We start from the raw sequence: 115343 nt of genomic DNA, 5'->3' as shown, positions 1-115343 counted from the left end.
GACGGTTCGAGCAATATCGACGTGAACCTGCCCGTCGGCACGATCTTCAGCGTGCTGCGGGCGCCGGAGCGGGTGTGGGGGCGACCCGGCCGCGAACCCACGGCGGCGGACTTCCTCCAGGCGGGCGCCGAGCAGGTGTGCGCTGGCTTCACGCTCTACGGTCCGGCCACCATGCTGGTGCTGACCACCGGCCGCGGCGTGGACGGGTTCACGCTGGACCGCGAGATCGGCGCGTTCGTGCTGACCCACCCGCGCATGCGAATCCCCGAGGACACCTCGGGTTTCGCCATCAACGCCGCCAACGAGCGGTTCTGGGAACGCCCGGTGCGGCGCTACGTGCACGAATGCCTGGACGGCGTCGACGGGCCGCGCGGCCGGGATTTCAACATGCGCTGGGTGGCGTCGCTGGTGGCCGACACATTCCACATCCTCACCCGCGGCGGGGTGTACCTCTACCCGCACGACACCCGTCCGCCCGCGCGGCCGGGGCGGGTGGCGCTGCTGTACGGAGCCAGTCCGATCGCGTTCATCGTCGAGCAGGCGGGTGGAGCGGCGACGACGGGTAACGAGCGGGTGCTCCAGGTGACGCCCGACGCGGTCCATCAGCGGGTGCCGTTGATCTTCGGCTCCCGCAACGAGGTCGAGCGCATCGAGCGCTACCACCAGGAGCCCGACGAAGGCCCCAGTTTCGACAGTTCCCTGTTCGGCAACCGGTCGCTGTTCCGGCCGGCCGGTCGCTGATCGGCGCATCGACATCGTTGTCCGGCAATTCAGGAGGTGCCATGTCGGTCAAACATCCCGTGGTCGCGATCACCGGTTCGTCCGGTGCGGGGACGACCAGCGTCACTCGGACCTTTCAGGAGATCTTCCGTCGCGAGGGGATCAACGCGGCGATCGTGGAGGGCGATTCCTTCCACCGCTTCGACCGCAACGAGATGAAGCTCGCCATGGCCGAGGCCGAACAGAACCGCAACGTGCGGTTCTCGCATTTCGGCGAGGAAGCGAATCTGCTGAAGGAGCTCGAGACGCTGTTCCGCGATTACGGCGAGACCGGCGTCGGCACGGTGCGCCGATACCTGCACGACGAGGCCGAGGCCAAGCCGTACGGGCAGCCGCCGGGCACGTTCACTCCGTGGGAGGAGCTCACGCCCGGCAGCGATCTGCTGTTCTACGAGGGTCTGCACGGTGCGGCCGTCACCTCGACGGTGGATGTCGCGCAGTACACCGATCTGCTGGTCGGAGTGGTGCCGATCATCAATCTCGAATGGATTCAGAAGGTCTACCGCGACAAGAACCAGCGCGGCTACTCCAGCGAGGCCGTGATCGACACCATCCTGCGTCGTATGCCGGACTACGTCACCTACATCTGCCCGCAGTTCTCCCGCACCTACGTCAACTTCCAGCGGGTGCCCACCGTGGACACCTCGAATCCGTTCACCGCCCGCACCATTCCGACCGCCGACGAGAGCTTCGTGGTGATCCGTTTCGCCGATCCGAAGGTCATCGACTTTCCCTACCTGCTGTCGATGCTGCACGACTCGTTCATGTCGCGGCCGAACTGCATCGTGGTGCCGGGCGGGAAGATGGAACTGGCGATGCAGCTGATCTTCACGCCGCTGATCCTGCGGCTGATGGACAAGCGGCCCAAGCGAAGCCGGTGAATCAGTCGGGCAGCAGCGGAACCGACAGGCCCTCGCCGCGGTTGATCAGCGCCGCGCGGGTGACGGCCGCCGAGCCGAAGCGGCGGCGCAGGTCGTCGAGGGTGGCGTCGAGCGTGTTGTCGGCGCGCGGTTCCAGCGGGAGGGTGAGCTGGACCGCGTCCGCGTCGTCGAGGTTGGTGAGGGCGAGGCCGATGAGGGTGAGGCCGCGCTCCTGAATCATCGGCATGGCGTCGGCGAGCAGCAGGCGCGCGGCGAGCAGCAGGGTGTCGGTGTGGTCGGTGGCCTCGGCCAGCGTGCGGGATCGGGTGGCGCGGCTGAAGTCGTCGAAACGCATGCGCAGCACGACCGTTCGGCACACCCGGTCGGCGGTGCGCAGCCTGCGGCCGAGGCGGTCGGTGAGCCCGTGCAGGTAGGCCTCGATCTCGTCGGCGGGGCGGGCACGGCGGCCGAGGGCGCGTTGCGCGCCGATGGAGCGGCGGCGGCGCCCGGTCTCGACGCGGCGCGGGTCTCTGGCCATCGAGAGCGCGAACAGGTGCCTGGCGGCGGCCGGGCCGAGGAATCCGCGCAGTGCGCCCTCGCCGAGATCGGCCAGCTGCCCGATCCGGGTGACGCCGTGCTCGTGCAGCGTGCGTGCGGTGACATCGCCTACGCCCCAGAGTCTTTCGACCGGGAGTGGATGCAGGAAGTCCAGTTCGGCCGACGGCGGCACCAGGCGCAGACCGTCGGGTTTGGCGACCGCGCTGGCGACCTTGGCGAGGAACTTGGTTCGCGCGATGCCGACCGAAATGGGCAGACCCACTTCGTCGCGCACCCGCGCCCGCAGCCGCTGGGCGATGTCCAGTGGCGGGCCCGCGATGCGGCGCAAACCGCCGACATCGAGGAACGCCTCGTCGATCGAGATGCCCTCGACCACGGGCGTGGTGTCACGGAAAACCTCGAACACCGCCTTGCTCGCCTCGGAGTAGGCGCTCATGCGCGGCGGCACCACGATCGCCTGCGGGCACAGCCGCCGCGCCTGCGCGCCGTTCATCGGCGTGCGCACCCCGAACGCCTTGGCCTCATAGGACGCCGCGAGGACGACCCCGCCGCCCACGATCACCGGCTTGCCGCGCAGCCGTGGCTCGTCGCGCTGTTCGACGGAGGCGTAGAAGGAGTCCAGGTCCGCGTGCAGGATCGACGCCTCGGCCCGCGCCTCGATCCGCGGCCTTCCGCGGCCGCGCGACGGCGCGGCGGCGGGGGAGGCGCGGAGATCGGACACGAACATATGTTCGCATACATGCCGGTCCGGCGCGTCGGACCTACTGACATCAGACCTATTGACAGGGCCGCTCGGTCCGCAGCTGACCAAGCTTGTGCATGTGCCGGCCACCGCTCATCGAGGAGGGCCGGGACCTGTCCTCGATGAGCGGCATCCTGGCCGACAGCTCCTATCGTGTGCTGCCGGCCTGACGGCCCGGCCTCACTTCAGGTGCCGGGCGAAGAACCGGTTCGCCTCCTCACCCGCGTGCTGCGGGACGCCGGTGTGCCCGCCCATATTGGCGTTCAGCGTCTTCTCCTTGGAGCCGAAGGCGTCGAACAGGTCCAGCGCCATTTGCCGGTCGTTTCCTTCGTCGTCCCACTGCAGCAGGACATGCAGCGGAATGGTGACCTGCCGGGCCTCGGCGATGATGGTGCGCGGCACGTAACTTCCCGCGAACAGGACGGCGGCCGTGATGCGCGGTTCGACCACCGCCAGCCGTGTGCCGATGGAGATCACCCCTCCCGAATACCCGACCGGGCCGCCGATCTCGGGCAGCGCGAGCAGGGCGTCCAGAGCGGTCTGCCATTCCGAGACCGCCGGGTCGAGCAAAGGGAGGATGAGCCGGTCGACGATGTCGTCGGTGACCGGCTCGCCAGCGGCAAGCGCCCGGTGCAGGTCGGCGCGGGCTTGATCGACGGCAGCGGAACGGGGCCGCTCACCGCTGCCGGGGAGTTCGATGGAGGCTGCGGCGTAACCTTCCGCCACGGCGTACCGGGCCCTGTCCAGCAATCGCGGGTACATCTTCTGCAGTCCGATGGGGGAGTGGCCGAGCAGGATCAGCGGCACCGGTGTGGATGCGGATGCGGGTGTCCACAGGATGCCGGGGATCTCGCCGAGGGTGAATCTGCGCTCGAGGACGCTCTCGTCGTCGAGGCGCTGTTCGGAAATGAATTGCACAGTCGTGCCTTTCGGGAGTGCTTGCGAACGGCGCTCCCGGACGACCTACCGCCCGGCCGTGACCCCAGAGAGGAGCACCCATGTCGATACTGCGTTCACGGGTACCACCTCCTCGGTCTCTCGCACGGCCTCCAGAAAAGTAGCAGTGGCCGCTGTGGTCCGCCAACGGGTTTTTGCAGAGGCTCCGTGGCCGGATGGCGGCCGCAGCACCCCGCCTCGTCCTTGTCCGATGAGTTCTCCGGGTCCGGGAGGTCTATCAGTCATGAGGAAACTGATCTATTCGTTCGGCGTGTCCGTGGACGGCTACGTCAACGACCGCGACGGCAGCATCGACTGGACGAATCCGGACGAGGAACTGCACCAGTTCCACAACGACAGGTACCGCGAGATCGAACTCTCGCTGCACGGTCGTCGCCTGTACGAGCTGATGGCCGAGTACTGGCCACACGTGCCCGAGGACGCGCCGCGCATCGAGCGCGAGTTCGGCAGGCTCTGGACGGAGAAGCCCAAGGTGGTCTTCTCCAGGACGCTCACCGAGGTCCACTGGAACAGCACCCTGATCAGCGAGAACGCGGTCGAGGAGGTCCGCAGGCTGAAGGCCGGGGGTGATGGCGTGATGGAGGTCGGCGGCGCGGAAATCGCGGCCTCGCTGATGCCGCACGGGCTCATCGACGAGTACTGGCTGTTCCTCTATCCGGTGGTCGTCGGCGGCGGCACGCCGCTCTTCCCGTTGCTGGACAAGCGAATCCAGCTCCGGCTGGCCGAGACGAAGCACTTCGACAAGGTGGTGATGCTGCGCTACGTCGCCGACTGACAGACCTGACGACCTATGGTCAGGCGGCCCTCCGGCGGACGGTGCGCTCGAGGATCCCGAGTGTGGCCTTGAGGGCAGACTCGGGAACCACAGGAAAGGCGAAGCGCCTCTTCGACTCCTCATCGACGTCCGACCAGTCGTAGTACGACGTGACGAGGGTGCCGCCCTCGGTCGGCTCCAGCCGGTAGCCGTAGATATGGCGGACATGAGGCCGGATCCGCGCTTCGACGGTCCAGGCGATCTCCGCGTCCGGGGCGAGCTTGGTGATGACGACCTCGACGTCGTACTTGCCGAGCGGGACGTCCCCGAGGGCTTCCCTGTCCATGTGAACCAGGAACCGGTCGCCGGGCTGTGTGACCGGTTCCCCTTCGGCGTCGAGGAGCATTCCCGACGCGTCGATGTCCACGTGGCCCTTCGGGTCGGTCAGGACCGCGAAGATGGCGTCGGCGGAGGCGGGGACGAGTCGGGAAACCTCGATCCTTTCGGCGTTTTCGCGCACGGGCGGAGTTTCCGCCGTAGCGGTCAGGACCGCGCGACCGAGGGTGTGCGAAGCCATGGTGAAGCCGAGAACGGCCGGGGTGGCGTCGGCCGGGACGCCGATGGACTCGACGTCGAGGGCGTGCACCACGACGAAGTAGCGGTGCGGGCCGTGCCCGGCCGGCGGGGCTGCGCCGACGAACCGGGCTGCGCGGACGTCGTTGGGCAACTGGAAGGCGCCCTCGGGCAGACCCGAGCCGGTGTCGTCCCCTGCGCCCTCGGGCAATTCGGTGACGGTGGCGGGGATGTCGGCGACCGCCCAGTGCCAGAACCCGGATCCGGTGGGGGCATCGGGGTCGTAGACGGTGACGGCGTAGCTCTTGGTGGCTTCCGGGGCCCCGCTCCAGGACAGCTGCGGGGAAACGTCCTTCCCGCCGGGGATTTCGGAGGAGAACTGTTCGGGCGACCAGGCTGCGCCGTCGATGACGGTGGCGCTGGTGACGGTGAAGGAGGCCGCCTCGGGGAGGCGAGCGAAGGGGTTGTTGGCGCTCATAGCGTCGTTCCTTTCGGGCCGTGCTGTGCGGGCGGTGATGCGGCCGACGGGGGGGCCGCGGCATCCCGTGAGGACGAGCGTCACCGCAAGATCGACGGTAGCAAAGATAATCGATTATCTGTCGAATCGTCTATGCTGGCAGCATGACCCGGACGGCCCAGACCTCGACCGCGGGGAAGCAGATGCTCACCGAGCAGATCTACGCACACCTGCGGAACGCGATCATGCGCGGGGATTACGCCCCCGGTGACGCACTCAAACCGCAGGATCTCGCCACGGAGCAGTGTGTGAGTCTGGCCGTCGTGCGCGAAGCTCTCGTGCGGGTGGTCGGCGAGGGCCTCGCCGATCGGCTGCCCAATCGCGGTTTCGCCGTCCCGGAATTCTCCGACCGCCGCTGGCAAGAGGTCGCGGAGGCCCGCCGGACCATCGAACCGGTCATGCTTCGCATGTCGATCGAGCGCGGCGACGTCGAATGGGAGGCGCAGGTCCGAGCCGCCCACCACCGGCTGGCGCGCACCCCGGCGTTCGTGCCGGACGAGGGCGAGTATTACAGCGAGGCATGGTCCGAAGCCCATCGGGTCTTCCACCGCACCCTGCTGGAGGGCTGCGGCAATCCCGTCCTGCTGGAGACCTTCGACCGGATGTGGACCGCGAGCGAGCTGGCTCGCCGGTGGTCGACATACCGCAACCCCGACCGAGACGGTGTCGAGGAACACCGCAGGCTGGAGGAAGCGGCGCTGGCCCGCGACGCCGACGCCGCGGCCGAGGCGCTGACGCGGCACCTCACTCTGACCGCGGCCGCACTGACCGGCGATACCCGCCGCGAGCCCGCGAAGGAAGCTTGATCCTCGCCGACCTGGCAGGACAGCGGGATTCGGGATCCCTTCCGCACGGATCTACGATTCGCCTACGTAGACAGGGTCGATGCTCGGTACTCTGTGGCGACAGTAGATCGGACGACGATGAGGGAGTCGGTACGGTGCGCGGATTCGGAGACCTGGAGGCGGTGATCATGGACCGCATCTGGGACAGAGACGCGGAATCCACGACGGTGAGAGAGATTTTCGAGGAACTCTCCGCCGAGCGTGGTATCGCGTACACCACGGTGATGTCCACTATGGACAACCTGCACCGCAAGGGGTGGCTGGCGCGGGAGCGCGCGGGCAAGGCCTACCGGTACTGGCCGACGCTCACCCGCGAGGAACACAGCGCCCGGCTGATGCTGGAGGCGCTCGGCTCCGGCGGGCGCTCGGACCTGGTGCTCAGCCACTTCGTGGACCGGATCAGCGCCGAGGAGTCGGCGGGGCTGCGCGCGGCGCTGCGCAGGTTGACCGCGCGACGGACGCCCGAGGCCCCGTGAACGTCGCACTGTGCCTGATGGCCTACGGCAGCACCGTCGCGGTCTTCGGACCGCCGGTGCTGCACCGGCTCACCCGCCGCGGCGTCGCGCCGCGGCTGGGGGTGCTGGCCTGGCTGGTCGCGATCGCCGGGGCGCTCGGCGCCTGGGTGCTCGCGGCAGGCCTGTTGGCCGTCGAGTTCGCCACCTATTGGCGGCATCCGAGCGAGGCGCTGCGCGCGTGCTACTCGGTGTTGTCGTTTCCGGTGGACATGCACGGGGGGTGGGCGACTCAGTTCGCCTCCTATTCGCTGGCGGCGCTTCTCGCCTCCGGCGTCGCGGCGATGTCGCTGCAGGCCGCGCGGGTGGCGCTGCGGCTGCGCGGGCGCACCATGGCGCACGGGCGCGCCGTACGAATGGTCGGTCGAGAGATGCTCGGCGCCGGCGCGGTCGTGCTGGATTCGCCGGAGCCGCAAGCCTATTGCGTCGCGGGCCGCCCCGACACGATCGTCGTCACCAGTGCCGCGCTCGACGCGCTGACCGGGGAACAGCTGGCCGCCGTCCTCGCTCACGAACACGCACACCTGCGCGGCAGGCACGCCACGCTCACCGCCGCGCTGCGCGCGATGGCGACCACCCTGCCCGGTCTGCGGCTGCTCTCCGTGGGCAACGTGGAGATCGGCAGGCTGCTGGAGATGTGTGCCGACGATCGCGCGGCCCGCGTCCACGGCCGCGAACCACTGCTCGGCGGGCTGATCGCCCTGGCAGGTGCGGGAGCTCCGGTGCCGGCCGGCGTTCTCGGCGCGGCAGGCACCGCGGTGCTCGCGCGCGCCGAACGGCTGGTCGACCCGGTGACCGGCGTGCACCGCGCCACCAACCGCACCGCCTTGCTCGGCGTGATCGCGGCTACCGTGATCGGCCTGTTCGAGATCGCCGTCGGCATTCTGTTCTGCAGCACCATGATCAACTGACCTGCCGCTGTTGTCGGACCGGCGGTGTAGCGTGCCGGAGCGAACGTCTGCTGACACAGGAGGATTGGGTGCGCGTCACCTGGGATCAGGTCTTCGGCTGGCGGCTCGCCCGCCACTACGTCGCACAGCCCGCCGCGTCGAGCGTGCCGGAGCTCGTCGGTCGTCTGTGCGGTGTGCAAGCGCAGGTCACCTCCGCGGCCGAAACGGCGGTCGCGCTGCGCAGCGCCGCACCCGAAGACGGGGCGGTGGTGCGCGCACTGTCGAACGGCACGCTGATCAAGACATGGGCCATGCGCGGCACCCTGCACGCCATGACGCCCGCGGGCGCCGCCGCCGTCCTCCCGCTCATCGCGTCCGCCCGTACCTGGGAAAAGCCTTCCTGGCAGCGCACTTTCGGCGCCACGCCCACGGAAGTGGCCGCACTGACCGAAGCGGTGGGCGGGATACTCGCCGACGCCGAACTCACCCGCGACGAATTGGTGGAAGCGCTGCTCGCCGACAAGGCGTTCCACAAACTGGGCGAGGAGCTGCGCTCGGGCTGGGGCGCGCTACTCAAGCCGCTCGCCTGGCAGGGCGCGATCTGCCACGGACCGGCACGCGGCAACAAGGTGACCTTCACCAGCCCGGCCCGACTCGTCCCGGACTGGCAGGAATTGGCCGAACCCGCCGCCGCCGCGCCCGCCGCCATCACCGCCTACCTCGGCGCGTACGGTCCCGCGACACCGGAGATCTTCGACGCCTGGCTCAGCCGCAACAGCCTGCGCAAGACCACCGTGCGCGGCTGGTTCGCGGAGTTCGGCGACGCGCTCACGCCGGTGGAGGTGGAGGGCCGCACCGGTTACGTGCTCACCGAACACGCCGACGAACTCGCCGCCACCGAACCGACACCCTCGGTGCACCTGCTCGGCCCCTTCGACCAGTACGTGCTCGGACCGGGCACCGGCGACACCGAGCTGCTGCCCAAGGCGCACCGCGCGCTGGTCAGCAAGACCGCGGGCTGGATCGCCCCGATCGTCGTGGTGGACGGACGGATCACGGGCACTTGGGAACTCGAGGGTGACGAGGTGGTCGTCAGCATGTTCGACGGTGCGTCGCTGCCGAAGAACATCGACACCGCCGCGACCCGCGTGGCCCGCGCGGCCGGGCTGGATTCGGTGAGCGTGCGGGTGGCCTAGGGGCCGACCCTCCCACACCAGAGCGCTTCGTGAGTGTGTCGCGATCGAGTGATCGACTACTCATGACTGTGCGACCGAGGTGGACCATTCTGAAACGGAGGCCGATGACCTTCCCCGACACCTCACGGCCATCGTGTTTCGCATGGTCGCGATCGGCTGCCGAAGCGCACTGCCCTCGGTTCAGACGGCCGGTGAGGGCCGAGGAAATGATCCTCGGACTCCGAGTCGAATCTGCCGACTGCTTGTGCCGGTTCCGCTTCCAGATCGACTACGTCGATGATCGAGGCAGGAGAAGCGCGATCACCGTGCCGGATCGGAACCGGCCACCGTTCCTCGCCGTCGGCATCACCGAGCACGAGCGGTTCGATATGTACTACCAGATCAATACGAAGCCAGGCGGTCCGAGATTCACCAAATACGACTGCCTACAGAATCCTGAAAGTTGTACGCGCCCTTTGGGTTGGAACCGCTGACTGCGACAACGGAGGCAGCCGGTGAGCAGGCGCACCAGCACTCCGGGCACGGCACGGTGGGTCAGCGGGTGGACACCGCGCGGACGACCCAGCGCTGAGTGTCGTCGTTCTGCGCGGGGCGGGTGACGACGGCGAAGTCGCGTGACGGTGACGTATGGGCGTCGACGTAGCGGCCGTTGGCGAGTTGCTGGACCGTGAACGTATCGCCGCTGTACGGCAAGAAGACCCACCGTTGGCTGTCGTCGTTCTGCGCGGGACGTGTGACCAGGCGGAAGTCGTCCCTGTCGTCCTCGTGGGCGTCGAGGAATCGGCCGTTGTGCCGGTGCTGGATGGTGTAGACCGCGCCGACGATCGTCAGTTGCCAACGCTGCGTGTCGTTTTCCTGCTCCGGACGAGTCACCGCCGTGAAGTCGTTCTGCGACGACTCGTAGGCATCCAGGAAACGCATGCTGCTCTTCTGCCGCAGCGAGTAGCCGCCGCCGACTCGAAATTCCAGGGTCCACAGCTGGCTGTCGTTGTTCTGCGCGGTACGTGTCACCACCGCGAAATCGTGGCCCGAACTTTCATGGGCGTCCATGAATCGGCCCCCGCTCAACTGTTGCAGTGCGACGGCATCGGCATCGGTCGGTGTTCGCCAGAGCACCCAGCGTTGACTGTCGTTGTTCTGCGCGGTTCGCGTGACGACGCGAAAGTCTTGCTCGGCGGATCCGTAGGCATCCAGAAAACGACCGGTGCCCCTTTGCTGCACGGTGCAGACGGAGGCCACGGGAAGGAGCATCCATTGCTGACTTCCGTCGTTCTGCGCGGGACGAGTCACCGCGGCGAAGTCGTCCGACGCCGTGTAGGCGTCGAGGAACCGGTAATTGCTGCGTTGCTGGATGATGCAGAGCCCGCGAACCGCGGGTGCCTCCGGCGGCGATTCGACCAGGGCACGTCGCGATGGATGCCGGAGGGTGTCCATCATCCGCGAGATCTGTCGCGGGGTGAAATGTTTCGAACTCGCGCCAGAGCCGGGCGGAGGGCATCCCGCGTAGTAGCTCATCACGTTGTTCAGGTCGGGGGAGAACGTGAACGACACAGTTCGCCCGCCGATCGTGCCTCGAACGGTGATACGCGGACTGGCGCAGATGTCCTGTCGGTTGTGGGCCTCGTAGAGGACCGGCGACGGATCGGGTGCGGTGTCGGAGAGCAGATCACCGTTCAACGCATCGATCGTCCCGCCGTGGCCGGCGATGTAATCGACGACGGCCTGGTCTGCCGCGGCTGCGGTCAGCGCACCCGAGAGGTGTCCGTACACCGGCCCTTAGCGATCCGTCCAACCGGGAAAGGTGTGGTAGAGACCGAGGTAGTGACCGAGTTCATGGGCGACGAATCCGCCGTCGCCTTGAATGAGCAACCCGAAATCGGCGGCGATCCGATTCGGTAGCGCGACGTAGTTCTGCACGACGTCGCCGACGCTCGGAGGTTTCGGACCCGCGCCCGGCGGTGGAAACGTATTGCCGTTGCCGGTACGGTCACGTCCCGGACCCCAGCGGAGAAAGCAGACGATCTTGCCGGGGAGCCTCGCGGCGATGCGGTTGGCGAGCTCGCGCTGACGGGGCCCATCGGTATTGATTTCCGTGTTCGCCATCGGCGCCCAGTCGTGAGCCGGATAGAAGAGGAATCGAATACCCGTGTCGGCGAAGATGAGGTTCACCCGATCGATGAGTTGCGCGAACTCCATCGGCGTGACGTCGTACGGCTTGACGGGATCACCGTTGGTGTCCAGTTCTTCGTTGGTCAAGGGAATGATGTGCAGTCGAAGTTCGTGCATTGTTCGGTCCTGTCCCGCGGTATTCCATCGATGCGACAGGACGATTCTCGGATCGGGGTTCCCCTTGGAACCACCGTGCTGGCACTGACACGTCGTCCGTGCCTGCGCGGTTCTGATCGCGTTCGGCGATGCGGTCAGTCTCCGGGCCGCTTCGCGACGAACACCTCGAGTCCGTCGAGGATGCGTTGCAGACCGAAGTCGAAGTGGTCGAAGGACATGTCGAACGCCGCCTCCGAGAGTGCGGCGACCACGGGGTAGCGGCCGGTGGCGAGGGCCTTCTCGAGCGCCGGTTCCTGCGCCTTCCAGAACTCGGCGTCGGTCATGCCCGTCGTGCGCTCGGCTTCCTGCGCGAACACCCGGGTGCGGGCGACGCCCGCGACGTAGCCGGAGATCATCACGAGCACCGCGATCATCTCGGGATCCGCGAGCCCCATCGGTCCGATCCGCGTGAGCAGCTGTTCCATGCCGGCCAGCGCGCCAGGCCCGAGGACGGGGCGGGTCTGGTTGACCTCGAGCAGCCAGGGATGGTGGCGATACATTTCGAGCGATTCGTACGCGTACGCGCGTAGCGTTTCGCGCCAGCCCTCGGATGGAATCTCCCCCTCGGGGGGTTGCTGCACTCGATCGAGCATGAGATCGAGCAGTTCGGCCTTGCCGGGCAGATACCGGTAGAGCGACATCGTTCCGGTGCCCAATTCGGTGGCGACGCGCCGCATGGTGACCGCTGCCAAGCCCTCGGCGTCGGCCACCCGCACCGCGGCTTCGACGATCCGGTCGAGTGTGAGCGTGGGTTTGGGCCCGCGGCTCGGTCGATGACCGGTGTCCCAGAGCAGATCGAGTGTGCGCGCGATGTCGCCGCTGCCGCTGGTCTCCGTGGTCGTCATGCCTTCAGATTAAACGCTTGGCGTAAAACTGGGTACGTTGTACTCTAAATCGGGTACAACGTACCCAGTTAGGGTTCGACAGGGAGGATTCGGTGAACGACTACGCGGTGCGGGCCGAGGGCTTGCGCAAGAGATACGGGGACAAGAACGCGCTCGACGGCTTCGATCTCACCGTGCGACGCGGCACGGTGCACGGTCTGCTCGGGCCCAACGGCGCGGGGAAGACGACGGCGGTGCGCATCCTGTCCACCCTCATCCGCCTCGACAGCGGGCACGCGACGGTGGCCGGGCTCGATGTGGTGCGGCAAGCCAGGGAGGTGCGGGCGCGCATCGGGCTGACTGGCCAGTACGCGGCGGTCGACGAGGTGCTCACCGGGCGGCAGAACCTCGAGATGTTCGGCAGGCTGTTCCACCTGGGCGGGCGCCGCGCCGAACAGCGGGCGAACGAACTGCTGGAACGCTTCGACCTGGTCGACGCCGCCGGCCGCGGCGTCGGCAAGTACAGCGGCGGCATGCGGCGGCGACTCGATCTGGCCGCCTCGATGATCCTCGCTCCAGACGTACTCTTCCTGGACGAGCCGACCACGGGACTGGATCCGCGCAGCCGCGGCGAGGTGTGGGAATCGGTGCGCGCGTTGGTCGCCGACGGAACGACCGTGCTGCTCACCACGCAGTACCTCGAGGAGGCGGACCGGCTCGCCTCCCGGATCACCGTCATCGACCAGGGGCGCGCGATCGCCGACGACACCCCGGACGGCCTGAAGAACACGGTGGGCGGCGACCTGATCGAGGTGGTCGCCGCCGACGCGGCCGATCTGCCGCTGGTGGCCAAGGTGGTCGCCAGGGTCTGCACGGGTGAGCCGGACACCGACGACGCCGAGCGCCGGGTGTACGCACCGGTGACCGACCGCGTCGCCGCACTCACCGAGGTGGCCCGCACCCTCCAGGACGAGGACATCGCGGTCGAGGACATCGGGTTGCGCCGTCCGAGCCTCGACGACGTGTTCCTGCAACTGACCGGGCACCGGACGATCGCCGAGGAGGCCGCCTGATGAGCACCATCGATCTCGTGCAGACCCGTTCCCGGGCGTACTGGGCGCTGGCCGACTGCTGGAATGTGGTGCGGCGCGGGCTGACCCACTACCAGCGCCAGCCGGTGAACATCGCCTGGCAGCTCGGCTTCCCGATCCTGTCGGTGCTGCTCTACGGCTACGTGTTCGGCAGCGCCATGACGGTGCCGGGCGGCGGCGACTACCGGGACTTCCTGATGCCGGGCATGTTCGCGATGACGATGGCGTTCGGCTTCATCAACACCGCGACGCTCGTCGTCCACGACGCCACCAAGGGCGTCATCGACCGATTCCGCTCCATGCCGATGGCGCCTTCGGCGGTGGTGTCCGGGCGCGGCGTGACCGATCTGATCGTCGCGTGCGCCGAGCTGACCATCCTGATGATCACCGCGTACGCGATCGGCTGGCGGCCGGACGGCGGCATCCTGGGTGCGGCGGCGTCCTTCGCGCTGCTGCTGTGGCTTCGGTTCGCGCTGATCTGGATCGGCGTCTGGCTCGGGCTGCTGGTGCCGAACCCGGAGGCGGCGGGCGGGCTGTTCGCCGTCGCGTTCCCGTTGACGATGATCTCCAGCATCTTCGTCGCGCCGCAGCTCATGCCGAGCTGGCTGGGGCACATCGCGGCGTGGAACCCCATCTCCTCGACGGTGGCCGCCACCCGCGAACTGTTCGGAACGCCGGTGGGCAGTGGTGATTCGTGGATCGAGCAGCACGCGGTGTTGATGGCGGTGGTGTGGCCGCTGGTGCTGACAGCGATCTTCCTGCCTCTCGCGGTGCACCGCTTCCAGCGGTTGAGTCGCTGAAAACCGTTGCTGCCCGGCATTGTTCAGCGATGCCGGGCAGCAACCGCCCTATGTTCGCGCCGGTGCCGACGTTTCCGGCGCGGTGTGCACGGCGGGACGCGGCATCCGCGCCCCGAGCCCGACGACACCGGACGCGAGCGCGACGGCGGCCACGACGTACCATCCGCGGCGGAACGCATCCAAGGTGGCGAGCGGATCGGCGGGGGAGCCGAGAACCGCGACCAGCACTGCGACGCCGACAGCCAAACCGATCTGCCGTGCCATGCTCAGCACTGCCGACCCCGTGGCGAACCCTTGCGGCGGTAAACCGCTGGTGCCCGCGGCGAACGCGGTCGGCAGTGTCAGGCCGACGCCGAGACCGCTGAGGACCATGCCGGGCAGCAGACCGGCGGGGTAGTCCGGCGCGAGCTCGATCGCGCGGGCCCACCACACCATGCCCGCCGCGAACGCGACACCGCCCGCGGCGATCACCGGTCCCGCGCCGACGCGCCCGATCAACCGCCCCGCCAGGACAGCCACGACCGGCACCACCAGCGGCCCGGGCGCGATGGCGAGCCCGGTGCGTAGCGCCGACCACCCCCAGACGGTCTGCGCCCACAACACCACCGACAGCAGCATGCCCGCGAACGCCACTTGGAACAGCAGCGAATTCGCCGCCATCGACGTGAAATTCGGGGCGCGCAGCAAGCCTGGGTCGACGACCGGACTGTGGTGGCGCGCCGAGGAGATCGCGAACGCGACACCGAACACCACCGCCGCCGCGAAGGCGCCCAGCGTCTGCGGCGACGCCCAACCCCAGTCCTCGCCCTTCACCAGGCCGAGCACGAGCGAGGCGATCGCCCCGACCAGTGCGGCCGCGCCGAACAGATCCGGCAGCGCCCCGCCGTCGCCGCGTGGGTCGGGCAGCCTGCGCAGGCCGACGACGAGCGCCCCAAGACCGATCGGCACGTTCACCAGAAACACCCAGCGCCAGTCGATTTCGACGAGCAGGCCGCCGATGACCGGTCCGAGCGCCGCGCCGAGACCGCCGAAGGCCACCCACAGCCGCACCGCCGTGGCACGCCGCTCGGGCGGCGTCGCAGCCAGCACCAGGCCGAGCGACGACGGCGTCAGCATGGCGCCACCGACCGCCTGGAGCACTCGGAACACCACCAGCGCGGCCACATTCCACGCGGCCGCGCACAGCGCGGAGCCGAGCACGAACACCGCCAGTCCCAGCAGGAAGGTGGTGCGGTTGCTGCCGCGGTCGCCGAGGCGACCCGCGGGCACCAGGAGCGCCGCGAACACGATGGCGTAGGCGTTCAGTACCCAGGAAAGGCCGGCGAGCTCGGTGTTGCCGAAATCGCGCGCCATGTCCGGCAGCGCCACGTTGACGATGAACAGGTCGAGGCTCGACAGCAGGATGCCGACCGACACGATCGCGAGCACGAGCCGCGAATCCGTCGTGGTCCGATCGGACTCGGGGGCAACAGTATTCACCAGCATCTCTCGTTTCAGCCGAGAACTCGGCGGTTCTGACGGGCCGAGACGAGCAGCCGCCCCGACTCGTCCCAGATATCGACGTCGTCCACCGACCAGCCGCCACCGGTGCCGGTGTTGGCGGCGCGCACGAGCACCCGCTGCGAGGCGGGCTCGGTGAAGTCGGTGTGCACGTACATCGAGAACCCGACCGTCGGGACGGCGACCGGAGCCGAGAGCGTGGGAAAGATGCCCGGCGGTAGCGCGTCGGCCAGGATCGCGAGCGTGGCCGCGTCCGTGGCCATCGGCGGATCGAGGGCGAGCCACGCGCACATCCAGGCCTGCGCGGACGCGGTCAACGGCAACGGGCCCGCGGCAGGGCGAATGTCGAAATGGGCTGCGGCGGGGACGATCTCGGGTGGCAGCCGGAATGCCGCGCAAGCATCGGCCGTGGTCACCTCGGGGGCGGGCCGTTCGGCACGGTCCGGCACCGAGCTCGGTGCGGTCCGGCCGAGCATGATCGACGCGGCCGCGACGGGTCCCGATTCCTGGCGCGCGACCACATCGACGATCGCGGTGCTGCGCCCGACCGGCTGCGGGGTGGCCGAGAAGGTGAACGCGCCGTCGACGGGCCGGCCGAGGAAGCGGAGGTCCACGGCGCGGACCGGCAGGTCGTCGCCCGCCGCGCGCCGGGCCACCTCGACCAGCAGCGCGGCGAGCACACCGCCGTGCGGACCGGTCCAGCCGCGCCACGTTCGATCCACCTCTGCTTGCCAGGTCCCAGGGCTGGTCGCGCCGAGCGCGAACACGTCGCCCAGCGACCGCTGAGTGAGTTGCTTCATAAAACGCACCATAGGCTAGTGAGTTCTTTCAAGCAACCGACTAGGCTGACGGGCATGCGCAGGACGAGCTTCGAAGAGATGAACTGCTCGCTGGCCCAGTGCCTGGAGGTGGTCGGGGAGTGGTGGACGCTGCTGATCGTGCGCGACGCACTGTTCGGCGTGACCCGCTTCGACGACTTTCGCGCCCGGCTCGGCATCGCCCGCAATGTGCTGACCCAGCGCCTGGAAAACCTGGTAGCCAACGGCATCCTGGAAAAGGTTCCGTACCAAGAGAATCCGCCACGACACGACTACCGGCTCACGCCGAAGGGGCGTTCGCTGTGGCTGGTCGTCACCGCGATGCGTCAGTGGGGCGACGAGTGGGCCGCGCCGGACGGTCCGCCGCTCGAGTTGGTGCACACCACCTGCGGCCACCGGACGACGATCGAACCCGTGTGCTCGGAGTGTGGTGAGCATGTTCAGGGCTGTGAACTGCGACCGGTGTACGGCCCCGGCGCGAGCGACAAGACGCTCATCCCGGCCGCGCTTGCGGCGGACGCGGCTCGCATCGTGCCGCCGCGATAGGCTGCCCGCGTGACGGACGCGCGAGTGGAAACGGTCATCGACACGGTCGCGTGGGTGCGCATCGAGGACGGTCGCATCCTGTGCGCGCGCCCCCGCGGCAAGGACATCTTCTACATTCCCGGCGGCAAGCGGGAAGGCACGGAGACGGATCTGGAAACGCTGCTGCGCGAGATCGAGGAAGAGCTAACCGTCGCATTGATTCCCGAGACCGCCCGGCACGTGGGTACGTACGAGGCGGCGGTGCACGGACCGGACGACGGCGTCACCGTGCGCATGAGCTGCTACACCGCCGACTATCGTGGCACGCTCACCGCGAGCAACGAGATCGACGAAACGGCCTGGTTCGGCTACGCCGACCGGCCGCTCGTGCCGCCGGTCGACCAGTTGCTCTTCGACGACCTCGCCGCGGCGGGCCTGCTGCGCTGACGCTTGCCCCCGGGCGGCTCGCCCCGGCTCGGACTTCCCTCACCGGATCGACGAAGCGCGCGCACCACCGCCGACCTGTGCGACGCGCACGAAGCCGTGCGAGCGAGATCGCGCCGACGATGGGCCGTGCCATGAACGACTTGCGGGCGCAACTGCGCGGTGCGGCGCACCCCGCGATACGGTCCCAGGATGAAGTCGGTTCGCTCGCTCGCCCGCTGGGTCGGGTACGCGCTGGCCGCGCTGCCGCTCGCCGCCGCGCGGGTCGCGGCCCGGATGCGCGTGCCGCGCAGGTGGCTGCGTGAACCGATCCGGCGGCGCGGCATCACACCGATGCGGATCGTCGCGCATTCGATCCTGAGCGCGGGCGTCGGGCTACTGACGTGGTTCCTCGCCTTCCTGGCGGGTATCGCTTTCGTCCGCGGGGTCGCGTATCCGCTGGTCGGCGCGAATGACTACGAGAATTCGTGGGGCGGGCCAACATTGGCCGGGGCGTGGGCCGTGCACGCGGCGCTCGGCGTCGGGCTGCTTCCGGTATGGCTGGCGGCGCTCGCCGGGCTCGCCGCCCTGCAATTGCGGCTCATACGCAGGCTCTTCGAACGCACCGGGCCGGCGTGGCCGATTCCGGTGGCGATCGTCCTCACCATCGGCGGTGTTTTCCTCTTCCTGGCGTGGCTCGCCCAGGTGTGAGCGAGCCACGCCGCGCCCTGCTGGTCGGGGGCGTCGCCGAGGCCGGTCTGCGCGCCGTCCAGTTTCAGGACCTGTTGAGGTCGATGTTCCGCATCGTTACCAGCGCGGTGGCGCACAGCGCCTCCGTGTCGCCGGTGACCGCGTAGACGTCGGCCGCCGCGACGGTGACGGTCGTGCTCGACTTCACCACTCGACCGCGGGCGATCACCTTGTCGCCCTTGGCCGGAGCCACGATCTTCACCGTGTAGTCGATGGTCATGTTGACCCATCCGGGCGGCAGCATGGTGCCCGCGGCCGAGCCGCCTGCGAAGTCGGCGAGCATGCCGAGCACGCCGCCCTGGAAGTAGCCATTGTGCTCGGTGAGCTCCGCACGGTAGGGCTGGACCAGCTCCGCTTCGCCCGGGGCGATAGCGCCGAATTCGAAGCCGAGGTGCTTGGCCGCGGGCATGCTCAACACCGCACCCTTGACCAGTGCCGCGAAGTCGGGGTTCGGTGCCGTCAGTGTCGTCGTGGTCATCGTTGTGCCTCCCTGTTGGTGGTGCCGGAGCCGGGCCGGCCTTCCGGCTTCCGTTCGAGCCATTGGCTGGTGATCCTTTTCGCGACCTGCAACACCGGCCCTGGATCACGTTGCGCCCGAGCCATGATCAGCGCGCCTTCGAGCGCGGAGAGAACGAGCATCGCCTCCGTTGCCGGGTCGTCGACCACCCCGTCGGCGGCGATGCGAGCGGCGAGCAGTTCCCGCCAGCGGTCGTAGCCGGTGCGCACCGCGTCTCGTACCGTCGTGGCATCGGGGCCCGCGTCGAGCACCGCCGTGGCGAGCGCGCAACCACGCTGGAACTCCGAGTCCTCGAGTCGTGTCGCGAGCGCGACGGCGAACGCGCAGACGGCGGTCGCGGCATCGGGCGCCGAGGAAGTCAGGTGCTCGATCAGCCTGCCGATCTCGTTGCCGCGCAGGCGCAACGCCTCGGCCGCGAGTTCCTCCTTGCCGCCGGGGAAGTGGAAATACAGCGACCCTTTGGTGACGCCACTGAGCCCGAGAATCTCCGCGATCCCGGTGCCCGCGTAACCCTGCACTTGCAGCAGATCGGCCGCCGCTACCACCAGCCGCTCGCGGGTCGGCAACTCGGCAAGTCTAGACCGATCGGTACTCGCATCGACCGATGGTCTCGTATCACCGCTCATGAACATGGATATTACCTCTGTACCACTCGGTCTACAAGCAGTAGGCTGGCCGCGAAATCGGAAGGGAGTCCTGATGCACTACGAACCCCGTGGAGAAGTCGGCACGCACGACACCGTGCAGACATGGCGCGACACCGGTCGATTCTTCGAGTTCCGCGGCCGCCGCATCTTCTATCGACGCCAGGGCGATGGCCCGACGGTCTTGCTCGTCCACGGCTATCCGTTCGGATCATTCGAGTGGCACCGCATTTGGAGCAAGCTGACGGCGAACCTCGATGTCATCGCACCGGACATGCTCGGTATGGGGTTCTCCGACAAGCCGATCCGGGCCGGCTACAGCCTGATGATGCACGCGGACATGCACGAGGCGCTGTTACGAGATCTCGGCGTCGACCATTTCGCCGTCGTCGGTCACGACTTGGGTGTTTCGGTCGTCCAGGAAATGCTGGCCCGGCGAGCCGACGACCCGACACTGCCTTCGATCCGCGCCACGGTCTTCCTCAATGGCGGACTCTTCGCTGAGACCTACCGCGCGCGATCGATTCAGAAGATCCTGTCCAGTCCGGTGGGGCACGTGATAGGTCCGCTGCTGCCGCGGTCGGCGATCCGGAACGCGGTCACGGGGTTGTTCGGACCGGATACCAAACCTGCGAACGGCGAGCTGGAACCACTCCTGGACATGTTGCGACACAACGGTGGTCGCTACGTGTCGCACATGGTGGGCAGATTCGTCCAGGAGCGGCGAGCGTTGCGTGACCGACTCGTTCGGCCGCTCATCGACGCGGCGGTACCGATGGTCTTCGTCAACGGGACCGCCGACCCGAATTCCGGCGCCCACATGGTCGCGCGATATCGCGAGCTGGTGCCGGACCCGCAGGTCATCGAGCTACCCGGTATCGGGCACTGGCCTCAGCTCGAAGCGCCCGACGCCACCGTCGAATCGATTCTCGACTTCTTGGGTCGAGTCGAGCGCAGCGCATCCTGAGCGGCTCCCCGCAGAGCAACCTTCGATAGGACAGCCGAACCGGCCTGGTCGCGGGCGCACTCGTTCCAGGGTGGCCGCGACCTCGTCTCCGGTGAATAACGTTGTGCGTGGGCAGTGCTCGACGCGGGCGGCGGATCGTACCGTGAACGGTAGGGGATCGCCAGGCCACGAGGGGGTGAACTGTGCGACTCGCAAAACGAACGTCCATTCCTTGACAGGCGCGGGACTCCGGGGAAACACTGGACTCCACCTAAGTGGAGACACCATCTCCTCTTAGGTGCAGACCGGTGGGCCCCGGAAACAGCGTTGTTTTTCCGTCGAAGGCGGTTCGATGACCATCACGACAACCACCACGAACCAGCCAGGCGTCGTCGCCCTGCGCGATCCGCGAGCGCGCGATGCCGAGCTGACCGGCGCCAAAGCGGCGGCCCTCGCCAGGGCCGCCGCCCACGGCCTGCCCGTGCTGGAGGGATTCGTTCTCACCACCGCGTGGTCGCACCACGGCGACCCGCCCGAAGCCGAATGGCGCGTACTGTCCGGTGCGGGCGCGAAAGCTCTTGTGGTGCGATCCTCCTCGGTTGCCGAGGACGGTGCGCAGCAGTCCATGGCGGGCCTGTTCACCTCGGTGCTCGACGTCCGCGATTGGCAGGGCTTCCGCGACGCCGTGGACGTGGTGCTCGCCTCGGGTCCGCCCGCCGAACTCGGCGCGGGCGAGGCCGCGATGGCGGTGCTGGTCCAGCCGTTCCTGGCGGCGGGCTGGGGTGGTGTCGTCTTCACCGCCGACCCGGTCACCGGGCGGACCGACCGGATGATGATCACGGCGTCCCGCGGCGGACCCAGCGCGGTCGTCGGCGGGGCCGAGGCCGGGTGGACCGCGACTTTGACCAGGCGGGGACGGGTCGCCTCGGTCGCGACGCCCGACGCCGATCCGCTGCCGAGCGGTCTGCGGCGCAAGGTCGTTCGCCTGGCACTGCGCGCGGAGCGGGTGTTCGGCGGCGCGCTGGACATCGAGTGGGCCATCGACACCCGGGGCCGCGTGATTCTGTTACAGGCCCGCCCGGTCACGGCGCTGCACGGACCGGTGCGGGGACCGATCCTCGGGCCGGGCCCGCTGGCCGAGACCTTCCCTGATCCGCTAAGTCCGCTCGAACAGGATCTGTGGTTGTCGCCCTTGGCCGATGGACTCCGGGTCGCGATCGACCTGACCAGCGCGGCGCCCCCGCGCGCGCTGCACGAGTCCCCGGTCGCCACCGCCGTGCGCGGGATCGCGGTGGCGGATCTCGAACTGCTCGGCGTGGTGCGGCCGCGGCGCACCCTCACGCGGATCCTCGACCCGCGTCCCGGAGCGCGGCGGCTCGGCGCGGCCATGCGGGTGGGCAGGCTCGCCGCGGCGCTACCGGATCTGGCACAGCAGACATGCGAACGGGTCGATACGGATCTCGCGGAGATTCCGCCGCTGGCCGAGCTGACCGATCTCGCCCTGCTCACCGTGCTCGACAACGCCCGCACCGCGCTCACCGCTGTTCACGGCTACGAGGCCTTGGCCGGAATGCTCGGCGGGAAGGGTGAATCCGCGCCCACCGCGGCCGCGATGGCGCTGTCGGCCCTCGCCACCGCGCGCGCCACCGGTCTGCCCGACGATCGGGTGATCGAGGAATTGCCCGTGGTGCTGGCGCTGATTCCGCCTCGGGTCGGTCCGCCGCCACAGGCGCCAAAGGTCGAGGGCGCTCCGATGCCGATCGGCGACGCCGCGGGCGAGCTGGCGCTGGCGAGGGAAGCCCTGCGGCTGCGCGCCCGCTGGGTGCAGGAGCTCGGCGCCAGGGCGGCATGGGAACTCGGCGGACGCCTCACGGCAGCCCGGCTGGTGCACGATCCCGAAACTCTGACGCTGCTCACGCTGGACGAACTGCGAAGCGCCGTGCGACACCGGCGGTTGCCGGACGACTTGCCCGACCGCACCCCACCGGACCAGACGCCGCTGCCCACCGAATTCCGGCTGGCCACCGACGGTTTCCCGATCGCGGTGTCGCGCAGGCGGGGCCGCGGTGACCGCGGCGTCGGCGCGGGCGGGGGCGTCGGCCGCGGCATGGTGCACATCGGCGACCACCCGCCCGCGGGGTCGGTGCTGGTCGTGCGGCATCTCGACCCTCGGCTGGCCGTCGTGGTGCCGAGGCTGTCCGGCCTGATCGCCGAAACCGGCAGCCCACTCAGTCATCTGGCGATCCTGGCCCGCGAGCACGGCGTCCCGGTGGTGGTCGGCTATCCCGACGCGACCCGGCGGCTGCCGGACGGCGCGATCGTCCAGGTCGACGGGCGCAGCGGCGAAGTGCGGCAGACGACCGAAACGGAGGACCACCGATGACCCAGGATCGCGGTGTGCGGGGGCTCGGCGTGCTGCTTGCCGTCGGCACGCTGATCGCCACGGGCGCTTATGTCTTCGTCTACCTGTACCGGTGGGAGTGGAACCGGGCCATTCTCACCGCGGCGCTGTTCATCGCGGCCGAGATCGCGCTGGTCGCCATGCTGCTGACCAGGCGCCTGCGGGATGTACAGCGCGAACTCGGCGCCGCGGGGGAGCGGGCGCGCACGGCGCGGATCGTGCACGCGGCCACGCCCGCGCCGCGGGTCACCTTCGCCTGGCTCAGCAGACCCGACCGGCTCGGCGTGTTCGTTCCGGTACTGCTGGCGGGCGGGGTGCTGCTCACCGGGGTGGCCTGGCTGGTGGAGCGGCTGGCCAAGCTCACCGCAGGCCCGGCCACCGAACACCGCATCGTGGACCGGCTGGACCGGCTCGCTCTGCCGCCCAACGGTTTCCTCACCCCGAGCGCGGACCGCCTGCACCTGCTGCACGGTCCACTCGTCCGGCCGCGGCGGTGACCCGATGCGCCGAATCCTGCTGCTCGGCACGGGCGCGGTGCTCATCGTGACGGTGGTGCTCGCCATGGCCGACCGCATGAAGTTCGAAACCGACCGGGGCACGGCGGCGAGCACCCAGGTGGTGCGCTTCGACGCACGGGCCAAGGACGCCGGAGTGTCGTCCGAGCCCGCGCTGCGGTTGTGGGACAAGTGCGCGAGCCACGTCAACCACGTGCGCATCGTCGCGGGGCCGGTGCCCGACGGCGACGCGTGGGCGGTGACGCTCGCACCGGCGCTCGGCGAACACACCGAGCGCCGCCTGGTCGGCTGCCTCGAGGACCTGACCGTCGACGGCGTGCTCGGCCGCTATCTCGGCTCACCGTCCGGCTAGCCGGCTCAGGTCGTGACGGGCTCGCGTCCGGCCAGCTCGATGAGATGCTGAACCAGGGTCAGCAGCACGTTCTTCGCCGATTCGCGGTCGCGGGCGTCGCACAGCATGACCGGGGTGTGCTGGTCCAGATCCAGCGCGTCGCGCACCTCGTCCTGGGTGTAGCGCGGCGCTCCGTCGAAGCAGTTCACCCCGACCATGAACGGCAGTCCGCGGCGCTCGAAGAAGTCCACGGCGGCAAAGGAATTGCCGAGACGCCGGGTGTCGGCCAGCACCACCGCGCCGAGCGCGCCGCGGGACAGCTCGTCCCACAGGAACCAGAATCGGTCCTGGCCGGGCGTGCCGAACAGGTACAGCACCAGATCGCGGTCGATGGTGATGCGCCCGAAGTCCAGCGCCACCGTGGTGGTCGATTTGGACTCCACGCCGGACAGATCGTCGACGCCGGTGCTGACTTCGGTGATGAGTTCCTCGGTGCGCAACGGCGCTATCTCGCTGATCGACGAGACCATGGTGGTCTTGCCGACGCCGAAGCCGCCCGCGATGAGGATCTTGACCGACGCGGCCAAGTGTTGCGGCCCGTCGGGATCGAGCCGGGCGGGGTCAAAGTTTTCTGATGCCATCCAGTACCGCTCGCAATATGTTGAGATCGCCGGGGCCAGCCTCCGGTTGTACCGGAGCCCGGAAGATCAAATGTCCCTCGCCGATCAGGTCGCCGACGAGAATCTTGGTCACCGCAAGGGGAAGTTTCAAGTTCGCCGCCACTTCGGCCACCGACTGCGGATCACGGCACAGGCGTACGATTTCCGCGTATTCGGGCTCCGGCCTGCGCAAAGTGGGTGCGGGCGATGCGGTGACCACCACCGTGACGATGTCCAAATCGTGACCTGCGCCCATGGTGCGCCCACGGGTCAGCGCGTACGGCCGGATCAACGGTCCGGCCGCGTCGTCGAACCACGGCTCACTCCGGCGCGTCATGGCAATCGGGCGGGGGTGGAGAGATAGGAGCCGACGCGCTGGACCGTGACGTTCATTTCGTAGGCCACCATACCGAGATTCGCGCTCTCGGAGGCCTGAAGGGCAAGGCAGGCATTGTCACCCGCCGAGGTCACGAACAGCACGGCGCGATCGAGTTCGATGACCGCCTGGCGCACGCCGCCGCCGTCGAATCGGCTGCCCGCGCTGCGCGCGAGCCCGTACAGGGTCGAGGACATGGCGGCGAAGTGTTCGGCGTCGTCGCGGCTCATCGCGGTGGAGCGGCCGAGCAGCAGTCCGTCGGTGGACAGCACCACCGCGTGCCGCACACCGGCCAGCCGATCCACCAGATCATCGAGCAGCCAGTTGAGATCACCGGGTTTGGGAGCGGTCACTGCACGCCTTCCTCTTCGTCGGCGGGCTGCGCACGGCGACCCTGCCGGGTTCCATTCTCGATGGCGGACATCAGATCCCGGGCCTGTTCGGCGGAACGCTCGCGTTCGACGACGGGCTCGGTGGACGATGGCTTCGCCAGCTCGGGTGCGAGATTGGCCTGTCGGTTGCGTTTGGGCAGCACGGGCCTGCCGTCGGCGGTGATCGCGGGCGCGTCGGCCGAGCTCGGCGGCGCCTGTTCGGGTTCCGGCGCAGGTGGGTCCATGGTGAGCACCGCGGCCGAAGACTCCGCCGTGCCAGCGGGCGTTTCGGTTCCTGGCGCCTCGATGAACGGCACCGGATGCCGCGGGCGTCGCGCCTGCTCGGGTGCCGGGGTTTCCGGCGCGGCCGGCGCGCTGTCGGTGACGAGCAGCGAGGTCGGGATGAGCACGATGGCGCGAATGCCGCCGTAGTCGGATTCCGCGAGCCGCACCGCGACGCCGTGCCGGACACCGAGCTGCGCCACCACGAACAGCCCGAGACGGGAATCCGCCGAGAGCGTGGCGACGCCGAAGTCCGGTGGATTGCGCAGCATCTCGTTCACCCGGAGCAGCTCCGCCTCCGGCATGCCCATCCCCTGGTCGCTGACCTCGACGACCACGCCGCGGCCGACGATGTTGCCCGAGATCTCCACCCGGGACTGCGGCGGGGAGAACGCGGTCGCGTTGTCCACCAGCTCCGCCACCAGGTGCACGAGGTCGGCGACCACGGTACCGAGCACACGCGCGTCGGGCAGCTTCGACACCCGCACGCGCGAGTAGTCGAGCGTCTCGCCGACCGCCGAGCGCACCAGATCCATCACCGGAATCGGATAGCGCCACTGCCTGCCCGGCTGACCGCCGCCGAGAATGATCAGGTTCTCCGCGTTGCGGCGTTCGCGAGTCGCCAGGTGATCGAGCCGGAACAGCGTCTCCAGCAGCGCCGGATCCTCCTGGCGCGCCTCGGCCTCGTCCAGGATCTCCAACTGCCGGTGCACCACGATCTGGCTGCGGTGCGCGATATTGAGGAAGACCGCCTTCACGCCCTCCCGGGTGCGGGCCTCGTCCACGGCGGCGGTCACCGCGGCCGCGTGCGCGTGTTCGAATGCCTGAGCCACTTCGCCGATCTCGTCGCGGCCGTAGTCGAGGCGTGGCGTCTCCGCGGCAGCATCGATGTCCTCGCCCGCGCGCAACCTGCGCATCATGTCGGGCAGCCGGTCGTCGGCCAGCGCGAGCGTCTCACCGCGCAACCGCTCGAGCCGCCGAATGATCCGGTTGGCCATCAGCACCGCGACCACAATGGCCGCGCCACTCAGCAGCAGCACACCGCCGCCGCCGAAGAGCGAGGTGAGCGCGGAGTCGGCCGACTTCTCCTCGGCGAGGCGCTGGGTGCGCTTGTTCTGGGCGATCCACAGATCGAGCAGGCCGCGGTTCACCTCGGCGGCCGCCTTCTGCCAGTCCTGCGGCGAAAGCGGCAGCGGCGCAGGCTCGGAAACGGTGCTGCTGCCGGTGCTACCGCCAGTAGTTCCGGTCGAGGAGTTCTCGTGCTCGGCGGGCGCGACGTAACGCCGCGCGACCGCGTTCTCCATCGCGGTCAGCTGCTGCCAGGCCGCGGAGTCGACGAGCGCGGCGCCCGACGCACGCTGATCGGTGTCGATTTCGGTGGCGAGCAGGGCGATCTCGGTGTGATAGAAGCCGATCTGGCGCAGGAACTCCTCCACAGGCACCGACACGTTTCCGTCGGCGGTCACGATGGCGACGGCAACCGCGTGACTGCGCGACATGGCCTCCGCGGCATGCAGCAATCGCATGCCCTCGGTGATCTCGACACCGATCTCGGCGTCCGGCGCGGACTGCTGGGCCACCTGCGAGCCGACCGAGACCACGTCGAGCAGCCGGTTGTAGAAGGCGTACGCCTCGGCGGCGGGCAGCTGGCGCGAATCCGTCTGGGCGCGAACGCCGGCCAGGTGCTGGCCGAGGGTGTTGAAACCGGCCAGGTCGTCGCCGATCTTGGAGTCGTCGACCGCGCGGATTCCCTCGCCGGCCTCCAGCAACTTGCGCAGCGCGCCGTCCAGCCGCACCCGCGCCGCGGTGAGCGCGGGACCGATCGAGTCGTCGCCCGCCAGGTGCGCCAGGGTGAGGTGGCGTTCTTGCTGCGTCGCCTCCATCAATTCCCTGGTCGACGGGATCGCGGCCTGCATCTGCGCCGCCCAGTCTTTCGCTGTGTTGCCCTGGTCGACCAGGTATCCCGCCGCACCCACGCCGATCACGAGCAGAGTCAGGCTCGGCAGGAGCGCGATCGCCAGTATCCGGGTCCGGACACCGAGCCTCGCTCTGAACATCGGCACAACGTAATTCAGCGAACTACACGGCTGGCATTCCGGTCCCGCTCAGCGGGACTGGATTTGACAAAGTCGCATGGAGGTGATCCATGCACGATGAGACACGCCTGTATTCGAGGCGAATCATTCGGAGTGGCAAGCGATTCGGTCGGTGCAGCGAGCTCGCCGCCGACAGGATTCGCGTCGCGGTGACGTGTCGGTTATCGCTTGCGGATCCACAACCACGAGGCGGCGACGGCGAGGACTACCGAGGGTTTGCCGAGCAGCGTGGTCGCGACCGCCAGGGCCGTGATCTGATCGGCGGCATACAGCGGCAGGAGCACCAGCACGTGGAGCGCCCACATCACGGCCCAGGCCGCGGTCAGGCGCCTGTGCTTCCGGATCCGGGGCTGGTCGACATCGGAGGGTTCGATCCGGAGGCGTTGGCACACGAGCAGGCTCAACGGTCGGCCCCGGATCAGGGTGGCGCCGAAGGCGACAGTCAGGACCGCGCAACCGACGATCTCAGGGAGAAAGAAGGCACGGCCCTCGCCGGTGAACAGCACCAGCGCCGAATAGGCGGTGACGGCCACCAGGGCGGCCGTGACGACCTTCGGTGAATCACCGCGTCGCAGCCGCCATCCGGCGAGCAGCGCCGCCGCGGTCAACGTGGCCGCGACCGCCGGACCGGTTCCGAACAGTTGATATCCGACCAGGAATACCGCGACCGGCGTGGCGGCGTCGACGAAGTGCCGAACGCCGCCACGCGCGAGGACGGCCTGCCCGAGCACCCTGGCGGCCGAGCGTACTGGCGCGGAGTCGTGCGGGGTCTCGGACCGGATGTCGTCGAATGTCATTTCGGTCAACGGGCGGGGCGGGGGCCGACGATGGAGGCGCGTTCCATGATGCGCACGTGGGGCCAGTAGTCGCTGGCGGCGTAGTGCTGGACGGCGCGGTTGTCCCAGAACGCGACGGTGTCGAGCTCCCACCGCAGGCGAACCTGATGTTCGGGGGCGTCGGCCGTCCGGCACAACCGGTCGATCAGATCGCGGCCCTCCTCGAGGTCCCAGCCGTGGATGCGGTCGGCGAAGACCCGGTTGACGTAGAGGTGCTTGCGGCCGGTGACGGCGTGCGTGCACACCAGCGGGTGGGCGACCGCCGGATGCTCGGCGCGCATCTTCTCCCGCTGCTCGTCGTTGAGCATGTGCCCGAACGCGCGAGTGAAATCATGGACGGCGTCGACGTTTTCGATTCGCGCCCGGGTGTCCTCGTCGAGGGCGTCGTAGGCGGCGTACATGTCGGCGAACAGCGTGTCCCCGCCGATCGGGGGCACCGAGATCGCATGCAGGACCGCGCCCATCGACGGCTGCTCGCGCCAGGTGACGTCGTGATGCCAGGCGTTCTCGAAACCGCCGACCTGGGCACTCTTTTCGAATCGCACGAGTTCTGGCTGGTCGGTGTTGGAGGGAATGAACGGGTGGACCTCGAGCATGCCGAACCGTCGCGCGAAGGCCACATGTCGTCCCGGGGTGAGCGGCTGGTCGCGGAAGAACAGCACCTTGTACTCGTGCAGCGCCTGCCGCAGTTCGACGATCACCCCGTTCGGCAACTCGGTGGTCAGGTCCACCCCGGAGATCTCCGCGCCGAGGGTCGCGCCGACCTGGCGGGCGTCGAAATGCTGCCAGCTCAGCTGGGCGAGCCGGTCACGCTCGGTGGCGATATGCGTGAAAGGGCCGGACCGGACCGGGTATCCGGGGAGCTGAACGGTGCGGGGCGTGAAGCCGGCGGCCGGGTCCTTGTCGGCGATCACGGACATGGCGACCTTCTTTCTGGGAGGGAGCGAGGCTGTAGTCAATCGACTACAGCTGATGTGAGCTACTGTAGTCACATGACTACAGAGGGTGCAAGGACGTCTCCCGACGACAGCAACCCGCTCGGTCGCGACGCCGTCGTGTCCGCGGTGCTCACCCACGCCGCGGATCTGTTCGCCGAACGCGGCCCCGCTGCGACGTCGATCCGAGACATCGCCGAGCGGGCGGGAGTGAATCACGGACTGGTATTCCGGCACCTCGGCGCCAAGGACAAGCTCGTAACAGCCGTCCTCGATCACCTCTCCGCCGAGACCGCCGAGCTCGCCGATGCGGGCGTGTTGTTGCCGGACGATCCCCGGCTGCGCAGGCACTGGGTCGTGCTGGCGCGCTGCATTCTCGACGGCTACCCGGTCGGACAGATGCAGAGCCGGTTTCCTGTCATCGCGGCTCTGATCGACTATGCACGCTCACATCGAGCCGACGACCGCGACGCCGCCCTCTCCGTCGCACACGCCGCGGCGTTCGTACTCGGCTGGCAATTGTTCGAGCCCTTCCTGCGCAACGCCGCCGGGCTCGACGACATCTCGAATGCTCAACTGCAGCAGGCCATCAACGCCGAAGCCGTCCGGATCCTGTGCGGCAGCCCGCAACCATCCCCCGCCGATCGGGACCGGTAGCCGGAACGCGCGCGTCACCGCTTCCCTGTCCGAAGACGTTGACCGCGAATCGCAGTCATCGGCTCGCGCGAAATGGTTCGACGATTCCGCGCGGGCGCCGATATCGTCACGGCGGTGCATCCTGTCTCGGCCCCTCCTTTGTGGCAACAGATCGTGTTGAAACCACCGCCCTGGCCGCCGCTGCTCATCGCGGCCCGCTGGTGGGTTCGATACGGGCCTGGAATCGCCGTCGAACGGAGGCTGCTGCGGGAATGGCTCGACGTCGGTCTCCAGCAGCGACCACGGCCACCCAGAAACGTGCGCACCCGCTACGGGCAGCGGTTCCTCGTCCCGACGACCAGCGACTTCATTGCCCGTGCGATCTACACCCACGGCTGCTGGGAGGCTGGTATCTCCAGGCTCGTCGCCGCGCGTCTGCGGCGAGGCGACGGATTCATCGACATCGGATCCGCCGGCGGGTGGTATGCCGTGCTCGCGGCACGACTCGTCGGCCCCACCGGATATGTCGTCGCGATCGAACCGGCGTCACACGAACAGCTGCGGGCGAACCTGGCGCTCAACAGCATCGGCAACGTGCGCGTCGTCCAGGCGGCCGTCACCAACGAACCGGGGGCGGTGACCCTCTACACCCCGCACGCGAACACCGGCGCCACCACAACGATCCGCCCCGACACCTACCAGTCCACGATCACCGTTCCCGGCCTGCCACTGGCCCAGATGCTGGACCGAGGCGACTTGGAGAACGCCCGGATCATCAAGGTGGATGTCGAAGGCGCCGAAGGCACAGTCCTCACCCAGCTCGCCGCCTCGATCCCTCGGCTGCGCAAGGACTGCGAGATCATCGTCGAAGTCACTCCCCACTGGCTGACCATCGCCGGGCACGACGTGAGTACGATTCTGAAACCATTCACGGACAATGGTTTTCGCCTCTACAAGATCCAGAACCCCTACGCACCAGAGGATATTCTGGACATGCTGCGATACCCACTTCCGCCAACCCTGGCCACCGGACCCTTTCCCCGGCAGATCGATCTGCTCCTCACTCGCGCCACCGAAAGCTGAGACGACCCCGAACTCCTGAGGCTGTCAGGAAGTGCCAACGCAAGAATCGGACCGGATGGGCAGCGCACTCACCGCCGTCACCTCAGCAGCCGCCGCCGCTGTCGTTGACCGGTCCGGTTCTGATCCTGCCGGTGATCACATAGATGTGGTGCAGGGTGCCGGGAGAATGCGGTTCGACGCGCCGGACAAGTCGGGGTCCCGGTAGTAACCGGACGAAAAACAACGACAATGGCTTGACCAGCGGTGATGCCTCTAGTCGCGAGCGGTCATTGCGTTCAGGCGGGTTCGAGGTGGCGGTAGATGGTTTTGCGGGAGACGCCGAAGGTTTCGGCGATCTGGGCAACTGTGTATTTGCGTTTGCCGTGCCGGTCGCGTTCGTCATACATCTCGCGGGCCTTGAGCGCTTGCAACTGGGTGAGCGCGGGTGGTCGGCCGCCGACTCGTCCTCGGGCGCGGGCGGATTCGAGTCCTTCGAGGGTGCCTTCGCTGATGAGGTCGGCGAGCATCTCGTCCATCGCGGCGATGACGTGGAACAGGAACCGTCCCGCGGGGGTGGTGGTGTCGATGCCTTGTTTGAGCACGACCAGCTCGATGCCGCGTTCGTCGAGTTGGGCGGCGAGTTCGGTCATATGCCGCACAGAGCGGAACGGGCGCGAGAGCCGGATGATCACCAGTTCGTCACCGCGACGCAGGTGTTCGAAGCATTTGTCCCACTCCGGGCGCCGCGCCAGCTTCCCGGATGCCTTGTCCACCCAGATCCGTTCGCACCCGGCCGCATTGAGTGCGTCGATCTGGGAATCGTCTTTCTGCCCGCGAGTCGACACCCGCGCGTACCCGAACTGAGCCATGCCCGGAACTGTCCCATAAAGGGCTGACACCTGCGGTTTCGTCCCGTAGATACCGCACACGAGTTCTGGCCCGAATCGGGTCGGCGTCGAGCTGGGCGGATGCGCGTTTCTCGCCGGGATGCCGTTGTGGGACAGAAACGAACGTTTTCGACTCGAGTGATCACCCACCTGTGTCGCAGCATGTGAGGCGGCCTGGCCGCCTCACATGCATTCCGATGGTCAGTCCCTATCGGCCGTTCGATCCTCCTCACAGGCTTTCGGTTGCTCAGTCGCGGAATCAGTGCCGGGCTTACCGAACCAGCGGGTGAGGTGGCCGTCTAGGTCCTGCTGATCGTCGCCGAACCAGGCGACGTGGCCGTCGGGGCGCAGCAGGACGCACGGAACATCTAGTGCCGCAGAGGAATCCGCGAGGTAGTCGACCCGGTCTGACCAACCGCCGACTGTCAGGCGTTCGGTGCGGTCCAGCAGCAGGCCTCGGCCGCGATTCAGCAGACCGTAAAGGCGGCCCTGTTTCAGATCTATGTCGGGCAGGCGGCGGCCGAGCAGGTCGGGGCCCTCGCCGAAGTCGTAACGGATGTCGACGGCGGTGATCTTCTCGATCAGATAGCGGTTCACCTCGTCGAAGTCCATCAGTTCGGTGAGCAGCCTGCGCACCGCCTGAGGGCCTGGTTCGGTGGAGTGCAGTTCCGTTTGGGCGCGGGTGTTGTCGAGTACGTCCGCGGCGACCGGATGACGTTCGGTCTGGTAGGTGTCCAGCAGTGTTTCCGGCGCCCAGCCGCGGATCTGTGCGGCCAGTTTCCAGCCGAGGTTGACTGCGTCCTGAACGCCCAGGTTCAGGCCTTGTCCGCCGGTGGGCGGGTGGATGTGCGCCGCATCGCCGGCCAGCAGCACACGCCCGACCCGATAACGCTCGGCCAGCCGAGTGGCATCGCCGAAGCGGGACAACCAGCGCGGGGAGTGCACGCCGAAATCGGTTCCGGCGATGGCGCGCAACTGTTGTTTGAAATCGTCGAGGGTGGGCGGCTCCGCACGATCGCTGACTCCGGCGGCGGGGACCACGACGCCGTAGGCACCTTCGCCGAAGGGCTGGAGCCTGAAACGCTTATTGGTCGCGTAGATTTCGCCCGCCTTGGCAGCGACCTCTTCCTGCGGCACACCCACTTCCATCTCACCCATGAGAGTGTCATTCCGTGAGGGCTCGCCGGGGAAGCCGACGCCGAGCAGTTTGCGCACCGTACTGCGCGCGCCGTCACAGCCGATGAGGTAACGCGCACGCAGCTTCTCCCCGTCGGCCAGCTCGACGGTCACGCCCTCGTTGTTCTGCTCGAAACCGGCCACCGCGCAACCGCGTTGGACTTGCGCGCCCAGCGCGATCGCATGTTCTTCGAGCAGGTGAACGACGACCGCCTGCGGAATGCCCAGCAGATAGGCGTGCGCCGAATCCAGGCCCTCGGGCGCGGGTTTGGGGATGGCGGCGAAGATACCGCCAACCGGTCGCCGTCTTCCACGTTCGAGCATGCGATCCAGCAGTCCACGCATCGCCATCAGCTCGAGACTGCGCATATGCAGACTGACTATGCGCACGAACGACACGGGCTCAGGTTCTTTCTCCAGAACGAGTACTCGCACATCGTGCAGCCGCAGTTCGGCGGCCAGCATCAAACCGGTCGGGCCGCACCCGGCAATGATCACATCGAATGTCAGTGGCGCGCATTCGCTGCCGGAGGCCCGCGACCGGAGGCCGGGGACGTCACCGGAGGTGACATCCCGCTCGACCGTTGCGTTCGACGATGGGGTGGACTGAGGAGAGTTCACAGGTGTTGCCTTTCGGGAGTGCTGGTGAACGGCGCTCCCGGACGACGACCTATCGCCCGACCATGACCCACGAGGGGAGCACCCATGTCGATACTGCGTTCACGGATACCACCTCCTCGGTCTCTTGCACGGCCTCCGGCAAAGTAACAGTGGTCGCCGTGGTTCGCCAACAGGTTTTTACGGAGAATGAAATCGCCCCGAACGCGCACTGCTCGGCTAATCACAGGCCGTTGATGACAGACGGCGTGAGCACCGGGTCGAGGTCAGAAGAGGGTGTCGCGCACACGAAGCGGGCGGTAACCGGTCGGCCCGAGCTGGGCGAGTTCGGCATCGATATCGACCTCGATCGCGCCGAAGAAGTTGATGTTCTCCGAGTGCGCGGGCGAGATATGGGCCAGCACATCAGCGTCTATGCGGCGACCCTGCCGACGCATCTGGTCCACCGCGAGCCCGTAATACTCTGTGGTCCAGGCGATTACCGCGTTCGTGGCCAGGGTCAGGCACCAGGCCTGCTCGGTCTGGGCTTCCAGGTGCCGGGCGCGGAAGGCGCCTTCGTGGGCGTAGATGAGGTCGCGTTTGAGGGCATGGATGGATTCGCCCTTGTTGAGCTGGCGCGAGATCTTGCGCCGGTAGTCGGGATCGGTCAGGTACCGGCAGGCGTAGATGGTGCGGCGCATCGCGCCGTACTCCTTGAGCGCCGCCGCCAGGGCGTTCTGCCGACCCGAGGCCGACAGTTTGCCGACCAGCAGGGACGCGGTGGCGTGCCCGAATTTCAGTGACCCGGCCAACCTGAGCAGGTCGTCGTAATGCTCGGCGATCAGGTCCAGATTCAACTTGCGGGTCAGCAGCGGTCCTGTGTGAGGGAACCGCGCTTCGGCGTCGGCGCGCGGCACCGGCCGGTACAGGGTGATCTTGCCCAGATCCCGGATACGCGGGGACAACTGCATCCCGAGCAAGTCGAACAGTGCAAAGTTGACCAAGGTGACCCCGTAAGTATCTGTCGCATGCTCGGTGATCGGCAGATCGGTTGCGTTGCCCAGGATTTCATCGAGTACGTAGTGGGCTTCGCGGCGGGTGGTGACGATGATCTTGGTGCCGTAGGTGGTGTGCTGATCGGTGACGTGGGTGTAGGTCGATAAGCCCTGGTCAGCGAAAAATTGCGGCACGGTGCGAGCAGTGGTCGACTTGCCGCGCGTCGGGAACCGCTGACCGTCGCTGGAGGACAGGGTTCCGGTTCCGAAAGCCGCTGTCAGAGGCAGTCTTTGGTGGTAGCCGATGAGCGCGAGATTCGCCGCGCGCAGCGTTTCCTCGCGCACATACCACTCCGCGGTCCAAGCCAGGATGTCGTAGGAGATGCCGCTGGCTTCGGCCATCCGGGTGAGCCCCAGATTCGTGGAATAGGCCAGCAGCACCGCGATCAGATTGCGTTTTAGCTCTGGGCTGCGGGCCTGTTTGCCACCCGCGTGGGTGAAGCAGTCCAGGTAGCCAGTGCGTTTGTCCAGCTCGATCAGCAACGACACGATCGGCGCGAACGGCAGCATCTCGGTCAACTCGGCCTTCAACGCGATCGCCTCGGTCGGAATATCCTCGGCGGTCAACGGTGAGATCACCAGGTCACCGGCGTCATCCAGGCGCACCGGCCCGTCACCGGCGTTGAGCATCTGCTCCAGTTCACTGACTGCCTCACCCCACTCATCCGACAGCGCGGCCAATGCACGAGCCGGATCAGCCGGTTTGCCGACCAGGCGGCAGAACTCGCCGCGTTGGAGCTCCCACTGCTCGGGCGTGAGCAGATAGGCGGCAGGATCGGCGTAGCGGCGCGACCCCGGCACGAACACATCCCCACTACGCAGCCCGTCCCGCAGACCGAGCAGCACACACAACTCCCAAAAATGCCGGTAGGCAACGGCATTGCCGGTCTTTCGTGCTTCGTCGAGATAGCCCCGCCACTTGGTCGGCACGAATCCCGTGGGCGCGTCGTCGAACACCTTCCGGCGACCGGTCGCGTTGAGCTCGCGCAACATGTTCACCGCGATGAGTAGCTCCGTCGCCGACGTACCGCCGGCGAAGCGCACCGCCGACAACACCGCCGGAGTGAACTTCCGCAGATACGAATACGACCCATCCAGGGCGGCCAGGTGCCCGTGATCGCGCGGCAGCCGCGGCCGGGCCTGGGCGATCGCGGCCCGCAACCGCTCCCACCCGATGCCCTCACCCCGGATCAACGTACCCACGTCCTCGTCGGGAATCTGCGGGTCGGTGATGATCGCCAAAGCTCGTCCAGCAGCGCCTGCCGGTCTTCTCCGTTTTTCCGCGTTCGGCCAGTTCCTCGCGCATCCGGTTCTCGGCGGCACTGAACTTCGCCGACACTGCCTGGTCGAACAGCGCCACCACCTCATCGAGTACCTCGGCGGCCGACTGCGCCAGCACCGTCAACAAGATCGGATACCGGCGCTCGGGATCACGGCGCTCCAGCGCCTGACCGGTCAAACGGCGGCCCAGCGTGGCCAGGAACCGGCGACGCTCGGCCGGAAGCACCGACAAATCCAGGGTGTCGGCCCCCAGGCTACGAACGAACCCCAGCTTCTCGACCTCGTTCTTTACCGCGGCCGCCGACGCCTCCACCGGCCCGGTGGACAACCACCGCAGCCGCGACATCCGAATCGAGGCATCGGTGACCAGCAACCGATCCAGCTCCGTGCATCGTTGCGGAGTCAGCTCGTGCGCGAGTCGATCGTAGGTCTCCCGTTGGGCCTGCTCCCGCGCATGCACGACGCGGCGAACGACGGTGTCGGGGCTGGGACGGATCACCCGCGCCGAGAGCAGATACTCACACCCCAACCGGAACAGCAGTGTCGGCGAATCATGTTCCATCGCCCGCGCCAGCAAGAACTCGTTCAACTCCTTCAACTCCATCGTGCTCGCCGACCGCCACCCCAGATACTGCGCCACCAACCGGAGATGCTCGGTGCGCGTCTGTGCACGCTTCCCGTACGAATCGATCAGCGACACATCAACATCCAGTTGCTGCGCCAACCGCGCCACCGCCACCGCAGGTGCGGAAGCCACTTTGTCCGGCACGAACCCCAGCCACGGCAGCGCACACAATGCCACCGACAAACCCAGCCGCTCCGCCGGGCCGCGCCCGCGACCAGGTGTCAGAAAGGCGATGTCAGCCGGAGTAAGCGTGAAGTGCCGGAACAACTCCTCGCGGCTGATATCCGGGAACTCGCGCAGCCGCGCCAACTCCTCGGCCGCGAACACCTGCATCGCCACGAAACCCAACCTCCAGCACGCCGACCAACCTCATCGGCAGCCAAGCCAAGCACCAATCACGATGCCCCGCAGGACAAACGAGGAGTGTGCTATCTCAGCTGGTCGAGCCATTGTCGTTGTTTTTCGTCCGGGACCCCTCGACGCGCCGGACAAGTCGGAGGTCCGGTCAGCCGGTGACGGGGCGACTCGAGATCAGATCCAGGGCGATGTCGACGATCATGTCCTCCTGACCGCCGACCAGCCCGCGGCGGCCGACTTCGAGTAGCAGCGCGCGAGCATCGATGCCGTAGCGTGTCGCCGCGTTCTCCGCGTGCCGGAGGAACGAGGAATACACGCCGGCGTATCCAAGGGTCAGGGTCTCGCGGTCGACCTGCACTGGCCGGTCCCGGAGTGGGCGTACCAGATCGTCGGCGGCGTCCTGGAGTGCGAACAGGTCGCAATCGTGTTGCCAGCCTTGCAGTTCGGCGACCGCGATGAACGGCTCGATCGGGCAGTTGCCCGCCCCCGCGCCTTGACCGGCCAGCGAGGCGTCGACGCGGGTCGCGCCCTCCTCGACAGCGACGACGCTGTTGGCCACCGCCAGCGATAGATTCTCGTGAGCGTGGATGCCGATCTGGGTGTCGGGCGCGAGCACGTCGCGATAGGCGCGGAGCCGCTCGCGCACACCGTCCATGGTCAGCCGCCCGCCCGAGTCGGTGACGTAAACGCACTGTGCGCCATAGGATTCCATCAGCGCCGCCTGTGCGGCCAGCTGCGCGGGCGCGGCCATGTGGCTCATCATGAGGAACCCGGAAACATCCATGCCCAGTTCGCGGGCGGTGGCGATGTGCTGTGCGGCGATATCGGCCTCGGTGCAGTGGGTGGCGATCCGAACCGACCGCACGCCGAGCTCGTAGGCGCGCCGCAAATCGGCGATGGTGCCGATACCCGGCAACAGCAGTGTCGTCAGCACGGACTTCCGCACGGCCGCGGCGGCGGCCTCGAGCCACTGCCAGTCGGTGTGACTGCCAGGCCCGTAGTTGACCGAACCGCCCGCCAACCCGTCACCGTGCGCGACCTCGATCGCGTCGACCCCCGCCGCGTCCAGCGCCGACACGATCGCGCCGACATCACCGGGCGAAATGCGGTGGCGGATGGCGTGCATCCCGTCGCGCAGGGTCACATCCTGGATGTAGAGCCGCCGGGTCATCGGTCCACCTCGATTCCAGCCCGCGCCGGGCCGATCGCCGCGACCGCGTCGCGACCTGCGATGCGTTCGGCCACGCGCAGCGCCGCCGAGGTCATGATGTCGAGATTGCCCGCGTACGCGGGCAGATAGTGGGCCGCGCCCTCCACCTCGAGGAACACCGACACCTGGGTGAGCGGGCCGAGGCCCGGCGGGACCAGGGTGTGCACGTCCTCGGCGACCGAGGCGAATTGCACCTGCTGCTTGAGCCGGTATCCGGGCACGTACTGCGCGACCCTGTCGGCCATCTCGGCGACCGAGGCCGCGATCGCCTCACGGTCGGCGTCGCCGATGAGACAGAACACGGTGTCGCGCATGATCAGGGGCGGTTCGGCCGGATTGAGGACGATGATCGCCTTGCCGCGCGCCGCACCGCCGACCGATTCGATGGCGCGCGACGTGGTTTCGGTGAACTCGTCGATATTGGCGCGCGTGCCGGGTCCCGCGGACTTCGAGGCGATCGAGGCCACGATCTCGGCGTAGTGCACCGGGGTCACGGCCGCGACGGCGGCCACGATCGGAATGGTGGCTTGACCGCCGCAGGTGACCATGTTGACGTCGTCGCTGCCGTCGTCCAGCAGCCGGTCGAGATTGACCGGCGGGACCACGAACGGGCCGATCGCGGCGGGGGTGAGGTCGACGAGCTTCTTGCCGAAGGGACGGAGCTTCTCGGCGTTCGCGACATGGGCTTTGGCCGAGGTGGCGTCGAAGACGATGTCGATCTCGTCGAAGTTCGGCAGTGCGATCAGGCCGTCGACACCATCGGCCGTCGTCGGAATGCCGAGGCGGCGGGCCCGGGCGAGCCCGTCGGAACCGGGGTCGATGCCGACCATCGCGCCCACGCGCAGGGTGTCGGACAGCCGCAGCACCTTGAGCATCAGATCGGTGCCGATGTTTCCGGAACCGATGATCGCCACCGAGGTCGTGGTGGATTCGGACACGTTCATGAGAACTCTTTCGGGGAGAAGACGGCATCGACGGATCCGAGCGGCTCGATCTCGGCGCGGATGCGCGCACCCGGCGGCGCGGGCGCCATCGGACCCAGCGCGCCCGACAGCACGACCTGCCCGGCGCGCAGCGGATCCCCGTACGCGCGAGCGGCATCGGCGAGCCAGGCCAGCGCCAGCAGCGGATCGCCGAGGCACGCCGCGCCCGCGCCCTCCGAGACGAGCACGTCGTCGGCGAACATGCGCATGGTCACCGCCCTGGGCTGGAACTCCGCCAGGGTCAGGCGATCTCGGCCGAGCACGTACAGACCACTCGAGGCGTTGTCTGCGATGGTGTCGGTGATGGTGATGTCCCAGTCGGCGATGCGGCTGTCGACGATCTCGATCGCGGCGACGGCGTAGTCGACCGCCGCGCGAACCCGCTCGAGGCTCAGCTCGCCGTCGGCGAGATCGGCGCCGAGCACGAACGCGACTTCGGCTTCGGCCTTGGGTTGCAGCAGACGATCGGAGGGCACCGCGGGCAGCGAGCTGACATCCATGTCGTCGAACAGGACGCCGAAATCGGGTTGATCGACCCCGACCTGGCGCTGGACGGCCGGTGCGGTCAGCCCGATCTTGCGCCCGACGATCCGCGCGCCGGACGCGAGGCGGCGGCGCGTGCCTTCGGCCTGCACGGCATAGGCACCCGGCACATCCCCGGCGGGGATCAGATCGCGGATCGACGCTGTGGGACAACCGGATTCGCTTGCCTGCGCCAAGAGCTCGGCCGCCTGCCGGATGCCGGGGGTCGCGACTCGACTGGTGTTCACGAAGCCTCCTGTCGGCGGCCGGTCGCGGTGGTGACGGCGAATCCGGCGATCCACTCGGGAATGGCCTCGTAGAAGCGGTAACCGAGTTCGTAGTCGCCGGACGCGGCGAGCGCGGCGTAGGCCGCGATCCAGGTCCGCACCTCGTGTGCGGATCCACCGCCCTCGCGTCCCATCCATTCGACGGTCCAGTCGTCGAAGGCCGCGAGATCGTTGTGCTGCAACAGATCCAGCAGCTGGCTGTCCCACTCGGGATTGATGGGGATCATGCCGGTCGATCCGGCCGCGTAGGCGCGGCCTGCCTCGACCACACGGCCCTCGCCCTTGGCGCGCTGTTCCGGTGTCGGTGGATGTCCCTCGATCAGCGCGTCGGCCACCCGCGGCGGAGCGCCGGCGAGCACCGGCACCGGCGGGTCGTGGGAGAGCCCGCCCGACCCGAGGAACAGCACGCGACGATCGAGTTCCGCGGCGGCTTGGCCGATCGCGGTGCCCAGTGCGCGCACCCGGGCGACCGGGCCGAGGGGAGTGGCGACACCGTTGACGAACACCGGGACCACCGGAACCCGGTCGATCCCGCCGAACAGCATCTCCAGCGGCTGCGCGAAACCATGATCGACGGTCATGCGCGCCGACACTGTGAGGTCGATTCTGCGGGCGAGCACCCCGGCGGCCAACTGCTCGGCGGCGGCGGTGTCGACCGTCAACGGCCCAGCGGCGGAATCGAAGTCGCCGACCGCGTGCGCCGCGGTGGCCAGACAGAACGGGGGCATCTCCCGGTAGAAGAATCCGTTGTAGTGATCGGGTGCGAACAGCACCACCAGCTCGGGGTCGAAGGTGCGGACGAACTCGCGTGCGATGGCGATGGCGTGATCGACCCGGGCGAGAACCTCGGGTGCGGGATCGTTCTTGCCGATCAAGGGTGAATGGGACAGGCCGACGGCTGCCGCGGTCATAGCTGACTCCTGAGGATCGCCGTGCGTCACGGCTGCGGGGCGGAGGGATGGACGACGACCTTGCCGGTGAGGGTGCCGTCGATCATGAGCTGGAAGCCCTTGTGAATGTCGGTGAGCGGCATGGTCCGATCGATCACCGGTCGCACCCCGGTGGCTTCCATCATGCGCAGCATCGCCACCAGCTCGGCGCGCGTACACCCGGTGGAACCGAGGATGCGCTGTTGCAGATAGAAGACCCGGTTGAGCGCCGCGGACGGATCTCCACCGCTGGTCGCGCCCGCCACCACCACCGCGCCGCCGGGCCGCAGCGACTTCAGCGAATGTTCCCAGGTGGCCGCGCCGACGGTTTCGATGACGACGTCGACGCGTTCGGGCAGCCGCTCTCCGGTCGGCACCGCCAGTCGCGCACCCCATCGCACGGCCGCGGCGCGTTTGCCGGCGCTGCGGCTGGTCGCGTACACCACCGCACCCGCGGCGGCGGCGAGCGAGATCGCGGCCGAGGCGACACCGCCACCGGCGCCTTGCACCAGAACCCGGTCGCCAGGCTTGATCTCGGCCTTGGTGAACAGCATTCGGTAGGCGGTGGTCCAGGCGACCGGCAGGCATGCGGCTTCGTCGAACGACAGCCAATCCGGCTTCGGGATCAGATTGCGGCGCGGCACCGCGACGTACTCGGCGAACGTGCCGTCGTAGCGTTCCGACATCAGGGCCCGCGCCGGATCGAGCGTCTCGTCCCCGCCGCCCGCGTCGGAATCGGCGATGACCGGATGCACGATTACGGGGTTGCCGTCGCTGTCGTGGCCTGCCGCGTCGCAACCGAGCACGATGGGCAGCCGGTCGGCGGGATGGCCGACTCCGCGCAGGGTCCACAGATCGTGCATGTTCAACGACGTCGCCGCGACCCGCACCAGCGTCCAACCCGGTTGCGGCTGCGGGATTTCGACATCGTGCACCACCAGACCCGACAGTGGGTCGGTAGCGCTCTGGGAGATGGCTTGTGCAGCGAGCATGCCGCCACCGTCGCCCGAACAGGGCGGTCGAGAACAGTCGTCGTGCCGTCCTGCGGAACGGTTGCTGGATAAGGCAGGCGTTCGGCGGCTTTGCTGATCGGCATGACCTCCACCATCGAACCCACGTCCGGTCGCGACGCGGCGTGCGCGGCCCCGTGCGGTGCGCTGCGACGCCCCGCGGACCTGGTCCGCACCGTCGATGTCTCGGGCCTGGTCGACGCCGAGGGCGGTCTGCTCGATCGCGCGATCTTCACCGACGAGCAGCTCTACCGACAGGAAATGCGCCGGGTGTTCGCGCCGAGTTGGCTGTTTCTGGCGCACGCCGAGCAATTCCGCAGACCGGGCGACTTCTTCACCACGTTCATGGGCGAAGACCCGGTGATCGTGACGATGGACAAGAACAAGCGCATTCGGGCCTATCTGAATTCGTGCCGCCATCGCGGCGCTCGCGTGTGCCGCGCCGATTTCGGCACGACCCGCAATTTCACCTGCACCTATCACGGCTGGGCCTACGACCTGGACGGGCGGCTGGTGTCGATCCCCAATCGCGAGGGCTACCCGGATTCCTTCGACGCCGACCAGTGGGGGCTGGTCGAGGTGCCCCATGTCGAGTCCTATCGCGGCCTGGTCTTCGGCACCTGGCATCCGCGGCCGATGAGCCTGCGCGAATACCTCGGTGAGATGGCCTGGTACATGGACGCGATGCTCGACCACGACGACGCGGGCACCACGGTCGTCGGCGGCGTGCACAAATGGGTGCTCGAAGGCAATTGGAAGCTGGCCGCCGAACAGTTCGCCACCGACTGGTACCACGTCAACAGCAGCCACGCGTCGGCGCTGATGGTGCTGTCGCCGACCAAGAATCCCAAGACCGAGGTCGTGCATCGCAGCGGCCGCCAGTACGTCGGGCAGAACGGGCACGGCGCGGGGTTCCCGGTGCATCCGAAGAACCGCTTCAACGCCAAGACGGTGCACGAATGGACCGACTACGACGCGTTGCGCGCGCGGTTGGGCGATGCGCGCGTGGAGGGTCCGCTCACCGACGGCCACGCCACGGTGTTCCCGAACTTCTCCTACCTTCCGGTGATCGGCACCGTCCGGGTCTGGCATCCCAAAGGACCCGATCGCATGGAGGTCTGGTCGTGGACGGTGGTCGACAAGTCGATGCCCGAGGAAGTCCGTGAAGCCCAGCGGCTGTACAACCTGCGCACCTTCGGACCCAGCGGCATCTTCGAGCAGGACGACGGCGAGAACTGGAGCGAGGTGCAGGCCATCTCGCACGGCTTCATCACCAATCGCGTCCCGTTGAACTACCAGATGGGCATGGGTTCCGAGCGGGACGACGGCCGCCATCCCGGCCGGACCAGCGAGCTCTACAGCGACGCGGCCGGGCGCGCGTTCTACGGCCGCTGGCGGGACCTGATGAACACCCCCGCCTGGCACGAGGAGGAAATTCGTTGAACACCACCGGAATCCGGGTCGCGGCACTCGACGACATCCCCATCGGCGAAGGCATCGCGATCGACAGGTCGATCACCGGCACCGCGGACCACATCGCGCTGCTGCGCGACGACGACGGCGCGGTCTACGCGTTGAACGACACCTGCCCGCACGAGGTCGCTTCCCTGGCCGAGGGCTGGGTGGAGGGCGGATTCGTCGAATGCCCGATGCACGCCAGCAAATTCTGTTTGAAAAGCGGTGCGGTGCAGAGCCTTCCGGCGACAGAGGACGCGCGCACCCATCGTGTCGAGGTGCGTGACGACGAGGTGTTCGTCTTCCCGGGTGAGACACCGTGACCGCCGTCGCGATCGTCGGTGGCGGTATCGCCGGAGTGAGCACCGCGGCGGCGCTGCGCTCGGGTGGATTCGTCGGCGACATCACCCTCGTCGACGCGGGAGAGTTCCCCTACGATCGGCCGCCGCTGTCCAAGGACTTCCTGACCGGCGCGAAGACGCTGACCGACATCGCATTACAGCGTCCGGGCTGGTACGACGACAACAAAGTACGCCTGATCACGCGGCGGACGGTGACCGCGTTGCGGCCGGGCACCGGACAGGTCGAGCTGTCCGACGGGACGGCGGTGACGGCCGATCGCGTCGTGCTGGCGACCGGCGGCCGAGCGGTGCGCCCACCTGTCCCCGGCGTGCAGAGCGAGCGGGTCCACGTGCTGCGCACCGCCGAGGACGCGCTACGCCTGCGTGCGCAGTTGCAGCCCGGAGCGCGCGTGCTCGTGGTCGGCGCCGGATTGATCGGCGCCGAAGTCGCGTCCACCGCAGTCGATCTGGGCTGCGCGGTGACGCTGGTCGATCCGGTGCGCCCACCGCTCGCGGCGGCCGTGGGGCCGATGACGGCCGACTGGCTGCACCGTCAGCACGCCCGGCGCGGCATCGTCACCATGCGGACCTCGGTGCGGTCACTGCTCGACGATTCGGGCCTGATCCATGCCGACTTGGCCGACGACCGCGGCAGCCACACCTTCGATCTGGTCGTCCTCGGCGTCGGCATGGCCCCCGACACCGCGATGGCCGTCGCGGCCGGACTCGACGTCGATCGCGGAATCCTCGTCGACCACACCCGCACCACGAGCAACCCCGCGGTGCTTGCGGTCGGTGACGCCGCGCGCGTGCGCCGCGACGGGATCGCCCTACCGCGGGCCGAGCACTGGGAAGCGGCCCAGCAGGACGGGGTCCGCGCCGCGGCCACGATCCTCGGCATCGATCCACCCGCCGACGGCGCGCCGTGGTTCTGGACCGACCGCCACGGCGTGCACGTCGAAGTGGTCGGTGCGATGGCCGAAGCCGAACACACCGTCTGCCGAGGCGTTTTCGGTGAACCGCCGTTCTGCGCCTTCGGGCTGTCGGGGGATCGGGTCGTCGCGGCGGTCGCGGTGGGCGATTCGACCGCGGCGCGTGCCGCGCGTCGCCTGATCGACCGCGCCGTCGCGGTGCACCCCGAGCAATTGACCGACACCGCAGTCGACCTCAAGCGGCTGGTGCGCGGATGAGCCGCCCGCGCGCCCTCATCGAGAAGGGATACCCGACGCCGTGAGCACCATCACCGCACCCGGTGTCAGAGCCGACCGCGACATCCACTTCGAGGTGGAGCAGTTCTACTACCTGGAAGCCGAGCTACTCGACGACGGGAGGTTCGCCGACTGGCTCGACCTGCTCGCCGACGACCTCGACTACTGGATGCCCACGCGTACCAACCGATTACGACGCCAGCAGGCGCTGTCGGTCGCCGCCCGCGGCGAGGCCGCCTATTACGACGAGACCAAGGACAGTCTGGCCTGGCGGATTCGGCGCTTCGATTCCGGAATGGCATGGGCCGAGGACCCGCCGTCGCGGACCCGCCACCTGGTGACCAATGTCGTCGCACACCACGTGGATCCGACCGAGCATCCCGGATTCACACCGCGGGACCTGCTGGTGCGGTCGGCGTTCCTGGTCTACCGCAACCGCCTGGAGCACGAGGAGAACGTCTTCGCCGGTCGGCGTACCGACGTCCTTCGTCGCCGCGGTGACGGCCTGCTGGTCGCCCGCCGCAGCATTCTGCTGGACCAGAACGTTCTGCGCGCCAAGAACATTTCCACATTCTTCTGATCCCGAAAGGCACAGCCATGTCCGCCCCTTCCGGCCTCGACCACACACCACTGACGTTCACCCGTCACACGATCGCCACCACCGCCGGGTCGATAGCCGTCACCGAGGTCGGCGCCGGGCCCGCGCTGGTGATGCTGCACGGCGGCGGCCCCGGCGCCTCCGGCGTCAGCAACTATCACCAGAACCTGCCCGCGCTCGCCCAGCGATTTCGGGTGATCCTGCCCGACCAACCGGGATTCGGCGACAGCTACCGCCCGACCGAGGTCGATCTCGACCGGCACTCGATCACCGAGATCGCGGTTACCGCTATCTTCGAGGCACTGGACCGACTCGAGGTGCGACGTTTCCACCTGCTCGGCAACAGCCTCGGCGGCGCGGCCGCGATCGCGATGGCGCAGACCCAACCCGACCGTATCTCGGGCCTGGTGCTCATGGCGCCCGGCGGTGGCTGGCTGCCCTTCGGACCCACCCCGACCGAAGGGCAGAAGGAGATGTTCCGCTACTACAACGGCGGCGGGCCGAGCGAGAAGAAGATGGCCGCCTTCATCCGCACCATGGTCTTCGACCACAAACAGTTCGGGCAGGACGTGGTCAAGGCCCGCTACGATGCCTCGCTGGAGCAGAGCCACATCGATTTCTATCACCGGTACAACGCCGCGTTCGGCAAACGGCACGGAATGGACCCGCTGTGGCGGGATCTGCACAAGATCACCGCACCCACCCTGCTGCTGTGGGGCCGTGACGATCGGACCATCACCCTCGACGGCGCCCAGATCATGCTCCGCAACATTCGCGACGTTCAGATGCACATCTTCGGATCCTGCGGACACTGGGTGCAGCTCGAGCGTGCCCGTGAATTCGAGCGCCTGGTCGGCGATTTCCTGGGAGAGCTGTCGTGACGGGCTGGCTCGAGGGATACGTCGCCCTGGTCACCGGAGGCGGATCCGGAATCGGGCGTGCCGTCGCCGAGCGGTTCCTCGCCGAGGGAGCCTCGGTCACCGTCCTCGGCAGAGACCTCGACCGGCTGGAGAAGGTCGTCGCCGACAGCGCCGATCCCGAACGGATGCACGCGGTCGAAGCCGACGTGCGCGATTCGGGGCAACTGCACGACGCGGTCGCCGAAACCGTCTCCCGTTTCGGCAAACTCGACACCCTCGTGGCCAACGCGGGCATCTGGGACTTCCAGCGTCAGCTCACCCGGCTGACCCCCGCCGAGCTGTCGGACACCTTCGACGAACTGTTCGCCGTCAACGTCAAGGGGTACCTGCTGGCCGCCGAGGCGGCCTGGCGTGCCCTGGTCGAGACCCGCGGCAGCATCGTGATGACGCTGTCGAACGCCTCCTTCTACGTCAACGGCGGTGGACCCGTCTACACCGCGAGCAAGCACGCCTGCCTGGGCCTGATGCGTGAACTGGCCTACGAACTCGCACCCAAGGTCCGCGTCAACGGCGTGGCATGCGGCGGCATGAACACCGACCTGCGCGGCCCGGAATCGCTTGCCATGCACGGCCGTTCCCTGGCCGATTCCTTTGCCGAACGGCCCGCGAACGCCGCGCCCCCGCCGATCCCTCTGCACGACTCCAGCGTCGACCCCCGCGATTTCACCGCGGCATACGTGCTGCTCGCCTCCCGCGAACAGAGCGGACCCATCACCGGCCAGGCGTTGGCGGTCGACGGCGGCATCGGCGTCCGTGGCTTCGCGACGCCTGCCGGCGGCGACCACTTGTGAATCGCTGGTCGAAAGCACCGACCCGGCGAGGTCGAGCCGCGGGCTGGTCCGAATTCACCGCCGCGCTGTCCATCGCCGGGCCTGCCCGTCATCTGGACGCCGACCGTATCGAACCGGTGCTTGGCGGACCTGCGCGGCGTCACGAGCCTGATCCGACCATGTCGGTGGACCGAGTGCGTTCGACGCCACCGACGGCGTAGATTGTGTGTATCCCGAGGTTACTCACAAGTAGGAGGCAAGGATGCCCGCGCCGGAAGCCGGAGTCTTCGACCGTCTGAGCGCGCTCGCCGCGATCGACGATCACGAAGCTCGCTCGCGCAAGACGATCGCCGAGACGTTCACCGGCAAGCCGCTCGGCTCGGTGCCGGTCGGCACCGCGGAGGACGTGGCGTCGGCATTCGCGAAGGCCAGGTCCGCGCAGGCGCGCTGGGCCGCCCGCCCCGCCGCGGAGCGCGCCGCGGTGTTCGAGCGTTTCCGCGCGCTGATCATCGCCGAGCGCGAATCCCTGATGGACGTCATCCAGGCCGAGACCGGCAAGGCGCGCTGGGCGGCCCAGGAAGAGATCATGGGCATGATGTTCGCGGCCCGCTACTTCGCCAGGGTCGCGCCCGGACTGCTGCGGCCGCGGAACGTGCCCGGCGCCTTCCCCGTGCTGAACCGCGCCGCGGTGCACACCCAGCCCAAGGGCGTGGTCGGCGTGATCTCGCCGTGGAACTACCCGATGGTGCTGTCCATCGGCGACTCGATACCCGCTCTCCTCGCGGGCAACGCGGTGGTGGTCAAGCCCGACAGCCAGACCCCGTACTCCGCGCTGGCCGCCGCCGAGCTGCTCTACCGTGCGGGCCTGCCGCGCGACCTGCTCGCCGTGGTGCCCGGCCCCGGCTCGGTGGTCGGCACCGCCATCGTGGACGCCTGCGACTACCTGATGTTCACCGGCTCCTCGGCCACCGGCCGGGCGCTGGCCGAACAGTGCGGGCGCAGGCTCATCGGCTTCTCGGCCGAGCTGGGTGGCAAGAACCCGATGATCGTCACCCGCGGCGCGAACCTGGACAAGGCCGCCAAGGCCGCGGTGCGCGCGTGCTTCTCCAACGCGGGTCAGCTGTGTATCTCGATCGAGCGCCTCTATGTCGAGAAGGCGGTCGCCGACGAGTTCACCGCGAAGTTCGTCGCCGCGGTGCAGGGCGCGAAACTGGGCGCGGCCTACGACAATTCGGCCGACATCGGCAGCCTCATCTCCGAGGCGCAGCTGGAGACGGTCACCAAGCACGTCGCCGACGCCACCTCGAAGGGCGCCAAGGTGCTCGCGGGCGGCAAGGCGCGCCCCGACCTGGGCCCGCTGTTCTTCGAGCCGACGGTGCTCGCCGACGTGACCGACGAGATGGAGTGCGGTCGCAACGAGACCTTCGGCCCGCTGGTGTCGATCTACCCGGTCGACTCGGCGGAGGACGCCATCCGGCTGGCCAACGACACCGAATACGGCCTCAATGCCAGCGTGTGGGCGGAGAGCAAGTCGGCGGGCGAGAAGATCGCGCAGCGACTGCATGCCGGCACCGTGTGCGTCGACGAGGGCTACGCCCCGGCGTGGGGCACCACCGCGGCCCCGATGGGCGGCATGGGCATCTCCGGCGTCGGGCGCAGGCACGGCGCGGACGGCCTGCTGAAGTTCACCGAGCCGCAGACGGTCGTGGTCACCAGGTTCATGAATCTGGATCCGCCGCCGATGGTTTCGCACGACCTGTGGCAGCGCTTCCTGATGCTCGTCGCGCGCAGCCTCCGGTTCCTGCCCGGCCGCTGATCCGCGCACGGCCTGCCGGTGTCGCCGACTGGTGAGGTCGCCTATTCATCTGTCGCAGATTCGCGCCCCGGACGACGCCCGTCTGAACCACAGCTCCGGACTGACGGGTGTGCATGCCGGAACAGCTCTGTGTTGGTTTGCAGGCGCGGGCTTGTTCGGCGGTGATCCCGACGACCGGGGCGGGCATCTGTTGGACGTGCTGGCGCATTGCCGATGTCCGGCCCGGAACATTCGGAACGCCAAGGACTTTCAGCAGGCCGCCCAGCGTCTCCGGATACATCGGTTGTCCTGCCCGCAGGCTGATCCGGCTACCGGGGCAGTGATCAGGCGTCGAGAGGCGCATACCACTGCGCGTTGCGCAGCAGGATCCGCGTGCGGGGGTTGCCGTCCCACTCCACATCGAGGCCGTGCTTCTCCAGGCGTGGTACCGCGTCATCGGTGATCACGGTGTTGAGATCGGCCAGGTAGGCGGCCTCTTTGTCGGCTTCGGACAGTTGCGAATACGCCTCTTGGTCGAAGTCCGCCGGCGGGAACAAGCCGTAGTTCAAGTACACATAGCCGCTGTCGACGAGTGTCTCGGTGTCCTGCTGGTGGAAGAAGACGTAGCCGCGCCAGTGCCGGGAGCCGTTCATTTCGCTACCGATCTCGGCGGTACCACACGTGCCGCAGCAGGTGAAGTTTTGCCGGGCGAGGATGCCGGCCTCGTTCAGCTCCCCAAAAGCTCGATCGAGGTTGGTGCCGGTCTGCTCCGGCGTCCACTGCGCCTGCTGCTCGATGCGGGCTTCGCGGGCCGTCTCGAACGCCGCGTAGAGCCGGTCGCCGGTGAGATCCCAGCCCTCCTGCTCGGCATCGACGAATTCGTCTGCATCGGCATTGCCCGCCACCAGCCACGACCAGATTTTCTCGGTCAGCGCCTGCTCGTCGGCGGGGTCCAAGCCGTATCCGGTGAGGGCGAAACCGGCGGGCATCTCGTTGTAGGGCCACAACGTCACGGTGGCGGAGCGTAACACGCAGACGACGTGGCAGACGGCGATGTGGTGCGGTACAGAGGGAGGGACATGGTCCGGATGGAGCCGTAAACGGCGCTGCACGCGGACAATCTGCCTGTCATCGCCCTGGATCGGTACCGGGCCAGGGGAACATTTTTCCAATCTCCGGAGTGACTGATCGGTCGATAGTGGTGTTCACCTCGGGTGCGGTCGGCGAGCCGAACGCAACTCGAACCCCTTACCCCGATAGACGACGAGAGGACACGTGTCGTGATCGATATGGAAACCTCAGCGCAAAGTGCTGGAGAGCAGTCAGCGGCGATGAGACTGCTGCTGGCTTGCGGTGTCGTTGCTCCGCTGCTCAACATTGTTGTCATTCTCGTCCTCGGGGCTGTACGCCCTGACTACAACGCCTGGGTAGTCCCCGACAGCAACCTCGAACTGGGGCCTGGTGGGTGGATGCAAGTAACCAACTACATCGTCACCGGAACGCTCCTGCTCGCTTTTGCCATCGGGATGAGGCTGCTTCTGCGTACAGGACGTGGTTCCAGCTGGGGGCCCATCCTGCTCGGCATCTATGGCTTCACCTTCGTCGCCATCGGGCCTGTCCTTCCCGACCCGTCGCTAGGTTACCCACCAGGAGCGTCCGAAGCGCTAACCATTCACGGCGCCATTCATAGTCTCTTAGGTCTGGTTCAGTTCACTTCGCTGACTGCGGCTTGCTTCGTGTTGGCACGGCGCGATGAGGCGCTCGAAAGTCGGGCCTGGTCCTGGTATTCGGTTGCCACTGGCCTGCTGGTCGTCACCTCTTATGTCGCCTTCGTCCTCACCGCCAAATTGGTAGACGAGGGACCAGCGGGGCTCATTGAACGAATTGGGATCATTGCCGGCGGCATGTGGGTTGCCTTGTTGGCGATCCGCCTGATGAGCCAAGCACCAACCACCCGACCCGCACCCTGAACGCGAAAACCGTGCTCTACCAGGCAGCTACGCCATATCCGCCCGATTTTCGGCCGGTCGGCGGCCCCCTGCCGCCGGAATTCGACCGCGTCTTCGGGGCCCTGGCCGGCTCGGTCTGCGGTCGAGCCGGCCAGATCCCCGTCGCCGGCTCTCAGGTGAGCCGGTCGGCACCGGTGGGCGGCGGCGGGCCTGCCGCCAATGCCGCCGCTTCCTCGTCGGTGAGCAGCCGGGACCGGATGAGGAAACGCACGCCGAGGGGCGCCTCGAGCGAGAAGCCGCTCCCGCGCCCCGACACCACGTCCACGGTGAGGTGCGTGTGTTTCCACAGCTGGAACTGATCGGCGCTCATCCAGAATTCGGTGTGCCACGGTAGCTGCCCCAGCAGCACGTCGGCGGCACCGACCCGGAATTCGCGGGCCGGGAAGCACATGGGCGAGCTGCCGTCGCAGCATCCGCCGGACTGATGGAACCGCACCGGCCCGTGGTGTTCTATCAACCGGCGCAGCACCACTCGCGCCGCGTCGGTCATGCCGACGCGATGAACCCGGTTCTGCATGAGAGTGATCCGATTCCGCATCAGAAGAATCCGAGCTTGGTAGGGGAGTAGCTCACCAGCAGGTTCTTGGTCTGCTGGTAGTGGTCGAGCATCATCTTGTGGTTCTCCCTGCCGATCCCGGACTTCTTGTATCCGCCGAAGGCGGCGTGCGCGGGATAGGCGTGATAGCAGTTGGTCCACACCCGGCCCGCTTTGATCGCCCGGCCCATCCGGTAGGCGGTGGCGCCGTCCCTGGTCCACACGCCCGCGCCGAGGCCGTAGAGGGTGTCGTTGGCGATCCGGACCGCTTCGTCGACGGTGTCGAAGCGGGTCACCGCGACCACGGGTCCGAAGATCTCCTCCTGGAAGACGCGCATGGTGTTGTCGCCCTCCAGAATGGTGGGCTGAATGTAGTACCCGCCGGGCAGTCCGTCCACCTTGCGTGCTTCCCCTCCGCTGAGTACGCGGGCGCCCTCCTGCCTGCCGATGTCGATATAGGACAGGATCTTCTCGTACTGATCGTTGCTGGCTTGGGCTCCGATCATGGTGGCGTCGTCGAGCGGGTGCCCGCCCTCGATGGCCGCGGTCCGCTCCAGGCAGCGAGCCAGGAACTCGTCGTAGATGGACGAGTGGATCAGCGCGCGCGACGGGCAGGTGCACACCTCGCCCTGGTTGAGCGCGAACATCACGAAGCCTTCGACGGCCTTGTCCAGGAACGCGTCGTCGTCGGCCATGACATCCGGCAGGAAGATGTTGGGGCTCTTGCCGCCCAGTTCCAGGCTGACCGGGACGATGTTCTCGCTGGCGTACTGCATGATGAGCCGCCCGGTGGTGGTCTCGCCGGTGAACGCGATCTTCGCGACCCGCGGACTGGTGGCCAGCGGTTTGCCCGCCTCGACGCCGAAACCGTTGACCACGTTCAGGACTCCGGGCGGCAGCAGATCGGCGATCAACTCCACCACGAGCAGGATCGAGGCGGGCGTCTGCTCGGCGGGCTTGAGCACCACGCAGTTCCCCGCGGCCAGGGCGGGCGCGAGTTTCCACGCGGCCATCAGGATCGGGAAGTTCCATGGAATGATCTGCCCGACCACGCCGAGCGGCTCGTGGAAGTGGTAGGCGACGGTGTCGGCGTCGATCTGGGAGATGCCGCCCTCCTGGGCGCGGATGACGCCGGCGAAGTAGCGGAAATGGTCGACCGCCAAAGGCAGGTCGGCGGCCAGGGTTTCGCGGACCGGTTTGCCGTTGTCCCAGGTTTCGGCGACCGCGAGCGGCTCGAGGCTGTTCTCGATGCGCGCGGCGATCTCGAGGAGAATGTTCGCGCGCACGGTCGGCGAGGTCGCGGCCCACGCCTCGGCCGCGTGATGGGCGGCCTCCAGCGCCATATCGATGTCGGCGGCGCTGGAACGGGCGACAGAGCAGAAGGTTTCCCCGTCGACCGGGGAGGGATTGTCGAAGTAGCGGCCCTCGATCGGAGCGGCCCAGTCGCCTCCGATGAAGTTGTCGTAGCGGGTGGCGTAACCGACTATGGCGGCGTCGGAACCCGGTTTGGCGTAGATCATCGCAATCACTCCTCGCGCGAAAGCCATCGACGCACGCCACTATGAACGGCGAAGGTTGGCGGGAGGTTGGTGGCCGGGATCAACTGTGCCGGGCGTTGTGCAGCCGGGCGGCGACGACCGCGCGGCGCACGTCGTCGGTGGGCAGCAGCCGCAAAGCGTGCTCGTGCACCGCGATATCGCCCCCGGCGCGCTCGCCGAAGGCGATGGCGTGCTCGGGTCGATCGCTGGCCAGGACCGCGGTGCGAATGCCGACATCGAGGTAGTCGCGCCATTCGACGACGCCCGGGGTGTCGGAACCGGGGAGCAGCGGGCCGCGATAGTGCCACACCGCGCCCGAGGTGTCGCCCGAGGTGATGGCGGCGAGCAGGTCGACGGCGTCGCAGGACAGCGGTCCGGTCAGGGTGTAGCGGCGGTTGGCTATCTCACCTCCGGTGGCCCGGCGCAGATGCGAGACATCGGCTTTCAGCGTGCTCGTCGAGATCGAGCGATCGCCGTACACCGCGGCGTGCAGCTGATCGGGGGTGTAGCCGTCCGGCTCCAGCGCGAGCAGAGCGAGGATCTCCAGCTGCCGCGGCGGCAGCGGCACCGGCCTGCCGTGGCGCAACAGCCGTGCGGTGCCCAGACATTCGAGCCGCACCCGCTCGGCGGGTGGCGGCGCGCTCGTGCGCAGCACCGCCTCGACCGCCGTGACCAGTGATCGCACCGAGGCCATCGCCATCGGATGCGAGCGGCTCCAGTCGCTGGACAGATCCAGCACGCCGAGCAGCCTGCCGTCCGGTGCGTGGATCGGCGCGGCATAGCAGACCCAGCCGTGCAGCGCGGCGACGAGGTGTTCGGCGGCGAACACGGTGGCAGGCTGGTCGTCGTGCAGCGCGAGGGACAGCCCGTTCGTGCCCATATGGCTTTCGTCCCAGCAGCCGCCCGGCGCGAAGTTCACGTCCTCGGCCCGGCGGCGCAGCTTCCGGTCACCGCCGGACCACAGGACCGTGCCCGCCGCGTCGGTGACCACCGCCAGGTACTTCGCGTCCTCGGCGATGCTGCGCATCTGGCCCGCGAGTTCGGTGACGGGGCCGCGCAGCGGGGATTCCGCCCACCGGTCGTCGACCCGGTCGAGTCCGGGTGCGACGGTGCGGCCGGGATCGACGGTGTGCAGCGAGCGCTGCCAAGAGCGTGCCACGTCGGTGCGAAGCACGCTGGAATCGGGACGGATTCGCGCGCGAGGCCCGGCGGTCGATGCCCACCGGGTCCATTCCTTTTCCAGTTCTGCCCGCTGCCGGGTGAGGGTGCGCGACGGTGCCACCTCGGAAAACCCTTGTCGTCGAGTGAACTCGCCTCGTGGACCCATCATGGCGGACGCGCCTGCGCGACGCGCCGGTTTCCGGGCCTAGGCTCGTACTCATGGACAAGCGAGAGCGACCGGCCCGGATCGCCGACGTGCACGCCATCGCGCGCGGGATGCCGCACGTGACCAACGCGGCCGGTCCGCGCGGCAACGCCATCTACCAGGTTGGCGGAAAGTCGTTCGTGTTCTTCCGCACGCCGCGCCCGGATGCCGTGGATCCGCAGACCGGCGAACGCTACCCCGACGTCATCGTCTTCTGGGTGCCCTCGGAATCGGACAAGCAAGCACTCGTACAGGATCCGGACTCGCCGTTCTTCACCACACCGCACTTCGACGGACACCCCTCGGTGCTGGTGCGCGCGTGCCGACTGCACGAAATCACCCTCGGCGAACTCACCGAGATCATCCAGGACGGCTGGCTCGCCCAGGCATCCCGCAAGCGAGCCGCCGACTGGCTCGCCGCCCATCCGCTCCCGCCGAATGCGTGAGTAGCCGGATTGCCCCTGCGTACGAACGCATTTCGGATGGATGCCGGGATTTCCCGGCGCGGCAGGGGTATCAGAGGCCACAATGGGTCGCGGTGTTGCCGATATTTTGATCTGGCCGGGGCTGTCGAGTCTCGGTCGTCCGAGCGCATGAACGCACAGAGGGGCAGGGATCATGGCGGTCGCGGACACACATATCGAGGGGCGGACACGTCGGCCGGAACGGATGCGCGCGACGCTATTCGAGGCCCATCACTCCAGAACCGTCTAGCACGGCCACTGTCTCGCGTCGGCCCCGGCTACCCGGGCCGACCGACCGATCTCCCGGAAATCCGATCCGAAAAGCCGTGTCCGGCCGCGTAGTTCGCCTCCGAGCCGCGGAATCCGCGTAGTCCCATACGCAGGCGACGGGTTTCCTGGGCAGTTACGTTTCTGCACGCACCCAGCGGCACATTCCGGTGCGCCTCGACTTCAGTTGTGGAGACACCCATGCCTGACTTGATCATCCTCCGGCTCTTCCCTGCCGAGCCGATGGCCGCGAACGACTTCACCACCGTGCTGACCGGCCTGAAGATCACGGCCTACGATCTGACCTTCGCCGAGAGTGTCGAGGGAGTGGAGCTCGGTTCCGCCTCCGCCCTCGCCGACCCGCACCTGGGCAGCACCACGAACAATCATGTCGACATCGAGAGCACCCAGCTGCTCCAGCACTACATCGATGTCACCGATCCGTTCGGCGCCACCACTCGCGAGCTGGAAGCGGTGGCCACGGCGGTGATCGTGGTCGATGCGCCCGCGGGGCACACCGAGTACCCGACGCCCACCTCGTTCGATCTGCGGCTCGAACTCACCAAGGGCGGGCTCGGCATCTCCCACCGCAGGCTGCATTACAACGTCGACGTCACCACCCGGCCGAATCTTTCGAACAGCCAGAAGAAGTACTTCGACATGGAGGCCAGCGCGTACGTCACCCTGCCCGCCACCGGCGCCGGACTCGACCCGAACCTCGCTTTCGTCGACCTGCCCTCCGACGGGCAGCCGCCCTCGTTCGACCAGATGGTGCGCGCCATCGACACCGTGCTGGCCGACGACCCCGGCGGCGCGAACGCCACTCTGGTCGGCCGATCCCCGCTCACCCTCGCCGAGAGCCGCCAGATCGCCGCCGAGATCGTCTGGAACCGCACCGCCTACCCACCGCCGCAACCGGACGCGAGGCTCGGGCTCGATCCGTTCGGCGCGCTCTACACCGACCCGCCCGCCGAGGAGACACTCAGCGCCGATGACATCGAAAAGGCGCGCGCCCGTTTCGAAGCCGAACTCAACGGCTACTACGGCACCCACGAGGCCGAGGCGCTGCGGCTGGCGGGGTTCGTGTACTCCGCATCGGCCGCGGTCGCCCAGGAGGTACTCAGCATCAGGGCGACGCAGGCCCGCTTCGACTTCCCGTTGATCACCGACGCCGCTACTCCGACGACCAAACACGCCGCCGGTGTGGCGCTCGTCGAAAACGGCGGCCTCACACCGGCTTACGTGGTGCCCGCAGCGTACTTCTACGCGCTCGGCGCGCAGATGCCCGGGCAGGTCGGTCCGCCGCAGCGGTTCGACATGGCCCGGTTCGCGCTGGAACCGCAAGTGCTCTCGGCCTTCGAGACGGCGGTCGACGGCGGCGTGATCACCGCGCCCGCCGCGCCGTTGACGGTGACCGGTCCCGCGGTCGCGGCCACCCAGGCGGCGCGGCGGCTGCGTGCGCTGGGGGCGGCGGAGAACACACTGACCGAAGTGCCGCTGATCGCGCCGATCGAAGCGCTGGTGACCCGCTGGCTGGCCCACACCGGTCCGAGCACCTCCATCGACACCGATTTCTGGGCGTCCGAGGTGACAGTCAACCCGGGGCCGTACCTGGAACTGCTGCTGCAAGGCGTCACCGCGAATTCAGCCGCGCTGATCGCCGCGATCGAGGCGCCGCCGCTGAACGTCGCGTCCGTCGCCGATCTGGTCGCGGTGACCGATCAGCGGTGGCGAGACTTCTTCGCGGCGAATCCCGCACTGCTGCCCGATTTCACCGCGCCCGGCACGCCCGCGGAACGCACCGAGGCGTTCATCCGGCATCTGCGTACCTTCTTCGACGTCGAGGCCGACCCCGGCAGCGGTGCGCCACCCGAGGTCGGTGCGCCTGCGGAACTGACGCGCTCGCACGACGATGTGTTCGAGAACTTCGTGTCCACGTACCCGGTGTACTCCGGCGGCGTCGACTTCAGCTTCACGACCGCTCCCGATCCGACCGCTGTCGTCGCCACCGTCACCGAGGTGCTGCCGGACGACCCGGCCGCCCAGCAGTGGCTGTTGTTCGCGCTGAACGCCATTCGCGAGCTGTGGGTGGTGACCGACATCGACGCGGGCGAGCTGCGCTTCTCTCTGATCGAGGCGCTCTACGCGCGCGGCTTCACCGCGGCCGCGCAGATCGCCGCGCTCTCGCGGGCCGACTTCCGGTACGCGCTGTCGGGAACGGTCGCCTACGGCTACGCACTCGACATCTACGAGAAGGCCACCCCCGAACAACCCGAGCAACCATGGCCGCCGGGACCGTTCAACCCCGTGAATCCTGACGGCTCGCTGATCGACTGCGTTCCGCCCGAACATCTTTCGCCGCTCGGGCCGGTGGCCTACCTGCACGAGATGTTGCGGGTCTCGGGCGCCTCCAGCTGCGCCGACCCGGTGCCCTACGCCGAGGACACGCTCGGCGACCTGCTCGGCGAGCGTCGCGGTGAGCTCGGCGATCTGGCGGTGACGAAGGCAAACCTGGAGACCACGATCCCGGTCATCGACCTGGTCAACGAAAGCCTCGAGCACCTGGTCACCACGACGCCCGGCGCCACGGCGGGCGCCGTGTACGACACCGCGAACTACGAACTCGCGGGACACCGGCTCGCCGACGACGGCATCGTTGGCGGTCACCCGTTTGCCCACGATCCGCAGACCCTGTTCGCCACGGTGCCGGAGCACTCGTCGCCCGCGACGCCGGTCGCGGTCCCCGCCGCCTACGACGTGCTGCGCACCGACTTCACCCATCCCGACCTGCCCTACCCGCAGGCGCTGGATGTCAACCGCAGCTATCTGCAAGCGCTCGGCGCCAGCCGGTTCTCGGCCATGCGGCACTTCCGCGAGGACATCACCGAACTGGCGATCGACGCCGCGCACGAGCCGGATACGTTCCGCACCCACTACTGGCGTTTTCCGCTGCGGTTGCCGATCGCGCTGGAATACCTGCGAATCACGCCGGAAGAGTACGAGCTGCTCTACAGCCACGACATCGGTACCGAGCCGGCCGAGGGCCGATTGGTGCTGCACGAGGTCTACGGCTATCCGGAACCGGAGATCGAGGAGCGCAGCTGGACCGAATTCGTCCGGGTGGTACCGGAATTCCTGCGCCGCACCGGACTGGATTACTGCGAATTCCTCGACCTCTGGTACAGCGGCTACGTGCCGTTCTGGCGCGAGCAAGGGGGCGGCGAGACCGACGCCGGTCCCCGCGAAGGCGGTGGATTCCCGGACTGCCTGCCCTGCTGCCCGGACGATCTGGTGATCGATTTCGGTGAACAGGACATCGCGGACGCGCTGCGCCGCCTGGCCGTCTTCATCCGGTTGTGGCGGCGGCTGCGCGAACATCCCTGTGCCGCCGTGACTTTCACGCAGCTGGCCGATATCTGCACGGTGCTCGAATTGTTCCGTGACGACACGGTCAACCCGGAGTTCGCGCGGCAGCTGGCCGCGCTGTTCCTGCTGCGGGAATTCCTCTGCCTGCCGTGGGAGGACCCCGACGCGCCGGAACCGACCGCCGCGGCCCCCTCGCACCGCACCCACCTGCTCGCCCTGTGGATCGGCCCCGAGTCACCGCGCTGGGACTGGGCCGTGCGCACCCTCATCGAGCGGATCGACGCGACCGCCGAACGCCTGCGCCCCGAGCTCGCCGAGCAGCCTGAGCTCGCCAAACTGATGGCACGCAACCTCGACTCGCTGTCGCGGCTGGCCGGGTTCGACCCCGATACGGCGACCGATACCTGGCACCGGCAACCGACGGCCACGATCCGTTTCGCCGAGGTGCTGCTGAAGATCTACCTGTCCGAGTTCACCGTCGGCGAGGTGCTGTTCCTGTTTTCCGACGCGCACCTGCGTGGGGACGACCCGTTCCCGCTGCCCGCGGCGAACGAGGCGCACGACGATCCGCTCGCCCTGCCCGACGACGAGGACGCGCACGGTCTGTGGGCGCTGCGGCGCAAGCTGCTCGACGCCACCGCCGAGGACGCCGAGAGCTGGACCTGGGGCCGGATCACCGACGTGCTGGAACGCGAATTCGGTTATGCGCCTTCGGCGCCCGACGACGCGTGGCAGGCCGTGGGCGAACGCTTCTTCCCGTCGGTGCTGGAGCGCGAGGGCATCCTGGTGGCCGCCGACCGTCGCCGGTTCGGCACGCCGTTGGCCGCGGGCGACACCGCGCCCGCGATGTGGAACTCGCCGCCGGACGGGCCCTTCCATTACGACCTCGCGAGCCAGACCCTGTGGGCGCGACTGCCGCTCGACGACACCGCGGTCACCGAGCGGCTCAGCACCCTGCGGCCGCTGACCGAGGTCGAGCGGGCGGCTGTGCAGACGTTGTACTTCGCGCCGCGCGCGCTGCTCGCGCCGTTCGGCTTGCTGTTCGGCGAGTTCGAAGCGGCCCTCGACCGGTTGGTGCACGAGCCCGACGAACAGGAGCGCTTCGCCTTCGTCCAGCGGGAGTTCGCGCGCTTCTACCGCCGCACCGGGATCATCGCCGAACATCTCGCCGCGCACGTCCGTGTGGTGGCGCCGCAGCGCGATCCGGGGCTCGAGGCGCGCGACGTCAGCAGGCTGCTGCTGTCGCTGTGGGGCGACGAGAATGCGGGCGGCGCGTCGTGGGAGAACGACAGCGGCGCACCGCCCGAGGTGACGTGGCCGACCGGACCGACCGGCAGCTCCTTCGCCGCGCTGCTCGGACTCGTCGGCACCGGGCTGACCGGCGCGTTCTCGGTGGCCGGGCTCGACCCGGCCTGGCGCGAGATGAGCGGTCCGCTCACGGCGTTCGGTGCGGGCCGCAACGCGTGGAACGCGCCCGCGCCGACCGTCGTCCCCGAGATGGGGCTCACCCTGACGCCGCACCAGCTGCGCAAGGTGGCCGTCCGCAACGGCTTCGCCCTGCGCGACGTAGACGGCGAGCCGCTCTTCGGCGCACAGCCCTTCACGGTGACGTGGACCGGTGCGCTGCTCGTAGAGGCAGGCGGCCGCTACGAATTCGCCGCGGGCGATCCGACACCCGACGGCGTCGAACCCGACTGCGAATGCTGTGAGGATCACCGCTGGCGCGTCACCCTGCGGCGTGGGCAGCGGTCGTGGATCCTGTTGAACCGCGGCTGGTCCGGTGAGGACGCGCCGGATTGTCACTCGGCGCCGATCGAGTTGCGTCGCGGCACGTACCAGATCACCGTGGAGCTGCATCAGCCGCAGCCGACCTTCGACCGCGAAGAGGACGTGCGGCCACGGCACACCGGCTTCCAGGTGAAGTACACCGGTCCCGACACCGAAGACCGCCTCGTCGCGGTCCCGCATCGGCGGCTGTATCGCACGCACGTCGACGCGCCGCTGGACGACTGCGTCGACGTCGGGGATCCGGCGGCCGCCTACCTGCGCGCCCGCTACACCTCCAGCCTGCGCGACATCCGGCGCACCTACCAGCGAGCGTTCAAGGCGGCCCTGTTCGCGCACCGGCTGCGGCTGTCGGCGGCGACCCTGCCGAGAGAACCGCAGTCGGAGCTCGGCTACCTGCTCGACCACGCGGAAGGCTTTGCCGGGCAAAGTCATCCGCGGACCGGCGCGACGTCGTTCGGAACACACCGCGCGTGGTTCGATCCCGATCTGCTGCCCGTCGCCGACCCGTTCCGGCCACCCGCAGGCGACCAGCGGGCCGCACCGAGCGCCGCGCGTCAGGCCGCGCTGTTCGACTGGTGGGAGCGGCTCTACGACTACACCGCACTGCGCCGCGAGACCTGGGAGGCCAGGGAGAAGCCCGCGTGGCGCGTCTTCCACGAGGCCTCCGAGCGGCAGCCCGACGATCCGGCGCAGCTGGTGCGGCATCTCGGGGTCGACGTGCGGCACGCGTCGCTCGTGCTGACCTACGCCGACTATGTCGTCCAGGTGCCCGACTTGGAGAACGAGGCGTGGGCGATTCGCGCGTGGCGCGGCGAGATGTGGCTGGACCGGCTCGAACGCTGCTTCCGCGTGCTGCACATCGATGCGGCGCAACCGTACCGGTGGGCGGCGGATCGTCCCGAGGTCGGACCCGATGCCGGGAACGAGAACCTGACCCGGTTCGTCCGGGACGGGTCCTTCGAAAACGCCTCCTTCGACAACGCCGCGCCGCGCCGCTATCTCGACGTCCGGACGCTGAACGACGAGCTGCGTGTCCGGGCCAGAGACGCCCTGGTGGCCTGGCTGTGCGGCATGCGTCGGGTGCCGCTGCCGTTCGATCCCGGTCGGTACGCGACCCGCGCCACCGACCTCGGCGACCTGCTGCTCCAGGACGTGGCGACCGGGACGTGCGCGCGCGTCAGCCGGATCGAGGACGCGATCGGCAGCGCGCAGGCGTTCGTGCAGCGCGCCCGGCTCGGGCTGGAACCGGGGTTCCCGGTCTCTGCCGCGTTCGCCCAGCTGTGGGAGGCCCGCTACGAGACCTTCCGCACCTGGCAGCGCTGCGCCGAGCGGGATGTATACCGGGAGAACTGGATCGAATGGGACGAGCTCGAAAAGGCACGCCGAGTCGAGGCTTTCGCCTTCCTGGAGGACCGCCTTCGCCGCAGCCGACTGACCATCGCGGTGCCGGGCGGGCTGGAGTGGTGGCCCGATCGGCGACCGCAGGAACACCCCGGGCTGACGGTGTTGCAGGACGCCGAACCGTCGGTGATCCAGGCGCTGGTGCCGGGGCCGGTCCCGGAGGGCATGGATCTGCTCGGGACGCCGCGGGCCGACGCCCAGGCGTCCTGGCTCGCGCCGCTGCAGCGCATCCGCAACACCGACGACGACGGTGACGACGGCGAGCCAGGCAACGGCGACAACGAGGACGGCGACGGCAACGGCGACGTCCACGTGGAGGTGCACGCGGCGACCGCCGGGGAACTGGCGTCCGCCGACCGCGACCGCCTGCCGCTGTGGATTCGGACGGCCGCCCGCATGGGCGCCCGCTTCGTCCGGGTCGCCGCCGCGGGCATGCCACCGGCCGCCGCCGGATTCACGCCGTGCGACGGCGACCCCGATGCCTGCTGCGGTTGCGGCGGCGAGCACGAGCCGCAGGTGGACGAGTACTACTTCTGGCTCGAACACGGGCTGGTGTACGAACCGACAGCGCAATCCGCCGATACCGGGCGAGATACGACCGACGAGATCTCGGACTGGCACCGCCCGGACAAGCTGCCCGCGCTGCTGCACTGGCCCGCCGTGCCGGTGGTCCATCTGTGCTGGTCGCGCAAGCGAGGCGGACGATTCGAACCGCAGCGGTGGTCGGGCCGACCGGTCCGGGTCCAGTCGGCGGCACAGGCACAGCTCGAATTCACCGGCCGCACACTGGATTCACTGCGCTTCGCGATTGTCGGCGGCCTGCGCCCCACCGGCTACGACGCCGATCCGACGCCGCCCGGCTTCCGCTACGACCTCGCCACCGATACCGCCACGACCCTGCCGCTCATCGCGGCGCCGCCCGCACCGCAGCTCTCCATCGGCGGCCTGGACGCCTACCCGTTCTTCGCCTACGTCTGCCCCGGCGCGCCGCTGGAACCGCTGTCGCTGTTCTCGGTCGCGCTGACCGTCGGCGCGGCACTGCGCAGCCATTGCCGGTACGAGGCCGCGTTGAAGTGGTACGAGCTGGTGCAGCGCCCCGGCGTCACCGACAACGCGTGGACCGAGTGCCGCCGCATCCCGCCGCCGACGGACGACGAGCCGGACGACGACGGCGACGTCGTCGTGACCGGAACGATCGATCCCGAGGGAACGGATACCGACCGCCGCCCGCGCGCCGACGAGGTCTGCTGTTCCACCACCGCCGTCGACGCGCGGCGGGCGCGCGAACGTGCGCTGCTGCTGCGCTATCTCGAGACGATGCTCGACTGGGCCGACACGCTGCTGTGCCGGAGCACGCCGGAGTCGATGCGGCGCGCCGACGTGGTGCTGATGCAGATCGACCGGATCCTGGGCGCCCGCCCGCAGACGGTGCCGGGTGACGACGAGTGGTACGAGCGCACGGTGTCGTCGTTCGTGCCCAGGGAAGCGCCGCTCAACCCGCGGTTGATGGCGCTCTACCAACGCACCGGCGACCGGCTGGCGCTGCTGCGGCACTGCCAGGACGGACGCCGCCTGCCCACCGGGCGAGCCGGACTCGACCGGCCGTTCTTCGGCGCGGACCCGCGGCGCGACGGCTGGCACGACGGTGGCTGCCCATGCGGCGGCGACGGCTGCGGATCCTGTTGCGACGCCTACCGTTTCACCGTCCTGGTACGGCAGGCGCGGGAACTGGCCGGTGAGGTCCGCGCGCTCGGGGCGCAATTGCTGAGCGCCTACGAGAAGGGCGACGCCGAATACCTGGCGGCGCTGCGCTCGGCGCAGGAACGTCAACTGCTCGAGCTCAGCGTGCAGCAGCGCCAGAACCAGTGGCGCGACGCCGATTGGCAGGTCCAGGCGCTCGGCAAGACCAAGGAAGGCGCACAGGCGCGGCTGCGCTACCACCAGAATCTGATCGCCAACGGCCTGAACGCGGGCGAGATCGGCTACGAATCGCTCACCGGGGTGTCCCTCGGCTCCCGCATCGCGGGCAATGTGCTCGAGGCGATCGCGCAGGGCATCGGGATGACGCCGGACTTCTGGATCGGCGTCGCCGGTATCGCGGGCTCGCCGTTGCAGTTCAACCAGATCCCGATCGGCAACAAGCTCGCCGCGGGCTTCTCGACCGCGGCGCGGATCATGAACGCGCTGAGCGAGAACGCCACCAGCGGAGCCAATCTCAGCAACCAAGAAGGCGTCTGGGACCGCAGGCTCGCCGAGTGGCGGCACCAGGTCGACACCATCACCATCGAGCTCGAGCAGATCGAGCGGCAGATCCTGGGCGCCGAACGCCGCCGCGACGTGGCGCTGTCGGAACTGAGCAACCACCAGCGGCAACTCGAGCACGTCGAGCGCGTGCAAGACTTCCTGCGCGACAAATTCACCAACTGGGAGCTGTACCTGTATCTCCAGCAGGAGACCGCGGCGCAGTACTACCGGATGTACGGGCTGGCTCGCAGCGCGGCCCGCAAGGCCGAGCGAGCGTTCAACTACGAGCGGGGCTACACCAATCGGACCTTCCTCGGTGTCGACGATTTCGACAACCTGCGCGAGGGCCTGCTGGCGGGTGAACGGCTGCACGTGGCCGTAGCGCGGATGGACAAGGCCTATCTGGACGAGAACTGCCGGGAATACGAACTCACCAAACATATTTCGCTTCGCCTGTGCTTCCCGCTCGCCTTCCTTCAGCTTCAGGCCACCGGCAGCGCCGAGATCGAGATACCGGAATGGATGTTCGACCTCGACTATCCGGGCCACTACATGCGCCGGATCAAGAACGTCTCGGTGACCATCCCGTGCGTCGTCGGCCCGTACACCGGGGTGAACTGCCGATTGACGCTGCTGAGCAGCTGGACGCGGGTCGATCCGCGACTGATCGACCCGCCCGCCGCCTGCTGCCACGAGCCGGTCCGCCTCGGATGCTGCTGTGCGGCACCACCGAACGGCTATTCGGCCGCGGCGAACGACAGCCGGATGGTGCGCTCGTACACCGCCACCGAGGCGATCGCGACCTCCTCCGGCCAGAACGATTCCGGCATGTTCGAGCTGAACTTCCGCGACGAGCGGTACCTGCCGTTCGAGTTCGCCGGTGCGATCAGCCGCTGGCGCATCGAATTGCCCCCGGAGACCAACGCTTTCGACTTCGCCGCGGCGCTGAGCGATCTCGTGCTGCATGTCAACTTCACCGCATGGGAGGGCGGGGCGGTGTTGCGCACCGCGGCGCTGGACGCGGCCAGGTGCAGGCTGCCCGGTGACGGTCAGCGCTTGTTCGACGTCCGCCGCGACCTGGCCGACGCCTGGTCCGGCCTGCGCGTGCCGCGCGAGCAGGGCGGGCCGTGGAACCGGCGGCTCGAGCTGCGGTTGTCCGGGGCCATGTTCCCGTTCGTGCCGCTGCGCGAGGTGCGGTGGGTGGACTCGATCCAGTTGTTCGTCGAGGCGCCGTGCGCGGAACCGGGCGCCTCCTTCGTCGTCCGGTTCCGCCCGGCGCGCTACGACCGGTGCGCCTGCGAGTGGATCGACGTGCACTGTGTGGCGAGCAGCGAGTTCCCCGGACTGTTCTGGGGCGTAGTCGAATTGGACGGCACCCGGCTGGGTCCGCTCGACGACGACCGCGCCGAGCCGTTGGGTGTCTTCGAGTTCCCGGACTCAGTGGGCGAGATCTGCGAGACGTACCTGGTCCTCGGCTACTGCGCGGAGCAGGCGCGGTCCTGCGGTGGTGACAGACGGTGCGGTTGCCGCGACATCGAGTGCTGCTGCGGGGTGAACTGATGGACGCCACAGCGACCGGCCGCACCGCGCGTGACGACCGGCTGGATTCGCGAAACGACGAAGGAACGCCCTCCTCGGATGGCTGGTCCGGCGGCGGCGCGGAGGCTCGTCCGCCCGCGATCTCGCTGCCGAAAGGCGGCGGAGCCATCCGGGGGATCGGTGAGACCTTCACCGTCAACGCCGCGACGGGAACGGCCTCGGCGAGTATTCCGTTGGACATGAGCCCCGGGCGGCGGGGTTTCGGTCCCGCGTTGACGCTGAGCTACGACTCCGGAATCGGGAACGGCCCGTTCGGGTTGGGATGGCGGCTGAGCTTGCCGTCGATCACCCTCAGAACGGACCGGGGGATGCCCCGATACCAGAACGGTGTGTCCGAACCGGACCGCTGCTCAGGCCCGGACATCGCGGCCGACACCTACATCCTGTCCGGCGCGGAAGATCTCGTGCCACGACTCGAGCGGCGCGAGGGGGAGTGGCGGCGGGTCCACCGCCGTAATGTCGAGTCGGGGCGGGAATTCTCCGTGTACGAATACCGTCCGCGCGTGGAGGGGTTGTTCGCGCGCATCGAGCGGTGGGTGGACGCCGAGACGGGGCAATCGCATTGGCGATCCATCGACCGGGAGAATGTGACAACCGTCTATGGGAGGGACGCCGACAGTCGAATCGCCGACCCCCGCGACCCGGCGAAAGTGTTCAGCTGGCTGATCTGCGAGAGCTACAACGACGTCGGCGACGTCATTCGCTACGAGTACAAGGCCGAGGACGCCTACGGCGTGGATCTCGCCGCCGCCCACGAACGCAATCGAGACGCCGCCGATCGGTCGGCGCAGCGGTACCTCAAACGCATCCGCTACGGCAATCGAACCTCGCGCCTGGTGCGTCCGGAACCGGCTGCGACTGACTGGTTGTTCGAGGTCGTGCTGGATTACGGCGACCACGATCCGGCCGAGCCGACCTCCGCCGAACACCGGCCGTGGACATGTCGCCTGGACCCTTTCTCCAGCTACCGCGCCGGATTCGAAGTGCGCACCTATCGGCTGTGCCAACGCGTGCTGATGTTCCATCACATCGACGAGCCCGGCGTCGGCGCAGACTGTCTGGTGTCGGCGATCGAGTTGACCTATCGAGGTGATGCGAGCCGGGGCGAATCCGTGGTATCGGTCATCGATTCGGTGTGCCGCAGAGGTTTTCGGCGAGCAGCGGACGGCGGCTATGTGTCGCGGGCGCTGCCGCCGGTGCAATTCACCTACAGCGAAGCACACGTCGACGCCCGCCTCCGCACACTCGACGCGGAGAGCGCGGCCAACCTGCCGATCGGGCTGGCCGGTTCCCACTACCGATGGGTCGACCTCGACGGCGAAGGCTTGTCGGGCATCCTGACCGAGCAGGCGCACGCCTGGTATTACAAACCCAATCGCGGCGACGGCCGGTTCGGTCCGCTGCGCACAGTGTCGCGTCCGGCCGGTGCCGCGCTGGGCAACGGCCGTCAGCAGTTTCTGGATCTGGACGGGGACGGAAACCTCGAGCTGGTCGAGTTCTTCGGCGAGACTTCGGGTTTCAGCGAACGATCGAACGGCGGTTGGGCGGCGTTCCACCCCTTTGATCGCCGGCCGAACATCGACTGGGCCGATCCCAACCTGCGCATGGTCGACCTCACCGGCGACGGCCATGCCGATGTGCTGATCACCGACGACCGAGTGCTCAGCTGGCATGCCGCGTTGGGGACGGCGGGATACGATGTCGCGCAACGGGTCACGACGGCCAGGGACGAGGAGCGCGGACCCCGGGTCGTATTCGACGACAGCACCCAGTCGATCCAGCTGGCGGACATGTCCGGCGACGGGCTGTCCGATCTGGTGCGCATTCGCAACGGCGAGATCTGTTACTGGCCGAACCTGGGCTACGGACGGTTCGGCGCGAAAGTGTCGATGGACAACGCACCCTGGTTCGACAAGCCCGACGCCTTCGACCCCGGACGCATCCGGTTGGCCGACGTCGACGGCTCCGGCGTCATCGACGTCGTCTATCTGCACGCCGACAGCACCCGTCTCTACCTCAATCGCAGCGGCAACAGGTGGAGCAACGCACACGATCTCGGCGTCGCGTTCCCGCGGACGGACAGCAAGGTGGCGGTGAGCGTCGTCGACCTGCTCGGGAACGGCACAGCCTGCCTGGTCTGGTCCTCGCCGCTGCCGAGCGAATCGGGACGGCAGCTGCGTTACCTGGACCTGATGGGCGGGCGGAAACCGCATCTGCTGGTGGACATGCGCAACAACCTCGGGGCGCGCACCCGCGTGAGCTACGCACCGTCGACCCGATTCGCCGTCGCCGACGCCGAAGCCGGTCGTCCGTGGGCGACGCGGCTACCGTTCCCGGTGCAGGTGGTGCATCAGGTGGAGACCGTGGATGCCGTGGGCCGCAACCGTTTCCGCACCCGGTACGCCTACCACCACGGTTTCTTCGACGGCGTCGAGCGGGAGTTCCGCGGCTTCGGCATGGTCGAACAGTTCGACACCGAAGACCTCGCCGCGCTGGGAGACGGTGCGTCATCGGCCGACTCGCAGAACTGCGACGAGCGGACGGTCGTCGCGCCCGTGGTGACGAAGACGTGGTTCCACACCGGCGCGATGCTCGACGATCGCGGTATCTCGCGTCAGTTCGCGGACGAATACCATCCGGATGACCACCCGTTGGCAGACTCCACCCTGTCCGGCGATCTCACAGTGGACGAGGCGCGGCAAGCGGTTCGCGCGTTGCGTGGCAAGCCGGTGCGGCACGAGGTGTACGCGCACGACGGCAGTGCCGCACAGGGGCTTCCGTACCAGGTGACCGAGCACAACTACACGGTCACCATGCTGCAACCGGCGCAGGCCGAACCCGACGCCGCCGGGTTGCGCAACGCGGTCTTCCTTGTGTCGCCGCGCGAGACGCTGACGGCCCACCACGAGCGGCGGTCCGACCCGCGCGTCTCGCACGAGGTGGTCCTCGCCGTCGACGAGTTCGGGAACATCCTGCGGTCCGCGGCGATCGGCTACGGCCGACTCCGCCCGGACCCCGACCTCGCGCTGACGGATTCCGACCGTGCACAACAGCGACGGCGCCACCTCGTGTACACCGAGCACGACTACACCAACAGCGTCGAACTCGTTGATGCGCACCGCGTTCCGCTTCGTGCCGAGGCCCGTGTCTTCGAGGTGCTCGGACTGTCGCCCGCCGCACGCCTTTTCGAGTTCGCCGAGCTGCGCGCCGGGCTCGATGGCATCGAAATCACGGTGCCCTACGAGGTCGATCTCGATCCCGACGCACCGCGGGTTCCCACTCGCCGCCTCGTCGAGCAGACCCGCGCCGTGTTCCGCCGCGACGATCTTTCCGGGCCGCTGCCCGTGGGTGTTGTCGAGTCGATGGCCCTGCCGTTCGAGAGCTACCGCAAGGCGTTCACGCCGGGTCTGCTGGACGCCGTGTACGGCGACCGAGTCGATCCGACCATCCTCGGCGAGGCGGGTTATCGCCGGATCGAGGACGCCTGGTGGATCCCCTCGGGACGGGTCTTCTACTCGCCGGACAAGACCTCGGCCGCAGCCGAGCTGGCCTTTGCCCGCGCGCATTTCTTTCTCCCGCACCGATTCCGCGATCCGTTCGGCGCGGACACGACAGTCGGCTACGACGGCTACGACCTGCTGGTCACCGGCACTCGCGACCCGCTGGGCAACCAGATCACGGTCGGCGAACGCGATGCGGCCGACCGCGTACTCGGCAACGGCAACGACTATCGAGTCCTCGCGCCACGTCTGATCACCGACAGCAACCGCAATCGCCGCGCGGCCGCCTTCGACGCGCTCGGGCGGTTGGCAGGCACAGCGGTGATGGGCAAACGCGAGGAGAGCCTCGGTGATTCGCTGTCCGGTTTCGACCCCGACCCGGATCCCCGCGATGTGCAGGACTACTTCGACGACCCGCTCGCCGATCCCGCGCGGCTCCTGGGCTCGGCGACCAGCCGCATCCTCTACGACGAACTGGCACACTGGCGCACTAGAGATCACGCCCGGCCGCTGCCGACCGCGACAGCGACGCTGACCAGGGAAACGCACAGCGACGAAATCGCCGACGGCGACACATCGCGCATCCAGCATCACCTGTCCTACTCCGACGGGTTCGGTCGCGTTGTCCAGCAGAAAGCGCAAGCCGAGCCGGGACTGATCGAAGACGCCGCGGTGCGTGCCCGATGGGTCGGCAGCGGCTGGACGATCTTCAACAACAAGGGCAAACCGGTTCGCAGCTATGAGCCGTTCTTCACGGCGAGTCATCGTTTCGAATTCGCCACGATCGCCGGCGTCAGCTCGGTGCTGTTCTACGACCCGCTGGAGCGGATCGTCGCCGCTGTCCATCCCGATGGCAGCTACGCGAAGACCGTGTTCGACCCCTGGCGGCAGGACAGCTGGGACGGCAACGACACCGTGCTGCTCGATCCGGCCGACGATCCGGATATCGGTGGACTGGTCCGGCCCTACCTCGGCAGCCTGCCCGACCGGCGCACCTGGTATCAGCGGAGGATCGAAGGCGAGCTAGGACCCGAGCAGCGGCGTGCCGCCCGGCTCACCACCGAGCACGCGGCGACGCCGTTGCGCGCGTGGTTCGACACGCTGGGACGGACCTTTCTGTCGTTGGCGCACAATCGCTTCCGACGCGGTGGCGAATTGATCGACGAGCCATACGCCACCAGGACCGTCCGCGATATCGAGGGCAACGAGCGGGAAGTCCGGGACGCCGCCGATCGCATCGTCATGCGCTATGACTACGACATGCTCGGCCACCGGGTCGGCCACGCGGGCATGGACACCGGCGGCAGACTGACATTGTCCGACGCGCTGGACGGAACCGCCTACGAGTGGACGGCGCGCGGGTTTCGATTCCGCACCGAGTTCGATCGCCTCCGGCGGCCGGTGCGGACGTGGCTGCGGGAACCGGAGCGGACGGACGAATCGCTGTACCTGCGTATCGAATACGGGGAGGACCATCCCGACGCGGTTGCGCACAACCTGCGCGGTCAGGTGTTCCAGCGGTTCGACCAAGCGGGCGTGGACATCCACGGACAGTACGATTTCAAGGGCAATCTCGTGGACGTCGGCAGGCAATTCACGGTCGACGAGCGGGAGGTCGTCGACTGGAGCGCCGAGGTATCCGTAGAGGAGCACGTCTATCGCGGACATACCCGCTACGACGCGCTGGATCGACCGATCGCGGTCACCACTCCCGACGGCAGCGTGGTGTACACGGGCTACAACGAAGCCAATCTGCTGGAGCGGATCGAGGTCGCACTGCGCGGCGCTCAGGAGCGCACGACCTTCGTCGCCAACCTCGACTACAACGCCCGCGGCCAGCGCACCCTCGTGGACTACGGCAACGGCGCGAGCACCGGCTACGAATACGACACGGCCACCTTCCGGCTGACCCGCCTGACCACCCTGCGCGCCGACACCCGGCTACAGGATCTCGACTACACCTACGACCCGGCCGGGAACATCACCACGCTGCGCGACGACGCCCAGCAGACGGTCTTCTTCCGCAATCGCATGGTGGATCCTCGCGCGGACTACGTCTACGACGCGACCTATCGACTGATCGAAGCGAGCGGCCGCGAGCATACGGGGCAAGGCATCCCGGTCCCGCCGGATGCCGACGACGCGCCGCGGGTGGGCATCGACCATCCGGCCGACGGCACGGCCCTCGGCCGATACGTCCAGCGGTACTGGTACGACACCGTCGGCAATATGCTGCGCATGGCGCACCGGACCGACGATCCCGCCCGCGGTGGCTGGACCCGCGACTATCTCTACACCGAACCGAGCTTGCTCGAGCCCGATCGGGTGAGCAACCGGCTCTCGGCCACCAAGGCGCGCGATCAAGCGACCACACCGCAGCCGTTCCACTACGACGCGAACGGCAACATCACCGCGATGCCCGAGCTTGCGACGATGCGCTGGGATCCGCGCGATGACCTGTGTGAGACCGCCCGGCAGGTCGGCGGTGAAATCACCCACTACTCCTACGATTCGGCGGGGGCGCGGGTGCGCAAGGTCTCCCGGCACGCCGACGGGCGGCGCAAGTCCGAGCGAATCTACTGGGGCGGCTTCGAGATTCATCGGGAGTTCGGCGCCGGCGGCACGGTGACGCTGGCACGCGAAACCCTGCACATCGTCGACGACAACCAACGCGTCGCCGTCGTCGAAACCCGCACGGAGGGCACCGACGACGGACCGGCGCAACTCGTGCGCTATCAATTGGCGAACCTGCTCGGTTCCGCGGTGCTCGAACTCGACGACACCGCACAGGTCATCAGCTACGAGGAGTACTACCCGTACGGCAGCACCTCGTATCAAGCGGTGCGCGCGCAGACCGAGACGCCCAAACGCTATCGATTCACCGGCAAGGAACGCGACAGCGAATCCGGCCTCTACTACCACGGCGCGCGGTACTACGCCCCCTGGCTCGGCCGCTGGACGAGTCCCGATCCCGCCGGTGTGGTCGACGGGCCGAATCTCTATGTCTACGTTCGCGACAACCCCATCAAGCTGACCGATCCGACCGGCCACCTGAGCCTTGGCCAATGGGTGGGGATCGCCACCGCCGTCGTGGTCGGCACGGTCGTCACCGTCGCCACGGCGGGACTGGCGGGTCCGGTGGTGGGGACCGCGGCCGCGGCCGTCATCGGCGGCATCGTCGGCGGCGCGGCGGGCAGCGGTTTGGGTGAAGCGCTCGAAGCGCATATCGACAATCGCGAATCGCACGTGCTGCGCTCCGCGGTCATCGGCGGCGCGATCGGCGGCGTCTTCGCCGGTGCGGGAGCCGCGGTCGGTGCGATCGCGAAAACGGCCGCGGCGCAGGGAGTCGCCTCCCGAGTCGCGTCCTCGGCGACCGCGCAAGTCGTGCGATCGGCGGCCGCGCGAATCGGCCAATCCGCGGCGGGACAGGCGGCGCGCCGTGCCGGTACGAAGGTAGCCGAGTCGACCGTCGGCCGGGCAACAGCGGGAGCGGCCTCGCGCGCGGGTGGCGCCTTGCGCACGGTGCACGAAGCAGGCGAACGCGCGGGCTCCAAGATCGCGGGTCGGTTGGAGGGCACCGCGATGCAGAGAATCCTGCCCACTCCCGTAGTGCCCGGCGTACGGCAGGGGCAGGGGGCTGGGGTCGCCCAGGACTTCAAGCAGAGCTTCGGTCAGCGTCCCGAAGCCATCGACGTGGTCGGCAGCCGTGCCGAGGCCCAAGCGACCGGAACGTGGCCGGAGGGATCCGGGCCGACCACGAGCGATGTCGACGTCGTGGTGACGACCTCGATCCCCGATCTCGACAAGGCTTCTGGACAGGGCTTCGAATTCTTCAAGAACATCAATCCGGGGAAGGTGCCGCCTGGCGTCAAAGGGATCGGTCCCGGACCCGACCAAGCGTTCATCGGAACCAGTCCGGGCACCATTCCCAAGGGTGGGACACTCGATCCGTTCTTCCGTCCCGACGGTCCCGACCTGAGTCTCGGGCCTGCCTATCGGATCTGGCCGACGCCGATCACACCAGCGACGGGTGCCGCCGGTGCGGGTGCAACCTTCTTCGGCGGTGAACCGGACAAGTCGGTAGTGGCGCCGGGGGTGACAGTTCGCTTCTGACAGCGCTTTCCGGGCCGGAGCCGACCGGCGGGCACACCGTGCGTGACGGCATCGCGTGCGGATTACTTGTTGAGGAAGATGCCCGCCACGTCGGCGTTCTTGATCGGCGTCTCGGCATTGCGCTGGGTCGCGCAGAGCAGGTCGACGGAGATGATGGTGGCGTCGACGACGGTGCCCGCGGGCTCGCGGTCGTCCCCGGTCTGCTGCTTGACGAACTTCGTGATCGTCATGCGCTTGGTGTCGGGATCCTGGGTGACGTACTCGTTGCACGGTGTGTCGCCGCCCTTGTTGAGGGCCCGTTCGATATCGGTGCAGCCCGCCAGCAGCAGCGCGGCGGCCGCCATGCCGAGGCCGGTCCGTAGCACGGTGGCGTTCATCTGCTCCTCCTGGTCACCTGGTCGAGCGGATGGGCCGCCGCGATCGTATCGAGGGTAAGGGTGCGGGCATCGGGGTGGGCCACGCGGCCCAGTGTGACGGTGCGGCGATGTAGGGGACTACTGCATCAGGATGCGGAGGGCTTCCTGGGCGGGGGAACCCTCCTCTGCGGTGTGCACGACCAAAGCGAGGTCGGGATGGCCGGGCAGTTGGAGTGTCTCGTAGATCAATTCGAGCTCGCCGATCAGCGGATGCCGGTATCGGTGGCTGCCGTGCTCCGGAGCCTTGATGTCGTGCTCGACCCAGATCTGGCGGAACTCGTGGCTGGCTGCCGACAGCTTCTCGATCAGGGCTTGGGCGGCCGGGGAAACCGCTGGGCGCGCCGCATCCACCCGGAGGAAGGCCACCACGTCGCGGGCCCGCGCCCACCAGTCGATGTATCCGGTACTCGCCGTTGGGTTGACGGAGACTGAACCTGAGCCGCGGCGCGCTCGACGAATGTATCGATCAGAGCCTTGGCTTGATCACCGCGCTCTTCCCGCTGTTCGGGACTATTCGCGCGCGAGATCGACCTGCATACCTGAATGGCTTCGCTGCCGAGCTCTCGCAATCGCGTGTCGTTCGTCGGCAAGCCGATGCGAAGGAGCGTACTTCGGGCCACGGTTCGCTTCGAATGAGCAGTCTGTTCGGCCGATCGAGTAGCTCCGTCATCGCCCTCCTGGAGGCGAAACCATCGGTCGTTCTCCGCGCTTCGATACTCGACCGCAGCGTCCGCAAAGGCGTTGTATGCGTTGAGCCGATCCTGCCTGAGCTGCTCTGAGAACCCTTGCGAGGCCGCCCGGTCGGCGGTCGCCGATGCGCACCGAGCAAATGCCGCATTCTGTGAACCGCTTCAGAATGTTCATGCCGCGAAGTTCGGGAGCCCCGTGTCAGTGGGCTTCTCTACGCTGCCGTGCATGACCCGTTCCCGAACCAGACCGCACCACACTCCTGACGGCCCTTTCGCCCTCGAGCTGGTCGGCACCGACCCTGCTGAGATGAACGCCCCCTCGCTATTTGGGGCCTCGCGGCCCGGCGATGGTGGGCTCTCGCCGGTTGGGATGGTGTGAGAAGTGTTCAGGCTCGATGGCGAGGTAGGTGTCTCCTACAGCCAGATCTATGTCGAGAGTGCCCTTGGGGGCTACGGCCCGCGCATGCACGAGGCGTTCGCCGGACAGAACTCAGGACTGTGCGGCGCCGCGGTACCCGGCGCACTTTTCCTGCACACCGGGTTGCACACCGGCGACGTCGGCTTCACCGTCGAAGTGCGCGGCCAGGCTCCTCCGCTGGATCCGGCATGGGAAGACGTCGTGGAGGTCTCCTTCTACCCGCTCTCGGATCGAAGCTTCCTGGTGCAGTGGGCAGGCGAGGACTCCTGGGAACTGGACTTGAAAGAAGGGCTCGACTACCGGGTGCGGTACTGCGCGCAGGGCATGGACCAGGCACGGGAGAAGGACGTCAGGCTCGACGATGAGCCACTACAGGACCGTTACCTCCTACAGTTCTGGCCCGCCCCGCCCGAACCGGACCGCATAGTGCGCCAGACCTCGCAGGACGCGGCCTACTCCCATGACTGGGCCCGCCGGCAACCCGATGCCGAGTTCCGCGTGCGGGCCATCATGGCCCAACGACGGGCACACCTCACCCCTGACGGCGCCGAATCGTTTCGCGACGCCGAATCTCCAAACGGGACCGCGGATATGGCGGTCATCTCCCGCGAGGCCGATCTCCAGTCTGTCCGCGAGCAGTTGACATCGCTGAGCTCCTATCCCACAGCGCTGCCCTGGGATTGGGCCGCCACCTTCGTCGTGCCAGCCGACGATCGCGTCGGTTACATCGAAGCGTTCCTCGAACAGATCGGTGAGCACGCCTTCGCCCTCGGTACTGTCCTGGCGTCGCTGGAATCCGGGCAAAACTACTACCTGGCCTTCGTGACACCGACCGAGTTCGAACAGCTCTCGCGGCTTCTCACCGCACACGGGATGAGCGCTGAAAGCGTGCGGTATGGCCGCTGGACGCCGCAGGTGAGCCCGGAAGACAGCGCCGCGAGCAGCGCGATCAGAGCCTGGGCCATAGCCAACGGCCACAAGGTCAGTGCAGCCCCCGGAGCGGCGATCACGGCGTCGCTCGAGAGCCCCGAGGCACCCGAGGAGGCCGGACCGGACCGGCTCACCTGACGCGTCGGATCGGCACCCGAAATCCCCGCCCGCTATCCCGTCCCCAGGGCGGGAGTGGGTGGTCGCGTTCCGCGCCTGGGCCACAGCGCAACCGCACACGGTAGAAGCCGGCCAGGGACAGCTCGACCCATCCTGAAATCGGCATTTGCATGCGTTCGGCAGGCCGCGGTCCGATCTGCTCGGCTCGACCCGTAAGCGGCGCGCAGATAGCCGGCTAATCGGAGATGATCAGCACCTTTTGGCGGCGGAACACGTGGACTGCTGACTTTCTGATGTCTTCAGCTCTGCAATGATCCTGTGTAACAACCTGTTCCGAGGCGCGAATATGCATTCATGAGTCGTACGACAACGCGATCGATCAGCGTCGCAACGATGGCACTCGGTGCCGCACTGCTGCTTGCCGGATGTGGTCCCGCCTCGAATGACAGCACGTCCGCGCCGAGCACCCCGAACAACACGGTCACCTCGGCCAATGCAGTCACCGCGACCACAGCGGCGCCGACATCGGTTCCAGCCCCGGCGACGACCGTCGCGTCCGAGTCCACGACGGCGGCGCCGGGCACGGACACGGATCGGCCCGCCGGCAGCTGGAACCCTTGTGACACTCCCGATTCCGCGCTCGCGAGTGCGGGCTTGAACGTCGCCAGCGAGCAACCGATCTCGAATCCCGGTTTCCCCACCGAGAAGTCCTGCAAATGGAAGACCGCCGACAACGCGCTCGAGTTCTACGTCACGGCCTATGGCATGCCGGTAGGTGAGCTGCGCCAGACCGGTAAGTACGTCGACTTCAGTTCGGTCACGGTGGCCGGCCGTAAATCTCAGCAATTCCGTGCGGCGCAAGACACTCACAAGCTCGGGTGCTACATCGCGGTACCGGCGTCTTTCGGTGGTGACATTTTGCTCTTGGCGTCACGAATCTGGAACCCTCAGGGCGGCACCGACGGATTCAACTCCTGCGACGATGCCCAGCGCATCGCTAACTCCCTGGTCAACCACATACCCTGACGCACTGACGCTCGGGTGCAATGGTCCTGCTCATCTTTGCCCGAAGCCTATTCTCGGACACACCGACCCACGCCCCTGTCAGTGCCAGTTCTGCTGCGTGAACCCAGGGATCAAAGGGCCGATTCGACCGCTCATCGGCATTTCAGGATGCCTATACCGACTTGGTGATGGCAATGTGGTTGAAGACCGTTCTGGGGACCTCCGTCCGCGCTGGACTCGGTGTCCAGGTTCCGCGGACCGGTGGTAGCTGTTCCACCACTGCCTAGCCGATCAACCACGATCCCCGCTCTCGTCGCGCCGAATCATGGGGCTGTGGCAGGGGAGAGACGACATTGCGTCTCCGTCTCAATATGCGGGCATTTGAGGAGTGTGTAACCGATATCTCACCCCGGCAAGATGTGCGCACTACGTACTCCATGTCGCCTGAGCAGCACGAAGAACAGCTCAGAATTCCTCTCTCAGTTCCACCACCAACCGGGTCGGCCGATTCAGTCAGCGCCCAGGAGGCATTTCGAGTCAGGTGCTGGCACACGATCGCCTCCAATGCCCACCGCAGGCCGCGGCGCGAGAGTTTGGCCCGCGGCTCGGCCGCGCGCCTGGTGTCCTGGCGCCACACGTGTCCGCACCCGGAGCATCGGTAGCGGCGGACCGTGACGAGCAGCGTCGTGGGTCGCCACGCCAGCGGCTCGTGCGCCAGCTGCCGGGTCACGCTGTCGCGTGGTGATCCCTCGCAACCGCATCGGCGACACCACTGGTCGGGGTCGACGACCCGGCAGGCCAGCACCGCGCGATCGGTGTCGAGTCGCTGCCCGACGACCTGCAAGCCGAGTTCGTCGACGCGGCAGAACGTGGTCAGGTCGGGGCAGGCGAAGCAGGTAGCGTCCGTCAGACAAGGTCGAGTCTTCCGGATCGGCGGCGTGTGAACCTCGATCGTCGGAAGACCACGGTCTTGCCGAGCCAGCGACGCGCCTGGCGCTTTCTACACCATCATCTGCGAAGCCAACGGGGCCAAGCGAACGTATTCAAGCAACCGATATTGCGAGGCAGATGGTCGCGATCCAGATAGCACCAAGAAGCTGCAGCACCCTGTCGCGCAGGACGATGTCTTCAGGTGTGCCGGCAGTCCCGCTGTCGACGTCTACGGCGTACCGCAAGACCGCGAGGGTGATCGGGATCATCGATACCGCGAACCATTGCCCGGAATGCCCGTCGCGTTCGAACGCCCACAGCCCGTAGAACACGACGACGGCAGTAGCCGACATCGTCCATACAAATCGCAGGTAGGTGCCGGTGTAGCTCTCCAACGATTTGCGGATCTTGGCGCCGGTGCGTTCGGCGAGCTGGAGTTCGGCGTAGCGCTTGCCTGCCACCATGAACAGCGACGCGAACGCCATCACCAGCAGGAACCACTGAGACAGCGGGATACCGGTCGCCACGCCGCCGGCGACCGCGCGGATGAGATAGGCCGAGGAGACGATGCCGATATCGAGTACCGCCTGGTGTTTGAGGCCGAAGCAGTAACTGAGCTGGATCACGAGATAGACCGCAATCACCAGTGCGAGCGCTGGCACGGTGACCAGTGCCATAGCCAACGAAGTACCAATCAGCCCGACAGCGATCGCGTACGCCAGCGTGGGCGCGACAACGCCAGCCGCGATAGGCCGCAACCGCTTGGTCGGGTGTTGCCGGTCTGCGTCCACATCGCGTACGTCGTTGATCAGATAGATCGATGACGCCGCCAAACAGAACACGACGAATGCGATGCCGGCCTTGTAGAGGACGTCGCGGTAGTCGTAATGCACGTGGCCACCGAGCGTCGCCAACGGTGCAGCGACCACCAGCACGTTTTTGATCCATTGCCGAGGTCGCATCGCCTTGATTACACCGACCGCCAGGTTGGTGGTGCCCGCTCGTTGATCTCGCGTCGTTTGAAGGTTACTCGTCATGTTCGGTGGCCCCGCCTTCCCCTACGCTCCATAGCTCACCCGGTCAGAAGACTAACCGGCCCGCACGTGTCACGGCAGTTTGTGACGCGTTTTCACGAGACTTTGTGTTCGTCAGCGACATCAACCGCCGACCGAGGAGCATCACTCCGCCTCCCTTGCGGCGGGGCAGCGGACCCCCGACTACACCCTCGACTGTGAAGAGCCACAAATCCAGCACTCCCGTTCATGAAGGTCCGCACATCGGCATACTTAGTGGAACCGCTTGACACAAAACGCCTTACGCTGATTATGCTGCGTTTCAGCGCCAGGCGCGCCGGCTGCGCGTCAGTCATCCGTCGGGGCGACGGTGGCTTCGCCTCGTCGGCGAGCTGCGAAGGCGGCGTAGTCACGCTCCGACTGCAGAACGCAGAATTCGTTGCCCTCCGGGTCCGCAAGCACTGTCCATGATTCGATCGTCGAACCCCACTGGGCTCGGGTCGCGCCGAGCGCGAGAGCCCTGTCCACGCCTCGCGATCGTGTGGGCGCAAATCGAAATGGAGCCGATTCTTCGACGTTGGTGCCGGTTGCTGAGGAGTAAAGAGCAGCACCGGGCCACGACCGTCCGACGGGCCGATGCGGATGGAGGCGGTGAAGTTCTCCAGGCGAACGTAGCCGAGCAGTGTTCCCCAGAAGTCGACAAGTCGAGTTGGGTCTGCGGAGTCGATTGTTACGCAGTCGATCCGGGCTGTGGCGCAATCAGGTACTGGGACGTCCATAGCTGGTAGACCGTAGTGCGAACTGCAGTGTCCACCAACGGATTACATCGAGCCGCAGATCTGGTCATCGGCATTTCAGTGCGTTGGTGGATGTCGAGATAGTCTCGGCCCGTTAATCTTTGGGGTGTTTCGCGTGGCCTGTCGGACCCGCGCGTCACGCGGTAATACAGGACGTTGCTGGTTTGCGGGAGAGGGTTCGGCGAGTCGCGCCGAATGCCGACGCACAGTTCGCCGGTCGCGGGGCGGCCCGCCGACTAGAGTTTGTCGTGTGTCAGGCTGTCGCTCGATCCTCGGTGCTGGAATCGCATGAGGGCCGTCGTGTACGACCGCTACGGCGGCCCCGAGGTGCTGTCGATCGTGGAGGTCCCAGCGCCTTCCCCAGGGCCGAAACAGGTGCTCGTCCAAGTGCACGCGACGTCGATCAACCTCTCCGACTGGGAGACACTGCGGGGGACGCCGCTGTATTCGCGCATCGGCGGGCTCCGGGCACCCAGACGCCCGGTTCTCGGATCCGATATCGCCGGACGGGTCGAAGTCGTCGGCTCCGAGGTCACACTATTTGCACCGGGTGACGAGGTCTACGGCGACAATCTCATGCTCAAGGGCGGGTTCGCGGAATATGCGGTGGTTCCTGAATCGGCGCTGGCTCACAAACCGGTGTCGCTGAGCTTCGCCGAGGCGTCGACGCTGCCACAGGCGGGGGCGATCGCACTGCAGGGCACGGCCGGCATCGCAGCCGGTATGTCGGTGTTGATCAACGGAGCGGGCGGCGGTTCCGGAGCGTTTGCGATCCAGTTGGCCAAGAGTGCCGGGGCGCATGTGACCGGGGTGGACAACGCCGCCAAACTGGCGTTCATGCGCACGCTCGGCGCCGACGAGGTCATCGACTATCGCGCTGAGGACTTCACCCGAACCGGACCGTACGACCGGGTACTCGACCTCGTCGCCCACCGGTCGGTCTTCGCTTATCGCAGGTCGGTCGCGCGTGGCGGCCGGTACCGCTGCGTGGGCGGCACCACGCGCGCGTTGCTGCGGTTGACGACGGTCGGAGTGGTCGCCGGAATGGTGACCGGCCGCGGGCTCGGCGTCCTCGCGGTAAAGGAAGGGCCCGCGCACTTCACACCCCTCGCGGAGTCGTGTGTCGCGGGACGGATCGGTATCCACATCGACCGCAGTTTCCCCCTCGACGAGACCGCGAACGCGCTGGCACACGTCGGTGCGGGACGCGCCCTGGGCAAAGTGGTGGTCGAGATCCGCTGATCGGCACTACCGGATGTTCTGAGCCGCAACCGGTCTGGCCCGCCGGCTACCACGACGTGGCCGCTTCGCTCATCGCTGTAGGCGGCAGTTGAGTGTGTTCGGCGGCTGGCGCCCTGCCCTCAGGATCGCGCGGATCGCGGCATGTGCGTGCGTTCGCGAACGCTCGCCGAGCCGTATTCGTACGCGCGTGTACACCAGCATCGACCGGGCACCTATGCCCGCGAGAGTCAAGGACGGCTGCGGCCGATCCGGTCGAACAGCTCCTCGAGCGGTTCGCCGATGTCTCGGCCGAACTGGGTGAGGCCGTAGGTGACCTGGGGCGGGGTCGTCGGCTCGACCTCGCGCCAGACCAGGCCGTCCCGTACCAGCGCGCGCAGGGTTTGGGCGAGCATCTTCTCGCTGATGCCGCGGATGCTCTCGCGCAGCTCGTAGAACCGAAGGTCGTTGCCGCGCAGGGAGATCAGCACCCAGACTCCCCACCTACTGGTGATGTGGTCGAGCACATCACGCGCGGGGCAGTCGGTGTGAAACACCTCATACCGCTTGCCCGCCTCGGCCTGTGCTGGCTGCGCACCTCCCACCATGTCATGAGCTTACTCAAAGGTATGTCCTTACTAATTGTCAGCCCGGCTCCTAGCGTCATGTCCACAGTGCACATCCGACAAAGGAGCTGAACATGATTGTGGTGACCGGGGCTACCGGCAACATCGGCCGACCGTTGACGCGGGCGCTGGCCGAGGCTGGTGAACAGGTGACGGCGGTGTCACGGAACACGGTGGCCGTACCGGACGGCGTGCGGCACGTGACTGTCGACCTCGCTGAGCCGACGGGCCTCAAACCAGTACTGGCAGAGGCGAAAGCGCTGTTCCTGCTGCTGTCCGGCGACCTGCATGCCCCCGGGGCCAAGCCAGCCGGCATCATCGGACTGGCCGCCGACAGCGGCATCCGCCGGATCGTCCTGCTGTCCTCGCAGGGCGTGGTGACCAGGCCGCTCGGGACAACGCGGGTCGCCATGCGCGCGGTGGAGGACGCGGCGCGAGAGTCCGGCATGGACTGGGCCATCCTGCGCCCGGGTGGCTTCGCCTCCAACGCCTTTGCCTGGATGGAATCGGTCCGCACGCGACAGGTGGTCGCCGCGCCCTTCGGAGACATCGGGGTGCCGATCGTAGACCCGGCCGACATCGCCGAGGTCGCGGCGGCCTGCCTACTCGACGACCGGCACACCGGTGGCGTGTACGAGTTGACCGGGCCGGAGGTGATCACCCCGCGCCAGCAGGCGGAGACCATCGCCGCCACGCTCGGCTCGCCAGTGCGGTTCCACGACCTCACCCGCGAGGAGGCCAAGGCCGAGATGATCCGTTTCGTACCAGCTGAACTCGCTGATGACACCCTGGACATCATCGGCTCACCGAGCCCCTCCGAACTGCGGATCAGCCCGCACGTGCAGCAGGTCCTCGGTCGTGCCCCGCGCCCGTTCGCGGACTGGGTCGCTCGCAATATCGCCGCGTTCCGCTGAGACGCAACCGCAGTCGCATGGTTCGGCACTGGTAGGCATGTCCGGCGATGTCGGATCATGCTGTGGCCGAGTTGGATTCGTGAGCCCCCTTCGGACACACTGCGGCCCACCCTCGTTGGCATGTACATTCTGCCGCCTCGCCACATGTGGGCTCGCCCCAGCCGGGCGGATCAATGGTCTCGTCCGCCAATACCTTCCCCGCACCGTCGACATGCGCGACTACACCCAAACCGACCTCGATGCCATCGCCGACGAACTCAACCAACGACCTCGACAAACCCTCGGCTTCAAGACACCATCAGAAGCACTCAACCAAGCGTTGCGATGACCGCCTGAACCCGCAGGCAGAAGCGGACGTTCATGACCGCGCGCACAGCGGCATTTCCAGACGTTGGACTTCCATCGAGTCCCGCAACAGCCCGGCGCATGGAACCGGCTTATCCGCCGGAGTGGCCGTCGCTTCTAGACGACGGTCTCGCGCGGGCCCGGTCATGGTTGTCGGTGGCTCGTGGCAGTGTCAGCCGCTGTGACTGCTTCAGCTGATGACGACGCCTGGTTTCATGATCATGGACTGGTTTCCGACCTTGATCGCGATCAACGAACCGGGGGCGTCGTGAACACCACGACCGGTGGCCTGGGGTGGATGTACGACGCGGATCTGCCGCTGGTCAGCCTCACCTTCGCGCGTCAGATCAACGCCCGAGAGCTATTGGAGCGGATGGGCGTCGACCAAAACACCGTGCCGATACGCGGGCTGACTTCCACCACGAGCTGGGCAACCTTCTCTACGTACACGGCGGATATGTGGTCACCGCAGGGCATTACCGAAGCTGGGCATGGGCGTGGGCGCACGGTAGTTGGAAAGGTATCCAAGACCGAGGACTGGTGCTGCGCGCCTCGATCGAAACCGCGGCACTGGAGCTGCACGCCACCGGGAAACCGGGAGTGGTGTTCCAGTACGCCGAGGACGGCCGCCTCATCACCGGACTCGACAGCACGGACGTTTCGCACGGACAGGCAGCGACTCTCACCGCTTCGACACCGAGATGCAGGCCCTCGGCGCCCGACCCGAAGAACACGAATACGGCCCCTTGGGGTCCCGCGGAATGTTCTACAGGCTTGCAGAGAACCTCGGCGTCGGGGTGCCTCGGTAGTACCTCGACGACCGTCCCGTCCTCAGCGGCCGGCTCCTGCCCCCAGCCTCGTGGTAGCTGTTGAAATGGCGGTGGTCAGGGGGACTTGTGACGTCTGATGAGTTGCGCGGCGAATGCCGCGATCTGGTGGCGGTGCGTTCGCCCGACGGACGCATCCAGCGCTGGCCGGTGACAGCGAGAGCCCTTGAAACAGGTCGGTGGCGAGTCACGTTGACCGATGGGGCGGGCGGGGAATGGGTCGCTGATAGCGACGATGTGTTCGATGGGTTCGCGGCGGTGCGAAAACTCCCGGAGCGCAGTGGTTTTCGATTTTTGGTTGTCGGCGCACGGCCGGAGTATTGGCCGACCCCGATGAGCAGTCAGATGGGTGGTGGGTTCGAGTTGTGGGCCCGCTACCGGTGCGGCCTTCGTAACGTTTTTCGTACTGCAATCGCAGGTGTGTCGCGAGGTCGCGGCTACCGGTACATATTTTCGCCTGCGCCCGCGTCGAAGGTTTCGACTGTCGAGCAACAGCACGCCTACCGCGAGCAGTGGCTGGTCTGGAGTCGGCTGAAGTGACATGACATTGGCATGAGCGCGCGTGCCTCCGAGGCGCCGGGCCAAGCTGTCCTGGCGCGCGATATGCGGCATTACCGAGCGTCCGGGCTGCTACCTATGGGTTTGGTATCGGCCGTCGGCGGCTGCGGTGAGTCGGCGGGCCAGGGCGCGTACGGCGTCGTTGAGTGTGTCGGGGTGCTCGATGATGAACGGTCGGTTCAGGCCGGCGAGGAGGGCGGGAATCCAGTCGAGTTGTTCGGCGCGGATTCGGATCCGGACCCACGGGTTGGTGTCAGCGGGCTGCGAGTCGATCTCATGCACGGTCGCGATCGTCGCAGGGAGCAGCGGGCGGACCTGGGTGAGCGTGCCCTGGACTCGGATCGATACCTCGTGCCGATAGGGCGCGTTGGCCAATGCGGACAGCAGATGAGCGGCTGGCTCGAATCCGGTGGGCGGAGCGAACGTTCCGGGCTGTGTGCTCACCGCGGTGATGCGGTCCAGCCGGAACTGGCGTAGTTCGTCGCTGTTGCTGTCCATCCCTGTCAGATACCACCGGCCGGAGTGGTCGACGAGCCCGTAGGGGTGCACGGTCCGTTGGCTGGACCGCCCGTTTCGGTCGGTGTACCCGATTGCGACCGGTCGGTGCTCGCGGGTGGCCTCGGCGAGCCGGAGCAGGACGGCGGTCTCGACAGCCACTTCCGGGCGCGCGTCGGCGGTGAATTCGACGGTGTTGATCAGTGCGTCCAGCCAGGCCGTCAGACGTGGGGGTAGGACACGGCGGAGTTTGGCCGTCGCGCTGTCGGCTGCGCGGGCGGCCGCTGTCGGCCGGTCGGCGCCGCGGCTGGTGAGGAGCCCGAGTAACACGGCCACCGCCTCGTCGTCGGTCAGCATCAGCGGTGGCATTCGGTATCCGGGAGCGAGCCGGTATCCCCCGTAGCGGCCCCGCACCGATCGGACCGGGATATCCAGGTCGGTGAGATGTGTGACGTATCGCCTGACGGTGCGTTCATCGACGCCGAGCCGTCCGGCGAGTTCGCCGACGGTATGAGTACCGCCGGTCTGCAACAGCTCGAGCAGGGCCAGCACTCGGGCGGTGGGGCGCGTCATCGGGAAATTCTCGCATCCATACCGGGCGGAAACTGTCCGGTATCGGCTCTACCGTGGCGTGCGGCGGTGGAACCTCCGCCTCATCCGACAGCAGGAGCACACAATGAAGCTCGTCTCGATCCGTCTGATCACTGACGACATCCAGCGGCTGGTCAGTTTCTATCAGCACGTGGCCGGCGTCGAAGCAAACTGGGCTACACCGGATTTCGCCGAAATCGTCACACCGGCCGGCACCCTCGCGATCGGAAGCACCCGCACCGTGGCGCTGTTCGCTGCGGGCAGCGCGCACCCAGCCGACAATCACACCGCGATCATCGAATTCCTGGTCCCCGACGTCGATGCCGATTATCGGCGGTTGCGAGATACGGTCGAGGATTTCGTCAACGAGCCCACGACGATGCCGTGGGGGAACCGGTCGTTGCTGTTTCGCGATCCCGACGGCAACCTGATCAACCTCTTCACCCCGGTCACCGCGCAGGCCGCCGCGAAGTTCGCCGGTTGATATCCGCTCATCGGCTACTTAACCCTGGTGCCAGGGCCTGATCCCGGCCAGGATCGGCTCCAGGTGCCCGGCGGGAGCGCTCTCTCAGCGGCTGCCCGCCGTCAAGATTGGTGTGACTCACTAATTGGCTTGCCTCCCACCGGGTGCCGTGCCGGAGTGGCTCGAAAGGGGACTGCCCCACGCTCGAACTAGCAATGCCCTCCCCGGCACGGACACCACAGGTCCGCAGACCACGGGAGGCCACAGCGATGACCGTCATCATCGGAATGGATCCACACAAACGCTCTGCCACCGTCGAAGCCATCGACCCCACCGGTCGTGTCCTGGCCACCGGCCGATACGCCACCGACACCGCCGGATATCAGCAAATGCTCACCGCTGCAGAACGATTCACCGATCGGATCTGGGCAGTCGAGGGCTGCAACGGCATCGGCCGCCACCTCGCCCACCGCCTGGTCCACGACGGGGAACTCGTCATCGACGTTCCCGCCGAACTCTCCGCGCAAGTGCGAGTCTTCGCCACCGGCAACGGCCGCAAGACCGACACCGTCGACGCGCACTCGGTCGCCTTCGCCGCACTCCACGACGACGAGATGGAATGGATGAGGATCCAGCGGAGGTTGGCGTTGCCGGAGCGGCAGTCGGGATGGCGGCCGACGTCATCCAAAGAGGCCGCGGCCACGATCTCGTTGCTCCCGGCGCACTGGGCCTCGTACGACGCACGCGCGCGGCCGGGAGTGCGCCCCATCGCTTCGAGGGAACGGATGCGCACCACCGGCCGTGGTTCAGGCCCGGGTGTAGCCGCCGTCGGCGAAGAGTTCGGCGCCGGTGACGAACGACGAGGCGTCCGAAGCCAGGAAGAGGGCGGCCGCGGCGATTTCCTCGGCGTCGGCCAGCCGCCCCAGTGGCACGACGGCCTCGGCGAACCGGTCGACGTCCGGCCCCGCGGCGCCCAGCAGGCCAGGGGTCCGCGTGGGTCCCGGGCTGAGCACGTTGACCCGGAATCGGCGCTCCCGCGACTGCCGGGCCCAGTTGTGCACGAGGTTGCTCACCGCCGCCTTCGAGGCGCTGTAGACCTCGAGTTGCTCATTGGGCCGCACGCTGTTGCTCGAGCCGACGACCAGGATGGAGGCGTTCTCCGCCAGCAGCGGAAGCGCCTTCTGAACGGTGAATAGTGGGCCCTTGACGTTGACGGCGAGCGTCAGGTCGACGTTCGCCTCGGTGTGGGCGCCGAGCTCGGCGTCCGCGACGATTCCCGCGTTGGCCACCAGCACGTCGATGCGTCCGGCCTCCTCGCGGACTCGCGCGTAGAGCGCGTCCAGGTCGGCCAGGACCGAGACGTCGGATCGTACGCCGGTGGCCGCAGGGCCCATCTCTTTGACTGCCGCTTCGAGGCGGTCGATGTCCCGGCCGGTCACGAAGACCCGTGCGCCCTCCCGGACGAAGCGGTGGGCGATGGCCAGCCCGATCCCGCTGGTCCCTCCGGTGATCACGGCCACCTTCTCCTGCAGCACGCCTGGCATGTCGAACCCCTTCAGTTGTGGAATGGATCGTCCATAACATAGGCAGTAATGGACGATCGAGTCAAGAATGGATAGGCTGAGACCATGGCGAGACCACGCGCATTCGACGAACGCCAAGTCCTGGAGCGGGCCCGGGAACAGTTCTGGGCGACGGGCTATGCAGGAACCCGGATGGACGACATCGCCCAGGCGACCGGCCTGGGCAAGGGCAGCCTGTACGGCGCATTCGGCGACAAGGGCAAGCTGTTCCACCGTGTGTTCGGCGACTGGTGCACCGCAGTCGTTGAGGTGGCCGAAGCGCGGCTGGCAGGTGGCCCGGACGCAGAGGCCTTGGCCCGGCTGTCGGGATACGTGCACCTAATGGCGGAGAACACCGCCTCCGACACCAAGCGCCGCGGGTGCCTGTTGGCCAAGGGCGCGGCGGAACTGGCCCAGCATGATCCGACGGTCGCCGGACGGTCGGCCGAGACCATGACGGCACTGCTGACCCTGCTGCGGACGGAGATCAGCGCCGCCCAGCGCCACGGCGACATCGATGGCGCTGCGGATCCGGAGCGGTTGGCGGCACTGCTGCTGACGGTGGTCCGAGGTATCGAGGCGGTAGGCAAGGCCGGCCTGGACGCGGAGACGCTGCGGAACATTGCCAACACCGCACTGGCGGTCCTGCCCATGCCCGAGGGGCAGAAACGCCTCGCAACCGGGCGCAGTCCGGCCCGCGAGAACTAACTTGGCGCCATCACGGCCACACGATCCGCCGGACAGTGTGTTCGATCCGGAAAGAGTTGAGAGTGTCCGGACAATTCCGGGTTCCTGAACGCTGGCTTGTCCAGAAAGGCATGAGAGTGACCAGGTAAGCCGGTCGTCAACAATCATCTTTTTCCGGATCCAGCATCAGGAACCCGCGGCCCTTACCAGCTGCACCGCTTCGGTAGGAGGTCGTCACGTTCGCTGCGTCGGCAGGTGTCAACGCGCCGTCTGAGCCTGTCCTCTCATCGCACTGGTCAACGCGGTCCGTGCCAGATCGCGTAGCCAGATGTGTGCGGGGTCGGTGTCATAGCGCTGATGCCATGACAGGTACGCCGGGGCCGGCGGCAGGTCGAACGGGAGCGGGAGCAGGACCAGGCCGAGATCTGCGGCGGCCGAACGCGCCGTGGATTCGGGGGCTGTGACGAGGAGGTCGGAGCCTCGCACGAACTCGAACGCGGCTCGTTCGGTGGGCGCGGTCGCCACCACACGTCGGGTGAGGTCGAGCCGCGCGAGAGCGTCATCGATGATGTTGCCGAGCCTTCCGCGCCGCGAGACGGTGATGTGCTCGGCCGCGGCGTACCGCGCGGCGGTGACGGTCTCGACATGGGTGAGCGGATGCCCCCGCCGTACGACGATGACGTGCTGGGTCTCGGCCACCATATCGGCGCGAATCTCGGGTGCGGTCGGGCGGTCCGCGTTCGCGGCGAGGTCGACCTCGCCGCGCCGCAACTCGGGGGTATCGATGCTCGATTCCGCGATGAAGCGCAGACGCACGCCCGGCGCCTGCTCGCGCACGGCTGTGAGAAGGGCGGGGCCGCTGAGGGCGACCAGTGCGTCGTGCCAGCGCAGCGTGAAGGTGCGCTCGAGCGTCGCGAGGTCGAGTTCACGGCTTGGCGCCAGCACGCTCTGGACCTGCCGCAGCAGGTCGTGCACCTGTTCCCGGACGGCGAGCGCGTAGGGCGTCGGGGTCATCGTGCGCCCTGTGCGCACCAGGATCTGATCCCCCGTCGTGCGCCGGATTCGGCCGAGGCTTCGGCTCATCGCGGGGGCGGTGACGTGCAGGCGGTCGGCCGCGCCGGCCACGCTGCCTTCCTCCAGGAGAGCGTCGAGCGCGGCGAGCAGATTCAAATCCAATTGCATGAGAGTCATCCTATCCGTGCTTTACATGCACTTGAAGTTAATGATTCTCCCTCCTACCTTTGAGATGCGGGCGCAAAAGACCATGGTTCTCGCCCGGTTGACCCCATCACCCCTGCCCAGATCGGAGTACTGCCATGCCCGAGTCGATTCGGACCACCGGTGTTGCCGCAGCCACCGGCTCCGCCTCCGACGCCGACCTGCTCGCACAGACCGCGATCGCCGTACGCACGGCGGGTTCGGCACTGCGGGAGCGCTTCGGCGACGTGGTCCAGTACCAGACCCGCGAAGAGCTGATGCGCGCGCTCGCCGCCAACGACAACACGGTTCTCGACATCCTGCGCCCCCGCCTCGAAGTCCTGCGCCCGGACGCCCGCTGGGTGGAGGAGGAGCTGGATGGCGGCGCTCTGCCTGCCGGCGAATGGTGGGTCGTGGATCCGGCCGAAGGCAACGTCAACCACCTGCACGCCCTGCCGGAGTGGGCGGTGACCGCCACCCTCGTGCGCGATAACCAGCCGGTGCTCACCGCGGTCCACCTGCCGCTGACCGGCGAGACCTACACCGCGCTCGCCGGCGCCGGCGCCCACCTCGACGGCCGGCCGCTGCACGTGTCGGGCACCACGGACCTCGGGCTGAGCATCGTGGCCACGAGCCAGGCCAGGCCGGACGAGGACGAGAAGGTCGTCCGGCGCGTCGGCTCCTCGATCACCGAGATGCTCCTCGACGCGCTCGTGGTGCGGACAGCCGTGCCCGCCACCCTGCACCTGCTGAACGTGGCCGCCGGCCGGATCGACGCCTTCTGGCAGTTCGCCGGAGCCCGCGCGGACTTGCTTCCCGGGGCGCTGCTCGTCGCCGAGGCCGGCGGACGGATCTCCACCGCCGAGGGCCGCCCATGGACCCCGGAGAGCGACAGCTTCCTGGCAGCGGCGCCCGGCGTGCACGCCGATGCGGTAGCCACGCTCTCCCGCTGACCACCGACCAGAACAGAAAACCTCAGGAGGACCAGTTCACCATGAGCAAGATCACCATCCTCGGCAGCGGCCGCGTCGGCAGCGGCCTGGCCACCGCCCTCACCCGGGCCGGGCACGAAGTGACCGTGGCGGACCGCTCACCGGGCGCTGCCGCCGACGCTGCCCGGACAGCGCAGATCGTCATCAACGCCACGCCGGGCGCCAGCTCGCTGGAGCGGCTCGCCGCGCTGCGCGAGGAACTGCGCGGCAAGATCCTCGTAGACGTCTCCAACGCCACCGTCGACGGACCGGACGGACTCCCCGCCGACCTGCTCTACCCCGGCTCGAGCCTCGCCGAGCAACTCCAGGAGTCGCTCCCCGAGACGCACGTCGTCAAGACGCTCAACACGATGCTTCACTCGGTGATGACCGCGCCCACCGCGCTCACCCAGACGCCAACCGCGTTCCTCTCCGGCAAGGACCCGGAGGCCAAGCAGGTCGTCCGAGGGATTCTCGCTGACCTCGGCTGGCACCAGGAGTGGATCACGGACCTCGGCGGGATCGAGACCGCGCGGGCTGCCGAGGCCGCGATCTTGTTCGTACCGCACGTGATCCGATCCAGCGGATTCGCGCCCTTCGCGATCTCGATCGCTCGCTGACCCGCACAGAGTGCGCCTCCTGCCTACAGCTTCGTCGATGGTGCCACCACCGTCGGCGACGGTGCGACCGAGTGCTCGCCCACTCGGTCAGCGGCGCATGCGCCCGGCTGAAGTAGACGTGCAACGCCGCCTCCGCCCGAGGCCGCGCCCGATCCTCTCCTTCGTGCAGCACCAGCAGTCAGGCCCGGACATCGTCACGGAATCCCGTTGGGAGAGTGGAGGTTCGGCGGTCGGTTTCTGGCCCTTCAGGAATCGAGAAAGTCGACGAGCAGCGGCACCAGCGTCGCCGGACGGTCGAGGGGGATGATGTGACCGCAGTCCTCGATCAAGTGCCCGGTCAAGGTGTCGGCGACCGGACGGAGTTGGTTTTCGAGTGTGGTTCCGACCGGGTGGGATCCGATGGCCATCGTCGGCACGGTGAGCCGGGCGATGTCGACGGCCCGCCGGATCTGCTCAGCGCTGGTGGGCATCGCCCGATAGTAGGAGAAAGCGCACCGCAGGGAATCAGTGCCGGTGTAGGCGGCGACGAAGGCATCGCGGGTTTGTGCGGGGATGCCGCGGCCCTGGGTTCCGGTCGTCAGAAACCAGTCGAGGTAATCGGATTCGTTTCCGGCAAGGACTTTTTCGGCAAGACCCGGCACCGCGTGAAAACCGAACCACCAGGGCGGCCCACCGGCTAGAAAGGTTTCGGCACCGGGCAGCGTGCCCAGCAGCGATTCCATGAGCACCAGCCGGTTGACTCGTTCGGGCCGCCGCATCGCCAGTAGGAACGCGGGCGGAGCACCGGCATCGATCGCGACGACGGAGGCGCTGGTTTCACCCAGGGCGTCGAGCAGCCCCTCGGCGTCGGTGGCAAGCGTGCCCGCGTCGTAGCCGTCGGGTGCTCGTGTGCTGGCGCCGAGGCCGCGCAGGTCCGGCGCGATCACCCGGTGTCGTCGGACAAGTGGGCCCATCACCTCGCGCCATAGCTGCCAGGTGTGTGGAAAGCCGTGCAGCAGCAGGACTGCCGGTCCGGTGCCGGCGATCGCCACGTTCGCTTCGATCCCGTTGGTTGCCACCATCCGCACTGTGAGATCTGGCAGTTCGTGAGACATTCGATCCTCCGCTAGCCGGTTACCAATAGTTACTAGCTGACCGTAGGTAACCTGAAGTAGCCTGCCAAGACGGCACTTTTGATACAGGTGGTGAGCTCCGGGTGACTACCCGAACCAGCACAGGCCAGCGCGGGGATCTGTTCGCTCCGGGCTGCCCGACCCGTCGGCTTCTGGATCGGCTCGGCACCAAATGGGTGTCCATGGTGGTGAAGCTGCTCGCCGAGGCCGCACCCGGCGAGGTGCGCTTCGCCGAACTGCAGCGTCGGATGCCCGGCGTATCGCAGAAGATGCTGTCGGTGACTCTGCAAAGCCTGTCCCGCGACGGGCTGGTCGCCCGCCGCGTCGAACCCACCGTTCCCCCGCGCGTTCACTATCGCCTTACCGATCTCGGGCTCTCCCTGGAAAATCCGCTGGCCGCGCTGCGGGCGTGGGCGGAGGAGCACATGGTCGAGATCGACGCCGCCCCAAAACCTGAGGACCACGCATGACCCTCAGGTCGATCCCGGCGATAGCCACGAAGATTCCCACGGTGGGTGGCGGCGTTACGTGGCCGTCAGCGGGTCGAAGACGAGACGGCGCACCGCTGGATGCCGGGTCAACCGGGCGCCGGCCCGGCCGCCCGGTGCCAACGCGACCGCGCACTGGAGCCGTTGCAGCGTGGTCGTGCGGCGAGCATGCCGCGCCGCCAACGCCGGTAATGCCTCAGCGAAAGTCCTTCGGCTGCAAGCATTGTTGTCACAGAACAAACGTCTCACACGCAGCCTGATCACCACTTCACGACCGGTGATCTCGGTATCGGACAACCGTCGCTCGTAGCGACTGTGAACTCGTCGCGCCGACACCTCGCAACCCGGACAGGCCGCCGGCTCATCTCGGGTGCTCGCCTCGATGCGCACCGAAGTCCCTGTCGCACTCAGGGTCTCGATCCTCAGAGTGGACAGGTGCGGCAGCAGGACCGCAAACGGTCCGAGATCAGCATTTTGGAGCGTCACCGACAGGGCGGTGGTGAGCCGCCAAGACGTTCACCGATGATCGCGATCGGGTGATGGTTCTCATGGCCCCTTCGAGGTGCTCGTGGCGGGGAAAACGCTGAATGTCGCTGGCGCTCAGGCGTAGTGGCTTGGGCTGTCCGGATGCGGGTTCGTGCGCCTTTGCTGGCGGGCGGTCAGTGTTCCTGGCGGCCGAACCAGCGGGTCGCGGCTTGTTGGAACGCTTCGGGATCGGGGCCATGGTCGTCCGCCCAGGCCACGATGCCGTCGGGCCGGATCAGTACGGCGCCGAGACCGAGGTTGTCGTGTACCGGGCCGGCCGCGTAATGGATCCGGCCTTGCCAACCCTGGGCTGCGTCCCGGAGTGCGTGGTCGGTGCTGAAGTCGAGCGCGACGCCGTGTCCTTGCTGTAGGAGGTCACCGAGGCGAGTGTCGTCGTCGAAGCAAAAGTCCGGGGCGGTGTGGCCGGCGAGGGGCTGTCGGCTGCCCAGGCCATAGCGGTAGGCCAGTCCCGATGTTTCCCGATACACGTGGGTGGTTCCGTCTGGGGTGCTCATCAGGTCGCGGACCAGCCGCTGCAGGGCGACTGCATTGGGGCCCGGTTGCATGGTTGCGACCTGGGCCCGGGACCAGTCGAGAACAGATGCGCCGATGGGGTGGCGCTCGCTGGTGTAGGTGTCGAGCAGTCCGTCGGGCGCGTAGCCGTGCACGGTTGCCGCGAGCTTCCACCCGAGATTCATCGCGTCGCCGATGCCGAGGTTGAGCCCTTGGCCGCCGAGTGGGGAGTGGATGTGGGCGGCGTCGCCGGCGAGCAGGACGCGGCCGTTGCGGTAGGTCGTGACCTGCATGGCGCGGTCGGTGAAGCTGGAGGCGAGGTGGACCTCGGTCAGTGTCACCTCGGTGCCGGAGACCCGGCGCAGGACCGCTTGGAGGTGTTCGCGGGTCAGCGGCTGTGAGCGGTCGAACGTGCCGCCGTCGAAGTCCATCATGCCCAGGTGTCCTTCGAAGGGCGTGCGCAGGTACATACCGGTCGGTGTCAGGTTGAACCCGAGGCGCAACTGTTGCGGGTCGGCGAAGGTGACTCGTGCGACGTAGCCGGTGAACAGCGGCTCGGTGCCGACGAACTCGAAGCCCGCGAGCCGGCGTACCGCGCTGCGACCGCCGTCGCATCCTACGAGCCATCGCGCCCGGTACTCGTGCCCGCCCGCCGTCGCGACAACGGCGCCGTCGTCCTGGGCCACGGCTGCGACGGGAACACCCCGGACGATCTGCGCACCGAGCGCGGCGGCCCGCTCCGCCAGCACCGTCGTGACCGCCTCGAGGCTGGTCATAATCGGTTCCATCGCCGGACTGGGCAGCCGGTGCGGGAGGGCGTCGGTTTCGATGTTGGTCGCGTCGAGCGTTATTCCCGCGAAGTGGCTCACGTTCCGGGGAGGTGGGGTCTGGTCGGCATCGGGGACGGCGCCGACCGCTGCCGCATCGACACCGGACGCTTTCAGCAGTGCGTCCAGCATGCCGCGACGGTAGAACGCTTCGACGGAACCGGGGGTCAACCCACGCAGCCCGAGTGGGAGTGTTTTCAACGGCGAGTCCCGGTCCGGGTTCTGCTCGAGTACCAGGACAGCACAACCGGCCACCGCGAGTTCGCCGGCCAAGAACAGTCCGATCGGGCCGGCGCCCGCGATTATGACGTCATGCATGAAGAAATTCCCCTCTGATTGTCGCTGACCCGATCGGATTCGACGGGTCAGCGCAGGTTGGTGATGCCGTCGAGGACGACGGCGATGCCGGTGAGGAACTGTTCGCGGTCATCGTGCTCACGCATCTGGCCGGCGATCACGTGCATGAACGGGTAGTCGTCGGGATCGAGTTCCCGCCACGCGGTCGACACCGCGCCGAGGAACTCGCCGCGGTCGGCCTGGGGGTCGACACCCGAGGTATCACCGTCCATACGGGCGTTCTGGCCGAGAGCACCGAGGATGTAGTGCACCAGCGTCGAAGTCGCGTCGAACCACGCGGCTTGCGGCACACCCAGTGCCCCCACCTGCCGGCCGAACCGCTCGAAGATCCCCACCGTCACCGGGCCGCATGGATTGCGGGTGATCTGCAGGGCCAAGCGCGTGGCAAGCCACTGATGTTCGGCGATCGCGTCGAACAGGCCCAGCGCCACGGCGCGGATCTCGTCCCCCGCAGTGGTCCGGGCCCCGGCGGGCTCGGTGTCGAGCACAGTGCCGATGACTGTTTCGGTCGCGGCATCCAGCAGCTCGTCTCGGGCGCCTACCTGGTAGTAGATCGCCCCGGTTCCGGTGGCCAGGCGCTCGGTCAGCGCCCGGACCGTCAGCGCGCTCTCGCCGCCGCCGTCGAGCAGCTCAATAGCGGTAGCGATGATCTGCTCGCGGGAGAGCACCTGGTTGCGCCGCTGTGCCCGGCGCGCTCGTGTGGCCATGGCCCGATTCTGCCAGCATTTTTGGATCATCGCACTAATTTGGATCAATGAACCAATTGAGGTATGTTTTCCACATGTCAGATACCCACTCCGGGGTCACCGCACGGGTCGCTGCGGCGTCACCGAAGCATCCCGGACCCCTGGTCATGCTTGTGCGAGTGCATGCGCGGCCGGATCAGATCGACGTAGCGCGACGGGCGCTGGAGAAGATCGCCGGTCCAACTCGCGCCAACCCCGACTGCCTGGAATTCCGTATCTTCCAGGACCGAGACGATCCGCAGTCGTTCACTCTTCTGGAACACTGGGTCAGCCTCGAGGCCAATATCGAACACGGCAAACGTGACTACATGGCCGAGTACATCGCCACGAAGGACCTGATCTTCGACGCATTCCGCGGCGAGTTCGTCCAGGAGATCTGCCCACCGGGTACTGGTTCCTTTGCCGAACCGCAATGAAACGCGACCGCGACTCGATCACATCGGTCCGAGGCCAGAGCGCCCGTGACATCATCAATGATCAAGCGCCCGAGCGCATCCCGAACGGGTCAATCACGAAAATTGAGCCAGATCCAGTATCCCAGTCGACATCGGCTGGTGTCACTCCGCTCCGGGCCATTTCCACGTGGAAGAATTCCTCGTCAGCCTGTTCGTCGACGGGCAGGTCTTTACCGCGTCTCTGCATCAATCGCAGAAACCGCACCACGCGATCCGAGCGTTCAGCTCGGTCATGATCGTCATCTTCGACAACGCCAGTAGCCCAGGGTGTTCCGTTTGAGCGTTCAGCCCGCCGGGATCGCCGTCCATCCGACCGCTCTCGATCGATCTCACCAGCCGTGGCATCAACCATGTGACCAGCCAGATCCCGCCAAGATCTTGACCCAAGGCAGATTGGTGGTTGATGTCAAGGTGACAGGAGCATCATGAAGTCGTTGACGTGGACGCCTACCCACGTGGTATTCGAGGACCGGAACCATCATTCGAAATGGAAAGCCGCGCAGTCGCCGGTGCATGTCCTGTTCGACGACATCGAGCGAGTGGACCTGATTCCGTTTGGATCGTCGAGGTCGTTGTGGTGGTGCCGGCTCATCATTCGAGGAAGGCAGATCCCGCCCGACCCTATGAATGACTTGTACTCGTTCACCTACGACGCCCGCCGCGATGCCAGCTGCGCCAGCTCCTCGCGACGCAGTCCGGGAACCCGGCGCTGCCGCCCGTAGGAGGTGAGTCCGAACTTCTCCGGGCGGAGGCGGGCGCGGCGCGATCGGAGAAACTCACCCAGTTCGGCGCGTCGGTCGAAGTTCATGTGTCCCATCATTTCTCGACTCGGGTGGATGTCTCGTCATGGCGTGCCTAGGCAGAGCCGGGCACTGCCTGACCCGGCGCGAATCGGCAAAGGTCGAATCCGCCGGAACGGTTCCGGCTTCACGGATTCGCACGAGCGCATCACTCATGACTGTCACGCTTGGCCGTACCGGCAGGGACATCACCCGATTGGGCTTCGGTTCGTGGGCCGTTTCGGGCTCGGGCTGGACCTTCAGCTGGGGTGCCACGGATGACGCCGAGTCGGTCGCCGCGATCCGCCACGCGCTCGACGTGGGCGTCAAGTGGATCGACACCGCCGCGGTGTACGGCCTCGGCCATTCGGAGGAACTGGTCGGCAAGGCCATCGCAGGCCTGCCGCAAGCCGACCGCCCCTACATTGTCACCAAGGCCCGGCCTGGTCTGGGACCCGGAGAACCCGTCGGCCGTGCCTACGGCGCCGGAAGCCCTGATCGAGCCGACGCGGGCCGATCAGGCGAGGCAGGTGCGCAGCGGGACGTTGAGCTCGGCCGAGGTCAGCGAGCCGTGGTGGCCGACCATGGCCGATTGGAGCGGTTCGGCCCCGGTCCGGATGACGCCGCGCGGTCCGAGCGCCGCGACGACGAGATCGCCGATCCGCTCGGCCACCACGGGCCCGACGGTAGGCCCGAACCAGCCGCGTTCGATCACCTCGGCGCGCGGCAGCACCGCGAAGTCGGGGCCGAGCGTCTCCCGCCATGCCGCAGCGACGTCGTCCACGGCGCCCTCGACGGTGTAGACGTGTCGGGCCCGCGGTTCGCCACCGAGCTGGTGGACGCCGGCGCGCAGCGCGTCGACGGCGTCGAAGTCCACGGTTCCGGTCAGCTCCACCATGCCGTGATCGGCGGTCACCAGCAGCGCCGCGCCGGGCGGCAGGTGTTCGGCGATGGTGGCGGCCAAGCGGTCCACGTGTGCGAGCTCCAGCCGCCACGCGTCGGAGGACGGACCGCGCACATGGCCGGTGGTGTCCAGATCGCCGTGATAGGCGTAGGCGAGCGAGCGGTCGCCCGTGCGCAACGCCTCGGCGACGCCGTCGACCATGTCGCCGAACGACAGGCTCGGGCGGAACGCGCAGCCGCGCAACACGGCCCTGGTCAGCCCGGAGCCCGCCTGGTACATGGGGGCGACCTGCGAGACGCTGATCCCGGCACGGGCGGCGCGTTCGAATACCGTTGCGGTGGGCTGGAACTGCTCGGGCACCAGCTCGCGCAGCAGATCCACCTTCGGGCCCTCGCCGTGCAATCGCCAGCGCAGTGCGTTCACCAACCGGTCGTAGCCGGGCACGTTGATCAGATAGCCGACGATGCCGTGCTCACCCGGCGGGACCCCGACGCCGAGGGAGCTCAGGCTGGTCGCGGTCGTGCTCGGGAACCCCGCCGCCAGCTCGGCCGAGGCGAGGCTCGACAGGAACGGCGCCTCCTCCGAGTGAGCGGCGAGAGCTTCCGCGCCGAGCCCGTCCACCAGCAGGACACAGACCCGGCGCGCGGACAGTCCGAGGCCGAGCCGATCGTCTTCGCCGGGGACGCCCAGACAGGCCAGGACAGAGGGAAACAAGTCGGCCAGGGAACCCGAGCCGTAGCGTGGCGCGTCGAACACGTGGTCAGAATGTCAAGATCGGCGCCGCCACGGCAAGGGTTTCAGGCTTGTCCGGTCTCGAATCGGCTGATCTTTCCGTCGCGCACGGTGAAACGCCACGCGGTGCGCATCGATCCCCAGCGCGAGTTCGTGTAGTCGGCGAGCAATTCGACGCCGCCGTCGGTCACCGATTCGATCTGCATCCGGCCGTTGCTGGCGAAGACCTCCGAATCGGTCCACTGCTCGACATCGCGTTCCACGCCGTCATCGGACATGGTCGCGTCCTCGGTGAGCACCGAGTGGAAGCGGTCGCGATCGTTGGCGTTGAGCGCGTCGACGAACTGCTGAACGATCGGGTCGAGCTGTTGCTGTACGGACATCCGGTCATCCCTCTCGAATCACGGTAATCGGGTCGAGCAGTGACGGAACAGCAAACATCTGGCGCCCACTCTAGGTCAGAAATGCGGCGCGCCGCGTCAAGACCCGGGCGCGAGGAGCGAGGACACCGTGCGCATCACGTCCTCGACCAGTTCGGGCGCGGTGGTGCCGAGCTGAACGGCCCGCTTCTCCAGCTGACCGTCCAACCACAGCGAGGCGAGCCCGTGGCCGATGCCCCACCAGGTGATGCCGAGAATATCCGCCTTGTCGGCAGGCAGCAGACCGGCCGCAACGCACTCGCCGATGGCGTCGGCCAGGATCGCGAAGGCGGCGTCGCCCGCCACGATGGCGTCGGGGTGCTTCTCCGGCTGGGAGAGCTCCGGCCGGAACATCAGCCGGAAGTAGCCGGGTTGCTCGCGCGAGAAGCGGACGTAGGCGCCCGCCAGCGCGGCGAGGGTGTCCAGCGGCGAGCCGGTCGCGGCGGCTCGCGCGGCGGCGAGTTCGGCGCCGAGCAGCTCGAATCCCTTGGTGGACAGCGTCGCGAGCAGTGCGGCCCGATCCGCGAAATGATGGTACGGCGCGCCGGTGCTGACGCCGGCCTCCCTGGCAACCCGGCGCAGGCTCACCGCCGCGATGCCTTCGGTTTCGATCAGGCGCAGGCAGGCGGCGATCAGCTCATCACGCAGTGCGCCGTGGTGGTAACTGGTCCGCTTCACCATCCGAGCGTATGCGACCGGGGCTGGACAACCTATCTATGCGGTGCTTAGATAATCTGAGCGGCGCTTAGATTCCGGCCGCGCCCCTCTTCCCCTGACAGGTGGAACACATGAGCAAGCAGGTACTCGTCACCGGCGCAACGGGATTCATCGCCGGGCACGTCATCGCCGACCTTCTCGAGCACGGCTACCATGTCCGCGCCACCGTGCGCGACTTGGCGAACACCGGCAAGCGCGCGCACCTCACCGAGCTCGCGCGGCGCCTCGGCGCGGACCTCGAGTTCGTCGCCGCCGACCTGGGCCGCGACGCCGGGTGGGCCGAGGCCGTCGCGGACTGCGCGTACGTGGTGCACGTGGCCTCGCCGTTCCCGTCGTACATTCCCGACGACGAGAACGAACTCGTCGAACCGGCCGTCCAGGGCACGCTGCGGGTGCTGCGCGCGGCCGCCGCCGAGCCGGGCGTGCGACGGGTGGTGCTGACCTCCTCGGTCGCCGCGATCGCCTACGGCCACGACACCGACGCCGTGCGTACGGAGGCGGATTGGTCGGTGGTCGGCCGGATTCCGCCCTACCAGAAGAGCAAGACGCTGGCCGAGCGAGCGGCGTGGGAGTTCGTCGGCGGCCTGCCCGCCGAGCGTGGACTCGAGCTGGCCGCGGTGAACCCGGGTATGGTGCTCGGCCCGCTACAGAGCCCCGTCACCAGCACCTCGCACGAACCGATTCGGCGGCTGATGGCGCGGGATGTGCCCGGCTCGATGCGCACCGGCTGGACCCCGGTCGACGTGCGTGACCTCGCCGTGGCGCATCGGCTGGCGATGGAGCTGCCGCAGGCGGCGGGCAATCGGTACATCTGCGCGTCCGATGCGGTGTGGATGGCCGAGCTGGCCCAGATCCTGGCCGACGAATACAACCCGCGCGGCCTGCGGGTGCCCACCCGCGTGCTGCCCGACTGGCTGATCCGGCTCGTCGCGCGATTCGACAAGGGCGTTCGGCTGGCGCTTCCGGTGCTCGGCCGCACCGAGATGGTCAGCGCGAACAAGGCGCGCACGGAGCTCGGCTGGACCATGCGTCCCGTCCGGGAGACCGTGCTCGACACCGCGGAGAGCCTGCTCGCCTTCGGCGTCGTGCACGCGCCGGGTGTCCGCACCCGCCCGGCCGCGCCGCGTCCGGCGTCGAACGTGCTCGGCGCCTAGGGGTTCGGACATGGTGACCGCCACTCTGATCCTCGCGGCCCTCGGGCTCGTGCGTCGCGTGTTCCGCAGGGATCGCGACGCCGCGCACGCCGACAGCGGAGCGCGCCGTCCCGCACGACTCGACACTGCCGCGATGCGTCGATATTTCCGCGGGGCGGAGTGGCGCCGATACCTCCGCGAAGCGGCACGACGTCCGGTTCCCGCGCTCAGCGCGGCGGTGGCGCTGCTCGGCCTCGGCGTCGCCGTCACGGCGAGTGCGCTCGCGGAGTGCTGAGCGCACACTTTGCCGGGTGGCGGGCGGGTCGCGCCAACGGGTAGACAGGACCGGTGACTGTGCAGCGTCCCTTCCGTTTCGGCGTGAACATGGTGGTACCCGAGTCCAGGTCCCGGTGGATCGAAAAATGCCGCAGGGCCGAGGAACTCGGCTTCGACGTGGTCGGCGTCGCCGATCATCTCGGCCTGCCCGCGCCGTTTCCCGCCATGATCGTGGCGGCCGAGGCCACCGAACGCGTGCGGCTCAACACCTTCGTGCTCAACACCGCCTTCTACAACCCGGTGCTGCTGGCCCGCGACGCGGCGGGCGCGGACCAGCTGACCGACGGGCGCGTGGAACTCGGGCTCGGCGCGGGCTACGTGCGGGCCGAGTTCGACGCCGCCGGAATCCCTTTCCAGAGCGGCGGTAAGCGGGTGCGTCATCTCGAGCACACCGTCACGACGCTGCGCAGGTTGTTCGCCGACCCGGACTACCAGCCGCGCCCGGCGCAGCCGTCCGGACCGCCGCTGCTGCTGGCAGGCTGGGGCGACCGGCTGTTGAAGCTCGCCGCCGAGCAGGCCGACATCATCGCCTTCGCGGGCGGGGGAGCGACGCCCGGCGGCCCGGTGCAACTCGCCGACGAAGACACCACCGCCGAGCGGGTGGCTTATGTCGACGGGCTGCTCGGCGCACGTGCGGGCGAGGTGGAACTGAATCTGCTCATCCAGCGGGTGGTCTCGCGCGCGGACTGGCCCGCGCTGGCCGATGCTTACGCACCGGCGCTGCCGCCCTCGGCCGCCGACCACCCCGAGCGGATCCCGACTCTGCTGATCGGCTCCCCCGAGGAGGGCGCCGACCGCGTCCGGGAACTGCGCGAGCGCTTCGGATTCAGCTACATCACCGTGCTGGAGAACAGCATGGAACAGTTCGGCCCGATCATCGAGCGGCTTCTGTGATCTACATCACTTCACCCTCGCCATTTTGTCGGCCCACGATGGCATGGTGTTCGGCATGCCATCTACCGAATCGACCGCCTCCGTCGATGTCATCCGGGTGCTCGGGGCCAGCGAGCACAACCTGCGCGACGTCTCGCTCGAGATCCCCAAGAACAAGATCACCCTTTTCACCGGCGTGTCCGGGTCGGGCAAGTCGTCCATCGTGTTCGACACCATCGCCGTGGAATCGCAGCGCCAGCTCTACGCCACCTTCCCGGCGTTCGTCCTGAACTTCCTGCCGCGGTACGAGCGCCCGCACGCCGAGGCGATCGAGAACCTGACGGCGCCGGTCATCATCGATCAGCAACCGGTCGGTGGCGGCCCGCGCTCCACGGTCGGCACCATGACGGACATCTACTCGATGGTGCGCGCCATGTTCGCCCGATTCGGTTCACCCTCGGCCGGATTCGTCTACAACTACTCGTTCAACGTCCCCCAAGGCATGTGCCCGGACTGCGACGGGCTCGGCATGACGGTGCGCGCGGACCCGGATCGCCTGGTGGACCGTGGCAAATCGCTCAACGAAGGGGCCATCCTGCTCCCCGGTTACGGTGTGGGCAGCGGTGATTGGCAGCTCTACGGCAATTCCGGCCGGTTCGACCTGGACAAGAAGCTGGCCGACTACACCGAGGCCGAGTACCAGGACTTCCTGTACGGCAGCGGCGGCAAGGTGGAGCTCACCTTCGCGAAGGGCACCTGGAAGGCCGACTACGAGGGACTCGCCGCGAAGTTCACCCGCACCCGACTGCAGCGCGACACCTCGACGCTCAGCGAGAAGACCCGCGAGCAGATGCAGAAGTTCCTCACCGAGGGCGTCTGCTCGACCTGTCGGGGCGCGCGGCTCAACGCCGCCGCACTCGCCACCAAGATCGGCGACCGCAATATCGCCGACTGGTCGGGGATGCAGATCACCGATCTCATGGCGGTGCTCGACGAGATCACCGACCCCGCGGCGCTCGGCCTGGCCGACGCCATCCGTACCGCGCTGCGGCGGGTGGCCGACATCGGTCTCGGATACCTGAGCTTGGATCGCCCCACCTCGACCCTTTCCGGCGGTGAGGGACAGCGGCTGAAGATGATCAAGCATCTGTCCAGCACGTTGATCGGGATGACCTACATCTTCGACGAACCGAGCGTCGGACTGCACCCGCGCGACGTCGGCAGGCTCAACGATCTTCTGAAAGCGCTGCGGGACAAGGGCAACACCGTGCTGGTGGTCGAGCACGATCCGGACGTCATCCAGATCGCCGACCACATCGTCGATGTCGGCCCGCGCGCAGGCGTGCACGGCGGACGGGTGGTGTTCCAGGGCAGCTTCGCCGAGCTGCGCGACGCCGACACCCCCACCGGTGCTGGTCTGCGCAGGCCGTTCACTGTCAAGGACACCTTCCGTGCCGCCACGGGCGAGTTGCTGATCGAGAACGCCGGCGTGCACAACCTGCGCGATGTCACCGTCGCCATCCCCACCGGGGTACTGACCTCCGTCACCGGCGTGGCGGGCTCGGGCAAGAGCAGCCTCATCCGCGACGTGTTCGTGCGCGAGCATCCCGAGGCGCTGTTCGTCGACCAGTCGCCCATTGCCGCGTCCTCCCGCTCGACGCCGGCGACCTACCTGGGATTGATGGACCCGATTCGCAAGCTTTTCGCCAAGGCGACGGGGGAGTCGCCGAGCCTGTTCAGCTTCAACTCCCACGGCGCCTGCCAACAGTGCGAGGGCCGCGGTGTGGTCGTCACCGAGATCGCGTACATGGACCCGGTCGCCACACACTGCGACGCCTGCGACGGCCGCCGCTTCTCCGAGGGCGTGCTCGGGCACACGTTGCGCGACAAGTCGATCGCCGACGTGCTGGAGATGTCGGCGGAGGAGGCGCTCGGCTTCTTCCCGGAGAAGGCGCTGAATGGCAAGTTGCGCACCATGAACGAGGTCGGCCTGGAGTACCTGAGCCTGGGCCAGGCGATGAGCACGCTGTCCGGCGGCGAACGCCAGCGCATCAAGCTGGCCACCCAGTTGCAGAATACCGGGTCGATCTACGTGCTGGACGAGCCGACCACCGGCCTGCACATGTCCGATGTCGACACCCTGCTCGCGCTCATGGACGGACTCGTCGAACGCGGAAACACCGTCGTCGTCATCGAGCACAACCTCGACGTCGTCGCCCACTCCGACTGGGTGATCGATCTGGGCCCGGACGGCGGAAAGGACGGCGGCCGAATCGTCTTCACCGGCACCCCCGCCGACCTGTTGACCCACCCTACCTCCCTGACCGGCGAGTACCTGCGCAAGTACAAGGCGGCCTGACCAGGGCCGAGGCCCGCGGCCGCGTCGCCGAGAGTCGTTGCGGCCGCGGGCCTTCGCGCCGACAGTGCGCAGCGGGATTTCGCGAATCAGCGGCCGGGTGGTGGCGCAGCCGAGACCGGCCCACAGTTCGGCGTAGCGGTGCCGGTGACCACACGGATGATCGTACGGTGGAGCGGTGACCTTGATTTCACGCATCTATCGGTTCAACAGACGGCGTCCATGGAGTCACAACGACTTCTACGGAGGTTGGGTGGTCGATCGAGTCGCGTCGAGCAAAGCCCGCAGCGTTCTGGACATCGGGTGCGGCACAGGCAATCTGATCGGCCGTCTCCGGGTGCGGGTCGAACACGTGACCGGGATCGAGCCGGACCCCGAAGCGGCACGCGTGGCGGCAGCGCGCTTCGCCGACATCCCTTCCGTAGTGATCGAACAACGACGATTCGACCAACGCGACCCGGCTCGTCAGTGGGATGCGATCACACTGGTGGCCAGCCTTCATCACCTTCCACTCACGCAGACCTTGCGCGATCTCGATCGCTGCCTGGCTCCTGGCGGCTGCCTCGTCGTCATCGGGTGCTACCGGGAATCAGGGGTAGTCGATCTCGCAATAGGACTCGTGGCCACCGTGGCCAATATGGTCATCGGAGTTCTGAAGCATCCACGGCCGACGGACCATTTCCCCCTCGAGATGACTGCACCGACAGCGCCACCCCGCGAGACACTCTCGGAAATTCGCGCTGTTGCCGGGGAGCATCTCCGGGGAGCTCGCATCCGTCGCAGGCTCTTCTGGAGGTACTCGCTGGTCTACGACAAGCCCTCGCCCACACATCGGCGCTCCGTGTCAGGGCGTGAAACCGGTTGATACCAGCCCGATGTCGGGGTTCGAGTGAGGGCGCCGCGGCTGGGATGTCGCCCTATTTGTTGTGTGTGGCGTCGAGATCTATCCGGATGGTGTCGGCGCGGGGGATGATGAAGACGCGGTCGCGCCGTGCTTCCCACTGCTGGGGTATGACGAAGTAGGCGTCGGCAGTTCGGTCGAGTAGTCGCACACCCCCGTAGTAGAAGCGGTATTTCTCGCCGGGTATGTCGATTTCGCCGACCTCTACACCGGTGCCGAGGATGGCGAGCCGGTCGACGCTGAACACGACGACCGAAGGCTGGTCGGCGAATTGGGATCGAGCCAGGTTTCGAGCATCCGTGAGCCCTTGGTCGGACGCGTAGGCCCCGGTGATCCACATCAATCCGGCCAGTCCGAGGGTGAACAGCGCGATCATGATCACGATCGTGCTTGACTGATTCGTCGGCCGAGGCGCCGGCGGCAGAAGTCCTGGGCTCGGCGGAGTCTGCCACAGGCCCGGATTGCTGGACCGAAGCGTAATGACATAGCCGAGCAAGACACTCCCGACGACCAGCGATCCCGGCAGCAGGTAATTGTTCGGCGGAAACCACGACGGCACCGCGGTCAACCGGATGATCGGGGCCACCGCGAGCGCCGCCACTCCCAGCGCCAGCATCGCCACGTACCAAATCCGAAGCGCTCGAGTCTCGTTGCGGGTCCGCCGGGCCAGCAGTAACGGCACGTCCCGGGACGCCACCAGAATCAGCACCATCACCATGCCGAGGACAACCGGCCAGAACGTGGGAGTGATCGATCGCCGCAGAAAATCGGTGATCGAGTAGCCGAGCAGCCCCGAGTCGATGCCGAAATAGCCATACCAGGCGCGGGTGTACACCGCGCCGAAATAGTAGAGGACCGGTACGAGCACCGCTGCCTGCGACGCCAATGCCCCCGCGAGCGTCAGCGCCGACTTCAGCGGAGACGGTTCCTGCTGCTGTGTCATCGGTCAGCGCTCCGCGTTGCCGGAACTCGGTTCCGGTCGGCTGGAGGGTGCTTGTCGCGCTGTGAGCGGCGGAAGAGTCGGTGGCGGAGGAGTTGTCGCGATCGGCGGCATGCCGGGCACGATCAGACGCTGAGAGGTCGTGATGCCGACTGACGTCTGTGGTACGGGGACAGTCGTTTGTGCCTCCGGCTTTTGCGGCGAGGGTGCAACGACCGAAGGTGTCGCGATGGTCAGTTGGGGCTTCGTGGTGATCGGCGCCCCCTGCGGAGGGATCGTCGGGCCCTGCTGTTCGGACGTCGTAGCCGACGCTGCCGACGAAGTAGCCACCGATGACTGTGGTGCGGGGACCGGCGCCGATGACGGCGGAGCATCGCCGCGGTCCGCTGCGTCGGAGCCGCACGACGATAGCGCCAGCGTTGTCAGGACCGTGACGACGAGTACAGCTGGGCCGGAACGGATCTGCATGCGCGCTCCCTCGAATTCCTGAACCGGAACGGAATTGTCGCACGACGAAACCGGCGAGGCACCTCGATAACGCCAACAGAAGAAGTACCCATCGAGATGCCATTGTCCGATGAATTAGATTGCGCAAGAAGCGATCTGCACGAATTTCTACCAAACAGAATCGGTTCTGTTTACCGCTGCACGATGCGGCGGCGAAGCGGCTCGGTGCCCGTGACCCGGAGCAGGTCGAGCGCGGGCTGGCGCTCCGGCCGAACCTTTGGCTGGGCAGGTCGGTGGAAAACGGTGCGGTCACCCACTGCATCACCGACCTGCTCGCCGGTCCCGCCGCGGTGCGGTTCCTGTCGTGCGAGCCGCTGCTGGGCCCGATCGATCTGACCAGTGGCTGTTCCCGAACCGCTGTTCCTGCGGCTGCGCCTGCCGGTGGCCCGACGACGGCGACCGGTTCGAATGCCCCAGCCAGGAATACCGCACACCCATCGACCAGGAATGGGACGCCTTCCTCGCGCACTTCGAGAAGCGGAAAGTCTCCGTTGGGACCCGCGCGCGAGCGTTCGCTTCTCCCCTGTATTCATGAGCACGCATGTGTGAGATGTTCACTTCTACGGCTGGACCCCGCCCAACGCCCCCGGTTGGAAGAGATCCGCGACAACCTCGAAGCCCGCATCATCGAAGCCAAACGCGAAGGCTGGCTCGGCGAAGCCTGCAGGTCAGCTACAGCGGCGTCAAGGACAAGCTCGCCCAGATCGACGCCACACTCCAACGAACGGCGGCAGGAACTGACCTCGGGATGCCCACGTTCGGTTCGATCTCTGGAAGGTCTTCTGCCCCACGATGATTGAATCAGTGCGACAGATGATAGGCCAAGTGCGAACGCTCGCTCGGCGAGGTCGAACAACTCCGCGGCAGCCTTGCGACGCGAGGGAACGAATTGCACAACTGGCTCCCAGGCGGCGCGAACTCGATCGATTCACTCTTCGAGATCGTCAACCTGGCGGCGCGCGAGAATGATCCCCCCGAGCGTGCTCTCGGCTGAGGTGAGAGTTCTGTGTGTCTCGACGACGAAGCCAGCATCGTTGAGCCACGCAATCATCTGGCCGTGCTGGCGACGATGGACATATATGTTCATCTGGTGCCCGCCATAGCCCTGCGTCTTCAACTGCGACTCGTCACCGACATGGAAGCCGAGTAATAACGGTCCACCGGGCCGAACTACTCGCTGGAAGTGCGCGAAGACCGAACTGATCTCGTCGTCGGGAACGTGGATCAGCGAGTACCAGGCGACCAGACCAGCCATCGAGGCGTCGCCGAAGGCGAGGTCGGTCATAGAGCCGAGATCGAACCGGAGGCCGGGGTGATCACGCCGGGCCACCTCGATCATCCTGGGCGACAGGTCGATTCCGAACGCGTCGACGCCCAGCCGGGATAGGTGAGCGGTGATCCTCCCCGCCCCACACCCCACGTCCGCAACTGGGCCCCCGCCCTCGGCACGCACCCGGTCGGCGAACAACGCCAGGACAGCGCGCTCATCGGGCGTTTCATCCAGAAGGTGACGCGTCAGATCTGCATAAATAGCAGCGACGGTGTCGTAGGACGTCCGCGTGTCTTCCAGCCAGCCGGCGGTGTTCGGTCCCGTTCCCACGACCGCAGGCTACCCAACAGTCCACGCAGGACAACCCCTAGTTCAGAGAAGCTTGCGTGAGGTGCTCGCTCCTTCGACCGGACCCCGCCCAGCGGGCGCGGCTCGAAGAGATCCACGACAACCTCGAAGCCCGCATCATCGACGCCAAACGCGAGGGCTGGCTCGGCGAAGTAGAAGGACTCCAAATCAGCTACAGCGGCGTCAAAGGCAAACTCGCCCAGATCGATTCCACTCTCCAACGCACCACGGCAGCAACGGGACTCGGAATGCCCACGTTCGGCTCGATCTCCGGAAGAAGCTCTGCCCCATGAGAATCAAGTTCATAGAAGTCTGTGTCGATGTTCGCTCCCGTGGCCGGATCCGCAACAACGCACTCGGCTGGAACAAATCCGAGACAACCTCACCACCCGGATCAGCGAAGCAGAGCGAGAGGGATGGCTCGGCGAGATCGAAGGCCTGCAAGTAAGCCTCGCCGGTGCTGAAGGCAAACTGGCCCAACTCGACGAGAAGCAGCCCGGCGAACCGTCATTCATCAGCCTCGGCATGCCGACAATCAGGCTCATCGCAAAAGGAGGGTGTAGTCGGGGTCTGTCGGTGTCGAAGTTGCCTGCAGGGATGGCCGCACTCCTATCCGGGCGCGGCGAGACGTGTGCCGGGAAAGCGAGCTATGCACCGTCGTTGCCATCGTGCAGGGAATGGATCATGCTGTGCAGGATCCGGAACGCGTCCGACTGCTCGGTCTCGGTCAGGCCGGCCAGCATTCTGACCTCGACGGACCGGACCGCTATGGTCGCCTTCTCGAGGCTCCGCCGGCCGCGAGGCGTGAGCCGCGTGGGAAGAACCTTCCCGACGGGTGCCTGCGCAGGCCTGGTCACGTAGCCGTCTCGTTCCAGGGCCTGGAGCAGCACGTTCATCGTCTGCCGGGTCACGAACGCGCCCCGCGCGAGCTCGGAATTCGACAAGCCCGGTCGTTGAGCCAGCAGCTCGAGGCAGGAGTAGTGCGTCACGCTCATCCCGAGCGGCCGCAACACCTCCTCCATAGCTACACGTAGCGCGCTCGACGCCTCTTTCAGCAGGTAGCCCAGTGACGTCTCCAGGTCGACGCCGACACCGTCTTGACTCATGTCAGTATTCTGACATAAATTGATCCGTGTCAGAAACCTGACACGAAGAGAAGGAGCATCATCATGCCCGCCACCGGCCCCGACTTCATCTCACTCCAAGCGCGCGACCTCGACGCTTCGCAGGTGTTCTACGAGCAGTACCTCGGCCTCGTCCGCTCGCAGGCCGGACCTCCGCACGCCGTCGTCTTCGAGACGAAGCCGATCGCGTTCGCACTCCGCGACATCGTTCCCGGCACCGATCTCGCATCCGCTGCTCAGCCCGGCATCGGTGCCGCGATCTGGCTCCACGCCACAGACGTCCAAGCCATTCACGATGCGCTGGTCGCCGACGGTCACACCATCGTCTCCGCACCGATCGACGGCCCCTTCGGTCGGACATTCACCTTCGCCGACCCCGACGGCTACCAGGTCACTCTCCACGACCGCGCCTGACAGGCCAAAACGTCACCGGACGATCACCGGCCCCCGCAGACCGCGGTTGCGCCCGCGGCTCGAGAATCCGGGCGAGGTTTGTTCACCCCGGGGTGATACCGATACCGACCAGCGGCGGCCCCCTCGCCCGTAACGAGTGTGTACTCCACTGCGCGGCTGGCCATATCCCGGCGACGTGGCTCCGACGGTGACCGCGATCCTGACCCGACACGCACCAGCCGCCGCGGCGATGAACGCCTTCTACCGGAAACTGCTCGATGGAGAAATCCACACGGATTACGCCCAGTTGGTAGATCAGCACGATCTGACCAATTGACCGGTCATCGGGTGCACGAGTGCGCTCGACCGACGCCGAATGGGCACGGCCAGTTAGTTCAGAGAAGCAGGAGGGTTCGTGCCGGCGGCTGGTGCCGTAGGGGCGCCCGCAGGATCCGAATTCGACGCGTCGTTTGTCGAAGTGCTCCTCGAAGCCAGCCCACTCGTCTTCGGTCGGTTTGCGGTATTCCTCGGCGGGGCGTTGAGCGCGCCGCCGGTCGAGGAATTCCGGGTAGTGGCGGACCACATCCTCCTCGAAGACCGCGACGTAGCCGCGGGTGGTCTGGATTTCGAGGTGACCGAGCAGCGCGGCGCCGATGCGCGGAGAAGGCGCGGTGCCACGTGCAGCGGGGGAGGGGCCAACTGGGGGAGCGGCCGCTTGACCTGGGCGGCAAGACACGGCATACCCCAACCATCGCGCTCCGGCTGTCGGTGCCGGGCTCTACAGTGCCGAATATGACAGTTGCCGACAGCGCATCGCCGTTCGAGAACCAGGGCGGGTATGTCGTGAGCCCGGGCCCAGGTTGCTCCCCGTCATTCCGGCAGTACGTGGCGTCGGCTCGGGCGGGTGACGTCGATGCCCTGTTCTTGCTCGAATCGGCGGATGCCGACGCGGTAGAAGTGGACGTACTGCTCTACAAACTGCTCAATGTCGCAGCAGACTTCGGCCACCCCGAGGCCGGCTCCTTCGCCGATGACCTTCTCGAATGTTCCTCTCTTCGTTACGACGACGACCACTTCGCGCAGGGCAATGCCCATTTCCAGCTCGGCCTGGCCTACCTCGTCGGAGCCGACGGCCTGCCGGTGGACCCCGACAAGAGCCGAGCTCATCTCGAGATGTCACACAAGTGCCGGTGGCCCTTCCACGTGCAGCAAGGAGAGAGCCTCCTGGCCGAGGCTCGATCGCTGCTGACCGCTGCCCAGCTGATGGTGTTCGACGAGATCTATCGCCCAGGGTGATTCGGTGCTGTCAGGGCGCCGAGGCGGACGGGTTGACTGCGCAGGCCTCGGAGCACCGGGCTGGCGATGCGCTCCGGCGTCCCGGCCGAGGTCAGAGACGGGGCGCGACGCATGATCTCCGCGATGGCGGCGGTGGCTTCCAGCCGGGCCAGCGCGCTGCCCAGACAGAAGTGGATACCCGCGCCGAAGGCCAGGTGGTCCCCGACATCGGTCCGGTCGAGCCGGGGACGAGGGGGTGCGGTATGTGTTCATGAAGGACACCGAGTACGACTTAACCACGGGCGCAGGCCGGAAGAATTTCATGGTGAAGGTCGCCGAAGCCGCCGAGTACCGGGAAACCAACACCGAAAACCTCCTGGACCGGATGGGCGAGGAGGCTGCCAAGGGGGTGATGCAGGGCGGTGCACGCCGCTTCGGGTACGGCAAAGTCGTTGGCACACACCCGATTACCGGTGCCGACATTTTGGATCGGTATGCGTTGCGGGCCGAGGAGGTAGCGGTTCTCGAGGAGGGCCGGGACCGGGTGATCAACGGCGAGTCCCAGACCACGATCATCACCGATTGGAACGCCCGGGGGATCACCACCTCCCAGGGCGGGCAGTGGCGGGTGGGCAAACTGTCTCACCTGCTGCGGTTGGAGGCGTATGTGGTCTATGACCTGGGTGAGCACACCGACGCGACCGGTGCCCGGTGTGAGTGCTTGAACAACCCGGAGGGCAACGGCATTCGGGTGCACGAGCGCACCGGTACCCGGCATCGTGGGCAGTGGCCGGGCATTTTCACCCGCACCGAGCAGGACGCGATGCGAGCAGCTTTGACCGCGCACCGCCGTCTCGAGGAGCCGGATCGTCCCCGGCAGCGTAACGGCGAGTATTGGTTGACCGGGCTGGCCGAGTGCGGCTGCACCTGGGGCGAGGGCCGCGAGCGGGCGGGGCAGTATTGCGGCACGTGGATGGTGGGTTCGCAGTTGGAGCGTGAACGCAAGAACGGCACCGTTGTTCAGCGCCGGTATGGGTGCCGGGCCAAGGATTCAGCGAAGGTGGCGTGTGGGTGCGGGCGGGTGTTCCGGGATGCGGGCGCGTTGGAGATGTACGTCGCGCAGCAGGTGATCGCCGTGTACGAGCACCCGGAGATCCTGGCCCGGCTGGATCGCGGGAACGACAACGCCGGGCGCATCGCGGAACTGCAACAGCGTATCGAGACGACGGCGGGGAATCTGGATGCCGAAACCGACCGCCGCACCGAGGTGCTGACCGGGGCCGGTGACGAAGACGATTTGCGGGTGATCGAACGCACCATCACGGGACTGAATCAGACGCTGAAAGCGCTTCGTGCCGAACAGGATTCGTTGCGTGGCGCACAAGCCCTCGCTGTGCTGGCCGATATCGGGTCCACGCCGGGCGAGTTGCGTCAGGGGTGGGATAGGAAGGGTGCGCGCTGGCGGCATGAGGCCGCCGCGCGGCTGATCGAGAGGGTCATCGTCAAACCCGCGCGGGTGTATGCCGCGAAATGGGTCGACCAGAACCGCAAGGCGTGGCGGTTCGACACATCCTCGGTCGAGATCGTGTGGCGGGACCTATAGCCACACCAGCTCCGCTGGTGAATCCTGGGGGCGGTTATCGGTGAACTCTAGCTCAGACGCCGAGACCGAGATCTGCTGGTATCGGCGGAATCTGACGTCCTTCGGCGAGTGTCTGGCAGGTTGGGCGTGACCGACGAACGTCCTATGCCGACTATCGGACATTCGACCGGGGCAGGTGGGGGCGTGCGAGTGATTCGGTTGCGGACCATCGGGTGGTGAATATGTTGTCGCAGAGTGTTAGAGCGCGGCCGGGGTCGCTGACCACCAGAGGGCGCGCCGTGCTCCGACCATATGTCAGCGGCCAGTTGAGATTCCCCACTGGCGGCCACTTAGCGGGGAGCTATCTGGCCGTCAAGGCGAACGGGCAGCAACAAAGGCGGGCTGTCGGCAGACGACGATATGCGGCATGTGCGGATGTCTGTGATGCTGGTGTCTTGGGCGGAGTGAATAGCTACTCGAAGACTAGAATCGGATTCATGAAATACCGACCTGTCCTGATCGTGGCCATGATCGGGGGCTTGATCGGCACAATACTGTCGAGTCCGTTCGCCGTGTACTTCGGCTTCGGCACTCCTGTGCTCGCTACCGCTATTGTTGGCGTGGGAATCTTGCTGGCGGGAGGCATAGGATTCGGCGGCCTGTGCGTTGCCCTGGCGTTGGCCGTCAGGGCTGACCGGCGCAGCGGTGGTTACCGCTGTCGCGGTAAGAGCCGGGCATAACTTTCCGAAGCTCCGGCCTGGCGGCGGTACGGCCAGGCAGCCGTGTAGGACACGGTAATCGGCTACTTCCGTGCGGCGCCCAACCACGGCGCTGTTGCCATCTCGTGCCGAGCGTCGCAAAGGTCATCGGCGGTAGTGCGCGGCGACGGAGTCCTGTCCGGTGTAGTTCGGTCCTGCGTGGTTGTCGGCGCCGAGGTACCGGAACTCCCAGCGGGGCAGGCCATATCCGGTGCGGGTGAGTCGATGGTTCCTGGCGTCGTACTGGAATCCGTTGCGACGCAGCGAGGTAGTGAATGGCCTACCGATTGGTGAACCGTCGTCCCACCGGATCGAGGAGGCATCGAAGTTGGCGACGAGCTGTCCGTCGGCGGTGAGCCAGGACGCCATCCGAGTCAGCGCGGCGATCTTGTCACCGACGTAGTGCAAGACGTGGACTGCGGTAATGAGTTCCACTGGTGCCTGCGGCTGCCACGTCAGCACCGACCCGGTGAGCAGGTCGACTCCGGGGCGTGAGGGTCCGGCGAAGAAGTCGACGAGGTCCAGGCCGATGATCTCGACATGCCCGGACAGTGACGCCGCCGCGTCGAAAAGAGCTCGGCCGCTACCGCATCCCACATCCAACCACCGCTGTGGTGCCGGCCGCGCTGTCAGCCATGCCGTCGGATCGAAGCCGAGCTCTCGGCGATATGCGCCGATGCGGCGCTCGCGGTTCATCTCGGAGTTCGCCACTACCGCAGTCCGTTCCAAACGAGCGTCGTCGAGCAACTCGGTCACATCGACATCCTTCCCTGCCAGCCGATCGAGTGCACCGCCGACACCTATGCTCTGTATGGAAAAGCGACGTTCGCCCGCTGTGACATGCCCATTCGGGTAGCGCGCTACGCGGCATTTCAGTGCTTTCGGGCGGTCCCGGATGCCGATCCGATGTGCTCGGTGCCGAGGGCCACCTCGCCGCGCGGCAAGGATGGTCGCCAGTGGTAGCAAGTCCGGTGATCTGCCGACCCTGGCGGACCGGCCCGGCGAGCCGCTCGGATGTCAACGGAGCCACGGGAATTCCGCGCTGAGGACAGTGGGTCGATCAGGTGTTCCAGACGATCGATTAGTTGTCGGTGGGGTCTGCCACCATGACCCATATGGCGACAACTGATCCCCTGGCCCCACTCCAGTGGCTCAACGCATCCGAGAGCCAAGCGGACCCGCTGGGCGAGATCTTCAGTGTCGGCTTCTTCCGAAACCTTGACCCGTCGGAGGTGGTGCGCCGCTTCAGCAAAGGCGACGACTCCGGCCAGGAGTCGGACTTCGAAGAGCTCAACGACAGGATGGTCGAGTTCCTCGGCAAGACTGGCGGTGTGCACGGAGGCGGTCACGTGGGCGTGTTTCGGGCCGGTGCATGGAGCGTGGCCATCGAACCGGTCGGGTGGTGGATGACTGACCGCAAGACGCTGGCGGAACTATCGCGAGACTGTGAGGTCCTGGCGATCACCATCCACGGCTACGCCGAGCACAGCCTCGAGTACGCGATCGACGGGACGATCGTGACCGGCCACCGACTGGAGTACCCGCATATCCGTTGGGGTTGCGACCCCGACCGGCTCAACGACTACATGCGCGAGCTGGGCATGGAGCTGGACATGACCGACGATGACTATGTTTATGACGCCGATGAAGACGAGAGCGACTCGGACGCCTGGGACATCAGCTACAGCGCCGTCGTGCCGAGAGCCTTCGCCCTGGCGGCGAAGGTCACTGGAGTGTCGTTCACGGCAGACATGCTGGACCAGCCCCTGCTCATCGGACCTATCGCCTACCGCATGTCGTACAGGTCGGGATAGTCACCTCCCGACCACACCACCGCTTGACCCGGTGCGCTTGCTGGTACGGCCGGTGAAGTCGTAGAACGCATCTCGTTCCGCTCTACATCCACCTGCCGGGCGACGTAGTCGACCGCAGCGTCGGCGATCTCGGCCCGGGCACGCGGAAACCGGCTCTGCTTGGTATAGAACCGCAGCATCAGCCCGAACCCGAGTTTCGTCGCGCCCCGCTTGGTGGCGTCCAGCTCTGGTTCCTTGCCCAGCCACGTCCACCGGTCGATCAGCTCGTCCTGGCCCAACTCCCTCATCACGCGGCAAGCTGTCTGCCTGGTGGTGCCGCGAAATCGTTCGATTCTCGATACTGGCGGGTTTCAAAACCATCCTGCATTCGGCATTTCAGGCTGCTCCGACCAACTCCGTGGTAGCGATGTGATCGAAGGCCGATCTGGAGGCTTCCGTCCGCGCCGGACCCGGTGTCCCCGGGGCCGCGGACCGGCGGGTAGCGGTTCCCCGACTGCCTGACCGATCAACCACGATCCGCGCTCTCACCACGCCGAATCATGGGGCCGCCTGCAAAGAGAGGTGACATCGTCGTCTGCCTCCCGTGTACGGGTATTCGAGGAGTGTGTAACCGGCATCTCACCCCGGCCAGATGTGCGCACTACGTACTCCATGTCGCCCGAGCAGCGCGAAGAACAGCTCAGAATTCCTCTCTCGGTTCCACCACCAACCGGGTCGGCCGATTCAG

99 protein-coding genes and 9 pseudogenes (1 of these 108 running past the window's edge) are annotated in these 115343 nt (G+C 67.5%); 54 read left to right on the top strand and 54 right to left on the bottom strand.

Translation table 11 applies throughout. The annotated features are described in order from the left end of the window. On the top strand, positions 1-741 hold the 3' portion of the coding sequence (locus tag AC3ERS_RS22925) for a class 1 fructose-bisphosphatase (protein ID WP_431970111.1). 351 nt of this gene lie to the left of the window's left edge; 741 of the gene's 1092 nt are visible here — the last part of the coding sequence; the start codon falls outside the window, past its left edge; its stop codon occupies positions 739-741. A 41-nt stretch (positions 742-782) separates the two neighbouring features. Beyond that, complete coding sequence (locus tag AC3ERS_RS22920) at positions 783-1661, top strand: phosphoribulokinase (protein WP_431970110.1); 879 nt, start codon at positions 783-785, stop codon at positions 1659-1661. A 1-nt stretch (position 1662) separates the two neighbouring features. Here AC3ERS_RS22920 and dinB read toward each other — a convergent pair whose 3' ends face one another. Further along, positions 1663-2925, bottom strand: a complete 1263-nt coding sequence (gene dinB, locus AC3ERS_RS22915; protein WP_431970109.1) for a DNA polymerase IV — start codon at positions 2923-2925, stop codon at positions 1663-1665. 195 nt (positions 2926-3120) lie between these two features. Continuing rightward, the gene (locus tag AC3ERS_RS22910; protein ID WP_431970108.1) at positions 3121-3858 is read right to left on the bottom strand and encodes a dienelactone hydrolase family protein; all 738 of its coding nucleotides are present in this window, start codon (positions 3856-3858) and stop codon (positions 3121-3123) included. A gap of 262 nt (positions 3859-4120) precedes the next feature. Here AC3ERS_RS22910 and AC3ERS_RS22905 point away from each other — a divergent pair, with 262 nt between their 5' ends. Next, entirely contained in the window at positions 4121-4672 is a 552-nt protein-coding gene (locus tag AC3ERS_RS22905; protein ID WP_431970107.1) for a dihydrofolate reductase family protein, read from the top strand. 502 nt (positions 4673-5174) lie between these two features. Here the strand turns inward: AC3ERS_RS22905 and AC3ERS_RS22900 are convergent. Beyond that, a pseudogene (locus AC3ERS_RS22900) lies at positions 5175-5702 on the bottom strand (YbhB/YbcL family Raf kinase inhibitor-like protein); the annotation flags it as partial. Positions 5703-5845: 143 nt separating this feature from the next. Here AC3ERS_RS22900 and AC3ERS_RS22895 point away from each other — a divergent pair. From AC3ERS_RS22895 to AC3ERS_RS22880, 4 genes are all read left to right on the top strand, one after another. Beyond that, positions 5846-6547 carry a GntR family transcriptional regulator gene (locus AC3ERS_RS22895; protein WP_431970106.1) on the top strand — a complete coding sequence of 234 codons (702 nt, stop codon included), beginning with the start codon at positions 5846-5848 and terminating at the stop codon, positions 6545-6547. Between the two features lie 134 nt (positions 6548-6681). Further along, a complete protein-coding gene (locus AC3ERS_RS22890; protein WP_281292405.1) occupies positions 6682-7062 on the top strand; it encodes a BlaI/MecI/CopY family transcriptional regulator in 381 nt (126 codons plus the stop codon). Then, on the top strand, positions 7059-8009 hold the full coding sequence (locus AC3ERS_RS22885; RefSeq protein WP_431970105.1) for a M56 family metallopeptidase: 951 nt from the start codon (positions 7059-7061) through the stop codon (positions 8007-8009). Before AC3ERS_RS22890 ends, AC3ERS_RS22885 begins: the two co-directional genes overlap by 4 nt. Before the next feature lie 68 nt (positions 8010-8077). Next, on the top strand, positions 8078-9184 hold the full coding sequence (locus AC3ERS_RS22880; protein WP_431970104.1) for a winged helix DNA-binding domain-containing protein: 1107 nt from the start codon (positions 8078-8080) through the stop codon (positions 9182-9184). A gap of 534 nt (positions 9185-9718) precedes the next feature. Here AC3ERS_RS22880 and AC3ERS_RS22875 read toward each other — a convergent pair. The 3 genes from AC3ERS_RS22875 to AC3ERS_RS22865 all read right to left on the bottom strand — a co-directional run bounded on the left by AC3ERS_RS22875 (position 9719) and on the right by AC3ERS_RS22865 (position 12354). Then, on the bottom strand, positions 9719-10954 hold the full coding sequence (locus tag AC3ERS_RS22875) for an RICIN domain-containing protein (RefSeq protein WP_431970103.1): 1236 nt from the start codon (positions 10952-10954) through the stop codon (positions 9719-9721). A 6-nt stretch (positions 10955-10960) separates the two neighbouring features. Then, entirely contained in the window at positions 10961-11470 is a 510-nt protein-coding gene (locus tag AC3ERS_RS22870; RefSeq protein ID WP_431970102.1) for a hypothetical protein, read from the bottom strand. Positions 11471-11604: 134 nt separating this feature from the next. Then, on the bottom strand, positions 11605-12354 hold the full coding sequence (locus tag AC3ERS_RS22865; RefSeq protein ID WP_431970101.1) for a TetR/AcrR family transcriptional regulator: 750 nt from the start codon (positions 12352-12354) through the stop codon (positions 11605-11607). A gap of 92 nt (positions 12355-12446) precedes the next feature. On the opposite strand from AC3ERS_RS22865, the gene AC3ERS_RS22860 reads away from it, so the two are divergent. Both AC3ERS_RS22860 and AC3ERS_RS22855 read left to right on the top strand, forming a co-directional pair. Beyond that, complete coding sequence (locus AC3ERS_RS22860; protein WP_431970100.1) at positions 12447-13406, top strand: ATP-binding cassette domain-containing protein; 960 nt, start codon at positions 12447-12449, stop codon at positions 13404-13406. Then, positions 13406-14224 (top strand): ABC transporter permease, encoded by an 819-nt coding sequence (locus tag AC3ERS_RS22855; protein ID WP_431970099.1) that lies wholly within the window; start codon positions 13406-13408, stop codon positions 14222-14224. Before AC3ERS_RS22860 ends, AC3ERS_RS22855 begins: the two co-directional genes overlap by 1 nt. 48 nt (positions 14225-14272) lie before the next feature. On the opposite strand, the gene AC3ERS_RS22850 is transcribed toward AC3ERS_RS22855, so the two are convergent. Together AC3ERS_RS22850 and AC3ERS_RS22845 are read right to left on the bottom strand one after the other, a co-directional pair. Continuing rightward, positions 14273-15703, bottom strand: a complete 1431-nt coding sequence (locus tag AC3ERS_RS22850; RefSeq protein ID WP_431970098.1) for an MFS transporter — start codon at positions 15701-15703, stop codon at positions 14273-14275. A gap of 14 nt (positions 15704-15717) precedes the next feature. Beyond that, positions 15718-16524 carry an acyl-CoA thioesterase gene (locus AC3ERS_RS22845; protein ID WP_431970097.1) on the bottom strand — a complete coding sequence of 269 codons (807 nt, stop codon included), beginning with the start codon at positions 16522-16524 and terminating at the stop codon, positions 15718-15720. Between the two features lie 54 nt (positions 16525-16578). Here AC3ERS_RS22845 and AC3ERS_RS22840 point away from each other — a divergent pair, with 54 nt between their 5' ends. The 3 genes from AC3ERS_RS22840 to AC3ERS_RS22830 all read left to right on the top strand — a co-directional run bounded on the left by AC3ERS_RS22840 (position 16579) and on the right by AC3ERS_RS22830 (position 18201). Then, positions 16579-17088 carry a winged helix-turn-helix transcriptional regulator gene (locus AC3ERS_RS22840; protein WP_431970096.1) on the top strand — a complete coding sequence of 170 codons (510 nt, stop codon included), beginning with the start codon at positions 16579-16581 and terminating at the stop codon, positions 17086-17088. Between the two features lie 9 nt (positions 17089-17097). Beyond that, positions 17098-17514, top strand: a complete 417-nt coding sequence (locus AC3ERS_RS22835; RefSeq protein WP_431970095.1) for an NUDIX hydrolase — start codon at positions 17098-17100, stop codon at positions 17512-17514. 189 nt (positions 17515-17703) lie between these two features. Continuing rightward, complete coding sequence (locus AC3ERS_RS22830; RefSeq protein ID WP_431970094.1) at positions 17704-18201, top strand: hypothetical protein; 498 nt, start codon at positions 17704-17706, stop codon at positions 18199-18201. A 64-nt stretch (positions 18202-18265) separates the two neighbouring features. On the opposite strand, the gene AC3ERS_RS22825 is transcribed toward AC3ERS_RS22830, so the two are convergent. Continuing rightward, positions 18266-18718, bottom strand: coding sequence for a PaaI family thioesterase (locus AC3ERS_RS22825; protein WP_431970093.1), 453 nt, complete (start codon positions 18716-18718; stop codon positions 18266-18268). Beyond that, positions 18715-19389, bottom strand: a complete 675-nt coding sequence (locus AC3ERS_RS22820) for a TetR/AcrR family transcriptional regulator (RefSeq protein ID WP_431970092.1) — start codon at positions 19387-19389, stop codon at positions 18715-18717. The genes AC3ERS_RS22825 and AC3ERS_RS22820 overlap by 4 nt, the downstream gene beginning before the upstream one ends. Before the next feature lie 67 nt (positions 19390-19456). Here AC3ERS_RS22820 and AC3ERS_RS22815 point away from each other — a divergent pair, with 67 nt between their 5' ends. The 4 genes from AC3ERS_RS22815 to AC3ERS_RS22800 all read left to right on the top strand — a co-directional run bounded on the left by AC3ERS_RS22815 (position 19457) and on the right by AC3ERS_RS22800 (position 23615). After that, the gene (locus AC3ERS_RS22815; RefSeq protein WP_431970091.1) at positions 19457-20368 is read left to right on the top strand and encodes an alpha/beta fold hydrolase; all 912 of its coding nucleotides are present in this window, start codon (positions 19457-19459) and stop codon (positions 20366-20368) included. 331 nt (positions 20369-20699) lie between these two features. Further along, positions 20700-22730, top strand: a complete 2031-nt coding sequence (locus AC3ERS_RS22810) for a PEP/pyruvate-binding domain-containing protein (protein ID WP_431970090.1) — start codon at positions 20700-20702, stop codon at positions 22728-22730. Next, complete coding sequence (locus AC3ERS_RS22805; RefSeq protein ID WP_431970089.1) at positions 22727-23245, top strand: hypothetical protein; 519 nt, start codon at positions 22727-22729, stop codon at positions 23243-23245. The genes AC3ERS_RS22810 and AC3ERS_RS22805 overlap by 4 nt, the downstream gene beginning before the upstream one ends. 4 nt (positions 23246-23249) lie before the next feature. Beyond that, positions 23250-23615, top strand: a complete 366-nt coding sequence (locus AC3ERS_RS22800) for a hypothetical protein (RefSeq protein WP_431970088.1) — start codon at positions 23250-23252, stop codon at positions 23613-23615. Between the two features lie 5 nt (positions 23616-23620). Here AC3ERS_RS22800 and AC3ERS_RS22795 read toward each other — a convergent pair whose 3' ends face one another. The 6 genes from AC3ERS_RS22795 to AC3ERS_RS22770 all read right to left on the bottom strand — a co-directional run bounded on the left by AC3ERS_RS22795 (position 23621) and on the right by AC3ERS_RS22770 (position 29134). Further along, positions 23621-24235 (bottom strand): GTP-binding protein, encoded by a 615-nt coding sequence (locus tag AC3ERS_RS22795; RefSeq protein WP_431970087.1) that lies wholly within the window; start codon positions 24233-24235, stop codon positions 23621-23623. Further along, the gene (locus AC3ERS_RS22790) at positions 24216-24590 is read right to left on the bottom strand and encodes a DUF742 domain-containing protein (RefSeq protein ID WP_431970086.1); all 375 of its coding nucleotides are present in this window, start codon (positions 24588-24590) and stop codon (positions 24216-24218) included. The genes AC3ERS_RS22795 and AC3ERS_RS22790 overlap by 20 nt, the downstream gene beginning before the upstream one ends. Continuing rightward, positions 24587-24982 (bottom strand): roadblock/LC7 domain-containing protein, encoded by a 396-nt coding sequence (locus AC3ERS_RS22785; protein WP_357456658.1) that lies wholly within the window; start codon positions 24980-24982, stop codon positions 24587-24589. The genes AC3ERS_RS22790 and AC3ERS_RS22785 overlap by 4 nt, the downstream gene beginning before the upstream one ends. Then, positions 24979-27339 (bottom strand): sensor histidine kinase, encoded by a 2361-nt coding sequence (locus tag AC3ERS_RS22780; protein WP_431970085.1) that lies wholly within the window; start codon positions 27337-27339, stop codon positions 24979-24981. The genes AC3ERS_RS22785 and AC3ERS_RS22780 overlap by 4 nt, the downstream gene beginning before the upstream one ends. Positions 27340-27539: 200 nt before the next feature. Next, positions 27540-28175, bottom strand: coding sequence for a DUF3159 domain-containing protein (locus tag AC3ERS_RS22775; protein ID WP_431970084.1), 636 nt, complete (start codon positions 28173-28175; stop codon positions 27540-27542). A gap of 5 nt (positions 28176-28180) precedes the next feature. Beyond that, the gene (locus tag AC3ERS_RS22770) at positions 28181-29134 is read right to left on the bottom strand and encodes a TauD/TfdA dioxygenase family protein (RefSeq protein WP_431970083.1); all 954 of its coding nucleotides are present in this window, start codon (positions 29132-29134) and stop codon (positions 28181-28183) included. Between the two features lie 72 nt (positions 29135-29206). Between AC3ERS_RS22770 and AC3ERS_RS22765 the strand changes: the two genes are divergently transcribed. Together AC3ERS_RS22765 and AC3ERS_RS22760 are read left to right on the top strand one after the other, a co-directional pair. Next, positions 29207-29806 (top strand): TetR/AcrR family transcriptional regulator, encoded by a 600-nt coding sequence (locus AC3ERS_RS22765; protein WP_431970082.1) that lies wholly within the window; start codon positions 29207-29209, stop codon positions 29804-29806. 153 nt (positions 29807-29959) lie between these two features. Then, positions 29960-30868: an FkbM family methyltransferase gene (locus tag AC3ERS_RS22760; protein WP_431970081.1), complete on the top strand. Its 909-nt coding sequence runs from the start codon at positions 29960-29962 to the stop codon at positions 30866-30868. A 275-nt stretch (positions 30869-31143) separates the two neighbouring features. Here AC3ERS_RS22760 and AC3ERS_RS22755 read toward each other — a convergent pair whose 3' ends face one another. From AC3ERS_RS22755 to AC3ERS_RS22720, 8 genes and pseudogenes are all read right to left on the bottom strand, one after another. Beyond that, positions 31144-31716, bottom strand: coding sequence for a recombinase family protein (locus tag AC3ERS_RS22755; RefSeq protein WP_431970080.1), 573 nt, complete (start codon positions 31714-31716; stop codon positions 31144-31146). Positions 31717-31935: 219 nt separating this feature from the next. After that, complete coding sequence (gene rox / locus AC3ERS_RS22750) at positions 31936-33420, bottom strand: rifampin monooxygenase (RefSeq protein ID WP_431970222.1); 1485 nt, start codon at positions 33418-33420, stop codon at positions 31936-31938. A gap of 374 nt (positions 33421-33794) precedes the next feature. Next, a pseudogene (locus AC3ERS_RS22745) lies at positions 33795-36807 on the bottom strand (Tn3 family transposase). A 166-nt stretch (positions 36808-36973) separates the two neighbouring features. Beyond that, complete coding sequence (gene dmpG / locus AC3ERS_RS22740; protein WP_431970079.1) at positions 36974-37996, bottom strand: 4-hydroxy-2-oxovalerate aldolase; 1023 nt, start codon at positions 37994-37996, stop codon at positions 36974-36976. After that, entirely contained in the window at positions 37993-38979 is a 987-nt protein-coding gene (locus AC3ERS_RS22735) for an acetaldehyde dehydrogenase (acetylating) (protein ID WP_431970078.1), read from the bottom strand. The genes dmpG and AC3ERS_RS22735 overlap by 4 nt, the downstream gene beginning before the upstream one ends. Further along, the gene (locus AC3ERS_RS22730; protein ID WP_431970077.1) at positions 38976-39788 is read right to left on the bottom strand and encodes a 2-keto-4-pentenoate hydratase; all 813 of its coding nucleotides are present in this window, start codon (positions 39786-39788) and stop codon (positions 38976-38978) included. The genes AC3ERS_RS22735 and AC3ERS_RS22730 overlap by 4 nt, the downstream gene beginning before the upstream one ends. Beyond that, positions 39785-40738 carry a 3-carboxyethylcatechol 2,3-dioxygenase gene (locus AC3ERS_RS22725; RefSeq protein ID WP_431970076.1) on the bottom strand — a complete coding sequence of 318 codons (954 nt, stop codon included), beginning with the start codon at positions 40736-40738 and terminating at the stop codon, positions 39785-39787. The genes AC3ERS_RS22730 and AC3ERS_RS22725 overlap by 4 nt, the downstream gene beginning before the upstream one ends. Before the next feature lie 26 nt (positions 40739-40764). After that, the gene (locus AC3ERS_RS22720) at positions 40765-41748 is read right to left on the bottom strand and encodes a zinc-binding dehydrogenase (protein WP_431970075.1); all 984 of its coding nucleotides are present in this window, start codon (positions 41746-41748) and stop codon (positions 40765-40767) included. A 288-nt stretch (positions 41749-42036) separates the two neighbouring features. Between AC3ERS_RS22720 and AC3ERS_RS22715 the strand changes: the two genes are divergently transcribed. From AC3ERS_RS22715 to AC3ERS_RS22685, 7 genes are all read left to right on the top strand, one after another. Beyond that, positions 42037-43209, top strand: coding sequence for an aromatic ring-hydroxylating dioxygenase subunit alpha (locus tag AC3ERS_RS22715; protein ID WP_431970221.1), 1173 nt, complete (start codon positions 42037-42039; stop codon positions 43207-43209). Next, positions 43206-43544 (top strand): non-heme iron oxygenase ferredoxin subunit, encoded by a 339-nt coding sequence (locus AC3ERS_RS22710; protein ID WP_431970074.1) that lies wholly within the window; start codon positions 43206-43208, stop codon positions 43542-43544. Before AC3ERS_RS22715 ends, AC3ERS_RS22710 begins: the two co-directional genes overlap by 4 nt. Further along, a complete protein-coding gene (locus AC3ERS_RS22705; RefSeq protein WP_431970073.1) occupies positions 43541-44752 on the top strand; it encodes an NAD(P)/FAD-dependent oxidoreductase in 1212 nt (403 codons plus the stop codon). Before AC3ERS_RS22710 ends, AC3ERS_RS22705 begins: the two co-directional genes overlap by 4 nt. Positions 44753-44792: 40 nt before the next feature. Continuing rightward, positions 44793-45350 carry a 3-phenylpropionate/cinnamic acid dioxygenase subunit beta gene (locus AC3ERS_RS22700; RefSeq protein ID WP_431970072.1) on the top strand — a complete coding sequence of 186 codons (558 nt, stop codon included), beginning with the start codon at positions 44793-44795 and terminating at the stop codon, positions 45348-45350. Between the two features lie 17 nt (positions 45351-45367). Then, the gene (locus AC3ERS_RS22695) at positions 45368-46249 is read left to right on the top strand and encodes an alpha/beta fold hydrolase (RefSeq protein WP_431970071.1); all 882 of its coding nucleotides are present in this window, start codon (positions 45368-45370) and stop codon (positions 46247-46249) included. Then, positions 46246-47079, top strand: a complete 834-nt coding sequence (locus AC3ERS_RS22690) for an SDR family NAD(P)-dependent oxidoreductase (protein WP_431970070.1) — start codon at positions 46246-46248, stop codon at positions 47077-47079. The genes AC3ERS_RS22695 and AC3ERS_RS22690 overlap by 4 nt, the downstream gene beginning before the upstream one ends. A gap of 241 nt (positions 47080-47320) precedes the next feature. Beyond that, complete coding sequence (locus tag AC3ERS_RS22685; RefSeq protein WP_431970069.1) at positions 47321-48874, top strand: succinic semialdehyde dehydrogenase; 1554 nt, start codon at positions 47321-47323, stop codon at positions 48872-48874. 323 nt (positions 48875-49197) lie between these two features. Here the strand turns inward: AC3ERS_RS22685 and AC3ERS_RS22680 are convergent, their stop codons facing one another. Next, positions 49198-49866 carry a DUF6891 domain-containing protein gene (locus AC3ERS_RS22680; protein WP_431970068.1) on the bottom strand — a complete coding sequence of 223 codons (669 nt, stop codon included), beginning with the start codon at positions 49864-49866 and terminating at the stop codon, positions 49198-49200. 276 nt (positions 49867-50142) lie between these two features. On the opposite strand from AC3ERS_RS22680, the gene AC3ERS_RS22675 reads away from it, so the two are divergent. Further along, positions 50143-50823 (top strand): DUF998 domain-containing protein, encoded by a 681-nt coding sequence (locus AC3ERS_RS22675; protein ID WP_431970220.1) that lies wholly within the window; start codon positions 50143-50145, stop codon positions 50821-50823. Between the two features lie 151 nt (positions 50824-50974). Here the strand turns inward: AC3ERS_RS22675 and AC3ERS_RS22670 are convergent, their stop codons facing one another. The 3 genes from AC3ERS_RS22670 to AC3ERS_RS22660 all read right to left on the bottom strand — a co-directional run bounded on the left by AC3ERS_RS22670 (position 50975) and on the right by AC3ERS_RS22660 (position 54109). Continuing rightward, positions 50975-51379 (bottom strand): DUF779 domain-containing protein, encoded by a 405-nt coding sequence (locus AC3ERS_RS22670; protein ID WP_431970067.1) that lies wholly within the window; start codon positions 51377-51379, stop codon positions 50975-50977. A gap of 20 nt (positions 51380-51399) precedes the next feature. Beyond that, positions 51400-52917: an acetaldehyde dehydrogenase ExaC gene (gene exaC, locus AC3ERS_RS22665; protein ID WP_431970066.1), complete on the bottom strand. Its 1518-nt coding sequence runs from the start codon at positions 52915-52917 to the stop codon at positions 51400-51402. Positions 52918-52996: 79 nt separating this feature from the next. After that, positions 52997-54109, bottom strand: coding sequence for a response regulator transcription factor (locus tag AC3ERS_RS22660; protein WP_488186854.1), 1113 nt, complete (start codon positions 54107-54109; stop codon positions 52997-52999). A gap of 206 nt (positions 54110-54315) precedes the next feature. Between AC3ERS_RS22660 and AC3ERS_RS22655 the strand changes: the two genes are divergently transcribed. The 3 genes from AC3ERS_RS22655 to AC3ERS_RS22645 all read left to right on the top strand — a co-directional run bounded on the left by AC3ERS_RS22655 (position 54316) and on the right by AC3ERS_RS22645 (position 73043). Next, a complete protein-coding gene (locus AC3ERS_RS22655; RefSeq protein ID WP_431970064.1) occupies positions 54316-54747 on the top strand; it encodes an MmcQ/YjbR family DNA-binding protein in 432 nt (143 codons plus the stop codon). Between the two features lie 486 nt (positions 54748-55233). After that, positions 55234-65391 (top strand): Tc toxin subunit A-related protein, encoded by a 10158-nt coding sequence (locus tag AC3ERS_RS22650; RefSeq protein ID WP_431970063.1) that lies wholly within the window; start codon positions 55234-55236, stop codon positions 65389-65391. After that, the gene (locus AC3ERS_RS22645; RefSeq protein ID WP_431970062.1) at positions 65391-73043 is read left to right on the top strand and encodes a SpvB/TcaC N-terminal domain-containing protein; all 7653 of its coding nucleotides are present in this window, start codon (positions 65391-65393) and stop codon (positions 73041-73043) included. Before AC3ERS_RS22650 ends, AC3ERS_RS22645 begins: the two co-directional genes overlap by 1 nt. Before the next feature lie 62 nt (positions 73044-73105). Here AC3ERS_RS22645 and AC3ERS_RS22640 read toward each other — a convergent pair whose 3' ends face one another. The 3 genes and pseudogenes from AC3ERS_RS22640 to AC3ERS_RS22630 all read right to left on the bottom strand — a co-directional run. Then, positions 73106-73420, bottom strand: a complete 315-nt coding sequence (locus tag AC3ERS_RS22640; protein WP_431970061.1) for a hypothetical protein — start codon at positions 73418-73420, stop codon at positions 73106-73108. Between the two features lie 117 nt (positions 73421-73537). Next, positions 73538-73918, bottom strand: a complete 381-nt coding sequence (locus tag AC3ERS_RS22635) for an MmyB family transcriptional regulator (protein WP_431970219.1) — start codon at positions 73916-73918, stop codon at positions 73538-73540. After that, a pseudogene (locus AC3ERS_RS22630) lies at positions 73903-74202 on the bottom strand (hypothetical protein); the annotation flags it as partial. The gene AC3ERS_RS22635 and the pseudogene AC3ERS_RS22630, both read right to left, overlap by 16 nt. 328 nt (positions 74203-74530) lie before the next feature. Here AC3ERS_RS22630 and AC3ERS_RS22625 point away from each other — a divergent pair. Then, a complete protein-coding gene (locus AC3ERS_RS22625; RefSeq protein WP_431970060.1) occupies positions 74531-75634 on the top strand; it encodes a hypothetical protein in 1104 nt (367 codons plus the stop codon). Positions 75635-76006: 372 nt separating this feature from the next. After that, the gene (locus tag AC3ERS_RS22620; RefSeq protein ID WP_431970059.1) at positions 76007-76639 is read left to right on the top strand and encodes a DUF3558 domain-containing protein; all 633 of its coding nucleotides are present in this window, start codon (positions 76007-76009) and stop codon (positions 76637-76639) included. A 514-nt stretch (positions 76640-77153) separates the two neighbouring features. On the opposite strand, the pseudogene AC3ERS_RS22615 reads toward AC3ERS_RS22620, so the two are convergent. From AC3ERS_RS22615 to AC3ERS_RS22605, 3 genes and pseudogenes are all read right to left on the bottom strand, one after another. Continuing rightward, a pseudogene (locus AC3ERS_RS22615) lies at positions 77154-77528 on the bottom strand (ISL3 family transposase); the annotation flags it as partial. A 133-nt stretch (positions 77529-77661) separates the two neighbouring features. Then, on the bottom strand, positions 77662-78585 hold the full coding sequence (locus AC3ERS_RS22610; RefSeq protein WP_431970058.1) for a decaprenyl-phosphate phosphoribosyltransferase: 924 nt from the start codon (positions 78583-78585) through the stop codon (positions 77662-77664). Between the two features lie 324 nt (positions 78586-78909). Further along, positions 78910-79340: pseudogene (locus AC3ERS_RS22605) on the bottom strand (VOC family protein). Between the two features lie 306 nt (positions 79341-79646). On the opposite strand from AC3ERS_RS22605, the gene AC3ERS_RS22600 reads away from it, so the two are divergent. Continuing rightward, positions 79647-80600: an NAD(P)-dependent alcohol dehydrogenase gene (locus AC3ERS_RS22600; RefSeq protein WP_431970057.1), complete on the top strand. Its 954-nt coding sequence runs from the start codon at positions 79647-79649 to the stop codon at positions 80598-80600. 227 nt (positions 80601-80827) lie between these two features. On the opposite strand, the gene AC3ERS_RS22595 is transcribed toward AC3ERS_RS22600, so the two are convergent. Next, positions 80828-81184 (bottom strand): winged helix-turn-helix transcriptional regulator, encoded by a 357-nt coding sequence (locus tag AC3ERS_RS22595; protein ID WP_431970056.1) that lies wholly within the window; start codon positions 81182-81184, stop codon positions 80828-80830. A 92-nt stretch (positions 81185-81276) separates the two neighbouring features. Between AC3ERS_RS22595 and AC3ERS_RS22590 the strand changes: the two genes are divergently transcribed. Next, the gene (locus AC3ERS_RS22590; protein ID WP_431970055.1) at positions 81277-82116 is read left to right on the top strand and encodes an SDR family oxidoreductase; all 840 of its coding nucleotides are present in this window, start codon (positions 81277-81279) and stop codon (positions 82114-82116) included. A 1241-nt stretch (positions 82117-83357) separates the two neighbouring features. After that, a complete protein-coding gene (locus AC3ERS_RS22585) occupies positions 83358-83828 on the top strand; it encodes a hypothetical protein (protein WP_431970054.1) in 471 nt (156 codons plus the stop codon). A gap of 90 nt (positions 83829-83918) precedes the next feature. Here AC3ERS_RS22585 and AC3ERS_RS22580 read toward each other — a convergent pair whose 3' ends face one another. Next, positions 83919-84914 carry a helix-turn-helix transcriptional regulator gene (locus AC3ERS_RS22580; RefSeq protein ID WP_431970053.1) on the bottom strand — a complete coding sequence of 332 codons (996 nt, stop codon included), beginning with the start codon at positions 84912-84914 and terminating at the stop codon, positions 83919-83921. Positions 84915-85017: 103 nt separating this feature from the next. On the opposite strand from AC3ERS_RS22580, the gene AC3ERS_RS22575 reads away from it, so the two are divergent. Further along, positions 85018-85416, top strand: a complete 399-nt coding sequence (locus AC3ERS_RS22575) for a VOC family protein (protein WP_431970218.1) — start codon at positions 85018-85020, stop codon at positions 85414-85416. Between the two features lie 194 nt (positions 85417-85610). Continuing rightward, positions 85611-85955: pseudogene (locus tag AC3ERS_RS22570) on the top strand (IS110 family transposase); the annotation flags it as partial. A 62-nt stretch (positions 85956-86017) separates the two neighbouring features. Here AC3ERS_RS22570 and AC3ERS_RS22565 read toward each other — a convergent pair. Beyond that, positions 86018-86164 (bottom strand): annotated as a pseudogene (locus tag AC3ERS_RS22565) (hypothetical protein); the annotation flags it as partial. 37 nt (positions 86165-86201) lie between these two features. Next, the gene (locus tag AC3ERS_RS22560) at positions 86202-86939 is read right to left on the bottom strand and encodes an SDR family NAD(P)-dependent oxidoreductase (RefSeq protein WP_431970052.1); all 738 of its coding nucleotides are present in this window, start codon (positions 86937-86939) and stop codon (positions 86202-86204) included. Between the two features lie 84 nt (positions 86940-87023). Here AC3ERS_RS22560 and AC3ERS_RS22555 point away from each other — a divergent pair, with 84 nt between their 5' ends. Further along, positions 87024-87665: a TetR/AcrR family transcriptional regulator gene (locus AC3ERS_RS22555; RefSeq protein WP_431970051.1), complete on the top strand. Its 642-nt coding sequence runs from the start codon at positions 87024-87026 to the stop codon at positions 87663-87665. Between the two features lie 237 nt (positions 87666-87902). Here AC3ERS_RS22555 and AC3ERS_RS22550 read toward each other — a convergent pair whose 3' ends face one another. Further along, entirely contained in the window at positions 87903-88826 is a 924-nt protein-coding gene (locus AC3ERS_RS22550; RefSeq protein WP_431970050.1) for a LysR family transcriptional regulator, read from the bottom strand. A 134-nt stretch (positions 88827-88960) separates the two neighbouring features. On the opposite strand from AC3ERS_RS22550, the gene AC3ERS_RS22545 reads away from it, so the two are divergent. Beyond that, positions 88961-89794 carry an inositol monophosphatase family protein gene (locus AC3ERS_RS22545; protein ID WP_431970049.1) on the top strand — a complete coding sequence of 278 codons (834 nt, stop codon included), beginning with the start codon at positions 88961-88963 and terminating at the stop codon, positions 89792-89794. A gap of 41 nt (positions 89795-89835) precedes the next feature. Further along, positions 89836-90432, top strand: coding sequence for an NADPH-dependent F420 reductase (locus AC3ERS_RS22540; RefSeq protein WP_431970048.1), 597 nt, complete (start codon positions 89836-89838; stop codon positions 90430-90432). Positions 90433-90677: 245 nt separating this feature from the next. Here AC3ERS_RS22540 and AC3ERS_RS22535 read toward each other — a convergent pair whose 3' ends face one another. Next, positions 90678-91493 (bottom strand): alpha/beta fold hydrolase, encoded by an 816-nt coding sequence (locus AC3ERS_RS22535; RefSeq protein ID WP_431970217.1) that lies wholly within the window; start codon positions 91491-91493, stop codon positions 90678-90680. A 134-nt stretch (positions 91494-91627) separates the two neighbouring features. On the opposite strand from AC3ERS_RS22535, the gene AC3ERS_RS22530 reads away from it, so the two are divergent. Continuing rightward, complete coding sequence (locus tag AC3ERS_RS22530) at positions 91628-92014, top strand: winged helix-turn-helix transcriptional regulator (RefSeq protein WP_431970047.1); 387 nt, start codon at positions 91628-91630, stop codon at positions 92012-92014. Positions 92015-92068: 54 nt separating this feature from the next. On the opposite strand, the gene AC3ERS_RS22525 is transcribed toward AC3ERS_RS22530, so the two are convergent. From AC3ERS_RS22525 to AC3ERS_RS22515, 3 genes are all read right to left on the bottom strand, one after another. Beyond that, the gene (locus AC3ERS_RS22525) at positions 92069-92422 is read right to left on the bottom strand and encodes a transposase family protein (RefSeq protein ID WP_431970216.1); all 354 of its coding nucleotides are present in this window, start codon (positions 92420-92422) and stop codon (positions 92069-92071) included. 269 nt (positions 92423-92691) lie between these two features. Further along, positions 92692-94215: an FAD-dependent oxidoreductase gene (locus AC3ERS_RS22520; protein ID WP_431970046.1), complete on the bottom strand. Its 1524-nt coding sequence runs from the start codon at positions 94213-94215 to the stop codon at positions 92692-92694. A gap of 47 nt (positions 94216-94262) precedes the next feature. Continuing rightward, on the bottom strand, positions 94263-94961 hold the full coding sequence (locus AC3ERS_RS22515; protein WP_431970045.1) for a TetR/AcrR family transcriptional regulator: 699 nt from the start codon (positions 94959-94961) through the stop codon (positions 94263-94265). 47 nt (positions 94962-95008) lie between these two features. Between AC3ERS_RS22515 and AC3ERS_RS22510 the strand changes: the two genes are divergently transcribed. Together AC3ERS_RS22510 and AC3ERS_RS22505 are read left to right on the top strand one after the other, a co-directional pair. Then, positions 95009-95416 (top strand): putative quinol monooxygenase, encoded by a 408-nt coding sequence (locus tag AC3ERS_RS22510; RefSeq protein WP_431970044.1) that lies wholly within the window; start codon positions 95009-95011, stop codon positions 95414-95416. Between the two features lie 166 nt (positions 95417-95582). After that, entirely contained in the window at positions 95583-95735 is a 153-nt protein-coding gene (locus AC3ERS_RS22505; protein ID WP_431970043.1) for a hypothetical protein, read from the top strand. 366 nt (positions 95736-96101) lie between these two features. Here AC3ERS_RS22505 and AC3ERS_RS22500 read toward each other — a convergent pair whose 3' ends face one another. Continuing rightward, the gene (locus tag AC3ERS_RS22500; RefSeq protein WP_431970042.1) at positions 96102-96263 is read right to left on the bottom strand and encodes a hypothetical protein; all 162 of its coding nucleotides are present in this window, start codon (positions 96261-96263) and stop codon (positions 96102-96104) included. 38 nt (positions 96264-96301) lie between these two features. Here AC3ERS_RS22500 and AC3ERS_RS22495 point away from each other — a divergent pair. Continuing rightward, positions 96302-96661: pseudogene (locus AC3ERS_RS22495) on the top strand (aldo/keto reductase); the annotation flags it as partial. Positions 96662-96751: 90 nt separating this feature from the next. Here AC3ERS_RS22495 and AC3ERS_RS22490 read toward each other — a convergent pair. From AC3ERS_RS22490 to AC3ERS_RS22480, 3 genes are all read right to left on the bottom strand, one after another. Then, entirely contained in the window at positions 96752-97894 is a 1143-nt protein-coding gene (locus AC3ERS_RS22490; RefSeq protein WP_431970041.1) for an alkaline phosphatase family protein, read from the bottom strand. A gap of 41 nt (positions 97895-97935) precedes the next feature. After that, the gene (locus AC3ERS_RS22485; RefSeq protein ID WP_431970040.1) at positions 97936-98253 is read right to left on the bottom strand and encodes a nuclear transport factor 2 family protein; all 318 of its coding nucleotides are present in this window, start codon (positions 98251-98253) and stop codon (positions 97936-97938) included. A gap of 96 nt (positions 98254-98349) precedes the next feature. Further along, positions 98350-98970 carry a TetR/AcrR family transcriptional regulator gene (locus AC3ERS_RS22480; RefSeq protein WP_431970039.1) on the bottom strand — a complete coding sequence of 207 codons (621 nt, stop codon included), beginning with the start codon at positions 98968-98970 and terminating at the stop codon, positions 98350-98352. A gap of 107 nt (positions 98971-99077) precedes the next feature. On the opposite strand from AC3ERS_RS22480, the gene AC3ERS_RS22475 reads away from it, so the two are divergent. The 5 genes from AC3ERS_RS22475 (at position 99078) to AC3ERS_RS22455 (ending at position 104569) form a co-directional block, all read left to right on the top strand. After that, positions 99078-100160 carry an SDR family oxidoreductase gene (locus AC3ERS_RS22475; protein WP_431970038.1) on the top strand — a complete coding sequence of 361 codons (1083 nt, stop codon included), beginning with the start codon at positions 99078-99080 and terminating at the stop codon, positions 100158-100160. 10 nt (positions 100161-100170) lie between these two features. Beyond that, the gene (locus tag AC3ERS_RS22470; protein WP_431970037.1) at positions 100171-100434 is read left to right on the top strand and encodes a hypothetical protein; all 264 of its coding nucleotides are present in this window, start codon (positions 100171-100173) and stop codon (positions 100432-100434) included. 53 nt (positions 100435-100487) lie between these two features. Then, positions 100488-101369 (top strand): TIGR03621 family F420-dependent LLM class oxidoreductase, encoded by an 882-nt coding sequence (locus tag AC3ERS_RS22465; RefSeq protein WP_431970036.1) that lies wholly within the window; start codon positions 100488-100490, stop codon positions 101367-101369. A gap of 55 nt (positions 101370-101424) precedes the next feature. Further along, positions 101425-103707, top strand: coding sequence for an ATP-binding cassette domain-containing protein (locus tag AC3ERS_RS22460; RefSeq protein WP_431970035.1), 2283 nt, complete (start codon positions 101425-101427; stop codon positions 103705-103707). Between the two features lie 175 nt (positions 103708-103882). Further along, positions 103883-104569, top strand: a complete 687-nt coding sequence (locus tag AC3ERS_RS22455) for a class I SAM-dependent methyltransferase (RefSeq protein WP_431970034.1) — start codon at positions 103883-103885, stop codon at positions 104567-104569. A 52-nt stretch (positions 104570-104621) separates the two neighbouring features. Here AC3ERS_RS22455 and AC3ERS_RS22450 read toward each other — a convergent pair whose 3' ends face one another. Continuing rightward, the gene (locus tag AC3ERS_RS22450) at positions 104622-105548 is read right to left on the bottom strand and encodes a hypothetical protein (RefSeq protein WP_431970033.1); all 927 of its coding nucleotides are present in this window, start codon (positions 105546-105548) and stop codon (positions 104622-104624) included. A 584-nt stretch (positions 105549-106132) separates the two neighbouring features. Here AC3ERS_RS22450 and AC3ERS_RS22445 point away from each other — a divergent pair. Continuing rightward, positions 106133-106384 (top strand): annotated as a pseudogene (locus AC3ERS_RS22445) (DUF5131 family protein); the annotation flags it as partial. 596 nt (positions 106385-106980) lie between these two features. Here the strand turns inward: AC3ERS_RS22445 and AC3ERS_RS22440 are convergent. Next, positions 106981-107652 (bottom strand): class I SAM-dependent methyltransferase, encoded by a 672-nt coding sequence (locus AC3ERS_RS22440; protein ID WP_431970032.1) that lies wholly within the window; start codon positions 107650-107652, stop codon positions 106981-106983. A 56-nt stretch (positions 107653-107708) separates the two neighbouring features. Here AC3ERS_RS22440 and AC3ERS_RS22435 point away from each other — a divergent pair, with 56 nt between their 5' ends. Continuing rightward, positions 107709-107963 carry a hypothetical protein gene (locus AC3ERS_RS22435; protein WP_431970031.1) on the top strand — a complete coding sequence of 85 codons (255 nt, stop codon included), beginning with the start codon at positions 107709-107711 and terminating at the stop codon, positions 107961-107963. 354 nt (positions 107964-108317) lie between these two features. Here AC3ERS_RS22435 and AC3ERS_RS22430 read toward each other — a convergent pair whose 3' ends face one another. After that, positions 108318-108776: a MarR family winged helix-turn-helix transcriptional regulator gene (locus AC3ERS_RS22430; RefSeq protein ID WP_431970030.1), complete on the bottom strand. Its 459-nt coding sequence runs from the start codon at positions 108774-108776 to the stop codon at positions 108318-108320. A gap of 63 nt (positions 108777-108839) precedes the next feature. Between AC3ERS_RS22430 and AC3ERS_RS22425 the strand changes: the two genes are divergently transcribed. Then, entirely contained in the window at positions 108840-109208 is a 369-nt protein-coding gene (locus AC3ERS_RS22425) for a VOC family protein (protein ID WP_431970029.1), read from the top strand. A gap of 82 nt (positions 109209-109290) precedes the next feature. On the opposite strand, the gene AC3ERS_RS22420 is transcribed toward AC3ERS_RS22425, so the two are convergent. Then, positions 109291-109935 (bottom strand): hypothetical protein, encoded by a 645-nt coding sequence (locus tag AC3ERS_RS22420; RefSeq protein ID WP_431970028.1) that lies wholly within the window; start codon positions 109933-109935, stop codon positions 109291-109293. A gap of 44 nt (positions 109936-109979) precedes the next feature. Here AC3ERS_RS22420 and AC3ERS_RS22415 point away from each other — a divergent pair, with 44 nt between their 5' ends. Further along, entirely contained in the window at positions 109980-110483 is a 504-nt protein-coding gene (locus AC3ERS_RS22415; RefSeq protein ID WP_431970027.1) for a hypothetical protein, read from the top strand. Here the strand turns inward: AC3ERS_RS22415 and AC3ERS_RS22410 are convergent. Next, a complete protein-coding gene (locus AC3ERS_RS22410) occupies positions 110468-110677 on the bottom strand; it encodes a cytochrome P450 (protein WP_431970215.1) in 210 nt (69 codons plus the stop codon). The two genes, AC3ERS_RS22415 and AC3ERS_RS22410, sit on opposite strands and share 16 nt — an antisense overlap. 56 nt (positions 110678-110733) lie before the next feature. Here AC3ERS_RS22410 and AC3ERS_RS22405 point away from each other — a divergent pair, with 56 nt between their 5' ends. Next, positions 110734-112065, top strand: coding sequence for a recombinase family protein (locus AC3ERS_RS22405; protein WP_431970026.1), 1332 nt, complete (start codon positions 110734-110736; stop codon positions 112063-112065). 842 nt (positions 112066-112907) lie between these two features. Here the strand turns inward: AC3ERS_RS22405 and AC3ERS_RS22400 are convergent. Continuing rightward, the gene (locus tag AC3ERS_RS22400; protein ID WP_431970025.1) at positions 112908-113558 is read right to left on the bottom strand and encodes a class I SAM-dependent methyltransferase; all 651 of its coding nucleotides are present in this window, start codon (positions 113556-113558) and stop codon (positions 112908-112910) included. Positions 113559-113917: 359 nt separating this feature from the next. Here AC3ERS_RS22400 and AC3ERS_RS22395 point away from each other — a divergent pair, with 359 nt between their 5' ends. Continuing rightward, positions 113918-114616 carry a DUF6461 domain-containing protein gene (locus tag AC3ERS_RS22395; protein WP_431970024.1) on the top strand — a complete coding sequence of 233 codons (699 nt, stop codon included), beginning with the start codon at positions 113918-113920 and terminating at the stop codon, positions 114614-114616. Here AC3ERS_RS22395 and AC3ERS_RS22390 read toward each other — a convergent pair. Then, complete coding sequence (locus AC3ERS_RS22390) at positions 114589-114903, bottom strand: hypothetical protein (RefSeq protein WP_488186853.1); 315 nt, start codon at positions 114901-114903, stop codon at positions 114589-114591. The genes AC3ERS_RS22395 and AC3ERS_RS22390 overlap by 28 nt on opposite strands. Positions 114904-115343: the final 440 nt, after the last annotated feature.

The organism is Nocardia sp. bgisy134, assembly GCF_057708325.1.
This window is presented reverse-complemented; position numbering and strand designations above follow the sequence as displayed.

Bases quoted from the DNA above. Each gene is read 5' to 3' on its own strand.
- AC3ERS_RS22655 (WP_431970064.1), top strand. From the start codon at position 54,316: ATGGACAAGCGAGAGCGACCGGCCCGGATCGCCGACGTGCACGCCATC.
- AC3ERS_RS22865 (WP_431970101.1), bottom strand. From the start codon at position 12,354: ATGACGACCACGGAGACCAGCGGCAGCGGCGACATCGCGCGCACACTC.
- AC3ERS_RS22575 (WP_431970218.1), top strand. From the start codon at position 85,018: ATGAAGCTCGTCTCGATCCGTCTGATCACTGACGACATCCAGCGGCTG.
- AC3ERS_RS22550 (WP_431970050.1), bottom strand. From the start codon at position 88,826: ATGCAATTGGATTTGAATCTGCTCGCCGCGCTCGACGCTCTCCTGGAG.
- AC3ERS_RS22765 (WP_431970082.1), top strand. From the start codon at position 29,207: ATGACTACAGAGGGTGCAAGGACGTCTCCCGACGACAGCAACCCGCTC.
- AC3ERS_RS22600 (WP_431970057.1), top strand. From the start codon at position 79,647: ATGAGGGCCGTCGTGTACGACCGCTACGGCGGCCCCGAGGTGCTGTCG.
- AC3ERS_RS22610 (WP_431970058.1), bottom strand. From the start codon at position 78,585: ATGACGAGTAACCTTCAAACGACGCGAGATCAACGAGCGGGCACCACC.
- AC3ERS_RS22755 (WP_431970080.1), bottom strand. From the start codon at position 31,716: ATGGCTCAGTTCGGGTACGCGCGGGTGTCGACTCGCGGGCAGAAAGAC.
- AC3ERS_RS22820 (WP_431970092.1), bottom strand. From the start codon at position 19,389: ATGTTCATGAGCGGTGATACGAGACCATCGGTCGATGCGAGTACCGAT.
- AC3ERS_RS22790 (WP_431970086.1), bottom strand. From the start codon at position 24,590: ATGACGCGCCGGAGTGAGCCGTGGTTCGACGACGCGGCCGGACCGTTG.
- AC3ERS_RS22590 (WP_431970055.1), top strand. From the start codon at position 81,277: ATGATTGTGGTGACCGGGGCTACCGGCAACATCGGCCGACCGTTGACG.
- AC3ERS_RS22540 (WP_431970048.1), top strand. From the start codon at position 89,836: ATGAGCAAGATCACCATCCTCGGCAGCGGCCGCGTCGGCAGCGGCCTG.
- AC3ERS_RS22485 (WP_431970040.1), bottom strand. From the start codon at position 98,253: ATGTCCGTACAGCAACAGCTCGACCCGATCGTTCAGCAGTTCGTCGAC.
- AC3ERS_RS22425 (WP_431970029.1), top strand. From the start codon at position 108,840: ATGCCCGCCACCGGCCCCGACTTCATCTCACTCCAAGCGCGCGACCTC.
- AC3ERS_RS22895 (WP_431970106.1), top strand. From the start codon at position 5,846: ATGACCCGGACGGCCCAGACCTCGACCGCGGGGAAGCAGATGCTCACC.
- AC3ERS_RS22650 (WP_431970063.1), top strand. From the start codon at position 55,234: ATGCCTGACTTGATCATCCTCCGGCTCTTCCCTGCCGAGCCGATGGCC.
- AC3ERS_RS22675 (WP_431970220.1), top strand. From the start codon at position 50,143: ATGGAAACCTCAGCGCAAAGTGCTGGAGAGCAGTCAGCGGCGATGAGA.
- AC3ERS_RS22580 (WP_431970053.1), bottom strand. From the start codon at position 84,914: ATGACGCGCCCCACCGCCCGAGTGCTGGCCCTGCTCGAGCTGTTGCAG.
- AC3ERS_RS22475 (WP_431970038.1), top strand. From the start codon at position 99,078: ATGAGCAAGCAGGTACTCGTCACCGGCGCAACGGGATTCATCGCCGGG.
- AC3ERS_RS22595 (WP_431970056.1), bottom strand. From the start codon at position 81,184: ATGGTGGGAGGTGCGCAGCCAGCACAGGCCGAGGCGGGCAAGCGGTAT.
- AC3ERS_RS22510 (WP_431970044.1), top strand. From the start codon at position 95,009: ATGAACCAATTGAGGTATGTTTTCCACATGTCAGATACCCACTCCGGG.
- AC3ERS_RS22555 (WP_431970051.1), top strand. From the start codon at position 87,024: ATGGCGAGACCACGCGCATTCGACGAACGCCAAGTCCTGGAGCGGGCC.
- AC3ERS_RS22840 (WP_431970096.1), top strand. From the start codon at position 16,579: ATGCGCAGGACGAGCTTCGAAGAGATGAACTGCTCGCTGGCCCAGTGC.
- AC3ERS_RS22670 (WP_431970067.1), bottom strand. From the start codon at position 51,379: ATGCAGAACCGGGTTCATCGCGTCGGCATGACCGACGCGGCGCGAGTG.
- AC3ERS_RS22535 (WP_431970217.1), bottom strand. From the start codon at position 91,493: ATGGTGGCAACCAACGGGATCGAAGCGAACGTGGCGATCGCCGGCACC.
- AC3ERS_RS22780 (WP_431970085.1), bottom strand. From the start codon at position 27,339: ATGTTCAGAGCGAGGCTCGGTGTCCGGACCCGGATACTGGCGATCGCG.
- AC3ERS_RS22405 (WP_431970026.1), top strand. From the start codon at position 110,734: ATGAAGGACACCGAGTACGACTTAACCACGGGCGCAGGCCGGAAGAAT.
- AC3ERS_RS22905 (WP_431970107.1), top strand. From the start codon at position 4,121: ATGAGGAAACTGATCTATTCGTTCGGCGTGTCCGTGGACGGCTACGTC.
- exaC (WP_431970066.1), bottom strand. From the start codon at position 52,917: ATGATCTACGCCAAACCGGGTTCCGACGCCGCCATAGTCGGTTACGCC.
- AC3ERS_RS22775 (WP_431970084.1), bottom strand. From the start codon at position 28,175: ATGACATTCGACGACATCCGGTCCGAGACCCCGCACGACTCCGCGCCA.
- AC3ERS_RS22825 (WP_431970093.1), bottom strand. From the start codon at position 18,718: ATGACCACGACGACACTGACGGCACCGAACCCCGACTTCGCGGCACTG.
- AC3ERS_RS22870 (WP_431970102.1), bottom strand. From the start codon at position 11,470: ATGCACGAACTTCGACTGCACATCATTCCCTTGACCAACGAAGAACTG.
- AC3ERS_RS22920 (WP_431970110.1), top strand. From the start codon at position 783: ATGTCGGTCAAACATCCCGTGGTCGCGATCACCGGTTCGTCCGGTGCG.
- dmpG (WP_431970079.1), bottom strand. From the start codon at position 37,996: ATGACCCGGCGGCTCTACATCCAGGATGTGACCCTGCGCGACGGGATG.
- AC3ERS_RS22620 (WP_431970059.1), top strand. From the start codon at position 76,007: ATGGCACTCGGTGCCGCACTGCTGCTTGCCGGATGTGGTCCCGCCTCG.
- AC3ERS_RS22560 (WP_431970052.1), bottom strand. From the start codon at position 86,939: ATGCCAGGCGTGCTGCAGGAGAAGGTGGCCGTGATCACCGGAGGGACC.
- AC3ERS_RS22795 (WP_431970087.1), bottom strand. From the start codon at position 24,235: ATGGCATCAGAAAACTTTGACCCCGCCCGGCTCGATCCCGACGGGCCG.
- AC3ERS_RS22470 (WP_431970037.1), top strand. From the start codon at position 100,171: ATGGTGACCGCCACTCTGATCCTCGCGGCCCTCGGGCTCGTGCGTCGC.
- dinB (WP_431970109.1), bottom strand. From the start codon at position 2,925: ATGTTCGTGTCCGATCTCCGCGCCTCCCCCGCCGCCGCGCCGTCGCGC.
- AC3ERS_RS22695 (WP_431970071.1), top strand. From the start codon at position 45,368: ATGTCCGCCCCTTCCGGCCTCGACCACACACCACTGACGTTCACCCGT.
- AC3ERS_RS22640 (WP_431970061.1), bottom strand. From the start codon at position 73,420: ATGAACGCCACCGTGCTACGGACCGGCCTCGGCATGGCGGCCGCCGCG.
- AC3ERS_RS22815 (WP_431970091.1), top strand. From the start codon at position 19,457: ATGCACTACGAACCCCGTGGAGAAGTCGGCACGCACGACACCGTGCAG.
- AC3ERS_RS22830 (WP_431970094.1), top strand. From the start codon at position 17,704: ATGAAGTCGGTTCGCTCGCTCGCCCGCTGGGTCGGGTACGCGCTGGCC.
- AC3ERS_RS22800 (WP_431970088.1), top strand. From the start codon at position 23,250: ATGCGCCGAATCCTGCTGCTCGGCACGGGCGCGGTGCTCATCGTGACG.
- AC3ERS_RS22460 (WP_431970035.1), top strand. From the start codon at position 101,425: ATGCCATCTACCGAATCGACCGCCTCCGTCGATGTCATCCGGGTGCTC.
- AC3ERS_RS22645 (WP_431970062.1), top strand. From the start codon at position 65,391: ATGGACGCCACAGCGACCGGCCGCACCGCGCGTGACGACCGGCTGGAT.
- AC3ERS_RS22685 (WP_431970069.1), top strand. From the start codon at position 47,321: ATGCCCGCGCCGGAAGCCGGAGTCTTCGACCGTCTGAGCGCGCTCGCC.
- AC3ERS_RS22770 (WP_431970083.1), bottom strand. From the start codon at position 29,134: ATGTCCGTGATCGCCGACAAGGACCCGGCCGCCGGCTTCACGCCCCGC.
- AC3ERS_RS22805 (WP_431970089.1), top strand. From the start codon at position 22,727: ATGACCCAGGATCGCGGTGTGCGGGGGCTCGGCGTGCTGCTTGCCGTC.
- AC3ERS_RS22845 (WP_431970097.1), bottom strand. From the start codon at position 16,524: ATGAAGCAACTCACTCAGCGGTCGCTGGGCGACGTGTTCGCGCTCGGC.
- AC3ERS_RS22810 (WP_431970090.1), top strand. From the start codon at position 20,700: ATGACCATCACGACAACCACCACGAACCAGCCAGGCGTCGTCGCCCTG.
- AC3ERS_RS22500 (WP_431970042.1), bottom strand. From the start codon at position 96,263: ATGAACTTCGACCGACGCGCCGAACTGGGTGAGTTTCTCCGATCGCGC.
- AC3ERS_RS22450 (WP_431970033.1), bottom strand. From the start codon at position 105,548: ATGACACAGCAGCAGGAACCGTCTCCGCTGAAGTCGGCGCTGACGCTC.
- AC3ERS_RS22735 (WP_431970078.1), bottom strand. From the start codon at position 38,979: ATGAACGTGTCCGAATCCACCACGACCTCGGTGGCGATCATCGGTTCC.
- AC3ERS_RS22390 (WP_488186853.1), bottom strand. From the start codon at position 114,903: ATGAGGGAGTTGGGCCAGGACGAGCTGATCGACCGGTGGACGTGGCTG.
- AC3ERS_RS22515 (WP_431970045.1), bottom strand. From the start codon at position 94,961: ATGGCCACACGAGCGCGCCGGGCACAGCGGCGCAACCAGGTGCTCTCC.
- AC3ERS_RS22415 (WP_431970027.1), top strand. From the start codon at position 109,980: ATGACAGTTGCCGACAGCGCATCGCCGTTCGAGAACCAGGGCGGGTAT.
- AC3ERS_RS22520 (WP_431970046.1), bottom strand. From the start codon at position 94,215: ATGCATGACGTCATAATCGCGGGCGCCGGCCCGATCGGACTGTTCTTG.
- AC3ERS_RS22545 (WP_431970049.1), top strand. From the start codon at position 88,961: ATGCCCGAGTCGATTCGGACCACCGGTGTTGCCGCAGCCACCGGCTCC.
- AC3ERS_RS22855 (WP_431970099.1), top strand. From the start codon at position 13,406: ATGAGCACCATCGATCTCGTGCAGACCCGTTCCCGGGCGTACTGGGCG.
- AC3ERS_RS22480 (WP_431970039.1), bottom strand. From the start codon at position 98,970: ATGGTGAAGCGGACCAGTTACCACCACGGCGCACTGCGTGATGAGCTG.
- AC3ERS_RS22725 (WP_431970076.1), bottom strand. From the start codon at position 40,738: ATGACCGCGGCAGCCGTCGGCCTGTCCCATTCACCCTTGATCGGCAAG.
- AC3ERS_RS22430 (WP_431970030.1), bottom strand. From the start codon at position 108,776: ATGAGTCAAGACGGTGTCGGCGTCGACCTGGAGACGTCACTGGGCTAC.
- AC3ERS_RS22395 (WP_431970024.1), top strand. From the start codon at position 113,918: ATGGCGACAACTGATCCCCTGGCCCCACTCCAGTGGCTCAACGCATCC.
- AC3ERS_RS22720 (WP_431970075.1), bottom strand. From the start codon at position 41,748: ATGCTCGCTGCACAAGCCATCTCCCAGAGCGCTACCGACCCACTGTCG.